This is a genomic window from Roseateles sp. AC306, assembly GCF_979253795.1.
The window spans coordinates 57,672-173,014 of the sequence record NZ_CEEDEB010000011.1 but is presented as its reverse complement, the minus strand read 5'-3'; the positions used below and the strand labels follow the sequence as shown (position 1 = coordinate 173,014).

General features: G+C 69.3%; 83 protein-coding genes (2 of these 83 cut by a window edge). 38 read left to right on the top strand and 45 right to left on the bottom strand.

Going from position 1 to position 115,343, the window contains the following annotated elements; all coding sequences use genetic code 11:
* The 8 genes from AC0IZJ_RS20260 to AC0IZJ_RS20225 all read left to right on the top strand — a co-directional run.
* Window positions 1-29,571, top strand: the 3' portion of a protein-coding gene (locus AC0IZJ_RS20260; RefSeq protein ID WP_471853163.1) for a calcium-binding protein. The gene continues 6,681 nt to the left of window position 1, outside the view; the window shows 29,571 of its 36,252 coding nt (coding positions 6,682-36,252); its start codon lies beyond the left edge, outside the window; it ends in the stop codon at window positions 29,569-29,571.
* Window positions 29,572-29,681: 110 nt separating this feature from the next.
* The gene (locus tag AC0IZJ_RS20255) at window positions 29,682-30,287 is read left to right on the top strand and encodes a PEP-CTERM sorting domain-containing protein (RefSeq protein WP_471853161.1); all 606 of its coding nucleotides are present in this window, start codon (window positions 29,682-29,684) and stop codon (window positions 30,285-30,287) included.
* A gap of 61 nt (window positions 30,288-30,348) precedes the next feature.
* A complete protein-coding gene (locus AC0IZJ_RS20250) occupies window positions 30,349-31,704 on the top strand; it encodes a TolC family protein (RefSeq protein WP_471853159.1) in 1,356 nt (451 codons plus the stop codon).
* Window positions 31,701-33,434 (top strand): efflux RND transporter periplasmic adaptor subunit, encoded by a 1,734-nt coding sequence (locus AC0IZJ_RS20245; protein ID WP_471853157.1) that lies wholly within the window; start codon window positions 31,701-31,703, stop codon window positions 33,432-33,434. Before AC0IZJ_RS20250 ends, AC0IZJ_RS20245 begins: the two co-directional genes overlap by 4 nt.
* Before the next feature lie 4 nt (window positions 33,435-33,438).
* The gene (locus AC0IZJ_RS20240; RefSeq protein ID WP_471853155.1) at window positions 33,439-35,601 is read left to right on the top strand and encodes an efflux RND transporter periplasmic adaptor subunit; all 2,163 of its coding nucleotides are present in this window, start codon (window positions 33,439-33,441) and stop codon (window positions 35,599-35,601) included.
* A 13-nt stretch (window positions 35,602-35,614) separates the two neighbouring features.
* A complete protein-coding gene (locus tag AC0IZJ_RS20235) occupies window positions 35,615-37,606 on the top strand; it encodes a preprotein translocase subunit SecA (RefSeq protein ID WP_471853153.1) in 1,992 nt (663 codons plus the stop codon).
* Entirely contained in the window at window positions 37,603-38,397 is a 795-nt protein-coding gene (locus AC0IZJ_RS20230) for an efflux RND transporter periplasmic adaptor subunit (protein ID WP_471853152.1), read from the top strand. The genes AC0IZJ_RS20235 and AC0IZJ_RS20230 overlap by 4 nt, the downstream gene beginning before the upstream one ends.
* 5 nt (window positions 38,398-38,402) lie before the next feature.
* Window positions 38,403-38,912 (top strand): hypothetical protein, encoded by a 510-nt coding sequence (locus AC0IZJ_RS20225; protein ID WP_471853150.1) that lies wholly within the window; start codon window positions 38,403-38,405, stop codon window positions 38,910-38,912.
* On the opposite strand, the gene AC0IZJ_RS20220 is transcribed toward AC0IZJ_RS20225, so the two are convergent.
* The 9 genes from AC0IZJ_RS20220 to AC0IZJ_RS20180 are packed head-to-tail and all read right to left on the bottom strand — an operon-like array spanning window position 38,875 to window position 45,480.
* Entirely contained in the window at window positions 38,875-40,338 is a 1,464-nt protein-coding gene (locus tag AC0IZJ_RS20220; protein WP_471853149.1) for a radical SAM protein, read from the bottom strand. The two genes, AC0IZJ_RS20225 and AC0IZJ_RS20220, sit on opposite strands and share 38 nt — an antisense overlap.
* Entirely contained in the window at window positions 40,335-41,090 is a 756-nt protein-coding gene (locus AC0IZJ_RS20215) for a prolipoprotein diacylglyceryl transferase (protein WP_471853147.1), read from the bottom strand. Before AC0IZJ_RS20215 ends, AC0IZJ_RS20220 begins: the two co-directional genes overlap by 4 nt.
* The gene (locus AC0IZJ_RS20210; protein ID WP_471853145.1) at window positions 41,075-41,368 is read right to left on the bottom strand and encodes a hypothetical protein; all 294 of its coding nucleotides are present in this window, start codon (window positions 41,366-41,368) and stop codon (window positions 41,075-41,077) included. Before AC0IZJ_RS20210 ends, AC0IZJ_RS20215 begins: the two co-directional genes overlap by 16 nt.
* Window positions 41,369-41,387: 19 nt before the next feature.
* Complete coding sequence (locus AC0IZJ_RS20205) at window positions 41,388-41,648, bottom strand: hypothetical protein (RefSeq protein ID WP_471853143.1); 261 nt, start codon at window positions 41,646-41,648, stop codon at window positions 41,388-41,390.
* Window positions 41,645-41,896, bottom strand: coding sequence for a hypothetical protein (locus AC0IZJ_RS20200; protein ID WP_471853142.1), 252 nt, complete (start codon window positions 41,894-41,896; stop codon window positions 41,645-41,647). The genes AC0IZJ_RS20205 and AC0IZJ_RS20200 overlap by 4 nt, the downstream gene beginning before the upstream one ends.
* On the bottom strand, window positions 41,893-43,791 hold the full coding sequence (locus AC0IZJ_RS20195; protein ID WP_471853141.1) for an MFS transporter: 1,899 nt from the start codon (window positions 43,789-43,791) through the stop codon (window positions 41,893-41,895). Before AC0IZJ_RS20195 ends, AC0IZJ_RS20200 begins: the two co-directional genes overlap by 4 nt.
* Window positions 43,788-44,570 carry a DUF2145 domain-containing protein gene (locus AC0IZJ_RS20190; protein WP_471853140.1) on the bottom strand — a complete coding sequence of 261 codons (783 nt, stop codon included), beginning with the start codon at window positions 44,568-44,570 and terminating at the stop codon, window positions 43,788-43,790. Before AC0IZJ_RS20190 ends, AC0IZJ_RS20195 begins: the two co-directional genes overlap by 4 nt.
* On the bottom strand, window positions 44,567-45,001 hold the full coding sequence (locus AC0IZJ_RS20185) for a hypothetical protein (protein WP_471853139.1): 435 nt from the start codon (window positions 44,999-45,001) through the stop codon (window positions 44,567-44,569). Before AC0IZJ_RS20185 ends, AC0IZJ_RS20190 begins: the two co-directional genes overlap by 4 nt.
* Window positions 45,002-45,015: 14 nt before the next feature.
* The gene (locus AC0IZJ_RS20180) at window positions 45,016-45,480 is read right to left on the bottom strand and encodes a YiaA/YiaB family inner membrane protein (protein ID WP_471853138.1); all 465 of its coding nucleotides are present in this window, start codon (window positions 45,478-45,480) and stop codon (window positions 45,016-45,018) included.
* A 180-nt stretch (window positions 45,481-45,660) separates the two neighbouring features.
* Between AC0IZJ_RS20180 and AC0IZJ_RS20175 the strand changes: the two genes are divergently transcribed.
* Window positions 45,661-46,437 carry a helix-turn-helix domain-containing protein gene (locus AC0IZJ_RS20175; RefSeq protein WP_471853137.1) on the top strand — a complete coding sequence of 259 codons (777 nt, stop codon included), beginning with the start codon at window positions 45,661-45,663 and terminating at the stop codon, window positions 46,435-46,437.
* Here AC0IZJ_RS20175 and AC0IZJ_RS20170 read toward each other — a convergent pair.
* The 11 genes from AC0IZJ_RS20170 to AC0IZJ_RS20120 all read right to left on the bottom strand — a co-directional run bounded on the left by AC0IZJ_RS20170 (window position 46,406) and on the right by AC0IZJ_RS20120 (window position 61,926).
* On the bottom strand, window positions 46,406-47,089 hold the full coding sequence (locus tag AC0IZJ_RS20170; RefSeq protein WP_471853136.1) for a CAAX prenyl protease-related protein: 684 nt from the start codon (window positions 47,087-47,089) through the stop codon (window positions 46,406-46,408). The genes AC0IZJ_RS20175 and AC0IZJ_RS20170 overlap by 32 nt on opposite strands.
* 141 nt (window positions 47,090-47,230) lie before the next feature.
* Window positions 47,231-49,102, bottom strand: a complete 1,872-nt coding sequence (locus AC0IZJ_RS20165; protein ID WP_471853135.1) for a phosphoenolpyruvate carboxykinase (GTP) — start codon at window positions 49,100-49,102, stop codon at window positions 47,231-47,233.
* A gap of 262 nt (window positions 49,103-49,364) precedes the next feature.
* Complete coding sequence (locus AC0IZJ_RS20160; protein ID WP_471853134.1) at window positions 49,365-50,264, bottom strand: diguanylate cyclase domain-containing protein; 900 nt, start codon at window positions 50,262-50,264, stop codon at window positions 49,365-49,367.
* Entirely contained in the window at window positions 50,261-51,400 is a 1,140-nt protein-coding gene (locus tag AC0IZJ_RS20155) for an ATP-binding protein (protein WP_471853133.1), read from the bottom strand. Before AC0IZJ_RS20155 ends, AC0IZJ_RS20160 begins: the two co-directional genes overlap by 4 nt.
* Window positions 51,401-51,407: 7 nt before the next feature.
* Window positions 51,408-51,833 (bottom strand): response regulator, encoded by a 426-nt coding sequence (locus AC0IZJ_RS20150; protein WP_471853132.1) that lies wholly within the window; start codon window positions 51,831-51,833, stop codon window positions 51,408-51,410.
* Between the two features lie 25 nt (window positions 51,834-51,858).
* Window positions 51,859-55,314, bottom strand: coding sequence for a CHASE domain-containing protein (locus AC0IZJ_RS20145; protein ID WP_471853131.1), 3,456 nt, complete (start codon window positions 55,312-55,314; stop codon window positions 51,859-51,861).
* Window positions 55,311-57,488, bottom strand: coding sequence for a PAS domain S-box protein (locus AC0IZJ_RS20140; protein ID WP_471853129.1), 2,178 nt, complete (start codon window positions 57,486-57,488; stop codon window positions 55,311-55,313). Before AC0IZJ_RS20140 ends, AC0IZJ_RS20145 begins: the two co-directional genes overlap by 4 nt.
* 3 nt (window positions 57,489-57,491) lie before the next feature.
* Window positions 57,492-58,481 (bottom strand): ABC transporter substrate-binding protein, encoded by a 990-nt coding sequence (locus AC0IZJ_RS20135; protein ID WP_471853128.1) that lies wholly within the window; start codon window positions 58,479-58,481, stop codon window positions 57,492-57,494.
* Entirely contained in the window at window positions 58,478-59,497 is a 1,020-nt protein-coding gene (locus AC0IZJ_RS20130; RefSeq protein WP_471853127.1) for an ABC transporter substrate-binding protein, read from the bottom strand. The genes AC0IZJ_RS20135 and AC0IZJ_RS20130 overlap by 4 nt, the downstream gene beginning before the upstream one ends.
* 66 nt (window positions 59,498-59,563) lie before the next feature.
* A complete protein-coding gene (locus AC0IZJ_RS20125) occupies window positions 59,564-60,679 on the bottom strand; it encodes a YbdK family carboxylate-amine ligase (RefSeq protein WP_471853126.1) in 1,116 nt (371 codons plus the stop codon).
* The gene (locus tag AC0IZJ_RS20120; protein ID WP_471853125.1) at window positions 60,676-61,926 is read right to left on the bottom strand and encodes a cation:proton antiporter; all 1,251 of its coding nucleotides are present in this window, start codon (window positions 61,924-61,926) and stop codon (window positions 60,676-60,678) included. Before AC0IZJ_RS20120 ends, AC0IZJ_RS20125 begins: the two co-directional genes overlap by 4 nt.
* A gap of 105 nt (window positions 61,927-62,031) precedes the next feature.
* Here AC0IZJ_RS20120 and AC0IZJ_RS20115 point away from each other — a divergent pair, with 105 nt between their 5' ends.
* On the top strand, window positions 62,032-62,595 hold the full coding sequence (locus tag AC0IZJ_RS20115) for an MOSC domain-containing protein (protein WP_471853124.1): 564 nt from the start codon (window positions 62,032-62,034) through the stop codon (window positions 62,593-62,595).
* Here the strand turns inward: AC0IZJ_RS20115 and AC0IZJ_RS20110 are convergent.
* On the bottom strand, window positions 62,570-63,931 hold the full coding sequence (locus tag AC0IZJ_RS20110) for a pyridoxal phosphate-dependent decarboxylase family protein (protein WP_471853123.1): 1,362 nt from the start codon (window positions 63,929-63,931) through the stop codon (window positions 62,570-62,572). The genes AC0IZJ_RS20115 and AC0IZJ_RS20110 overlap by 26 nt on opposite strands.
* 95 nt (window positions 63,932-64,026) lie before the next feature.
* Between AC0IZJ_RS20110 and AC0IZJ_RS20105 the strand changes: the two genes are divergently transcribed.
* Window positions 64,027-65,178 carry a right-handed parallel beta-helix repeat-containing protein gene (locus AC0IZJ_RS20105; RefSeq protein WP_471853122.1) on the top strand — a complete coding sequence of 384 codons (1,152 nt, stop codon included), beginning with the start codon at window positions 64,027-64,029 and terminating at the stop codon, window positions 65,176-65,178.
* Here the strand turns inward: AC0IZJ_RS20105 and AC0IZJ_RS20100 are convergent, their stop codons facing one another.
* The 4 genes from AC0IZJ_RS20100 to AC0IZJ_RS20085 all read right to left on the bottom strand — a co-directional run bounded on the left by AC0IZJ_RS20100 (window position 65,179) and on the right by AC0IZJ_RS20085 (window position 70,265).
* Window positions 65,179-66,258 (bottom strand): alkene reductase, encoded by a 1,080-nt coding sequence (locus AC0IZJ_RS20100; RefSeq protein ID WP_471853121.1) that lies wholly within the window; start codon window positions 66,256-66,258, stop codon window positions 65,179-65,181.
* An 86-nt stretch (window positions 66,259-66,344) separates the two neighbouring features.
* Window positions 66,345-68,939: a cbb3-type cytochrome c oxidase subunit I gene (locus tag AC0IZJ_RS20095; RefSeq protein WP_471853120.1), complete on the bottom strand. Its 2,595-nt coding sequence runs from the start codon at window positions 68,937-68,939 to the stop codon at window positions 66,345-66,347.
* A complete protein-coding gene (locus AC0IZJ_RS20090) occupies window positions 68,936-69,916 on the bottom strand; it encodes a cytochrome c oxidase subunit II (protein ID WP_471853119.1) in 981 nt (326 codons plus the stop codon). The genes AC0IZJ_RS20095 and AC0IZJ_RS20090 overlap by 4 nt, the downstream gene beginning before the upstream one ends.
* Window positions 69,879-70,265, bottom strand: a complete 387-nt coding sequence (locus tag AC0IZJ_RS20085; protein ID WP_471853117.1) for a c-type cytochrome — start codon at window positions 70,263-70,265, stop codon at window positions 69,879-69,881. Before AC0IZJ_RS20085 ends, AC0IZJ_RS20090 begins: the two co-directional genes overlap by 38 nt.
* On the opposite strand from AC0IZJ_RS20085, the gene AC0IZJ_RS20080 reads away from it, so the two are divergent.
* Entirely contained in the window at window positions 70,264-70,887 is a 624-nt protein-coding gene (locus AC0IZJ_RS20080) for a c-type cytochrome (protein ID WP_471853115.1), read from the top strand. The two genes, AC0IZJ_RS20085 and AC0IZJ_RS20080, sit on opposite strands and share 2 nt — an antisense overlap.
* Here the strand turns inward: AC0IZJ_RS20080 and AC0IZJ_RS20075 are convergent.
* Window positions 70,811-71,473, bottom strand: a complete 663-nt coding sequence (locus AC0IZJ_RS20075; RefSeq protein ID WP_471853113.1) for a cytochrome b — start codon at window positions 71,471-71,473, stop codon at window positions 70,811-70,813. The two genes, AC0IZJ_RS20080 and AC0IZJ_RS20075, sit on opposite strands and share 77 nt — an antisense overlap.
* Window positions 71,474-71,492: 19 nt before the next feature.
* On the bottom strand, window positions 71,493-72,233 hold the full coding sequence (locus AC0IZJ_RS20070) for a cytochrome c oxidase assembly protein (protein WP_471853111.1): 741 nt from the start codon (window positions 72,231-72,233) through the stop codon (window positions 71,493-71,495).
* Between the two features lie 158 nt (window positions 72,234-72,391).
* On the opposite strand from AC0IZJ_RS20070, the gene AC0IZJ_RS20065 reads away from it, so the two are divergent.
* Genes AC0IZJ_RS20065 through AC0IZJ_RS20050 form a run of 4 tightly spaced genes read left to right on the top strand, consistent with a single transcriptional unit; the run spans window position 72,392 to window position 76,244 of the window.
* On the top strand, window positions 72,392-72,766 hold the full coding sequence (locus AC0IZJ_RS20065) for a hypothetical protein (RefSeq protein WP_471853109.1): 375 nt from the start codon (window positions 72,392-72,394) through the stop codon (window positions 72,764-72,766).
* A 47-nt stretch (window positions 72,767-72,813) separates the two neighbouring features.
* Entirely contained in the window at window positions 72,814-74,073 is a 1,260-nt protein-coding gene (locus tag AC0IZJ_RS20060; protein WP_471853194.1) for a PQQ-dependent sugar dehydrogenase, read from the top strand.
* A gap of 21 nt (window positions 74,074-74,094) precedes the next feature.
* Window positions 74,095-74,961 carry a 23S rRNA (adenine(2030)-N(6))-methyltransferase RlmJ gene (locus AC0IZJ_RS20055; RefSeq protein WP_471853107.1) on the top strand — a complete coding sequence of 289 codons (867 nt, stop codon included), beginning with the start codon at window positions 74,095-74,097 and terminating at the stop codon, window positions 74,959-74,961.
* On the top strand, window positions 74,958-76,244 hold the full coding sequence (locus AC0IZJ_RS20050; RefSeq protein WP_471853106.1) for an SH3 domain-containing protein: 1,287 nt from the start codon (window positions 74,958-74,960) through the stop codon (window positions 76,242-76,244). Before AC0IZJ_RS20055 ends, AC0IZJ_RS20050 begins: the two co-directional genes overlap by 4 nt.
* A gap of 3 nt (window positions 76,245-76,247) precedes the next feature.
* On the opposite strand, the gene AC0IZJ_RS20045 is transcribed toward AC0IZJ_RS20050, so the two are convergent.
* Window positions 76,248-76,832, bottom strand: coding sequence for a hypothetical protein (locus AC0IZJ_RS20045; RefSeq protein ID WP_471853104.1), 585 nt, complete (start codon window positions 76,830-76,832; stop codon window positions 76,248-76,250).
* Between the two features lie 69 nt (window positions 76,833-76,901).
* On the opposite strand from AC0IZJ_RS20045, the gene AC0IZJ_RS20040 reads away from it, so the two are divergent.
* Both AC0IZJ_RS20040 and AC0IZJ_RS20035 read left to right on the top strand, forming a co-directional pair.
* Window positions 76,902-77,666 carry a UPF0149 family protein gene (locus AC0IZJ_RS20040; protein ID WP_471853102.1) on the top strand — a complete coding sequence of 255 codons (765 nt, stop codon included), beginning with the start codon at window positions 76,902-76,904 and terminating at the stop codon, window positions 77,664-77,666.
* Window positions 77,666-78,433: a metallophosphoesterase gene (locus AC0IZJ_RS20035; RefSeq protein ID WP_471853100.1), complete on the top strand. Its 768-nt coding sequence runs from the start codon at window positions 77,666-77,668 to the stop codon at window positions 78,431-78,433. The genes AC0IZJ_RS20040 and AC0IZJ_RS20035 overlap by 1 nt, the downstream gene beginning before the upstream one ends.
* Here the strand turns inward: AC0IZJ_RS20035 and AC0IZJ_RS20030 are convergent.
* On the bottom strand, window positions 78,411-79,376 hold the full coding sequence (locus AC0IZJ_RS20030) for a DMT family transporter (RefSeq protein WP_471853098.1): 966 nt from the start codon (window positions 79,374-79,376) through the stop codon (window positions 78,411-78,413). The genes AC0IZJ_RS20035 and AC0IZJ_RS20030 overlap by 23 nt on opposite strands.
* Window positions 79,377-79,379: 3 nt before the next feature.
* Window positions 79,380-80,837 (bottom strand): glycerol-3-phosphate dehydrogenase, encoded by a 1,458-nt coding sequence (glpD, locus tag AC0IZJ_RS20025; protein ID WP_471853096.1) that lies wholly within the window; start codon window positions 80,835-80,837, stop codon window positions 79,380-79,382.
* A gap of 23 nt (window positions 80,838-80,860) precedes the next feature.
* Between glpD and glpK the strand changes: the two genes are divergently transcribed.
* Together glpK and AC0IZJ_RS20015 are read left to right on the top strand one after the other, a co-directional pair.
* On the top strand, window positions 80,861-82,327 hold the full coding sequence (gene glpK / locus AC0IZJ_RS20020; protein WP_471853094.1) for a glycerol kinase GlpK: 1,467 nt from the start codon (window positions 80,861-80,863) through the stop codon (window positions 82,325-82,327).
* Entirely contained in the window at window positions 82,324-82,587 is a 264-nt protein-coding gene (locus AC0IZJ_RS20015; RefSeq protein ID WP_471853093.1) for a hypothetical protein, read from the top strand. The genes glpK and AC0IZJ_RS20015 overlap by 4 nt, the downstream gene beginning before the upstream one ends.
* A gap of 1 nt (window position 82,588) precedes the next feature.
* Here the strand turns inward: AC0IZJ_RS20015 and AC0IZJ_RS20010 are convergent, their stop codons facing one another.
* Entirely contained in the window at window positions 82,589-83,164 is a 576-nt protein-coding gene (locus AC0IZJ_RS20010) for a TMEM165/GDT1 family protein (RefSeq protein ID WP_471853092.1), read from the bottom strand.
* A 121-nt stretch (window positions 83,165-83,285) separates the two neighbouring features.
* On the opposite strand from AC0IZJ_RS20010, the gene AC0IZJ_RS20005 reads away from it, so the two are divergent.
* The 4 genes from AC0IZJ_RS20005 (at window position 83,286) to AC0IZJ_RS19990 (ending at window position 85,095) form a co-directional block, all read left to right on the top strand.
* Window positions 83,286-83,540, top strand: coding sequence for a hypothetical protein (locus AC0IZJ_RS20005; RefSeq protein ID WP_471853091.1), 255 nt, complete (start codon window positions 83,286-83,288; stop codon window positions 83,538-83,540).
* Window positions 83,541-83,633: 93 nt separating this feature from the next.
* Window positions 83,634-84,029 carry a VOC family protein gene (locus AC0IZJ_RS20000; protein ID WP_471853090.1) on the top strand — a complete coding sequence of 132 codons (396 nt, stop codon included), beginning with the start codon at window positions 83,634-83,636 and terminating at the stop codon, window positions 84,027-84,029.
* Complete coding sequence (locus AC0IZJ_RS19995) at window positions 84,026-84,286, top strand: TfoX/Sxy family DNA transformation protein (RefSeq protein ID WP_471853089.1); 261 nt, start codon at window positions 84,026-84,028, stop codon at window positions 84,284-84,286. The genes AC0IZJ_RS20000 and AC0IZJ_RS19995 overlap by 4 nt, the downstream gene beginning before the upstream one ends.
* Before the next feature lie 116 nt (window positions 84,287-84,402).
* Window positions 84,403-85,095, top strand: a complete 693-nt coding sequence (locus AC0IZJ_RS19990) for a helix-turn-helix transcriptional regulator (protein WP_471853088.1) — start codon at window positions 84,403-84,405, stop codon at window positions 85,093-85,095.
* A 21-nt stretch (window positions 85,096-85,116) separates the two neighbouring features.
* Here AC0IZJ_RS19990 and AC0IZJ_RS19985 read toward each other — a convergent pair whose 3' ends face one another.
* The 10 genes from AC0IZJ_RS19985 to AC0IZJ_RS19940 all read right to left on the bottom strand — a co-directional run bounded on the left by AC0IZJ_RS19985 (window position 85,117) and on the right by AC0IZJ_RS19940 (window position 95,717).
* Window positions 85,117-85,449: a four-helix bundle copper-binding protein gene (locus tag AC0IZJ_RS19985; protein WP_471853087.1), complete on the bottom strand. Its 333-nt coding sequence runs from the start codon at window positions 85,447-85,449 to the stop codon at window positions 85,117-85,119.
* An 84-nt stretch (window positions 85,450-85,533) separates the two neighbouring features.
* Window positions 85,534-86,082 (bottom strand): glutaredoxin family protein, encoded by a 549-nt coding sequence (locus tag AC0IZJ_RS19980; RefSeq protein WP_471853086.1) that lies wholly within the window; start codon window positions 86,080-86,082, stop codon window positions 85,534-85,536.
* 25 nt (window positions 86,083-86,107) lie between these two features.
* Complete coding sequence (locus AC0IZJ_RS19975) at window positions 86,108-86,464, bottom strand: cupin domain-containing protein (RefSeq protein ID WP_471853085.1); 357 nt, start codon at window positions 86,462-86,464, stop codon at window positions 86,108-86,110.
* A 10-nt stretch (window positions 86,465-86,474) separates the two neighbouring features.
* On the bottom strand, window positions 86,475-87,590 hold the full coding sequence (locus tag AC0IZJ_RS19970; protein WP_471853084.1) for a serine hydrolase domain-containing protein: 1,116 nt from the start codon (window positions 87,588-87,590) through the stop codon (window positions 86,475-86,477).
* A gap of 61 nt (window positions 87,591-87,651) precedes the next feature.
* A complete protein-coding gene (locus tag AC0IZJ_RS19965; RefSeq protein WP_471853083.1) occupies window positions 87,652-88,704 on the bottom strand; it encodes a helix-turn-helix domain-containing protein in 1,053 nt (350 codons plus the stop codon).
* 55 nt (window positions 88,705-88,759) lie between these two features.
* Entirely contained in the window at window positions 88,760-89,152 is a 393-nt protein-coding gene (locus AC0IZJ_RS19960; RefSeq protein WP_471853082.1) for a DUF488 domain-containing protein, read from the bottom strand.
* 146 nt (window positions 89,153-89,298) lie between these two features.
* Window positions 89,299-92,112, bottom strand: a complete 2,814-nt coding sequence (locus AC0IZJ_RS19955; RefSeq protein WP_471853081.1) for an ATP-binding protein — start codon at window positions 92,110-92,112, stop codon at window positions 89,299-89,301.
* Window positions 92,102-94,078 (bottom strand): ferritin-like domain-containing protein, encoded by a 1,977-nt coding sequence (locus AC0IZJ_RS19950; protein WP_471853080.1) that lies wholly within the window; start codon window positions 94,076-94,078, stop codon window positions 92,102-92,104. The genes AC0IZJ_RS19955 and AC0IZJ_RS19950 overlap by 11 nt, the downstream gene beginning before the upstream one ends.
* 97 nt (window positions 94,079-94,175) lie before the next feature.
* Entirely contained in the window at window positions 94,176-95,258 is a 1,083-nt protein-coding gene (locus tag AC0IZJ_RS19945; protein ID WP_471853079.1) for an acyltransferase family protein, read from the bottom strand.
* A 135-nt stretch (window positions 95,259-95,393) separates the two neighbouring features.
* Window positions 95,394-95,717 (bottom strand): BON domain-containing protein, encoded by a 324-nt coding sequence (locus tag AC0IZJ_RS19940; protein ID WP_471853078.1) that lies wholly within the window; start codon window positions 95,715-95,717, stop codon window positions 95,394-95,396.
* A gap of 144 nt (window positions 95,718-95,861) precedes the next feature.
* On the opposite strand from AC0IZJ_RS19940, the gene AC0IZJ_RS19935 reads away from it, so the two are divergent.
* The 4 genes from AC0IZJ_RS19935 to AC0IZJ_RS19920 all read left to right on the top strand — a co-directional run bounded on the left by AC0IZJ_RS19935 (window position 95,862) and on the right by AC0IZJ_RS19920 (window position 100,224).
* Window positions 95,862-96,398, top strand: coding sequence for a DUF924 family protein (locus AC0IZJ_RS19935; RefSeq protein ID WP_471853077.1), 537 nt, complete (start codon window positions 95,862-95,864; stop codon window positions 96,396-96,398).
* 81 nt (window positions 96,399-96,479) lie between these two features.
* Window positions 96,480-98,219 carry a hypothetical protein gene (locus tag AC0IZJ_RS19930; RefSeq protein WP_471853076.1) on the top strand — a complete coding sequence of 580 codons (1,740 nt, stop codon included), beginning with the start codon at window positions 96,480-96,482 and terminating at the stop codon, window positions 98,217-98,219.
* A 95-nt stretch (window positions 98,220-98,314) separates the two neighbouring features.
* Window positions 98,315-99,172 (top strand): hypothetical protein, encoded by an 858-nt coding sequence (locus tag AC0IZJ_RS19925; RefSeq protein WP_471853075.1) that lies wholly within the window; start codon window positions 98,315-98,317, stop codon window positions 99,170-99,172.
* Between the two features lie 68 nt (window positions 99,173-99,240).
* Entirely contained in the window at window positions 99,241-100,224 is a 984-nt protein-coding gene (locus AC0IZJ_RS19920) for an XdhC family protein (RefSeq protein WP_471853074.1), read from the top strand.
* Here AC0IZJ_RS19920 and AC0IZJ_RS19915 read toward each other — a convergent pair.
* On the bottom strand, window positions 100,217-100,849 hold the full coding sequence (locus AC0IZJ_RS19915) for a DUF6515 family protein (protein ID WP_471853073.1): 633 nt from the start codon (window positions 100,847-100,849) through the stop codon (window positions 100,217-100,219). The two genes, AC0IZJ_RS19920 and AC0IZJ_RS19915, sit on opposite strands and share 8 nt — an antisense overlap.
* Before the next feature lie 121 nt (window positions 100,850-100,970).
* On the opposite strand from AC0IZJ_RS19915, the gene AC0IZJ_RS19910 reads away from it, so the two are divergent.
* A complete protein-coding gene (locus tag AC0IZJ_RS19910) occupies window positions 100,971-101,609 on the top strand; it encodes a glutathione S-transferase family protein (protein ID WP_471853072.1) in 639 nt (212 codons plus the stop codon).
* 137 nt (window positions 101,610-101,746) lie between these two features.
* Window positions 101,747-102,460 (top strand): PEP-CTERM sorting domain-containing protein, encoded by a 714-nt coding sequence (locus AC0IZJ_RS19905; RefSeq protein ID WP_471853071.1) that lies wholly within the window; start codon window positions 101,747-101,749, stop codon window positions 102,458-102,460.
* A 660-nt stretch (window positions 102,461-103,120) separates the two neighbouring features.
* Here the strand turns inward: AC0IZJ_RS19905 and sppA are convergent.
* Window positions 103,121-105,001, bottom strand: coding sequence for a signal peptide peptidase SppA (gene sppA, locus AC0IZJ_RS19900; protein WP_471853070.1), 1,881 nt, complete (start codon window positions 104,999-105,001; stop codon window positions 103,121-103,123).
* 142 nt (window positions 105,002-105,143) lie between these two features.
* On the opposite strand from sppA, the gene AC0IZJ_RS19895 reads away from it, so the two are divergent.
* Window positions 105,144-106,739 (top strand): FMN-binding glutamate synthase family protein, encoded by a 1,596-nt coding sequence (locus tag AC0IZJ_RS19895; RefSeq protein ID WP_471853069.1) that lies wholly within the window; start codon window positions 105,144-105,146, stop codon window positions 106,737-106,739.
* A 103-nt stretch (window positions 106,740-106,842) separates the two neighbouring features.
* Window positions 106,843-107,490: a response regulator gene (locus AC0IZJ_RS19890; RefSeq protein WP_471853068.1), complete on the top strand. Its 648-nt coding sequence runs from the start codon at window positions 106,843-106,845 to the stop codon at window positions 107,488-107,490.
* A 3-nt stretch (window positions 107,491-107,493) separates the two neighbouring features.
* On the opposite strand, the gene AC0IZJ_RS19885 is transcribed toward AC0IZJ_RS19890, so the two are convergent.
* Window positions 107,494-108,117, bottom strand: coding sequence for a glutathione S-transferase family protein (locus AC0IZJ_RS19885; RefSeq protein ID WP_471853067.1), 624 nt, complete (start codon window positions 108,115-108,117; stop codon window positions 107,494-107,496).
* A 198-nt stretch (window positions 108,118-108,315) separates the two neighbouring features.
* Here AC0IZJ_RS19885 and AC0IZJ_RS19880 point away from each other — a divergent pair, with 198 nt between their 5' ends.
* The 5 genes from AC0IZJ_RS19880 to purB are packed head-to-tail and all read left to right on the top strand — an operon-like array spanning window position 108,316 to window position 114,131.
* Window positions 108,316-109,512 (top strand): YjgN family protein, encoded by a 1,197-nt coding sequence (locus AC0IZJ_RS19880; RefSeq protein ID WP_471853066.1) that lies wholly within the window; start codon window positions 108,316-108,318, stop codon window positions 109,510-109,512.
* The gene (locus AC0IZJ_RS19875; protein ID WP_471853065.1) at window positions 109,512-110,540 is read left to right on the top strand and encodes a M48 family metallopeptidase; all 1,029 of its coding nucleotides are present in this window, start codon (window positions 109,512-109,514) and stop codon (window positions 110,538-110,540) included. The genes AC0IZJ_RS19880 and AC0IZJ_RS19875 overlap by 1 nt, the downstream gene beginning before the upstream one ends.
* 4 nt (window positions 110,541-110,544) lie before the next feature.
* Window positions 110,545-111,696, top strand: coding sequence for a YjgN family protein (locus AC0IZJ_RS19870; RefSeq protein ID WP_471853064.1), 1,152 nt, complete (start codon window positions 110,545-110,547; stop codon window positions 111,694-111,696).
* A complete protein-coding gene (locus tag AC0IZJ_RS19865; RefSeq protein WP_471853062.1) occupies window positions 111,693-112,721 on the top strand; it encodes a M48 family metallopeptidase in 1,029 nt (342 codons plus the stop codon). The genes AC0IZJ_RS19870 and AC0IZJ_RS19865 overlap by 4 nt, the downstream gene beginning before the upstream one ends.
* 33 nt (window positions 112,722-112,754) lie before the next feature.
* Window positions 112,755-114,131 (top strand): adenylosuccinate lyase, encoded by a 1,377-nt coding sequence (gene purB / locus AC0IZJ_RS19860; RefSeq protein WP_471853061.1) that lies wholly within the window; start codon window positions 112,755-112,757, stop codon window positions 114,129-114,131.
* Between the two features lie 6 nt (window positions 114,132-114,137).
* On the opposite strand, the gene AC0IZJ_RS19855 is transcribed toward purB, so the two are convergent.
* On the bottom strand, window positions 114,138-114,647 hold the full coding sequence (locus AC0IZJ_RS19855; RefSeq protein ID WP_471853060.1) for a GNAT family N-acetyltransferase: 510 nt from the start codon (window positions 114,645-114,647) through the stop codon (window positions 114,138-114,140).
* Between the two features lie 80 nt (window positions 114,648-114,727).
* Between AC0IZJ_RS19855 and AC0IZJ_RS19850 the strand changes: the two genes are divergently transcribed.
* Window positions 114,728-115,343: the beginning of a putative bifunctional diguanylate cyclase/phosphodiesterase gene (locus tag AC0IZJ_RS19850; protein WP_471853059.1), read on the top strand. The gene runs 1,634 nt beyond the window's last position; the window shows 616 of its 2,250 coding nt (coding positions 1-616); its start codon is at window positions 114,728-114,730; the stop codon falls past the right edge of the window.

The following is a 115,343-nucleotide window of genomic DNA, read 5'->3' as shown; positions in this document are numbered from 1 at the left end:
ACCATCCTCTACAGCGGCGACACCGCCGGCGCGCGCCACAACACGGTGGTGCTCGGCGCCGGCATCACGGCCGCCGACCTCGTGCTCAAGCGGGCCTTCGACAGCCAGACCACGCGCTACACCGCCCTTGAGATCGGCATCCGCGGCACGGCCGACAAGCTGGTCATCAACTACTTCCTCGAAAGCGATTCGCCCACCAACCCCTACAACCCGGTGCAGACGCTGCGCCTGGATGACGGCACGTTCTGGACGGCGACCGACCTCTTCAACCGCCTGCAGCAGCAGACCAGCGCGGCGGACACGCTGATCGGCTCCACCGGCGCCGACACGCTGGACGGCGGCGACGGCAACGACCGCCTGACCGGCCGCAGCGGCAACGACACGCTGCGCGGCGGCGCGGGCGACGATGTGCTGGACGGCGAGGACGGCAACGACACGCTGGACGGCGGCGCCGGCAACGACTACCTCAACGTCGGTTCGGGCAACAACACCCTCGTGCTCGGCCTGGGCGACGGCGTGGACACCCTCGTCAACACCGGCTACGACACCGGCAAGACCAACACGCTGGCCTTCAAGGCCGGCGTGACGCCGGCGGACGTGAAGCTGCGTCGCGTGCTCGACCAGGGCGCGCACAACTACACCGCGCTGGAAGTCGCTTACGGCAACGGCGGCGACAAGCTGACGGTCAACTACTTCTTCGAGAACGACGACCCGACCCGCGGCTACAACCCGCTGCAGAAGATCCAGTTCGACGACGGCACGGTCTGGAACCTGGCCGACATCGTCGCGCGCCTCAACGCGCCCACCACGGGCGTGGAAGTGCTGATCGGCTCCCCCGGCGCCGACACGCTGGACGGCGGCAACGGCAACGACCGCCTGACGGGACGCAGTGGCAATGACACGCTGCGCGGCGGGGCGGGCGACGACCTGCTCGAAGGCGAGGACGGCAACGACACGCTGGACGGCGGTGCCGGCAACGACTACCTCAACGTCGGCACCGGCAACAACACCGTCGTGCTGGGCCTGGGCGACGGCGTGGACACCCTCGTCAACACCGGCTACGACACCGGCAAGACCAACACGCTGGTCTTCAAGGCCGGCGTGACCCCGGCGGACGTGAAGCTCACGCGCGTGCTCGACCAGAGCGCACACAACTACACCGCGCTGGAAGTCGCCTACGGCAACGGCGGCGACAAACTGACGGTCAACTACTTCTTCGAGAACGACGACCCGACCCGCGGCTACAACCCGCTGCAGAAGATCCAGTTCGCCGACGGCACCGTCTGGACGCTGGCCGACATCGTCGCGCGCATCGACGCGGCGACCTCCGGTGTCGAGGTGCTGGTCGGCTCCCCCGGCGCCGACACACTGGACGGCGGCAACGGCAACGACCGCCTGACGGGACGCAGTGGCAATGACACGCTGCGCGGCGGGGCGGGCGATGACCTGCTCGAAGGCGAGGACGGCAACGACACGCTGGACGGCGGCACGGGCAATGACTACTTCAACGTCGGTTCGGGCAACAACACCCTCGTGCTGGGCCTGGGCGACGGCGTCGACACCCTCGTCAACACCGGCTACGACACCAGCAAGACCAACACGCTGGTCTTCAAGGCGGGCGTGACCCCGGCGGACGTGAAGCTCACGCGCGTCCTCGACCAGGGCGCACACAACTACACCGCGCTGGAAGTCGCCTACGGCAAGGGCGGCGACAAGCTGACGGTCAACTACTTCTTCGAGAACGACGACCCGACCCGCGGCTACAACCCGCTGCAGAAGATCCAGTTCGCCGACGGCACGGTCTGGACGCTGGCCGACATCGTCGCGCGCACGCTGGCCGGCTCGCCGGCCAACGACACCCTCATCGGCACCGTCGCGTCGGAAACGCTGGACGGCGGCGCGGGCAACGACAGCATCAACGCGCGCCCGGGCAACGACGCCATCAACGGCGGCGCGGGCGACGACAGCCTCACTGGCGAAGACGGCAACGACACCTTCGACGGCGGCATCGGCAACGACACCCTCAACCCGGGCTACGGCAACAACATCTACCTGTTCGGCCGCGGTGATGGGCAGGACGCGCTGATCGAGAGCGCCTACGACTTCAACAAGGTCAACACGCTGCAGTTCAAGGCCGGCATCGCGCCGGCGGACGTCATCGTGCGTCGCGTCTTCGACCACCGCACGGCCCAGTACACGGCCATCAGCATCGGCCTGGCCAACAGCGACGACAAGCTGACCGTCTCCTACTTCTTCTACAACAACGATCCCAAGAACCAGTACAACCCGCTGCAGCAGGTCAAGTTCGCGGACGGCACGACCTGGGACCTGAACGCCCTCGTCGCCGAGGTCGACAAGGCCGTCGGCATGGACCTCGTCGTCCAGAACGTCAGCGTCACGCCGGCTGCCGGTGCGAGCCAGTTCCTGTCCGGCGGTCAGGTCACCGTGACCTGGACGACGCGCAACCAGGGCCCCACCGCCACCATCGGCGACTTCGCCGACCGCGTCACGCTGCGCACCGCCGGCGGCGACGTGCTGGCCGAGTTCCTCGTGCCCTATGTCGAGGCCACCTCGGGCGCGCTCGCGTCCGGCGCCTTCGTCACGCGCACCGCGACGCTCAAGCTGCCCGACGGCCCCACCGGCGCCGGCAGCCTGCTGGCCGTCATCGAGAGCGACTTCGGCAACACGCAGAAGGAAGGCGGCGTCACCGAGACCAACAACCGCGGCCAGGTCGCCTTCGCGAGCACGCTGGCCGAGTACGTCAACTACGTCAACCTGGCGGCCAGCAACCTCAGCATCACACCCGCAGGCGACTGGCAGAACGGCGACGCCGTCACCGTCGGCTGGACAACGACCAACGCCGGCACCATCCCGCCGGGCCGCAACTGGACCGAACGCGTCGAGGTGCTGAACCAGACGACCGGCGTCGTCATCGCCAGCCTGACCAGGACCGGCACGCCCGCGGAGGCGGCGCCCGGCGCCAGCGTCAACCGCACGGCCACGTTCAACTGGCCCGGTGGCGCCAACGCGGCCGGCGCCATCCGCTTGCGCGTCATCGTCGACGCCGGCAACGAGATCGCCGAGTTCAACAGCACCGGCACGCTGGAGAACGACAACCAGCTGGAACGCAACGTCAACGTCGGCAGCGATCTCATCGCGCGCAACCTCAGCCTGGACTCGGCCACACCCATGTCAGGCGATGTGCTGACGCTGCGCTGGGAGGACGTCAACCAGGGCCGCGTCGCTACCAACCTGAGCCACCAGGACCGCGTCGTCATCCGCCAGCGCAATGCCGACGGCAGCGCCGGGCCGGTGCTGGTGGACACCCTCGTCAGCTTCACCGGCAACGCCGCGCTGCCGATGGCCGCGGGCGAGGTGCGCCAGCGCAGCTACGGCTTCGCGCTGCCGCAGGGCCTGCGTGGTGCGGGCACGTTTGATGTGACCATCAGCGTCGACCGCAGCAGCACCGGCGCGGGCATCCTGTTCGAGGCCAATGCCGACGGCACGGCCGAGACCAACAACGACGCAACGTGGGCCTTCACCGCCGTGCTGCGCACCTATGCCGACCTCGCCGTCACGGTGGTTGACGTGCCGCCCAGCGCCAGCTCGGGCACCGACATCAGCGTCGGCTGGACCGTCAAGAACAACGGCGCCGCTGCGGCCACCGCGACGGGCGGCTGGGTCGACCGCATCGTGCTGAGCCGCGACAGCGTCGTCGGCAACGGCGACGACGTGGTGCTGGCCGAGATCCCGCGCGGCAGCAGCCTCGCAGCCGGCGGCGACTACAGCCAGACGGCCACCGTGCGCATCCCCTCGCGCATCGACGGCGCTTACCGCATCGCCGTCATCAGCGACGCGACCGCCAAGGTCACCGAGCCCGACACGCGTGCCGACAACGCCAAGCTCTCGGCCGCCATCAGCATCACGCAGACCTATGCCGACCTCGTGCCGACACTGACCGTCGTGCCGGCCGAAGTTTTCGCGGGCCGCAGTGCGCGCGTGGCCTGGTCCGTCCGCAACTCGGGCACGGTCGCCACCGACGTGAACCGCTGGGTCGATCAGGTCTATCTCAGCAGCACCCCCGGCCTCACGGCGCAGTCCACGCTGCTCGGCTCCGTCACCCGCGTGGGCACGCTGGCCAAGGACGACAGCTACGCCGCCGGCCTGGACTTCACCGTGCCGCGCGACGCCGCCGGCCAGCGCTACTTCATCGTCAAGACGGACGCCTTCACAGCCGTCTACGAACTGGGCCGCACGGACAACAACGTCGTCGTCGCCACCGACTCGACCTTGGTGAAGGCCGAGCCGAAACCTAACCTGCTCATCGAAGGCGTCAGTGCGCCCGCCAACTGGCGCGTCGGCCAGACCGTGCAGCTCAGCTACACGGTGCGCAACGCTGGCAACGACGCGGTGAGTGGCTTCTTCGGTGAAGAGATCCGCCTCGTCGACACGCTCGGCCTGGCGCCCACGCAGGTGCTCACCAGCACCTGGGCCTTCCAGACGCTGGCCGCGGGCGGCACGGGCGTGCAAAGCCTGACCCTCGCCGTGCCCGCCATCCCGCCGGGCAGCTGGCGCCTGGAGATCGCCGCGGACAAGGGCAACTACGTCGTCGAGTCCAACGAGACCGACAACGTCGCCACGGCCGCCGTCGCCGTCGTCGCACCCGACCTCGTCGTCGGCAGCCTGGCGACCACCGGCCTGCTGCAAGGGGGCGAAGCCGTCACGCTGAACTGGCTCACGCGCAACACCGGCAGCGCACCGGCCATCAACATCCGCGAGAAGGTCTACCTGTCCAAGGACGGCACGGTCGACGCCGCCGACACGCTGCTCGGCGAGCGCCTCATCGACAGCCTGGCCGCAGGCGCCAGCAGCAACGGCAGCTGGAGCTTCACGCTGCCGGTCGACCTGTCGGGCGCGTGGCGCCTCATCGTCGTCACCGACACCGGCGCGGCCAACAACGAGTCGACGAACGAGGGCAACAACCAGGACAGCCTGGCCATCAACGTGGCCATGGACGCCTATGCCGACCTGGCCGTGCTCAGCGTCAGCGCGCCCACGCAGGTCATCGACGACCCGGCCAGCATCACGGTGGAGTGGACCGTCAAGAACGAAGGCCCCGGCGCCGGCCGCGCGACGAGCTGGACCGACCGCGTCATCTACAGCACCAATGCCGTGCTGGGCGACAACGACGACATCGTGCTGGCCAACGTCGAGCGCAATGGCGCGCTGGCCGCAGGCGCCAGCTACAACGGCAGCCTGAACTACGCCTTCGGCCCGGCCTTCAGCCGCCACGGCACGATCTTCGTCAAGAGTGATGCCACGGGCGCCGTCTGGGAAAACGGCAGCGAGACGAACAACACCCAGGATGCCGGCCACGCCACCGACGTGATGCCCATCGCCTACGCGGACATGCGCGTCGAGGCCGTCTCCACGCCGGGCACGGCGTTCAGCGGCCGCGATCTGATGGTGCAGTGGACCGTTGCCAACCGCGGCATCGGCATCACCAACACGACGAGCTGGAACGACAGCGTCTGGCTGAGCCGCAACGCCGACGGCAGCGGCCAGCGTTTCGAGCTCGGCAGCGCCGGTCACCTCGGCCAGATGGCCGTGGGCGACACCTACAACCGCAGCATCAATGTGCGCCTGCCCGAGGGCATCTCGGGCGACTGGTTCCTGAACGTCTCCACCAGCGGCCCCTACGAGTTCATCTACGCCGACAACAACACCGGCCACTCGCTGGCCGTGCCGGTCACGCTGAGCGATTCGCCCGACCTCGTCGTCGAGAGCCTGAACGCGCCGGCCACCGCCCAGGAAGGCGCCCTCGTCGACGTCAGCTGGACGGTGCTCAACCAGGGCATCGCCCGCGCCGCCGGCCAGTGGCAGGACACCGTGCTGCTGCTCGCGCCCAACGGCTCCACCGTCGTGCTGGGCAACTACGTCTACGACCGTGGCCTGGACGCCGGCAAGACCTACGCGCGCACCGAGCAGGTCCGCCTGCCGAGCAAGATCGAGGGCGGCTACCGCCTGCGCGTCGTCACCAACAGCCTGGTCGGCACCAGCGGCAGCCCGCAGGTCTACGAATACGGCGACGCCCGCAGCAACAACACCCGCACGGACACCGACGCCATCGTCGTCAGCCTGAACGACCGGCCCGACCTGCGCGTCACCGACATCGACCTCCCCGCAAGCGTCACGGCCGGCACCAGCCTGGGCCTGAAGTTCACGGTCGGCAACTTCGGCCCCGAGGCCACCTCGGGCCAGTGGCAGGACTACCTCTACCTGTCGCTGGACGGCATCGTCAGCGCCGACGACGTGCTGCTCGCTCGGGTCGACAGCGGCTCGGCCCTGAGCCCCGGCGGCGACCCGTACACAAGCATCGTCAACGGCGTCGACATCCCCATCCGCTACCGCGGCGACGTCTACATCATCGTGGCGGCCGACGGCGGCAACCGCATCGACGAGTACCCCAGCGACACGAACAACACGCGCGCCGAGCGCATCCACATCAACCCCATCCCGTTCGCCGACCTCGTCACCAGTGATGTCGTCGCGCCCGACCAGGCCGTGCACGGCGCCACCATCGAGGTGCGCTACAAGGTCACGAACAAGGGCTCGGCCACCACGCGCGGCGACGCCGCGACGACCAACAGCTGGACCGACACCATCTGGCTGACCGTCGACAAGACCCGCCCCAACCCGGGCAAGGGCGACATCAAGATCGGCCAGGTCACGCACACCGGCCACCTCGCCATCGGCGAGGACTATCTCGGCACCGTCAACGTGCAGATCCCCGACAACATCCAGTCGGCGCGCTACTACGTCACCGTCTGGAGCGACACCTACGACGCGATGCTGGAGGACACGCTCTCCAGCAACATCAACCCCGACGATCCGACCCAGATCGACAACAACAACTACAAGTCGCGCGACGCGGACGGCATCGGCCCGATGAAGGTGCTGGGCATCACGCCGCCTGACCTGCAGGTCACCAGCGTCATCGCGCCCACCACTGCGGCCGCCGCCGGCAGCTACACCTTCAGCTACACGGTGAAGAACCGCGCCGACGCCTTCGAAGGCGCCTGGACCGACAAGGTCTGGCTGATGGACAACCCGGACCCGACACAGGCCAAGGTGTACTGGCTGCTCGGCGAGTTCAAGCAGCAGCGCGCGCTGGGCAATGGCGAGAGCTACAGCGTCAGCCAGACGGTCGACCTCGGCCCCTCGGTCAGCGGCGCCTACCTCGTCGTGCAGACCGACGCCAACTACGGCTACACCGGCCGCAACGACGTGACCGAGGTCGCGGAGGACAACAACGTCAACCGTGCCGCGTCCAACGTGACCAACGCGCCGGCCGACCTGCGCGTCACCAACGTCACGACGCTGCCGACCAACTACTCCGGCGAAGACACCACCGTCACCTGGACCGTGCAGAACTTCGGCGCCGCCGTCTGGAGCGGCACCAAGGGCTGGCTGGACCACATCTGGGTCAGTCCGGACCCGACCTTCATCCCGTCGCGCGCCACGCAGATCGGCTCGGTCGTGCACAGCAACACGACGACGCTGGGTGCCGGCGAGAGCTACACCGCCAGCGCCGTCGTCAAGCTGCCGCCGGGCACCGACGGCGTCTACTACATCTATGTGATGGCGGACGGCAAGCACTCGGCCGACTCGCTCGCGCCCGACATGGGCCGTGGCGAAAGCCCCACCCCCAGCCAGCAGTCGCAGGACGAGGTGCTGGAGCCGCCCACACCGCACAGCGACTACAACGTCTACACGCGTGACCGCCTCTACGCGACCTCGGTCTTCGAGGGCGCGCGCCGCGACAACAACCTCGGCCAGGACACGCTGAACATCATCTACCGCGAGCCCGACCTGCAGATCGACCAGGTCACGGTCAACAACCCAAATCCAGGCTCCGGCGACACCATCACGGCGACCTGGACGGTCACCAACCGCGGCACGCGCGACACCCGCGTGCCGGGCTGGTTCGACGGCGTCTACCTGTCGCGCGATGCGACGCTGGACCCGAGCGACTACCCGCTGGTGGACCGCGGCAGCGAAGCGGAGGTCCTGTTGCGCGCCCGCCAGGTCTACCTGACCGACGCGTTAGGCAAGCCACGCTTCCTGAAGCCGGGCGAGAGCTACACGCAGACAGCCACGTTCGCGATCCCGACCTCCATCAGCGGCGACTTCAAGCTCATCGTCAAGGCCGACACCGGCGTCTTCAAGGACTACTACAACGAGGTGCCCAGCACCATCCGCGCCGGCCTGAATGTCATCCGCGAGAGCGGCGCCAACAGCGTGCTGGAGTTCAAGGACGAGGCCAACAACACCGCGCAGATCGCGCTGCCGATCACGCTGGCCGCGCCGCCCGACCTGCAGGTCACCAGCGTCACCGCGCCCGACGCCGTCATCGCCGGCCAGAACTTCACCGTCGCCTACAAGGTCGACAACCTCGGCGGTAGGACGCCGACGGACCAGGGCAGCTGGTACGACATGGTCTACCTGTCCAAGGACCGCTTCCTGGACCTGAACAAGGACCGCTACCTCGGCTATGTGCAGCATGGCGGCGGCCTCGCGGCCGGCGGCAGCTACACCGGCAGCCTGACCTACACCGCGCCGCGTGACCTGGAAGGGCCTTACTACGTCTTCGTCGTGACCGACCCGGCCCGCATCTGGGGCAGTGGCGAGACCGGCCAGGTGCTGGAGTTCGGCAAGGACGACAACAACAACGCGGCGGCCGTGCAGCCCATGCGCATCGAGACGCCGCCGCCGGCCGACCTGGTCGTCACCAACGTCATCGTGCCGCCCAGCGCCAAGGTCGGCGACGAGGTCGAGATCACGTTCACGGTCCAGAACACCTCCATCAACCCGGCTTATGGCCGCTGGACGGATGCGCTCTACCTGTCGGCCGACAACGCCTGGGACCTGAACGACATCCAGATCGGCAAGGTCGCCCACGTCGGCGACCTCGGCGAGAACGGCGAGTACACCGCCAAGCTGACGGCCAAGCTGCCGGCGCTGAAGGACGGTGGCTGGCGCGTCATCGTGCGGCCCGACCTCTACAACGAGGTCTTTGAAGGCCGCATCACCTACACCGACACGGGCCTGAACCTGCCGCCCGGCGAGGCCAACAACCGCAGCGCCTCCGGCGCGACGCTGAACGTCACCGTGCCAGTGCTGACCGTGGCGCAGACGCTGGCCACGACGCTGTCCAACGGCCAGACCCAGGTCTACAAGGTCAGCGTCGGTGCCGGCGAGACGCTGCGCGTGCTGCTGGACTCGACGGCCGCCACCGGCGCCAACGAGGTCTATGTGCGCTGGAACGACGTGCCTACCGGCAGCGCCTTCGATGTGGCCTACAGCAACCCGGTCTCGCCCGACCAGACGCTGCTGGTGCCCACCACCAAGGCCGGCGACTACTACATCCTCGTGCGCTCCCGCCAGGGCGGCACGGCCACGCCGGTGACGCTGCGTGCCGACCTGCTGCCGCTGTCCATCACCAAGGTCACACCCGACCAGGGCGGCGTCGGCAACGACGACCACCGCTGGGTGACGATGGACATCGAAGGTGCCCGCTTCGCAGCAGGCGCACTGGTCAAGCTGGCCCGCCCGGGTGAGTTCGAAATCGAACCCGAGCGCTGGCAGGTGCTGGATGCGACCCGCATCCGCGCCGTCTTCGACCTGCGCCACGTGCCGCTGGGCCTGTACGACGTCATCGTCACCAACCCCGACGGCTCGCGCGTCGTCGAGCCCTACCGCTACCTCGTCGAACGCATGATCGAGGCCGACGCGGCCATCGGCGTCGGCGGCCCGCGCAACATCGAGCCGGGCGACTCGGCCACCTACAGCGTCAGCCTGCAAAGCCTGACCAACGTCGACACGCCCTATGTGCGCTTCGACGTCGGCGCGACGGACATGGGCAACAGCGCCAATGTGCTGGAAGGGCTGAACTTGCCCTATGTCGTGTTCGGCTCCAACGTTGGTGGCCAACCCGACGGCGCCATCGCCGCCGGCAATGGCAACAACCAGGCCTACGGCACCACGCCCACCACCGGCGTGCGCGCCGACGTGCCCTGGGCCGCGCTGGACGGCATGACCAACACGAATGGCTGGAACCTGGCCCCCGGCTATGCCTTCGACCTGGCGGCCAACGGTTTCGCCGGCGCCACGTTCAAGGTGCAGACCTATCCGGGCCTGGCCGAGTGGATCAACTACGACTTCGAAGGCCTGCGCGACAAGCTCTACGCCATCCGCCCGGACTGGAAGGCCGCCGGCCTGCTCGATGAAGGCGTTAGCGGGCTGAACCGCATCTCCCCGGGGCTGACCGCCAAGTTCCTGTCCACCGACCCCGAGGTCCACATCACCAAGGAAGAGGCCGTCGCCATGCCCTTCCGCTTCGACACGCTGGCCAGCGTGACGACGCTGACGCGCGCCGAATTCATCGCCGACCAGACCCGCCACGCCCAGGCGCTGCGCGCGGCCATCCTGGCCGACGCCACCGCACCCAACACGCTGGCCGTACTGGCAGCCGACGAGGCGCAATGGGTCAAGGGCTGGCTGGGTGCGCTCGAAGCGGCCGGCCTGTTGCGTGCCGAAGGCACCGCCCCGGCCATCCGCAGCGACGAGCTGGTGCTGAGCCTGAACGCCACGCTGGCCACCGGCATCCTGATGTCCAGGGCCGGTGACAGCTACCGCACGCAGAACGACCTGCTCGGCTTCTTCGCCAAGGTGCAGCAGTGGTACGGCGACACGGCGAAGTACGCCGGCGACCGCAACGCCGCGCATGCGCCGGTCGACTACGTGGAAGTGCGCGAGGTCGAGGACGGCGGCACCGTCGAGATCCCCGTGCCCGTGGCGCCGAACGCGGCCGACTACGACCAGCACGCCGGCCAGTCCACGCACTTCATCAGCTTCGACGTCTTCGCCGGCAACCGCGCCGAGCTGGAGTACCTGCGCCACATCGGCGTGCTGGATGCCGAGTTCCGCCCCGTCGGCCCGCAGACGCTGAACCTCACCAGCTACCTGCAGCAGGCCGCGCAGGCGCAGGCGAATGCCGGCGCCGCCATCAGCGTGCGTGGGCCGCAGGCCCTGCCCGCCGCCAACGGTTCGACCTACATCCCGACCGACTACGCGCTGCCCTACACGCTGTCGTTCAACAACCCAACCAGCGCCGCCGTGGGAGAAATCCGTCTCGTGACGGCCATCGACCCCGACCTCGACGCGCGCAGCCTGCGCCTGGGCGACCTGAAGATCGGCGACATCAACATCCACGTGCCGGCCGGCCAGGCCGTCTTCCAGGGCGACTTCGACTTCACCGGTGCGCCGGGCAAGGGCTATGTGCTGCGCGTCAGCGCCGGCATCGACGCCGAGGCCCGGGTGGCCACCTGGCTGCTGCAGGCCATCGACCCCGACACCGGCGAGGTGCTGCACGACCCGGCCCGCGGCCTGCTGCCGCCGGACGCCAACGGCAAGGCCACCGGTGGCTTCGCCAGCTACACCATCAGCGCCAGCGACATTGCGCAGAGCGGCGCCAACATCAGCGCCTCGGCCCGCGTGTTCTTCGACGCCACGCCGCCCATCGTCAGCTCCGCCATCAGCCACACGCTGGACGCCGATGCGCCGGTCACCACGTTGACGGTGGCCAGCAACGGCAACAACGCCAGCGGCCAGCCCACCTACAAGCTGAACTGGAAGGCCGTGGACGACGCGGCCGGCGTCAAGCACGTCACCGTCTACGTCGCCGAGGACGGCGGCGATTTCAGGATCTGGCAGAAGCAGGTGGCCGGTGCCGAGAGCACGGCCATCTTTGCGGGCCAGGCCGGCAAGCACTACGAGTTCCTGGCCGTCGCCACCGACAACGCCGGCAACCGCGAGGCCGCCAGCATCAGCAACGCCGTGCTGCCCGACGACGGCAGCCGCACCGAGGCCCAGCAGGGCCTGGGCGTGACCGACACGCTGGACCAGACCGGCGAACTGCCGGCCGCCGCGCCGGACCGCAGCTACAGCCCCAGCGACCTGTTCGCGCAGGCCGCTCAGCGGCTGCCCGGCTTCGTCATCACGCCCGCGCTGGGCGGCCTCGGTGCCGACCTGCAATCGGTGCTCGCGCCGCTGCAACTGCGCGGCTTCGCCAGCGGCTTTGGCGCCAGCCAGGGCGCCATCGGCGCGCTCGCCATGGTCGAGCTGGCCGACGGCTCGGTGCTGGCCAGCGCCGGCGCCGAGCGCAACCAGGTCTTCCACTTCGGCAAGGAAGGCGGCCGCTCCGTGCAGCCGCTGTTCACGACCGAGGCGGCCATCCTCGACATGGCGCTGGACGCCGTCGGCAACCTCTGGGTCATGACCGGCTCCGAGCTGCTGATGATCGACAGCGGCAGTGGCGCCGTCATCAGCCGCACCCGCGCCCCCGCCGGCGAGCCGCTGACGCATGCGCTGGCCATCCAGCCCGGCACCGGCCTCATCTTTGTCGCCAGCGGCAACGGCGTCGAGATCTTCGACCCCAAGGCCACCAGCGCCGCCCAGGCGTGGAAGCACTTCAGCAACACCCGCGTCGGCGACCTTGCCTTCGGTCCGGACGGTCGCCTGTGGGCGGTGCGCTGGACCGGCAGCGACGTCAAGGGCGCCCTGCCCGAGGCGACCACCGACATCGTCAGCTTCCCGATGAGCGGCCGCACCGTCGGCCGCGCCGAGCTGGAATACCGCCTGCCCGGCCTGGTCGACAGCATCACCTTCGGCAAGGCCGGCACCGGCCTCGCGGGCCTGCTGCTGGCCAGCAGCAACACGGCACAACGCCCGACCGCGGCGGACGGCAGCACGGCCGTCGCCCACACCAGCGCGGTCTGGGCCATCGAGCTGCAAAGCCGGCGCAGCCTCAAGCTCGCCGAAGGCGGCACGCGCGGCGAGAGCATCGTCGCCACGGCCGACGGCCGCGTGCTGGTCGCGCAGACGAACCGCATCGACGAACTCGCGCCCATCAAGGCGCCCAAGGTCATCTCCGCCAGCGTCGCCGACGGCGCCCTCGTGCCGCTGCCGCTGACGCAGCTCGCGATCAGCTTCGACCAGGCCATGTGGACCGGTGCCGATGGCGCCGACACCACCAGTCCGTCCTCGGTCTTGAACCCGAAGAACTACAGCCTCATCGCCACCGGCGCCAACAGCCATCTCATCCTGACGCCCGAGAGCGTGCGCTGGGATGCGGCGAGCAAGAGCGTCATCCTGACCTTGCCCAACCTGCCTGCGGGCGGCTGGCGCGTCGAGGTCGTCAACACCGTGCGCAGTGGCGCCCAGGTCACGCTGGGCGAGGCCTGGGGCCTGGTGTTCACGGCCGTCACCGACATCTCCAACTTCGTGCGGCTGGAGTTCGCCGACACCCGCGCCGACCGCCTGACCGGCGCGATCAGCTACGACGTCAACATCACCAACCTCGGCGTGGACGACCTCAAGGGCCCGCTGATGCTGCTGCTGGACCCGGGCCGCTACTTCGGCGACAGCATCCTCGGCGCTGCTCAAGGCGATGGCGCCCAGGCCGAGCTGTGGGTGCTGGACCTGACGGCCGCGCTGCAAGGCCACCCGCTGAAGACCGGCGAGACGCTGGCCAACCGCACGGTCACCGTGCGCCCGGCGTCCAGCTTCGGCACCACGCCGGGCTCGGGCCAGATCGTCAAGGTCAACCTCGGCCATGGCGTCTACGCGCTGCCCTACGACAACACGCCGCCGGTGCTGGGCCAGATCAAGGCCGATGGCGCGCTGGACCTCACCACCGTCGCGCTGCCGGCCGCCACCGCCGGCGCGGCCTGGACGGCCAACCTGGGCGCCGTCGACACCGATGGTCGCCTGTTCTTCTGGGAACTCGTCAGCGCGCCCGCCGGCATGACGATCACGCAGGCCGCGCTGGTCGAGAGCAGCGCCAGCGGCTACGGCAACCGCGCCACGCTGCACTGGACGCCGAAGGCCACCGACCGCACGGACAACCAGATCCTCATGCGCGTCATCGACAGCCGCGGTGGTGTCGCGCTGCGCCGCTTCACGCTGGACGTGGCGGGCGCCAACCATGTGCCGGTCATCGACGCGGTGCAGAACCTGACGCTGGAAGAGGGCGACAGCCTGCAGCTGCCGCTGCTGGCCAGCGACGAGGACGGCGACACCGTCACGGTGCTGGTGCGCAACCTGCCGGCAGGCGCCTTCTTCGACGCGGCCACCGGCATCCTGAGCTGGACGCCGGGCTACGACCAGGCCGGTGTCTACCAGGACATCACCGTCGTCGCCAGCGATGGCAAGCACGAGGTGCAGCGCCGCTTCAACCTGACCGTCAACCAGGGCTACCCGCTGCCCATCTTCCCGACGCTGGACACGCAAGTGCTGCGCGAGGGCGACCGCTTCGGCCTGCAACTGCCCGGCGCCGTGCCGGGCGGCCTGCAGCAGGCCGACGGCAGTAGCGTCACGCTGAAGTGGAGCGCCGAGCTGCTGCCCGCCGGCGCGACGCTGGACGCCGACACCGGCTGGCTGTCGTGGACGCCGGGCTATGCCCAGGCCGGCCTGCTGACCGTGCCGGTCGCGCTGATCGCCACCTTCACCGCGGCCGATGGCAGCAAGTCCGTCACCGCCGTGAAGCGTGAGATCAAGTTCGACGTGCGCAACGCCAACGGCGCGCCGGTGTTCGACCCGGTCGAGACCTGGGGCGTGCTGGAAGGCCAGCCGCTGCGCATCAGCGTGTTCGCCTTCGACCCCGACAACCCCGCCTTCGAGCCCAAGGTCCGTCTGACGCCGGGCGGCGAGGCCAGCGGCCCCACGGGCACGGCCAGCACCGTCGACTACGACGTGACCGGCCTGCCGCCGGGTGCCACGTTTGACCGCGACACGCTGGAGCTGATCTGGACGCCCGGCTATGCCCAGGCCGGCACCTACTACGTGACGGTCAAGGCGACCGACGACGGCAATGGCACCGGCACCCGGCTGACCAGCCAGATCGTGCTACCCATCGTCGTCAGCAACGCCAACCGCGCGCCCGAGATTGGCAACGTGACGAACGCCTTCGTCGACCGCGGCACCGTGCTGAACATCCCGCTGGAGGCGACGGACGCCGACGGCAACCCGCTGACACTGACCGTGCAGGGCCTGCCCAGCTTCGCCAGCTACACGCAGACGCTGAACAGCGCCGGCAAGCTGACCGGCGTCATCCGCTTCGCGCCCGGCGCCGGCCATCGCGGCGACTACACGCTGACGGTCGTCGCGCAAGACAACGGCGACGGCGACGTCAACCAGGTGCTGGCCACGGCCAAGAGTTTCGTCGTCACCGTCAGGAGCCCCAGTGAAGCGCCCGTCATCACGCTGCCGACGCAGGTCGTCGCCGTGGACGGCACCGAACTGCGCGTGCCCATCCTCGTCTCCGACCTGGACCAGGACGCGCTGACCTACGCCGCGACCAACCTGCCCGTCGGCGCGCGCATCGAGAGCGACCCGCGCTACGGCCACGCCACGCTGGTCTGGACGCCGGCCGCCGGCTTGAGCGGCAACTTCGACATCAGCCTGGCCGTCACCGACCTGGGCCTGCCGCCGGCCGACGCGGGCTATGTGCCCGACCCGCAGCACCCGCCCGTGCCCAACACTTCCGTGCGCGACCTGCGCATCGTCGTGCGCGCGGCCAACGCCACGCCGACGCTGTTCGCCGTCGCTGCTACCGGTGGTGTGGTGCAGGGCGACCCGCTCGCCGGCACGCGCACCGTCGTCAAGGTCGACGAAGGCTCGCCGCTGGCTATCGACCTGTCCGGCCTCGATGCCGACCTGGACCTGCTGCACTGGACCGTCGAAGGCTTGCCCGCCGGCATGCTGCTGGTGCCCAGCGCCGGCAGCGGCGGCCAGACCCGCCTGCAACTGCGCTGGACGCCCGGCTTGTTTGCCGCCCAGAGCGACAACCAAAACGGCGCCGCGCCCGGCCACTACCTGCTCAAGCTGACCGCCAGCGACGGCGCCGCCAGCTTCACGCGCGACGTCGAGATCGTCGTCGCCAATGTCAACCAGGCACCGGTGCTGATCCCGATGCCCCTGCAGCTCGTGCCCGAGGGCCAGACGCTGTCGTTCACCATGCGCACGACCGATGGCGACAACGAGGCCACGCAGCTGGCGCTGATCTACGACGCCAGCACGCCCAGCGGCGTGTTCTTCGACGCCGCCACCGGCTATTTCGAATGGACGCCCGGCGCCGACATCGTCAACAACGCCACCGCCGACACGCGTGCCTACACCTTCAACTTCAGCGCGACGGACGGCCAGGTCACCGTCACGCGCACGGTGCAGGTCCGCGTCTTCGACGTCAACCAGGCGCCAGAGATCACCACCGCCAGCCATGCGCTGCTGGTAGGCCAGAGCTTCTCGCTGCCTGTCGTCAAGGGTGCCACGGCCCCGGTCGGCGCGCTGCGCCTGGTCGACGCCGACGGCGCCGCCCAGACGGCCGCGCTGGCCATCAGCTTCATCGGCCTGCCCGAGGGCGCGGCCTATGACGCCGCCACCGGCCGCCTGAACTGGACACCGGGCCCCGGCCAGGTGGGCGACTTCACCGTGCTGGCCACCGTCAGCGACGGCCGGAACTCGACGACCAACAGCTTCGTGCTGCGCGTCGTTGCCGACGCCAGCGCCAACGCGCCCAAGCTGCTCGTCAACCTGACGCCCAGCACACCCGTGCTGCCCGGCCAGGTCGTGCTCGCCACCGTGCGTGCTGACGCCTTCAGCCCCATCGCCAGCATCACCGTGCAGGCGCGCGGTGCCGGCATTGGCCAGGCGGACTGGGTGCCTGTGACGCTGGACGGCCTCGGCCGCGTGCGCATCACGCCCAGCCAGCCCGGCCTCATCGAGCTGCGCGTGACGGCCGTCGACGCCGACGGCTTCTCGGCCACGACGACGCAGACCGTGCGTGTGCGCCACCCGCTGGACACGACCGCGCCGACGCTGGCCTTCACCGGCGTGCTCGACACGGGTGGCCTCGCCCCCGCCGTCATCGGCAGCTCGACCACGCTGACCGCCCGCGTGGCCGACCTGCAACTGATGGGTTATGTGCTCGAAGCCGCACCCTCCAACGGCGACCGCGTGGATGAGTCCGCCTGGCGCACGCTGGCGTCCGCCGCCTTCAGCGCCGCCGCCGTCAACGGCGACCTGACGCTGGCGACGATCGACCCGTCACGCTGGGCCAATGGCGTCTACCAGCTGCGCCTGCGCGGCTGGGACCTGGCCGGCCGCACGACCGAGATCACCACCCGCATCCTGGTCGACTCGACCGCCAAGCAGCTCGTGCAGGCCCAGGCCACCGACGCCGTCTTCCGCCTCGGCAACCACGACCTCGCGCTGACGCGCAGCCTGGACGTCAACGGCAGCGGCGACCTCGGCAACTGGACGCTGCCACTGCTGGACACCCGCCTCAGCCACGACCAGGCCGGCAGCGACGCCCTTGGCGCCTCTGCCGCCTGGGTGCTGGGTGCGCGCGTCTGGCTGCAGGTGCCCGCCAGCCTGTCCGCCGCCAACGCGGCCAACGAGTACCTGAGCTTCACGCTGGGCACCGCCGGCACACCGCTGTCCAGCGACCCGACCTCGCCGCTGGTGCAGCGCCCCGTCTTCACGGGCGGCACGGCGGGCTGGAGCCTGGCTGTGGTGAACGCCGACCCGACGATGCCTGTCGCGCTGCTGCCCCAGGGCCAGCGTCTGCTGGACCGCGTCACCGGGCTGCCGTGGCAGCCCATCGCCTATTTGCTGACGGGCCCCGACGGCACCAGCTACCGGCTCGACGCGCGCGGCCAGATGCAGAGCGTGCGCTTTGCCGACGGCCAGCAATGGCTGGTGTCCGACGCGGGCGTGGCCCTGGTCGGCAGCAGCGACCCGAACACCCGCCTCGTCTTCGAGCGCGACAGCCAGGGCCGCATCGAGCGCGTCGTCGGCCGTCAGACGGCCACGGCCGACGCGGCCATCGTCTACCGCTACGACAGCACCGGCCGCCTGGCGCTGGCGCGCAGCCTGTACGGCGACGGCAACCTGAACCTGAGCATTGGCTATCACGCCGACGGCAGCGTCATCAGCGAGCCCATCACGGCGCAGTTCGGCACGGCGGCCGGCTGGCTGGCCAGCGTGGCCACGCCCAACAACAGCTGGAGCGGCACGCTAGCCACCGGCACGCCGGCACGCTTCAGCTTCGTCGTGCGCGACAGCGAACTCGCCAGCACCATCAAGGCACCCGGCGCCGCCGGCGCCATCGTCTACGCCATCGAAACGGCGGCCGGCAGCAGCCTCGCCATCGAAGGCGCCACCGTGCTGGGCCAGGTGGCCAACGGCGGCAAGACCGTCACGCTGGTGCGCGTGACCGAGGCTGGCCTGAAGCTGCTGACGTTGACCGGCAACGGCGCGGCCAGCATCAAGGTCAGCATCGCCGGCGATTTGAACCGCGACGGCCGCATCGACGGCACGGATTCGACCGCCTTCGCGGCCTCGGGCGTCGACCTGAACGGCGACGGCGCCGCCAATGACACCGACCGGCAAGTGCTCTACGCCAACTACGGCTGGCGCGCCAACCTCGCTCCGGTCAGCATGGCCAGCGCCACGCCGGTGCTCGCCCACACCGACCTCAACAAGTGGCTGGCGCTCGACAACGTCGCGCTGGACCGTGAAGGCGACAGCGTGTTCTGGCGCGTCATCGGCGCGAGCCATGGGAGCGCACAACTGGCTGCCGACGGCCGCACCCTGCTGTTCAAGCCCGAGGCCGGCTATGCGGGTGCCGCTGCGGTCACCATCGAGGCCGACGACGGCTGGGGCAGCAGCGGCCCCATCGTGCTCCAGTTCAACGTCAGCTCGGCGGCGCTGCTGGCCATCAACATCGTTGACGTGGGGCCGCTGCGCTCCGGCGAGACCCGCCAGCTGCAGGCCTTCGGCGACTTCGCCGACGAGAAGGGCGTGGCGCTGACCGGGAACTACCTGCAGTGGACGGTGGAGAACTGGCAAGAGGGTGCCGCTGCGGTCACCACGACGCCTGGAGAGACCTTGCTGGGCGGCCGCGTTGCGGGCTGGGGCTATCTGACGGCTCGCCACGGTGGGCTGCTCGGCGTGCGCAGCTACGAAGTGGACGGCCCGAGCGAAGAAACCATCCGGCTCGCGCTGGGCGGGCTGGACGTCTATCCGGGATCGGTGTCGCTTGTCGCGCCAAAGGCTGACGGCAGCGGCGCGGGCCTGCGCCAGATCAAGCTCACCGAGGTGGTGGGCAGCACCGACGTGGCGGGTTCGTACTACACCAGCTACTTCGTGGCCGACGGGCGCGTGGCCGAAGTGGGGCTGGATGGCGTGATTCGAGCCAAGGCGGTCGGCACCACCAAGGTGTATGCCATCTACAAGTCCGGCCAAGTCGAGCTGACGGTGCATGTGGCCGAACCTACCGTGATGACCGCGCAGCAGCCTTCGGTCGAAGTGGACGCCGGCGGTGCATTGCTCCAAACGCAGGGCGGCGTACAGGTTGCCATCGCTGCGGGCGCCTTCGATGCGGTGCATCAGGTCGCCGTGACCGACCTGGACCTCGACAACCTGCCCCTGGCGGCGCCCAGCTTTGACGGCTTCCAGGTCCTGTCCGGCTTCCATCTGGAAATGGGCGACGTGCGCAGCACGCAGCCCATCCAGATCGCCAGCTCAGCCCTGGGGCTCAACCCTGCCGAGTACGAGATCCTGATCCTGCGCCGTGGCAGCGTGACGCTGGCCGACGGCAGCGTGCAGGACACCTGGTGGGTGGTCGACAACGGGCACATCGGCGCCGATGGCGTGGCCCGCACCGCGAGCCCGCCTTATCCCGGCGTGACTGCCGGCGGGGACTACCTGGTCTCGGCCCGCCGCACCAACAAGGACCCGAAGACCGGAGCGACCGACACCCGCTTCGTCAGCCTGGATGCGAACTGGCAGCTGATGTGGTTTGCCGGCATCAACATGGCCATGGGGGTCGCGGCTTCGCCGGGTGGCTCGATGGTCGCCGTGGCGCTGATGTCCATGCTGCCGCTGGCCACCTTCCAGGTTACGACCTTCTCCACCACAGCCCAGTACATCCAAACGGGTACCAGCCGCGTGGAGGGTGACAAGCTCAGCATCGACGTGTCGCCGCCGCCCAGGCTGGTGGTCACCGACCCCGAGATCACGGCGCTGAGCCAGGTGGATGCATCGACCTACAAGCTCAAGGGCAGCGGCTTCACCATTGCCGGCGCCAAGACACGCGTCCAGGTCAGGCTCAAGCCCGTGGGCAGTGCACTGACGGAGATGAACACCACGCCCGATCGTGGCCTGCTCTACGACTTCATGCAGGTCGTCAGCACGAGCGACACTGAGATCGTCTTCAAGGTGCCGGACGGCGTGGCCCTGGCGCTGCACGAGGTGTGGGTGCAGCGCGTCTTCGATGAGCCCAACAAGGATGGCACGGCGGGCGACCTGTACGGCCTGTTCTCGGGAAGCCCGAGCAACCGGGCCGAGTTCAAGCCGCAGCGCGAACTGGGCGTGGTGCTGGACCGCACCAGCGTGCAGTTCCTGGACGGCAATAGTGGCGACACGATCCAGGCGCTCAAGGATGTGATCGACCTGCCAGGCTATCTGACCGGTCTGAAGACAGACGCGCTAGCCTATGGGGCGGACAGCCGCGAGCTGTACATCGCGGCGGCGGGCAAGATCTACATGGTCGACATGGTGACGAGAAAGCTCGTTTACACGTTGAAGGTGGGCGATGCCGGGGCCAACATCGCGGCCCTGGCGGTGTCTGGTGACTGGATGTACGTTGCCGAGGGCAGCAGCTATGGCACTGCGGGCACTGCACGCTTGCTGCGCGTCAACATCAACAGCAAGGACGCGCGTTTCATGAAGGAGGTACAGCAGCTGCTGCTGCCCGACGCGGTGAAGCCGGGACCCTCCGGCTTCCTCGATCTCGCCGTCAGCGGCGGGCGCTATCTTGGCGTGACTGCGCCCATCGACAGCTTCACGCGCTTCGGCTTCGGCTCGAAGGAAAAGGGCAACGTCTACATCATCGACCTCGAAGCGATGCAGACCGCGCACGACAAGCAGCTGAAGGACACCAAGGGGGCCGACACGGCGCTACGCGTCGCCCTCGAGGATGTGAAGACGCTGGACTTCGGCGTGGTGGCTGCCCGGACCGGCCAGTTGCCCTACTACATCACCAACGGGCCGCAACTGGGCCAGTTCGTGATGAGCACGACGCAGGCCTACAACAAGGGCTTTGCGGCGGTGACCGTGTCTCGCGACAAGGAGACGGCGGCCTGGACGAATACCGAGATCAAAGCGCCCTTCCTGAAGCCCAGCCAGCCGCAATGGTGGGTGAATGGCTACACCCGGGACGGCAAACGCTACGGCTTCATGCAGAACATCCAGCGCGCCGCCGGTGTGGTGGTGACGCCGGACGGGAAGTACGCCTTCGTGGCCGACTACAACCACGTCTTCGACGAGATCGGCTTCATGGATGGCGTGCTGATCAACAAGCAGGTCGGCGGCAAGATCGGCATCATCAAGGACCCCTTCGGCAAGGCAGAGTACATGGGCTCCACGACGCCCATCGAAGGCGCAAGCCTGGAGAACCTGTCCCTGTCGGCCGATGGCTCCAGACTGCTGGCCACGGCAATGGCGGAGGAATACGGTGGCCCGGGTGACGGCTACTACAGCCGCTTCTTCTCGGCGGTCTATGACTTCAATGTGCTCAGCGTCATTGCCGCCGCCGAGAAGAACGGCGGCAGCGGCAAGGACCTGCGCAAGCCGGTGGACTTCGACGTGCCCAGCGCGCTGCCCAAGCTCTACACCAGCCTGCCCAAGAGCGACACCGGCGTCGACCCGCTGCTGAAATCCTGGGCCGTGGCAACGCAGGCGAGCGCTGGCGACCTGACGCTGATCAGCCCTCGCACGGATGCGAATGCGCGCCCGGTCTTCGAGCTCAAGGCATCGCGTGACATCACCTCGCTGAAGATCTACGTCAGCTCCTTCGCGCCCGGTGAGGGCCTGTTCCCGAACGACAAACCATCGCTTCCGGACTGGCATGGCGGTGTCATCGACGGCAAGTCCCCGCCTGGCGGACCGGTGCACGACGAGCGCATCCTGACCACCAAGGATTTGCTGGAAGGCAAGGTCGCCTGGGAGGCGGGCAAGGTCTACAAGTTCTCCGACTTCGCCACTGAAAAACTCTTCGCCGACTTCAAGCTCACGGCCGGCCAGCAGTACTGGTGGGCCGCCGAGGCCGTGCTGGCCAACGGCACCAAGGTGACGGCGTCCGCGCCATTCACCGTCAAGAAGGCCTACGAGCAGACCGGTTTCAACGGTGCGTCGGTCACCGTCCTCACGCATGGCTACCAGCCACCGCTGGTGTCAGGCACCGATGGCTTGAGTTCCTACTACGTCAACGCATTGCTCGGCAAGACCGACGCCACGTCGACCTCCGTGGCCGAGATGGCGCGTGACATCGCCAAGACGCAGGGCGGCTTCGCCTACCACTACGACCGCATCACCGGCACCTGGAAGCCTTTCGCGGACAACAGCGATCCATCGAAGCAGCTGAAGGACGCGCTGGCCGAAGGCAAGCCGGTGGCGTTGGTCCCGGATTGGGTGGTCGAGTCCGGCTTCAGCGATTCCGGCTTCTCGGAAGCTGCGGCCGATGCCATCTACGCTTCGCTGCTGCAGGCGGACCAGGCGTCGGGCGGCAAGCTGCTGTCGGGCAACCTGCACCTGATCGGCCACAGCCGCGGCACCGTGGTGAACTCAGAGCTGGCGCAGCGCATCCTCTGGGGCGTGGAGAAGTACAAGCTCAAGGCGCCTGCAGACCTGCAGATGACCACTCTGGACCCGCACGACTTCTATCAGGCGTCACTGACCCAGAGCGAGTCCTTGTCGAAGGTGCTGGTCAACACCGACCAGAACTCCCTCGCGGCACTGATTCCCAACGCGATCGCACTGGCGGTCGGCGAGATCCTGTCCCAGTCGCTGGGCCGGGTTGCCGACGCACTGAACATCGACGAACTGCTGGGCCAGCTCAAGTTGACGGCCAAGGACTTCGGGGTCGATGCATCGAACGACCTCGCCAAGATCCTCAAGGGCACGTTGATGGACAGCGCCAACAAGACGCTCAAGGAAATCTTCAAGCTGTTCGAGGCGCTGGAGATTTCCTCGAAGAAGCTCGGCTTGAAAAACATCGACTTCGCGGAGTTCTACGACCCGAACGTGGCAGCCTGGTCCGGCGTCAGCTTCGCCGACAACTACTTCCAGAAAGTGGCGAGCGAAACGGCCGCGCCGGGCAAGACGGTCACCCCGAACGGCCGCTCGTTGGCCGGCATGGGCGGGGAAGTCGACGCGGGATTCGACTTCGATTTCAACCTGACTGGCCTGAAAGGGTTCACCGTCGACGACCAGTTCCCCATCCTCGGCAGCAAGGCGCAGACGCACTCGCGGCCGCATTCTTGGTATGCGGGGACGATGGACTCACAGCTGAGCTACTTCGCCGCAGGCTCCTCCAAAGGCAAGGACAAGCCTGAAGACCGCGACTGGATCATCCGCCGCAAGGCGGACGGCAGCTTCGAGAAGGTCAAGGCCTTGGGCGCCAGTCCGGCGATCTATGGCAACAACCAGGCGTCGTGGTACCTGCAGCGACTGGACCAACTGGTGGGCCGAACCGGCGACAACGCTGAACTGGTCACTGCAACCGCCAAGGGCGCCGACGCCGACCCGGAGGCCACTTGGGAGGGCGTTGGCAACGGCTGGTTCTTCTCCAAGCTCGGCGGCGGTTCGGCTGATCGAATCACTGCGGGCAGCACCCAGCGCGTCAGCCTGGAAACGGACAACACCGAGTGGGGCTGGACGACGGGATCGGCGGCGGTGCCATCCGTGTTCAATGGCAACTTCCAGGCCAGTGTGCACCCGTACTTCGGACGCTTCATCACGTCCTACCAATTGCCGGGCTGGGCACTGCACAACGGCAACGCAACGGCAGGCTCGGACATGGGCCAGGCCCAGCACCTGCAGATGCTGGGCATCAATGCGGATGCCGTCGCTCGCTACATGACGTCTGGCGAGAAGGCCAAGTTCGAGGAAACCTTGAGCAAGTACACCGCCTTCTTCGGCCCGCAGTTCTCGCTGCAAAGCCTGGAGCAGGCCTTGTGGGTGTCCAACGCGGTGGACTATCTGCGCGACAAGCTGATCACGGAAGCCGTCAACCTGCTCAAGACGCGCGTTGCCGTGCTGGCCATCCCGCTGTCCGTGCCTTTCATCAAGAAGACCGTCGAAACCTATCTGCAGAAGGCGTTCGACTATTTCGTCGTCGACAAGCTGCTTGGCTGGAGCCAGGACATCGGCACATTCGGCCTGTCGCTTGAAAAGGTGGCGGAATGGGGTTTCCGGCTCGACGCGGCGCTACCCCAGCTGACGCACAACCGGATGGTGCTGCCGAAGTCAGCCCAGCAGGTCAGCTTCAGCCTGAGCAATGCCCACATTGCGGCCGACAGCGATCCGTTGCTGCGCGTGAAGTTCATCATGCAGAACGCGGACGGCACCTCCACCGAGGTGGCAGCGTCGCGCGACATCCGCCTGCGCGACCTGCCGACCGACGCACCCGTGTCCCTGCAGATGCTGGCCATTCCGGAGTCGGTGCGGTCCAAGGCGGCGCAGTCCGTCGAAATCCGCTTCGAGCTGGTGGATTTCAAGGACGGCGTGCTGACCGGCAGCCAGTTTGACTCGGGCGACAGTGTCGTCATCGACAACATCGTCATCGGTGGCACCCTGGGCATCAGCGACACCAGCGGCGGCAAGGAAGACCAGGCGGTCTTCTTCCGCGACAGCCCCAGCGCCACACCGGGAACCGGCACGGAGACGGGCAACTGGGTCATGCCGGATGCGTTCTATCGCGCCAACCAGCACCGGCTCACGCTCGACAACGACAGCGATGCCGACATCACCTACAGCATCGTTGCGCTGCCCAACGAGTTCCTGTACCTGGGGACGGCCTACGGGGGCGATCGGGCGGACGTCGCCACGGGCGAGCGGGTGCTCAAGACCGGCCAGACCTTGGCCAAGGGCGGTCGCACCGACCTGGACATCGGCGCCAGGCTCACCGATGAGGCGCGCGAGAAGTACGCCGATACCTACGACGCCGTCGTGTTGACCGGCACGCTGCGCTTCGATGCCCAGAAGAGCACGGCGAACGGCGTCGTGGACGCCGGCTCGACGAGCCTGCAGACGGTGTATTTCGGCGAGCTGTCCGATCTGAACCGCACCGACAGCGTGCTGAACGCGTTGGCGATGCGCGCAGGCGGCGAACGCGAGGTCACGATCTACAACCCCAACGGCGTGAAGATCGAGATCGAAGGCAACAGCGACTGGATCATCACCAACACCGGTGCCACCACGCGCCTCACACTCAAGAGCGACGTACAGAGCCGCGGTGTCTACCGCGCCAACCTCGTCTTCAAGATCAACGACGAGGTCTACGCCCGAGCGGCGGTGCAATGCGAGGTCGTCGCGGTCCAGCAGATCAGCATCGACGCCACACGACTGCAGGCGCTGATCGCGCAGGCCATGGACATTGCGCGCGCCGATGACGCCACACGCACCGGCTTCACCAGCGAACACCTCGCCATCTACAACCTGCTGGCGGGCGGTGGCGTGAAGGATGCGTTGCCCGCAGACCTGTCCGCCGCAGACCTGGCACTGATCGAAGCCGGCCTGCGCTCGGGCGTGGCGGGCGGAGACGGCCTGGGGATCTTCGACGAGTTCAAGGCAGCCGGCCTGCTGGACGTGCGCTATGGCGCCGCCGCCGGGCTCGATGGCCCGACTGCCGCGCGCACGACCGCAGTGCAGTTTGATCTCGCGCTGTCCGGCAACGGCACCGAAGCCGGCCGCGCCGGCACCGACCTCAGCGTGCACCAGATGGAGTTGTTGCTGACGAAAGCCGATGGCAGCGTTCGCAGTGACATCGGCAGCCGCGCCAAGGAGTACGTGCTGTCGCGCGTGCTCAATGCCGACATGACGGGCTCGTTCAGCGGTCCGGTGGCCAGCGTCTCAGTGCCGGCGGCGCTGCGCCAGGCCGTGGTCTGGGCCGGCAACATCGCCGACAGGGCGGCCCGCATGGCCGCCATCGGGCGCTACTTCGGCTGGCTCGTGGGCCATGAGCTCGCTCACAACCTCGGCCTGCCGGACGAGTACAGGCTCGATGGCCTGGGCGGCCGCATCGCGCTGACCACCCAGGACACGCTGATGGGCGTGCCCGGCCAGTTGCGCCGCGTCTCCCAGCAGACCGACGCCCTCATGTTGGCCTTGCGCGGCGACGAAGATCGTTTCGATACCGCATCGCTGGACCGGCTCGTCAAGTACCTGAAGACGCTCTCGGCCGGCCAGGCCTATTCGGGCGCACCGCCTGTCGACGACGCGACTGAAGGCGCCGGGTCGACATCGGGCGTGGTGCCCGTGTCCATGGCGGAGTTCGCTCCCTCGATCAGTATGGCGGCGGCACCGGCCTTCCTGTCCGGCCTGCCCGTCAACGTCACGCTGCGCGGCGGCGACCTGCCGGACGCCACCGGCTGGAGCACCCGCGGCAACGTCGTCATCCAGGATGGCAGGGCCGTGCTGGGCGAATCCGCCTCGCGCCACGCCCAGCTGTCTCAGGCCTTCACGCTGGGCGCCAACGACAAGCTGCTCAGCTTCACCGTCGAGTCGCCGCATCTGCTCGCCAACGCGGCCGGCCCGTTCGATGCCTTTGAAGTGGCCTTGCTCGACGCCACCACCGGTCTGCCCACCGCCGGTAGCATCGGCCTGAACGGCTCTGACGCCCTGCTCAACCTGCAGACCAACGGCCGCGAGCGCCTGGCCACCACGGTACGCAAGCAGCTCAACGCTGACGGCAGCGCGACCTACTTCGTCGCGCTGGCGCCGGAGCTGGCGGGCAAGAGCGTGCTGCTGAGCTTCGACCTGCTCGGCTTTGCCGCGCAGACCAGCACGATGACGGTGCGCGACATCAAGCTCATCGGCGACCCGCAGGCCGTCGGCGACGCCGTCGCGCTGGACGAGGACGGCAGCGCCACCGGCAACGTGCTCACCAACGACCTCGTCTTCGGTGCCACCAACGTCACCATCGAGCAGGTCGACGGCCCGGCCCACGGCACGCTGACGCTGCTGGCCAACGGCCAGTTCAGCTACCAGCCGGCGGCCAACTACAACGGCAGCGACAGCTTCAGCTACCGCTTCGTCATCGATGGCCAACCGAGCAACACGGCCACTGTGGCGCTGACCGTGCGGCCCGTCAACGACGCGCCGACGCTGACCGGCCGCAGCCTCACGGCCCAGGCCGGCCAGACAGTGGCCATCAACCCGCTGAGCACGGCCTTCGACATCGACGGCGACACGCTGACCGCCGCCGTCGTTACCGGCCCGGCCCACGGCGTGCTGACCGTGCTGTCGGACGGCAGCTTCAGCTACAAGGCCGCGAGCAACTTCGCCGGGCCGGACAGCTTCAGCTACCGCGTCAGCGACGGCCAGGCCGAGTCCAACCTGGTCACCGTGGCCATCACCGTCAGCAACGACGGCACACCCAACGCGGCCCCCACGGCCGCTGATGGCCTGGCCACCGGCAGCGAGGACCAGACACTGGCGCTGGCCTGGAGCCACTTCGCGGTCGTCGACCCCGACAGTCGGCCCGACCTGCTGCAGGTCGAGATCACGGCCCTGCCGGTCGATGGCGCACTGCAACGCCAGCAAGCCGACGGCAGTTGGGCTGCTGTGGCTGTCGGCGAGCGCTTCAGCCAGTCCGACCTGACGGCGCGCGGCCTGCGCTTCGTGCCGGCGGCCAACGCCTCGGGCGGCGCCGGCTACTTCGGCGCGGGCGAGGGCAACGGTCAAGCGCACTACGCCCACATCGGCTTCAAGGCGTTCGACGGCGAGCTCTACAGCCCGGCCGCCCGGCTCGTCATCGACATCGCGGCGCAAGCGGACGCGCCCATGCTCACCATCACCGGCGGCAACACGGCCACCGGCCTGGAGGATGCGGCCCTGGCTCTGCACGCCATCGTCGCCGGCCTCGTCGACAACGACGGCTCCGAGACCTTGGTGGTGACGCTGACCGGCTTGCCGGACGGCTTCACATTGAGCGACGGCACGCGCAGCTTCACGCCATCCGCCACGCAACGCGTCGTCAACCTCGCCGGCTGGCAGCTCGACGCCCTCGTGCTGACGCCGCCGCGCGACTTCAACGGCAGCGTGGCCCTGCAATTGCAGGCCACGGCCATCGAAGGCGCCACCGGTGAGTACGCCACGACGACGCAACTGCTGACCGCGCAATTCGTCGCCGTGGCCGACGCACCCACTTTGACGCTGAGCCCGCGCGACGTGGCCGTCAGCCGCGAGCTGGTGGCGACGAGTTGGGAGAGTGCGGCGAATGCGGGCACCACGGCCACCGTGGTCGCCGGGCCGACGCTGGAGGGTTGGGCGGTGCGTTCCACCACCACCGTTGGCAAGGTCGCGGCCTTCGAGATCCAGGCGGCCGGTGATCGCATCAGCAATCTCAGCGGCAACCTCGTCACCGTGCAGCCGATGGCCGGCAACGGCAGCCAGTGGCTCATGCTGCGCAATGGTCGGGCTACGCTGGCCTACCAGGCGCTGGGCATAGAGCGCACGGTCGACACCATCGACGGCGCGCGCTACACCCTGAGCCTGGACTACGCAGGCGGCCTGGGCCTGGCCGCAGCCAACAGCGCGATTGGCATTTATGTGGATGGCATCAAGGTGGCAAGCTATGCCGCCGCCAGCCCGTCGTTGTCGCTGAATTGGGAGGCGCTGAGCTTCAAATTCGACGGCAACGGCCAGGCGCGCCGTGTCGCCATCGTGCTGGAGGGGGGCGATGCCATCGCCGGTGGTGCCGTGCCGCAACGCGGCGCCAACATCGACGACATCCGCATCGTCGAGACCCTCCCCCTCGGCGCGGCTCGCGTCTACGGCCTCGTTGACACGGCCATCGCCCTGCCCAGGATTGCCGCGTCACTGAGCGACACCTTCGGCGGCGAGACGCTTGAACTGACGCTGATCGGTCTACCGGCCGACGCCACGCTCAGCGATGGCGTTCGCAGCGCTGCCGGCGGCATGGCCATCAACCTGGCGGGCTGGAACCTCGGGCAGCTGAGCTTCACGCCGCCAGCGGGCTTCATCGGCGGCGTCAGCCTCACCGTGCGTGCCGCCAGCGTCGAGACGAGCAACGGCGCGAGTGTCAGCGTCAGCCAGAGCTTGGATGTACGGGTGCTGACCGGCGTGGCCGTGGCGACGCCCGCCGGACTCAACCCCTACGTCACGTCAGCGGCGCAGGCGCAGGCGACGCAGGCTCAGGCGGGCAGCCAGGCGATCAATCCGACTTCGGCGGCGGCGCTGGCGCTGCTGGCCGGTGATCGCGGCCACCTCGGCGGCGTGGCCGAACCGACCCTGCTGCCCAAGACCGCTGCGGAGATTGCGCATGCTGAAGCCGAGCGCGCCCGCGCACTCGGTGATGCCTGGCTCAAGGAGCTGGAAGAGCGTGCCAAGCAGCAGTGGCAGCAACTGGTGGGCGGCAAATGAGCCCGCGCCATATCCGCCCCGGCACCGTGCGTCCCATGCTCCGGGGATGGCCGGCGCGGGCACCTCTCTCTAGGATGCGCAAGATTGCGCGAATCCTCACAGGCTTATCCATGCACCATTTGACCCGTACTTGTCTGTCCGCCCTTGGACTGGCCCTCGCCCTGGCGAGTTCTCCGGCTGCGGCCGCCACGGTGGAGAGCCGCTTCGGTGAGCTCGACGGCCTGGGCATTGGTCTCGCGAATGGAGCCACGTTCGTCGTCGACGATCTGATCAACCCTCAGGCCGACGGCACCAACGACTGGGTCTACGGCGGCTTCACAGCGCAACTCAGCCCGACCTGGAGCGGCAGCCTGGTCGGCGCGTCATTGCAGGTGTTCTCGGGCGGCTGGGGTTGGAACGGCAATGCAGGTGTCTACCTGAACGGCCAGTTGGTTGGCGAACTGACGAATGGTGACGCCGAAAGCAACGGTCTAGGCAGCAACACAGCTTGGCTGGACAGTTTCGATCTCGCGACATGGCTGAGCCTGGTCGGTGCCGACAACACCGTCGAGATCCTGGCGTTCGATTCCGGTGACGGCGGCAGCCTTGGCTACATCAAGCTCGTCCTGCAGACCCAGGACGCCACCGGCAATACCGTCCCCGAGCCCGGCAGCGTCGCCCTCGCCGGCATTGCCCTCGCCAGCGCCCTGCTGACGCGCCGCCGCCGTCGCGACTGACGCTTTCACGGACACTCACGCGCCGGCCCTTTCGGCCGGCGCGTTTCGTTTGGGCTGCTCCTTGATCCGACTCCTCCCGCTGTTGTTCGCTGTGCCGTTCGCGCTACCGGTTGCGGCCCAGACGCTGCCCGAGCTGGCCGCCCGCGCGCTCGACGCCGACCCCGCCGTGCGCGCCACTGCCGCCTCGCTGCGAGCGGCCGACGAGCGGCTGTTCCAGGCCAAGGCGGCCTACGGTCCGACGGCCAACGTCACGGTGACGGGCAACAAGAGCCATTACAGCGAGGCGCCTACCTACGACTCGCGCGGGATCCGCTCCGATCAGTACGTCGTGCAGATCACGCAGCCGCTGTGGCGCGGTGCGCTCTACCCGGCGATGCAGGCCGCACGCAGCCAGCTGGAGCAGGCCGAGAACGCGCTCATGCAGTCGCGCCTGGAGGCGCAGCAGCGCCTGGCCGAAGCGGTGCTGGAGGTCTTCAAGGCGCGCGACGTGCTGGCCCATGCCACGGCGCTCCGTGAGGCCTACACCGAACAGCTCGCGGGAGCGCGGCGCGGCTTCCAGGTCGGCCGCGCGGCGGCACCCGAGGTGCGTGAGGCCGAGGCGCGGGTGGACAACGCCGTCGCCCAGACGCTCGCCGCCGAGGCTGAGCTGGACCTGCGCCAGCAGGTGCTGGCCGAGATCGCCAATGGCCCGACGCCGACCCTGCTGCTGCGCGCCGTCGCGCCCGAGGCGCTGCCATCCCTGCGCGCCGACAGCGTGCTGGACTGGCTCTCGCGCGCCGAGGCCGACAGCCCCTCGCTGCGCCAGGCCCGGCTCGCCGTGGAAGCCGCCGAGGCGGAGACGCGCAAGGCCTCGCTGGCCCATGCACCTACGGTGGACCTGAACGCCAGCTACACGCGCTCCAGCGACAACGGCTCGGTGACCAGCATCTTTCCGCGCCGCGGCAACACCTCGGCGGTCGGCGCGACGCTGACGATTCCGCTTTTTGCCAGCGGCGCCACGCAGTCCAAGGTCGTCGAGGCGCTGGCCCTGCGCGACAAGGCCGCCAGCGAGCTGGACCTGGCGCGCCGCACCCTGGTCATCGGCGTGCGCCAGGCCTTTGTGTCGACGCTGTCGGCGCTGTCGCAGGCGAGGGCGCTGGGCACGGCCGAGCGCTCGCAGGCGCTGTCGGTGCGGGCCAACCAGCGCGGCTTCGAGGTGGGCATCAAGACGAATGCCGACGTGCTGGAGGCGCAAGGCAAGCTGTTCGAGGCGCGCCGCGACCTCTCCCGCGCGCGGCACGATGCGTGGGCGAGTTATTTCAAGCTGCGGGCGCTGTCCGGCGCGTTGGGTGATGCCGACTGGGAAGCGCTGGACGCGCAGCTCGTGGAGCACCGGCCGGGCGAGATGGGGCGCTCGCGGGACAGGAGCGGGTCATGAGCGTGGGCGTGAACGATCACGAGGCCATCCTGCCGCCGCCCTCGGCCACGCCGCAGGCCGCTGAACTGGCCCCGGCCCTGGCCATCTGGCTGCAGCGCCTGCATGCGGCCGGCCTGGGCTGCCAGGGCGTGGCGCTGCATGCGGCCGATGCGGCTTGGCGCTCGCCGTTCGAGCGCGCTGACGTGGCTGAGGTCGATGTCGCCTGGGCCGAGGCGCGAGCCCGCGTCACGCGTGACAGCCCCGTCGCGCTCAGCCGGGTGCCGACGGGCGAGCTGCTCGTTGCCACGCACTTGATGCTGCCCAGCGGCCAGCCCGGCATCGTCGGCGCGCTGCTTGAGCCGCCGCACAACGACCGCAGCCTGCAACTGCTGCTGCTGTCGCTGGGCTGGCTGCAACTCACCTTGAGCGCGGCCAGCCTGGCGCACAACCAGCGCGCCGCCGAGCTGCTGGAGCTGATGGGCCATGTGGCCTCGCACAAGGACGCCCGTGCGGCGGCGCAGGACTGGGTCAACCGCACGGCCGCCTGGGCGCGGCGCGAGTTGCCGCCGGAGGCTGAGCTGTGCCTTTCGTTGTTCGACGTGCGCCATGGGCGCACGCACTGGTGGGTGGCGGCCGACGTGGCCTATGCCGAGACCGCCAGCCCCGGCGTGCAGGCGGCCGGCGAGGTTGCACAACGTGCTTTTGTCGAAGGCCGTGAGCTGACGGAGCGCGAAGCCTGGGCCCTGCCGCTGCTGGACCAGGGCGAGGTTGTCGCCGTGCTGGTCGCCCAAGGGCAGGCCACGCCCGCCGCCCAGCAGGTGTTGCGCACGAGTGCAGCGTTAGCCGAGCCGCTGCTGCGCCATTGGCGCGCAGCCGAGCTGCCCCTGCCCGTGCAGACCTGGCGGGCGCTGCGCCGCGTGGCCAACCGCCTTCGCGGCCCTGGTCACTGGGCCTGGAAGGCGGGCGCCGCCGCAGCCGTGCTCGTGCTGGCCGTGCTGTTGCTCATTCCCGTGGATGACCGCGTCACGGCCCACACCGTCATCGAAGGCCGCACACGCCAGCTCGTCACTGCGCCCTTCGAGGGCTTCATTGCCGAGGCCCTGGTGCGGCCGGGCGACCGCGTGCAAAAGGGCCAGGTCTTGCTGCGCCTGGACGACCGCGAGCTGAAGCTGGAGCAGTCCCGGCTGCGCGGCGACCGCGACCAGGCCGCCGCCAAGCTGCGCCAGGCCATGGCCGACCGCGAGGCTGCGAGCGTGGCGCTGGCGAGCGCCGAGCTGCAAGGCGCCGAGGGTCAACTGGCGCTGGTCGAGGCCAAGCTGGCGCGTGCGCAATTCGTCGCGCCCATTGCCGGCCTGGTCGTCAGCGGCGATTGGGTGCAGCAGGTCGGCGCGCCGGCGGAGCTGGGCAAGGAGATGTTCGAGATCGCCTCCGAGGGCTACCGCGTCGTGCTGCATGTGCCCGAGCGCGACATCGCCCGCGTGCGCACCGGCCAGCGCGGCGTGCTGCGCCTGGCTGGCCAGCCGCAGGCCGGCCACGACTTCGAGCTGAGCCGCGTGACGGCCACGGCCAGCGTGCAGGACGGCACCAACGGCTTCCGCGCCGAGGCCGCGTGGGTGGGCGACATGCCCGCCTTGAGCCCGGGCATGCAGGGCGTGGCCAAGGTCGTGGTCGGCAGGTCCAACGTGCTGACGATCTGGACGCGCGAGTCGCTGGACTGGCTGCGGCTCAAGCTCTGGCAGTACTGGATCTAGAGCCATGCAAGCGCTTCTGTCGGAGCACTGGCACGCACTTCGCCATCTGAGGCCCCGCCTGCGCGATGGCGTCGAGCCCCTGCACCGCCGCCTGCGCGGCCGCTCCTGGGTGCTGCTGTCCGACCCCGTCAGCCAGCGCTTTCACCGCATGACGCCCGAGGTCTGGCGCGTGCTGTCACTGTGCGACGGCCGCCGCACGCTCGATCAAGTGTGGGACGCCGCCTGCGCCGCCGCCAGCGAGAACAACGAAGACGGCGGCGCCAGCATCTCGCAGCATGAGCTGGTGCAACTGGTGTCGTCGCTGCATTCCAACGACCTGCTCCAGACCCAGGTCTCGCCCGATGCCGCCGAGGTCTTCGAGCGCTTCGAGCGCCAGCGCAAGGCCAAGTTCAAGCAGAACTGGCTCAACCCGATGAGCCTGCGCCTGCCGCTGCTCCACCCCGATGCCTGGTTCGACAGGCAGACCGCCCTGGCGCGCCTGCTGTTCAGCCTGCCGGTGGCGCTGCTGTGGCTGGCCCTGGTGCTGCCGGCCGCCGTGCTGGGCGCCCAGCACTGGCAGGCGCTGACCGAGAACCTGTCGGACCGGGTGCTGTCGGCCAGCAACCTGGCGTTGCTGTGGTTCGTCTATCCGGCCGTCAAGGCGGTGCATGAATGGGCGCATGGCCTGGCCGTGAAGGCGCGTGGCGGCATGGTGCGCGAGATCGGCCTGCTGTTCATCATCTTCACGCCCGTGCCCTATGTGGACGCGACCTCGTCCTACCGCTTCCCGTCCAAATGGGCGCGGGCGCAGGTGGCGGCGGCGGGCATTCTGGCCGAGCTGGCGCTGGGCGCCGTGGCCGTCTATGTGTGGCTGGCCGCCGAGCCGGGGCTGATGACGGCGATTGCGTACAACGTCATCCTGATTGCCGGCGTGTCCACCGTGCTCGTCAACGGCAACCCGCTGATGCGCTACGACGGCTACTTCATCGCCACCGACCTGATGGAGCTGCCCAACCTGGCGCAGCGCGCGCAGAACTACTGGGTCTATTTGAGCGACCGCTTCCTGTTCGGCGCCAAGGATGCCGAGCCGCCGCTGGCCTCGCAGGGTGAGCGCTGGATCCTGTTCCTTTACGGCGCCATCGCGCCGGTCTACCGCCTGCTCATCACCGTCGGCCTGATCTGGTTCGTCGCCAGCGAGTACCTGCTGATCGGCGCCATCATGGCCGTCATGGCGGGCTGGCAGGCGCTCGTCATGCCGGTGTGGAAGGCATGGAAGCATCTCGACGAAGGGGGCTCGCTGGCGCGCCGTCGCCAGAGCGCCAAGCGGCGAGCGCTGCTGCTGCTTGCTGGCGTGATGGTCTTTCTGGGCCTGGTGCCGCTGCCGTTCTACTCGGTGCACCAGGGCGTCATCTGGCTGCCCGATGAAGCCCTGGTGCGCGCCGAAGCGCCGGGGCAGATCAGCGCCGTGCAGGCCGCGGCTGGAAGCGCGGTGGCGCGCGGCGGGCCGCTGTTGAAGGTCGACAACCTGCCGTTGCAGGCCGAGCTGACGCAGGCCGCCGCCGCGCTCGCGCAGACCGAGGCCAGCCTGCGCCGCGCGGAGGTGGCGGAGCCGGCCCGGGCCATCCCGCTGCGCAGCGAGCTGGCTGCGCGGCAGTCGCGCTACGACCAGGCGCTGGCCCGCGTCGCCGCGCTGGACGTGGTGGCCGCCACGGCCGGCCGCTGGTTGCCTGACGCGCCCACCGAGCTGACCGGCCGCGCCGTCAAGCGCGGCGAGCTGCTGGGCTATCTCGTCGCCGGGCCGACGGACCGCGTGCGCGTGGCCGTCACGCAGGAGGATGCGGACATGGTCAAGCACCGAGTGCAGTCCGTGCAGGTGCGGCTGATGCAGACGCCGCAGGCCATGCTCGACGCCCGTGTGCGCCGTGAGGTGCCGGGCGGCGGTTTCGAGCTGGTGTCCGCCGCTTTGGGCTCATCGGGTGGCGGCGAGATCGGCGTCGACCCGGCCAAGGAGGGCGGCAAGCACAGCCTGCGCCGCGTGTTTGACATCGAGCTGCAACTTAACAGGCCCTCGCCCAGCGCGGTGTTCGGCGACAAGGTCTGGGTGCGCTTCGACCTGGGCGCCACGCCGTTGGCGGCGCAGTGGCTGCTGCGCCTGCGCCAGGCTTTCCTGGCCCGTCTGAATGTCTAGTGTCGCGATGCCCATGACGGCCGACCTCCGCTGGCTGCGCGCCCTCGCCGGCCCGGAGTTCCGCCGCGCCGACACGCTGCGCGACGAGCGCGGTGCCGAGGGCGACGCGAAGCTGGAGCGCTGGCTGCGCGACAGCACCGGCTGGCTGCCCGTGCAGAGCGAGTCGGCCCGCAGCATCGCCGCGCTGAATGCGGCCATCACAGCGCTGCCGCTGCGTGAGACGAGCGACGCAGACCTGGCGCAGCGACTGCATGGCGCGATGGCCGCCTTGCGCGCCGATGCGAACGACGCCGCCGCGCTGGCCCGCGCGCTCGGCGCTGTCGGAGAAGCTGCGCGCCGCAAGCTGGGCCTGTGGCCCCACCCCGTGCAGTTCGCCGGTGCGCGCCTGCTCATCACCGGCCGCCTGGCCGAGATGCGCACCGGCGAGGGCAAGACCTTGGTTGCCGCGCTGGCCGCCACGGTCATGGCCGCCAGCGGCGCGCGCGTACACGTCATCAGCACCAACGACTACCTGGCCGAGCGCGACTGCGCGGAGATGCGGCCGCTGTTCGACTATTTCGGCCTGAGCGGCAGCTTTGTCAAAGGCGGCATGGAGCCCGCCGAGCGCCGCGCCGCCTACCGCCATAGCGTCTGCTACGTCAGCGGCAAGGAGCTGGTGTTCGACTACCTGAAGGACCGCCTCGCTGGTCATGGCCTGCTGCCGGGCCGCGTGGCGGGCGTACGTGGCTTCGTGCGTGGCGATGCGCCCGAGCCGCTGATCCCGGCACTGCACTTCGCCATCGTCGACGAGGCCGACAGCGTGCTCATCGACGAGGCGCGCACGCCGATGATCCTGTCGCAGGAGGCTGAGGGCATCCACGAGCCAGCACTGCTGGCCTGGGCGATAGGCGCCGCGCGGGGCCTGCGTGAAGGCGAGCACTTCACGTTGAAGCAGGCCGGCCGCGAGGTGGAGCTGAAGCCCGGCACGCTGAGCGCCTGCCCGCCGCTGCCCGACGGCATCCGCCCCGTCTGGCGCGCGCGGCCCTGGCGCGAGCAGCTGCTGCGCCAGGCGCTGACGGCGCTGCACTTCTACGCGCGCGACCAGCACTACATCCTGGCCCCCGGCGACAAGCCCGAGGAGGGCCTGAAGGTGCAGATCGTCGACGAGAGCACCGGCCGCGTGATGGCCGACCGCAGCTGGGAGCAGGGCCTGCACCAGCTCATCGAGGCCAAGGAGGGCGTGAAGCTCACCGCCGGCCGCGACACGCTGGCGCGCATGACCTTCCAGCGCTTCTTCCGCCGCTACTACCTGCTGGCCGGCCTGACCGGCACCGCCGCCGAGGCCGCGACCGAGCTGTGGGCCACCTACCGGCTGCGTGTGCGCCGGCTGCCGACGAACAAGCCCATCGCGCGCCGCGTGCTGCCGTCGGCCTGCTTTGCTAACTCATCGACCAAGTGGCAGGCTGTGGCTGACGACGCCATCGCGGCCGCCACGCGCGGCCAGGCCGTGCTGGTGGGCACACGCAGCGTCGAGGCCAGCGAGGCCGTCGCGGCCGTGTTCGCCGAACGCGGCGTCGACGTCGTCGTGCTGAACGCGCGCCAGGACGCCGAGGAGGCCGCCGTCGTGGCCGCCGCGGGCATCTCCGGTCGCATCACGGTCGCCACCAACATGGCCGGCCGCGGCACCGACATCAAGCCCGACCCGGCGGCTCTCGCTGCCGGCGGCCTGCACGTCATCCTCACCGAATACCACGAGTCCCCGCGCGTCGATCGCCAGCTCTTCGGCCGTAGCGGCCGCCAGGGCCAGCCCGGCAGCGTGCGCGCGCTGGTGGCGGCGGACGACCCGCTCTTCAAGACGCTGCCCGCGCCGTTGCGCGCGGCCCTGGCCCGGGGTCAGGGCTTGCCGCTGGCGGTGCTTGTCGCCCAGGGCGACGCCGAGCGCCGCGCCTGGCAGATGAGAAAACAAACCTTGCGCCAGGATCGCGAACTTCATCGCATCATCGGCATTGCAGGCACCACGACATGAAACCCAACGCCCTTCTTGCCTTGCTGGCCGCTTCGCCGGCCTTTGCCGCCGACTACGACTGCATGATCGAACCCGCCCAGACGGTGGAGATCCGCAGCCCCGTCGTCGGCATCCTGGAACGCGTGCATGCGCGCCGTGGCGACGCCATCCGCCAGGGCCAGGTGCTGGTCAGCATCGAGAGCAGCGTGGAGGCCAGCGCGGCGGATTCGGCCAAGGCCCGCGCCGACGCCCAAGGCCAGGCCCAGCTGGCGAACGCCAGGGTCGGCGCGCTGCGCGAGAAGGCGCGGCGCTTGCAGGACCTGCTGGCGGAGGAATTTGTTTCCGCCCAGGCCGTTGAAGACGCGCAGGCCGAACTCAAGTTGGCCGAGGCCGAACTGAAGACGGCCACGGAGAACAACCAGATTGCCCGCCTCGACCACCGACAGGCTGTGGACCAACTGCGGCGCCGCCAGATCCTCGCGCCGTTCAGCGGCGTCGTGGTCGACCAGTACCTCTACCCCGGCGCACTGATGGACAGCAGCGACACCAAGAAGCCCGTGCTGAAGATCGCGCAGACGAACCCGCTCAAGGTGCAGGCCCTGCTCCCGGTCAAGGCTTTCACGCAGGTCAAGGTAGGCCAGATCGTCAGCGTCACGCCCGAGGCGCCGTTCGCCGACAAGCCCATCCAGGCCAAGGTCCGCACGGTGGACCGCGTGTTGGACGCCGCCGCCGGAACCTTCGGCATCGTGGCCGAGATCGCCAACGCAAAGGGCGAACTGCCGGCGGGGCTGCGCTGCCGCGTCAAGCTGTAGGGACGATGAAGCATCTTCTGGCCCCGCTGCGTTGGCTCATTCGAGTCGTTCTTGCGCTGCTCATCCTCTTCGAGGAATGGGGCTGGGAACCGCTACGGCGCGTGTTCGCGCTGCTGGCCAAGCTGCCGGTCATCCGGCAGTTCGAGGCCCTGCTCAAGCGCCTGCCGCCGCGCTGGGCCCTAGTCGTGCTGCTGCTGCCCAGCCTGCTGATCCTGCCCATCAAGCTGCTGGCCGTGTGGCTGGTGGCCGAAGGGCGCGTGACGCTGGGCATCGCGGTCATCGTCGCCGCCAAGCTGATCGGCACGGCCTTGCTGGCCTGGCTGTTCCAGCTCATCCAGCCGGCGTTGATGCAGCTGCCCTGGTTCTCCCGCGTACATCGGCGCTGGACGGCGTGGAAGGCCGAGCTGCTCGCCTGGGTGCGCGCCAGCGCCGTGTGGCGCTCGGCGCGGGCGATCAAGCTGCGTGTGAAGCGGTTGTTCAGGCGCGGACGAGAGACGCAGCCGCCTTCGGCCTGAATTGCAGACGCTGCTCCCGCTGCGCATCGATCTCGGCGCGGATCGCGGCTAGCTCGGCCTGGCGCTCGTCGCGGTAGAACAGGTTGTAGGCCTCGAAGGGCACCATGCGGCCGTCCGGCCGCGCGATGTGGATGCAGCTCTTCTTCAGCGCGCGGATGTCCAGCGACTGCGCGTCCATGAACTGCACGATGAGCACGCGAAAGACGTCGCGGTAGCTGAGCTGCGGTGCATCGATCTTGGGCAGGCAGCACAGCAGCTCCGACAGGCAGTTGGACTGGCTCTCCGGCGAGTGGTTGGTGGAGAACAGCTTGAACACCGACGCCTTCAGCGCCGGGTCGCCCTCGAAGACGATGGTGCTGCGGTCGCCGCTGAGCAAGGTGGCTGCGTCCAGATAGCGCGTCAGCGGCACCAATCCCGCGGGGCCACGCAGCGCGTAGGCCATCGCCAGCGTGTCGGGGTTGCAAGGCACCGGCAGCACATCGGCCAGCGTGAAGACGCCGCTCTGCTCGGCGATGCGGCGGCGCAGTTCGCTGACGGTCAGGCGATGCTTCGCGGCGTCGTAGGCCTCCACGCGGCCTGCGTTCTGGATGGGTTGGAGCGTCACGCCGCGCACGCAGGCAAAACTCTGGCCGTGGCGGATGACGTCGCCGATCTCGTCGTCGTTGATGCCGCGCTTCACCGTCATTACCAGCGTCGTCGAGATGCCGAGCGCGTCCAGCCTCGCCAGCGCCGCATCGTGCGGCCCGCGCAAGTCGGCGCCGCGCAGGTCCATCAGCGCCTCGCGCCGCAGCGAGTCGAATTGCAGGTAGACCTCCAGCCCCGGCGCATAACCCGCCAGTCGCTCGGCAAAGGCCGCATCCTGGGCGATGCGCAGCCCATTCGTGTTGACCATCAGATGCTTGATGGGCCGCGCCTTGGCCGCGTCGAGGATGTCGAAGAACTGCGGGTGCAGCGTCGGCTCGCCGCCGGAGATCTGCACCACGTCGGCCTCGCCCTCGCTGGCGACGACGGCGTCCAGCATCGCGATGACCTCGTCCATCGTGCGGTGCGACAGCCGTTCCGGCCCCGAGCCCGCGTAGCAGGTGGGGCAGCGCAGATTGCAGTGGTCGCTGATCTCGATGAGGGACAGGCAGCTGTGCTGCATGTGGTCGGGGCACAGGCCGCAGTCGTAGGGGCAGCCGTACTTCATCGGCGTGGCGAAGCGCTGCGGCATCTCGGGCGGCTTCACGAAGACCTCGCGGCATTGCCGGTAGTAGGCCGCGTCGTCGCTGACGAGCACGCGCTCGGTGCCGTGGGCTGGGCACCATTTGTCCATGTAGACCATGTCGTCCTTGATGACGATCTTGGCTTCGACCGGGCGCAGGCAGGTCGTGCAGACGGACTGCGTCGTGTCGTAGAACAGGTAGGGGCGGACCTTGCGCGTCATGACGTGGCCAGTTGAGGTGGGCGGCGCCAGGCGCGCAGCACGAGGGGTGTGTAGATAGCCAGTGCGACGAGGCAGGTCCACTGGATGCCTGACAGGCCCAAGGGATAGGCGACGGGCACGGGCTTGAGGAACTCGACGCCGAAGCGCCACAGCAGGTAGGTGCTGAGGTAGAGCTTGAAGACGAGGCCGGGCGTGGCGAAGCGGGCGCGGTGCAGTGCGAGGCCCAGCGGCAGCACGACGGCGATCTCGTAGAGCTGGGTCGGGTGTCGCGGGATGCCGTCTCCAAAGTCCACGCCCCACGGGGCAGTCGTCGGCAGGCCGTAGGTGTCGTCATGCAGGCCGGCGAAGAAACAGCCCATGCGGCCGATGGCCAGGCCCACCGCGATGGACAGCACCATCGCGTCGCCGGTGCTGCGGGTCTGGCCGGTGAGCTTCTTCGCGATCTCCACGCCGATGAGGCCTCCCAGCAGGCCGCCGACGATGCTTTGCCCTGGGAACATGAGCGCGCCGCCTTGCCACATGGCGAGCAAGACATCGGGTCGCTCGATGAGGAAGACGAGCTTGTTGCCCATGGCGGCGCCGATCAGCAAGCCGACGAGCACGCCGAAGTTGCCCGGTGCCAGCGCGCCGCCGCGCTGTTGGCGTTTCAAGGTCCGGCGCCACATCGCCGCGCCCAGCGCCATGCCGGCCCAGGCGAAGGCGGTGTGGACCCAGGCGGCGGTGGCGGCGTCGGCGATCACTTGTTCAGCCACTTCCAGATCCTGCGGCCACACCACCAAGCCACACCTGTGCCGATCAGCAGACTGGGCACCGAGATTTCCAGGGTGCTGCCGACTCCAAACCGGATGCCGCCGCTTGGCGCCCGCTTGGTGAAGAAACCGTCAAAGTTGCCCGTGATGAGCATGTTGAAAACGTCCGGCAAGGTCGTGATCGTGAACACCGCTCCGCACAGGCCGGCAAGGCCGAAACCCAGCGTGGCGAGAGTCAGCACGCAAATCAGCAGGGCCCGCCCAATGCCGGAGATGGTCATGAAGCGATGGCGCCGGCGATTAGGCGTCGTCGCGCCAGCGCTTCGCCAGCCTGTAGCCGCACCACCAGGCCAGCCCGCCGCCGATCAGCAGGCTGGGCACGGAGATGACGAGGATGGCAACGGAATAGGGGTCATGCCTCTCCGAGAAAGTCACGCCGCCCAGGCCAATGGCGGTGAACACCGCGCCGCACAGTCCGGCCAGGCCGAAACCCAGCACGGCTGCCATCAGCAGGCCGACGACAAGGAGGCGGCCGGCTTTGGAGCCGGAGTTGCCGCTCATGAGGCGTCCTCGTTGGGCGGCGACGGGTTCAGCGCGCGCCGGATCTTCTGCACGCAGACCCAGACCATGAAGAAGCCACCGATGAAACATGGCAGCGACAGGATCAGCATCGCCGCCGCACTGAGATCCGTCAGCAAGGTCACTGTGAAGATGCCGCCGCACAGCCCGATGGCGCCGAAGCCCAACACGCCGACTGCCAGCACGATGACCAGCAACCCACGGCCCAGCGATGACGCGGCGGCGCTCATGCTGTCTGCGGTGCCAGCAGCCTGGCCACGCGCTCGCGCAGCACCTCGGGTGTGATCTTGGCCTGCTTCAGCGGCTCATCCACCGTCAGGCTGATCCGGCTCCAGAACCCCCGCCGCATCGGCTTGCTCATGGCCTTGCCGCCCTCGACCCGCGAGAAATAGCTGCCCCACAGGTTGCCCAGCGCCATCGGGATCACGGGCACGTCGGGCAGGCCGTCGATGAGCTTCATGACGCCGCCCTTGAAGGGCTGCAACGTGCCGTCGCGCGTGATGCCGCCCTCAGGGAAGATGCAGACCATCTCGCCGTCGGCCAGCACGGCGCGGGCGGCGGCGAAGGCGGCGTCGTAGGTCGCCGGGTCGGTCTTGGCCGGCGCGATGGGGATGGCCTTGGCGAGCTTGAACATCCAGCCCAGCACCGGGGTCTTGAAGATCTGCGCGTCCATCAGGAAGCGGATGGGGCGCGGGCTGGCGGCCATCAGCAGCACGGCGTCGACGAAGGACACGTGGTTGCAGACCAGCACGGCCGGGCCGGTCGTGGGGATGCGCTCGTCGTGGACGACGCGGAAGCGGTAGACGATGCGCGTCAGCACGAAGGCGGCGAAGCGCAGCAGGTACTCCGGCACGATGAGGAAGATGTAGAACGCGACGACCGCGTTGGCGATGCCGACGGCCAGGAAGACCTGCGGGATGGTCAGGCCCGCGCTCAGCATGGCGCCGGCGATGACGCTGCTGGCGATCATGAAGACGGCGTTCAGGATGTTGTTGGCGGCAATGATTCGCGCGCGGTGGCTGGGCTGGGCACGCAACTGGATCAGCGCGTACATGGGCACGCTGTACAGGCCGGCGAACAGGGCCAGCAGCGTCAGGTCCACCAGCACGCGCCAGTGGGCCGTCACCGCGAGGAAGCCGCTGACCGTGTAGGGCTCGCTCGCCGGCAAGCCGCTGGCGGCGAAGTAGAGGTCGATGGCGAACACGCTCATGCCGATGGCGCCCAGCGGCACGAGGCCGATCTCGACGTGGCGCTTGGACAGCATCTCGCACATCAGCGAGCCGATGCCGATACCGATGGAGAACACCGCCAGCAGCAGCGACGCGACCTGCGGGCTGCCGTGCAGCACCTCCTTGGCGAAGGCCGGGAAGTTGCTGAGGAACACGGCACCGAAGAACCACATCCACGAGATGCCCAAGAGGGAGCGGAACACGGCCAGGCCCTCGTGCGCGAGCTTGAGGTTGCGCCAGGTCTCGGTGAAGGGGTTCCAGTTGATGACGAGGTTAGCGTCGGTCGACGGGCTGGGGGGAATTGCCTGTGCGGTGACGCGGCCGAGCACGGCCAGCGCCAGGCAGGCCCAGGCCACGTGCTGCGGGCCGACGACGGGCGTGTCGACCAGGATGCCGCCCGCCAGCTGACCCAGCAGGATGGCGACGAAGGTGCCCATCTCCACCATGCCGTTGCCGCCGGTCAGCTCGCGCTCGCTCAGCTGCTGCGGCATGTAGGCGTACTTGACCGGGCCGAACAGCGTCGAGTGCAGGCCCATCAGGAACACGCAGCCCAGCAGCGCCGGCACGTTGGCCGCGTAGAAGCCCCAGGCGGCAATCGCCATGATGGCGATCTCCAGGCTCTTCACGAGCTGCATCAGCCGCGCCTTGTCGTGCTTGTCGGCGAGCTGGCCGCTGGTGGCCGAGAACAGCACATACGGCAGGATGAACAGCGCGCCGATGACCAGGCCCGCATGGCTGGGCGGCAGCCAGTCCAGCTGCAGCTGGTAGGTGATCATCAGCGTGAACGCGAACTTGAAGACGTTGTCGTTCGCGGCGCCGAGGAACTGCGTCCAGAAGAACGGCGCGAAGCGGCGTTGGCCCAGGAGCGCAAACTGGTTCGGATGTTCTGTGCTCATTTCTGGACTTGTTGGGGTGCGTCGGACAGGTTGGCTCGCGGCAGCCATGCAAACATCGAGTCCACGGTGACCGTGTCGATGTGGCTGCTGAAGCGGCGCGCGCTCGGATGATCGTCGAAGGCGATGTTGGCCTGGGTCAGGCGGCCGCCCAGGCGGGTCATGGTGGACAGATGCAGGTCGGTGGGTTCGTAGCCCTGGCTCTTCAGCCAGTCCTGCGCGGCGCGGCGGCTGGCGATGCCGGGCGCGGCGGCGCTGGCCAGCGTCTCCAGCACCCATTGGTTGCTCTGCTGGTAGGTCGTGCCGAAGGCATAGGCCACCATGCTGTAGCGCCGCTCGTTGAGGCGGGCGACTCGGGCGTTGTCGGCCAGCACGGGAAGCAGCGCCTGCTGCAGCTCGGGCTTGAGCACGACGAAGGCGGCGTCGTAGCGGTAGGGGTTGTCGAGGAAGAACTCGCCCAGGCCCTGGCGGTAGAGGGCGGCGTGGTCGGTGCCGCAGTGGTTGAGTTTGTGCACGACGCGCCAGACGGCGGGCTCCTGCGTCGTGTCCTTGTACACAAAGCCCAGGTGCGACCACTTCAGGCCGTACTTGGACAGGTCCTGCCCCGCGCGGGCCAGCACGGCGACCTGGGCGCCCGACGCGTCCAGCTGTTTGGCCGTGGCCTGGGCGAGGTTGAGCCCCTGCTCGATCTGGCGGGTCGTCGGCGGCTTTTCCTCGCAGGAGCGGCCGGCGTGGGCGGAGGCGACTGCCGCGAGCAGCAGCAGCGCCGCGAAGAATCTCACCGGCTCACCTGTTCGTTGTGAAGCAGCGCCTTGCCGATCTCGTTGGGGATGAAGGCGATGACCTCGCCGGCGGCGGACAGCACGACGCCGGTGCCGATGACGGACACCGCCACCGCCGTGCCGGCCGACACGACGACGCCCTTGGCCAGCTTGCCGGCGGTGCGCAGGCTGATGCGGGCGCCGTCCGACGCGCGCTCCAGCACCCAGACGGTGACGCCGCCGACGACCTCGACGCTGACGACCACCAGCGTCACGCCGGCCGACAGCAGCGACGCGGGCACGACGCTGAGCGCGGCGCCGGTCGCGCTGACCGCGGCGACGGACAAGGCGATCGGCGCGACCGAGATGGCGCTCAGCTCCGACTGGGCGTGGGCGTGAGTGTGAGCAGACAGCGCGAGGGACAGGGTGAGGGCGGCAAGCAGCGGTTTCATCATGGGCTTTCGGTTCACAGCGTTTCGGTATCGCCGGCCAGCGCTTCGCGGCGGCCCTGCAGACGGGCTTCGAGCAGGTCGGCCTCGTGCGCATCGCGCAACATCTTGGCCAACGTGAAGACGTTTGAAATGAGGTACAGCCAGCAGACGCCCAAATAGGCCTTCCACACCGGCTGAATCTCCATGCGCCACAGGCCCCAGCCCGTCAGGCCCATGGCCAGCGCAAAGCCAGCCCAGACAACGACGCGCCACATCGGCGTGTCGACCTGCCGGCCCTGGTTGTCGCGGATGAACTTGGCCAGCGCGAAGGCCGTGGACAGGCAGAACACATAGCCCATCACCATGAAGGCGCGGTCCAGGTCTTGCCCGGGCAGCCAGGCCAGGCCCGAGGCGCACAGCAGCACGCTGATGGCAAAGGAGACCCAGACCTGCAAGCGCCAGGCGCCGGTGTCACGGCGGATGGTCATGGGGGAAGGCATCGGAAAACTCCCTGTTGTTTTGGAATGGGCGCGATCTTCTCGCAGCGGCTGCAAGCCCAGTAGGGGAATTGTTCGCAGTGGCGTGGCAGGCGGCGCGTGGCAGCGTTTGCCGCTACCGAATCGGGGTTCCGCACGACCGGGCACTGCGATCGGTGCCGTCATGCGCTACCGTTCGCGCCCATGTCGAGCACGCAATCCCTCGTGGGCCTGATCAAGGCCGAGTTGAAGAGCCAGGGCCTGAGCTATGCCGAGCTGGCCCAGGCGCTGGCGCTGTCGGAGTCCAGTGTGAAGCGCATGCTGGCGCCGGGCGGCGAGATGCCGCTGTCGCGGGTGGATGAGATCTGCCGCGTGCTGAAGCTGGACTTCGCCGAGCTGGCCGGGCGGCTGGCGCAGCAAGCCCCGGCGCAGCGCGAGCTGAGCCTGGAGCAGGAGCAGGCCGTCGTCGCTTCGCCCGTTTTGCTGCTCGTGGCCATCTGCTGCCTGAGCCTGTGGGCGCTGGAGGACGTGCTGGCCCGCTATCGGCTCAGCGAGGCGGATGCCGTCGCGGCGCTGGTCAAGCTGGACCGCCTGGGCGTCATCGAGCTGCGCGCCAACAACCGCTACAAGCTCAAGGTGGCCAAGACGCTGCGCTGGCGGCCGCAGGGGCCGGTGATGACCTTCTTCCGCGAGCGCGTGATGGCTGACTTCTTTGCCGGCGGCTTCGATGGCGAGGGCGAGCTGCTGACGCTGGTGCACGGCGAGTTCGGCGCCGGCCATGCCCGCGAGCTGGCCGAGCGCCTGCAGCGCACGGCGGATGATTTCGCCCGCCAGCATCTGCTGGACCAGAAGCTGCCGTCGGCCGACAAGCGGCCGTACAGCGTCATCATCGGGCTGCGGTCCTGGGTGTTCGAGGCGTTCCGGGATCTTGAAAGACCCGGCCTGGGCCTTACCAAAACTCCCAGCGGCCGGTCCAGATAACCCAGATGCCCAGCAGGCCGTTCGTCACCGCATGGGCGATGACGGCTGTCCACAGCTTGCCGCTCTTGCGATAGAGCAGTGCGTAGGCCAGGCCAGCGACGATGGCGGCCAGCCACAGGGTGTGGGCCAGCGTGAAGACGAAGGTGGACAGCAGCAGGGCCTTGATGCCGACGGTCTGCGGGTCGACGCGCTCGAAGCCGGGGTGCTGGACCCAGCGCATCAGGAAAGACCGCCAGAACAGCTCCTCCATGACCGGCACGATCAGCGCAGCGCCGGCCAGGCGCAGCACGATCAGCGTCCAGATCGGCTGGCCGGCACCATCCAGCGGCACGAATGCGGCGGTGGCGGTGCCGAGCTGCATCCACGGCGCATCCAGCTGCACCCAGACGGCAAACACGACGATGCCGACGACGATGGCCCAGCCGGCTTCGCGCGCGTCCGGCAGGTTCTGCCGCGCCAGCTCGCCGTAGCCGCGCCAGTACCAGGCCAGCAGTCCGGCGACGATGAAGGTCTGGACGCCGTAGATCCAGCGCGCATCCAGGCCCAGGCTGTCCGGCAGATAGCCGCGCAGCGCCAGCAGCGCCATGAAAACGATGAAGGGGATGCAGCGGGCGAGGGCAGCGGGGCTGAGCGCGGGAGAGTCGGCGGGCATGTCGGCCGCAGCTTAAGCGGGCGCGATGACAGATCGAGGGAAGACCGCCCCCCAAGCCTCAGGGGGCGGCGGCTTGCGGCAAGCCGTCGCGGCAAAGCAGAACGGGCGCCCGCAGGCGCCCGCTCCAGGGTGCGAAGGCGGTCAGCCGAGTTCGGCCAGACGTGCCTCGATGCGCGCCTTCGTCGCCGGCAGCTCGGCCGGCAGGCCTTGGGCCAGTTGCGCGAACAGCTCGTCGTGCAGCTTCATCTCGGCCTGCCATTCGGCAGCGTCGATGCGGGTGACGGTGTCGAACTTCTCCTGCGAGAAATCGAGGCCGTCCCAGTTCAGGTCGCCGTAGCCCGGCGTCACGCCGAAGACGTGCTCCTGGCCGCCGCCGGTGCCGTCCAGCCGGTCCAGCATCCACTTCAGCACGCGCATGTTCTCGCCATAGCCGGGCCAGACGAACTTGCCGTCCGCGCCCTTGCGGAACCAGTTGACGCAGTAGATGGCCGGCAGCGTGGCGCCTGATGCTTCAAGCTTGGCGCCCAGGTCCAGCCAGTGCTGGAAGTAGTCGGCCATGTTGTAGCCCATGAAGGGCAGCATCGCGAACGGGTCGCGGCGCACGATGCCCTGCTGGCCGGCAGCTGCCGCCGTCGTCTCGCTGCCCATGGTGGCAGCCATATAGACACCCTCGGTCCAGCTGCGCGCCTCGGTCACCAGCGGCACGGTGGTGGAGCGGCGGCCGCCGAAGATGAAGGCGTCGATGGCGACCCCGGCGGGGTTGTCCCAGTTCTCGTCCAGCGCCGGGTTGTTGGTCGCAGCGACGGTGAAGCGCGCGTTCGGGTGGGCCGCCTTGGCGCCGGTGGCCTTCGCGATGGCCGGGGTCCAGTCCTTGCCCTGCCAGTCGATGCAGTGGGCGGGCGGCTCGTCGGTCATGCCTTCCCACCACACGTCGCCGTCGTCCGTCAGCGCCACGTTCGTGAAGATCACGTCGCGCCGCAGGCTGTCCATGCAGTTGGGGTTGGTGTGCGAGTTGGTGCCCGGCGCCACGCCGAAGTAGCCCGCCTCGGGGTTGATGGCGTAGAGCCGGCCGTCGGCGCCGGGCTTGATCCAGGCGATGTCGTCGCCGATGGTGGTGATCTTCCAGCCGTCGAAGGCGGCGGGCGGGATCAGCATCGCGAAGTTGGTCTTGCCGCAGGCGCTGGGGAAGGCCGCAGCGATGTGGCGCTTCTGGCCCGACGGGCTTTCCACGCCCAGCACCAGCATGTGCTCGGCCAGCCAGCCCTGGTCACGCCCCATCGTCGAGGCGATGCGCAGCGCGAAGCACTTCTTGCCCAGCAGCGCGTTGCCGCCGTAGCCCGAGCCGTAGCTCCAGATCTCGCGCGTCTCGGGGTAGTGGACGATGTACTTGGTGGTGTTGCAGGGCCAGCTCACGTCGGCCTGGCCTTCCGCCAGCGGCGCGCCTACCGTGTGCACGCAGGGCACGAAGTCGCCGTCGGTGCCCAGCAGGTCGATGACGGCGCGGCCCATGCGCGTCATCGTGCGCATGTTGACGGCCACATAGGGGCTGTCGCTCAGCTCCACGCCGATGTGTGCGATGGGGCTGCCCAGCGGGCCCATGCTGAACGGCACGACGTAGAGCGTGCGGCCGCGCATGCAGCCCTTGAACAGCGCGCGGTCGCCGGTCTGCAGCAGCTCGCGCATGGCGGCTGGCGCCATCCAGTTGTTGGTCGGGCCGGCGTCTGCCTTGTGCTCGGAGCAGATGAAGGTGCGGTCCTCCACGCGGGCGACATCGGTAGGGTTGGAGCTGGCCAGGTAGCTGCCGGGGCGCAGCTCGGGGTTGAGCTTCTTGAAGGTGCCGGCGGCGACAAGCTGCTCGCACAGCCGCTGGTACTCGCCCTCGCTGCCGTCGCACCAATGGATGTCGGCGGCCTCGGTCAGCGCCGCAATCTCGGCGACCCAGGCGATCAGCCGGGCGTTCTTGACGTAGGAAGGCAGATTCAGGCGCAGGCCCTGCATCGCGGGTTGGTTCATGGGAAAGCTCCAATCATGGGGATGTGTTTGGGGCAACCCCGGAGCTGGCCCAAGCACACCGGGCCTGGGGCCGGCGGCGTGGAATCCAATGTAATCAGGCCGTAACTTTGAGGCTGGATCGCCTCATGCAAAACGCGCATGGGCGCATGCTGGCGTGGCCTTAACGCTCACTCGGGTGGCGAAGGCGGCCTAGGGTTTGCGCGAAGTCGCCGTGAAAACTGACGTAACTTTCCCGTGTCGGGCGCACCGCGTCCGACCGGCCTCAGGCCAGATGCACCGTCGCCCGCCCCGTCCGCTTGGCGGTGTACATGGCCTGATCAGCGCGGGAGATCAAGGCCTCGGCAGTGGCTTCGCCGGGGTTGAACTCGACCACGCCGATGCTTGCGCCGACCGTCAGGGCATGCCCATGCGTCGTGACCGGCTGCATCAGGGCGGCGAGAATCTTCTGCGCCACGGGCTGGGCGCCGTCATCGCCGATGACGGGCAGCAGCACGATGAACTCGTCGCCACCCACCCGCGACACGGTGTCGCTGGCGCGGATGGCGGCAAGCATGCGCTGGGCCGAGGCCAGCAGCACGGCGTCGCCCGCCGCGTGGCCGTATTCGTCGTTGATCTGCTTGAAGCGGTCCAGGTCGATGAACAGCAGCGCACCTCGGCTGCCGCTGCGCGAGGCGCTGTTCAGGGCCATTTCCAGGCGGTCCAGCATCAGGGCGCGGGTCGGCAGGCCGGTGAGATGATCGTGCATGGCGCGCTTGACGAGCTCGTGCTCGACGCGTTTGCGGTGCGAGGCGTACTGCAGCGCGCGGCGCAGCTGGGTCGCGTCGAAGAAGCCCTTGACGAGGTAGTCCTGTGCACCATTGACGACGGCCGACAGGCCCACGTCCTCGTCGTCGTTGCCTGAGAGCACGATGATGGGCGCGTCGCCTGCCAGGTCGCGCAGCAGCGCCAGGGTTGCCAGCCCGTGGCTGTCGGGCAGGGCCAGGTCCAGCAGCAGCGCCGTGCAGCCCGGTTGGCTCGACAGCCGCGCCGCCGCGCCGCGCACCGATTGCTCCCAGAGCAGCTCCGGCAGCGTGCCGGGCGGCGCGTCGTCGAACATGGCCTGCACCAGGCGGATATCGCCCGGGTTGTCTTCAACCAGCAGGATGTACGGATCTCTGTTCATGGGGGCGCCGTCCCCAGCGTGAAGAAGAAGCAGGTGCGTTCGCCCGGCCGGCTTTCTGCCCAGACGCGGCCTTCGTGGCGCTGCAGGATGCGCCGCACCGTGGCCAAGCCCACGCCCGTGCCCTCGAAGCCCGCGCTGGAGGCAAGCCGGTGGAAGGGCTGGAAGAGCATGTCACTGTCCTTCATGTCAAAGCCGACGCCGTTGTCCTGCACCACGTAGACGGCCTCGTTGCCGGGGTGGGGCTCCACGGCGAATCGTATCCATGGGCGGGCGGTCTGGCCGGTGTACTTCCAGGCATTGCCCAGCAGGTTGACGAGCACGTCGCGCACCAGCGCCGGGTCGCCCGTCGCCTGCACACCGGCCTCGATGTGCAGTGTCACCGAGCGGCCCGGGTCGGCCGCCTGCAGCTGGGCCAGTACCTCTTGCGCCATGGCGGACAGGTCCAGCGGCTGCCGCCGGAACTTGCTGCGCTCGACCTGGGACAGGGCCAGCATCGCGTTGACGAGGTCACCCATGCCCAGGGCGCTCTTCTGCACCATCTCCAGCTGGTGGCGGGCCTTCTCGGAAGTGCCGATGCCGCCGGTCTGCTCCAGCAGCGTGGCGAAGCCGACGATGGCATTGAGCGGCGTGCGCAGGTCGTGGGCGATGGAGCGGTTGAACAGGGCCAGTTCGGCGTTGGCGGCTTCGAGCTGGGCGGTGCGTTGCGCCACGCGGTCTTCCAACTCGCCGTTGCGCAAGGCGCTCTCCGCCTTGTGGCGCTCCACCGCGTGACGCATGCTGCGCGCCAGGGCCACGCCGTCGGCGTGCTGCTTGGCGAGGTAGTCGTGCGCGCCGGCACGCACGGCGTCCAGCGCGAGCTCATCGTCGTCGCGGCCGCTGAGGATGACGACCGGCGTGTCGGGCGCCTGCGCACGCACGGCCAGGAAAGTCTCCAGCCCCTGGCTGTCGGGCAGGGACAGGTCGAGCAGGATGATGTCGGGCCGCTGGCGCTCCAGCCAGCTCAGGCCACCGGCCAGCGAAGAGGCTTCGTGCAACTGGCAGCTGCTGCCGAAACGCTCGCTCAGGTGCTCGCGAACCAGGCGTGCATCGCCCGGGTTGTCTTCAATGAGCAGCACCGACGACAGCGCGTGGCTCATGTCGGTCTCATGCCACCCGCGTCGGCAGCAGCACCGCGCTGAGCCAGTAGGTCTGGATGCGGTCCACCAGGTCGAGGTAGTCGTCATAGTCGGCCGGCTTGACCATATAGGCGTTGCCGTGGGCGCGGTAGGCGTCCAGCACGTCCTGGCGGGCGGACGAGGACGTCAGCACGATGACCGGAATGCTGCCGAGCTGCGGATCCTGCTTGATCTCAGACAGCACCTCCTTGCCGCTGATGCCGGGCAGGTTCAGGTCCAGCAGCACCAGGTCGGGCGCCGTCGCCGCTGCATGCGCGCCGCGGCGATGCAGGTAGTCGAGGGCGGCATCGCCGTCCGCGACCCAGTGCAGCGCCGTGGCGGAATTGCGCTCCAGCATGGCTTCGCGCACCAGGCGCATGTCTGCGGGGTTGTCTTCGACGAGCAGGATGTTCATCGTGAACTTGTCAGCTACGGTGAAGTTAGGCCACTTCGGGATCGGCAGCGGCGATGGTAAAGAAGAAGATCGAACCCTGACCCGGAACTGACTCGTCACCGATGCGGCCGCCGTGACGTTCAACCACTTTCTTGCAGATTGCGAGGCCGATGCCCGTGCCGGGGAAATCGGCCCGGTGCAGGCGCTTGAAGATGGTGAAGATCTGGTCGTGGAAGCGCGGGTCTATGCCGATGCCGTTGTCTGCCACGCTGATGCGCCAAAGCCCTTCGCTCTCACGTCGTGCCGAAACGTGGACGATGACCTCGGCGCCCGGCTGGCGGAACTTGATGGCGTTACCGATCAGGTTCTGCAGCAGGTGGCACAACTGGGCCCGGTCACCCATGACCCAGGGCAGGCTGTCTTCGATGAGCTTGACGGACGCGTCCTGCAGCGCCGCCGCGAGCTGGCGGCGCACGTCCTCCATCACGTCATGCAGAGCCACGCGCTGGGGCGGCCCGCCGCTGCCGTCCACGCGCGCCAGGCTGAGCAGGTCCGACACCAGGGCCTGGGAGCGCTTGGCGCCGTCGGCAATCAGCTCGACGAACTCCTGGCCCTCCTTGTCGAGCTGCGCACCATGCCGGCGCAGCAGCAGCTGGCTGTAGCTCGCCACCGTGCGCAGCGGCTCCTTGAGGTCGTGGGAGGCGACGTAGGCGTACTGGGCCAGCTCCTCGTTGGAGCGCTCCAGAGCGCCGGTCTTGGCTGCCAACTCGGCATCCGCGGCCTTGCGCGAGCTGATGTCCTCGACGACGGCGACGAAACCCGACGTCTGTCCGCCGTCGACGATGGCGGCCCAGACGGCGCGCGCCCAGACGATGGCGCCGTCGCCATGCAGGTAGCGGAACTCGGCCTGGAATTCGCTGCCGTCTTCAATCGCATGCCGCCACTGCGCATCCACGCGGGTCAGGTCGTCGGGGTGGATGGGCTGCGCCCAGCCTTCGCCCTGGGCCTGTTCCAGCGTGAGCCCGGCGATGCGCAGATAGGTCGGGTTGCCGTAGAGCAGCTGGCCGTGCAGGTCCGTGAAGATGATGCCCAGTGGCGAGGCGCGCAGCACCGCCTGCAGCTGCCCCTCGGCCTCGCGCGCCAGGCGCTCGCTGTTGCGCAGGGCCTGGGCGGCGCGCTCGCGGTCGGTGATGTCGCGGATGATGCCGCTGTAGAAGCGCCCGGCCGCGCTTTCCCAGCTTGACAGCGACAGCTCGACGGGGAAGACGCTGCCGTCCGCGCGCAGGCCTTCGAGCTGCACGGTGCGGCCCACCACGCGCGGCGACTCGCCGGCCTTCATGCGCGCCATGCCTTCGCGGTGGGCCTCGCGATAGCTGTGCGGCATCAACCGCGCCAGCGGCTGGCCGCGCATCTCCTCTTCGGTGTAGCCGAAGATCGCCTGCGCGGCGCGGTTCCAGGAGCACACCAGGCCGTCGGCATCGGCAATGACGAAGGCCTCGCTGGCGGACTCCGCCAGCGAACGGAACTGCGCCTGCGAGTCACGCACGGCGATGTTCATGTCTTCGGCAAACATCAGCGCCCGCTCACGCGTCATCGTCAGCGCCCGCACCAGGGCAAATAGCAGCAGGCTCAGGCCGACGCCGGCGATCAGCACGATCTGGGCCTTCTGCAGGTCGATGGCGGCGTCGAAGCCGGCCAGGCTGGTGACCTTCAAGGTCCATTCCCCGCCGGGGAGATCGATGCGGTGCGTGGCGATGAGGGGCGTGCGCGTCGCAGCCGCCGTGCCGCCGCTGTCGTACAGCAGATGGCCTGCATCGGGCGCGGCCTGGCCGCTGTAAAGGCGCACGGCCACGCCTTCCTGCTCGGCCACCTGACCCAGCGCGTTGCGCATCACATTGCCCATGCGCAAGGGGATGTAGGCAAAGCCCATCAGCGCGCTGCGGCGCTGCGCCAGCGTGTCGAGCCGCGCACCGTTGCGAAAGACCGGGTGATAGAACAGGATGCCCGCCTGCACCTCGTGGGCGTCTTCCTGCAGCAGGATGACTTTGCGAGACACGGCAGGCTGGCCGGTGTCGCGGGCCTGCTCCATGGCGGCGCGCCGGATGGGCTCGGTCAGCATGTCGTAGCCGAGAGCGCGCCGGTTGCGCGCGTCTTCAGGCTCGATGTAGACGATGGCCGAGTAGCCGCTGTCATCCCCGGGCGGATGCCGGTCGAGCGCGGGCAGGCCATCGGTCCGCATGGCCAGCAGATGCGCATCCCGTTCCTGGCGGTTGAGCATGCGGGTGAAGCCCAGGGCCTGGATGCCGGGGAAGTTGGTCGCCAGGTCCTGGCGCTCGGTGTAGGCGTGCCACTCCTCGCGGGTCACGTTGTCCGAGGCGGCGAACAGCCCGGCGGCGCCGCGCAGGATCTGCTCGTTGGCGCGCATGCGGTCGACGACGCGGTCATGGATCTGGTTGGCGACGTAGTGGAACCTTTCATGCGCCCGGCGTTCGGTGTCGGACGCCACCAGATGCCAGCCCAGCACCGTGATGCCCAGGCTGGCGAGCAGCACCGTCCACGGCATGGCGAGGTCACGCCGCACGGCGCTCTGGCGGCCCAGCTGCTGGCGCTCGCTGCGGTCCGCTGCCAGTACGAGGCCGGTGATCGCCGTGAGGCTGACGAAGGTCTGCAGCACGATGAGGGCGTCGTTGAGGTTGCCGCGTGTGAACGGCCCGAGGCCGCGCGTCGTGCCCCACACCGCCATGCTCGCGGTCAGCAGCGAGGCGGCGGCCACGCCCAGCGGGCCGTGCCGGTAGGCCGCCCAGGCGATGCAGGGCATGAAGAACCAGGCGAAGCGGCGGTCCGCCAGCGCCTGGCCGGCGGGGAAGGCGAAGACCAGCGCACCGAGCACCACGAGTGCCCCTACCAGCGCCAGGCCGAGCGCCAGCTGCCGCCACGGCCAGCCGCCGCCTTCGCGCCGCGACAGCGCGATCAGCAGGGGGGTGATGACGAGGATGCCGGTCGCATCGCCTATCCACCACGTCAGGCTGACGGTGGCTGCCGCCGCTGCGGGAATGATGCCGCCGACGAGCAGCGTGGCCGTGCCGACGGCCGCGCTGGCGACGCTGGCCAGCGCCGCGATGGCGATGAACTTGGCGACGTCGCCCAGGCGCTCGAAAGGGTTGGGCTTGTCCACCCAGCGCTGCAGCAGCCAGGCGCCAAGCCAGGCTTCCAGGCAGTTGCCCACCATGATGGCGGCCGACGCGCCGAGCACGGTGACCAGGCTTGCCGAATTGGCCGCAAACACGGCTGCGTTCGCAGCGAAGGCCCCCAGCGCCACGCCGGCCAGCATGCCCCGGCCGCGCAGGAACAGCGCCGCCACCGCCAGGCCGGACGGCGGCCACACGGGCGAGGCGTTGCTGCCCTCGAAGGCCAGCAGCAGGCCCAGCCGGGCGGCGGCGTAGTAGAGCGCCGCCAGGCAGAGCACCGCCGCCCAGTGTTCGCTGCGGGGCTGCTCGCTCATGCCAGCTCCTCGGCTGGCGCTTCTTCCAGCGTGAACCAGAAGGTCGAGCCCCGGCCCAGCGCCGAGTCGACGCCGATGCGCCCGCCGTGCCGCTCCACCACCTTCTTGCAGATGGCCAGGCCGATGCCCGTGCCGGCATGCTCGTCGCGCAGATGCAGGCGCTGGAACATGCCGAAGATGCGCTGGTGGAACTTGGGCTCGATGCCCAGGCCGTTGTCCTGCACGGTGATGCGCCAGTGCCCGTCGCTCTCGCGGGTCGCGCCCACATGGATCCGCAAGGGCGCCTCGCTGCGGAACTTCAAGGCGTTGGCCAGCAGGTTCTGCAGCAGCTGGCCGAGCTGGCGGCGGTCCGCGCGGACGGTGGGCAGCTCCTCGTCCCAGGTCAGCGTCGGGTTGCCTTCCAGCAGGGCCACGCGCAGCGAGCGCATCACCTCCTTCAGCACGCTGGCCACCGACACCGGCTCCAGCGGCTTGCCGTGGCTGTTGACGCGGGCGACGCTGAGCAGGTCGGCGATCAGCGCCTGGGCACGCCGGCCGCCGTCCTCGATGAAGGCCATGAACTCCTGGGCCTCGGCGGGCAGGGCCTCATGGTGGCGGCGCAGGATGAGCTGGCTGTAGCTGGCGATCATGCGCAGCGGCTCCTGCAGGTCGTGCGAGGCGACATAGGCGAGCTGCTCCAGCTCGGCGTTGGAGCGCTGCAGTTCCTCGCGCCTGTCGTGCAGTTCCGCGTCGAGCTGCCGCCGGCTGGTGATGTCTTCGACCGTGCCAATGAAGCCGCTGACCTGGCCGCCCTCGCGCAGCGACACCGCATGCCCGCGCACCCAGACCTCGCCGCCGTCCGGCCGCAGGTAGCGGTGCTCGGTGACGACCACGCGTTCGCCGGCCATCGCCTCGGCGAAGGAGGCCTGCATCTGCGCGCGGTGGGCGGGGTGGACGACACGCATCCAGCCCTCGCCCAGGCTGGTCTCCAGCGTCATGCCGGCAATGCCCAGCCAGGCCGGATTGACGTAGAGGCAGCGGCCCGCCCTGTCGGCGTGGAACATGCCCAGCGGCGACGATTCCATCAGCGTGCGCAGCTGGCGCTCGCTCTTGCGCAGCGCCGTGAGGTCGTTGCCCAGCACGTAGACGCCCAGCGTGAGGCCGGCCTCATCGACATGGGGCAGGTAGTTCAGCCGCATGGACCAAGGGCGGCCGTTGCGCATGACGTCGGCGTCGAACTCGACGGCCTCGCCGCCCAGCGCCCGTTGCAGATGGACATCGAAGGGGCTGAAGTCGCCGTTCTTGTAGAAGGCCCGCAGCGGCTGGTTGATCAACTGCTCGCGCGGCAGGCCGTGCCAGGTTTCGTAGGCCTTGTTGACCATGCCGTAGCGGCCGTCGGCGTCGATGTAGCCGATCAGCGCGGGCACGTTGTCGGTGACCAGGCGCAGATGCTCCTCGGAGGCCCGCAGCGCCTGCGTCTGCGCGCCCAGCGACCGCGCCATCGAGTCGACTGCGCGCGCCGTGTCGCCGAGCTCGTCCTGCGCCTGCACGTTGCAGCGCGCATCGAGGTTGCCGGCGCGGATGCTGGTCACGGCGTCGTCGATGCGGCCGAGTGGCTTCAGCACGCGGCGCCACACCATGACGCCCACGCCGCCGATCAGCAGCAGGAAGACCGCCGGCGTGGCCAGCACCATGGCGTTGAACCAGCGCTGGTTGGCCGCCTGCTCGGTGGCGACCTCGTAGCCCCAGCGGTGGCTGCTCTCGATGACGCCCTGGGTTTCGCTCAGCAGCCGCTCGATCAGCAGGTCGCGCCGGCGCGTGGACAGGGCGCTGGGCGCCGCACCGGCCTGCTCCACCAGTTTCTCGAACAGCGGCGGCAGCGCGTCGATGTTGCTGCGCAGCTCCAGCAGCGTCGCGGGCGGCTCGGGACTGCCCTGCATGGCCAGGTCGACGGTGGCGGCCAGCTGCCCATGGCGCAGCCGCCACTGCGTGGCCGCGCGCTCGCCGCTGTAGGTGGCGAATTCGTTGGTCAGCGTGAGCAGGCTGCCGATGTCACGCGCGATGTCCTGGGAGGCCGTCTGCTGCCTGAGCCCGTCGGCGCCGGCCCGTATCACCTGCACCAGCCCGACGACCGACATCGCGGTCACGGCGAGCGCCACCAGGGCGGCGGCGATGAGGCGCTGACGGATCTTCATGGCTCAGCGGCTGGGCAGCGTGACGGCACCGGGGGCCGCCTTGCGCAGCGGGCCGGGGTCGATGACGCCCGACACCGGAGTCGCGACCGACCCCGTCTCGACGATGCGCTCCCGGACCGCCCAGCGCAATTGGCTGTCCATGGTGCTGAGCAGCACCGGTGTCAGGTCCAGCCGGTAGTCGTGCTCGGCCATGCCCGCCCGCGCTGCGGCCGGGGCGATCTTCAGCCGCTCGGCGAGCAGCTTTGCGGCCTCGCTGGGCTGGCTGGCGATGAACTGCTGGGCGCGCAGCAGGCCGCGCAGCAGGCGCTGCACCTCGGCCTGTCGCGCGGCGAGCTTGTCTCTGGCGATGGCCAGCACGAAATGCTGGGTGTAGACGCGCGGCGCGGCCAGCCGGGCCAGGTCGGGCCCCAGCCGCGCGCCGGCCTCGCCGGCGATGGGCTCCCAGATGGCGATGGCGTCCAGCCGCTGGGCGGCCAGCTCGTCCACCAGCTGGTTGACGGCCATCGGCACGACCGTCACCTGCTCGGCGCCGACGTCGTGATACAGCAGCCAGTTGTCCAGGAAGTACTGCGCGGACGTGCGCGCCACGGTGCCGACGCGCTTGCCGCGCAGGTCGGCCGGTGCGGCGATGCCGGCGCTGCGCCGCGCCACCAGCTTGATCTGCTGGGTGGAGGTGCTGATGGTGGCGATGACGACGGCGGACGCCGGGCCGGCCGCCTCCAGGTTGTCCAGCGCGGGGATCAGCTCCGCCGACGTGGCGAGGTCCGCCGCGCCCGAGCCGATCTGCCGGAAGCATTCGCGGCCGCTTTGGCAGGCCAGCATCGTCACCGCCAGCCCCTCCGCCGAGAAATAGCCCTTGGCCTCGGCCACGTACAGCGGCAGGGAGACCGGTCCGCGCGACACGGCCAGGCGCAGTTCGGCGGCGCCGCAGGGCAGTGCCGCCGCCAGGGCCAGCATCGTGGCGAAGATGGCCCTGACCGCGGGCGCGCTCATTGCAGGATGGCGGCCTCGCCCGGCAGTGCGCGGCGCAGCGGCGCCGGCTCGACGAAGCGCAGGTAGTTGGGAATGGCCTGGCCGGGCGCCACGTGGCCCTCGCGCACGGCCCAGCGGGCCTCCGCCTCCAGCGTCGTGATCAGCGCCTGGTCCAGCCCCAGGCGGTAGTCCAGGTCCTTCCAGACCCAGGTGACGAAGGCCTCGTCGACCTGCATCCGCTGCTTGAGGATGTCCTTGGCCTCGCGGGGCCGGGTGGCGATGAAGCGCTGCGCCCGGGCCAGCGCGCGCAGCACGCGCACCACTTCGTCTGCCTTCCCTGCCAGCGTGCCCCGGCTGGCCATGAGGTTGAAGGTCTCGGTATAGATGCGCGGGCTGGGCAGGACGACGGCATCGCTGCCCAGCGCCTGCATGGCCAGCCAGCCGTTGGGCTCCCAGGCGGCGATGGCGTCCACCTCGCGGTTCTTGAGGGCGGTCGCCAGCTTCTCGGGCGGCATGTCCACCATCTCGACCAGGCGCGGGTCGACGTCATGGAAGAGCAGGAAGGCATCGAGGAAGTAGTGCGCGCTGGCGCCCTTGACCGTGCCCACCTTCTTGCGTACCAGGTGGGCGGCCGCCGAGATGCCGGCGCTGCGGCGCGCAATCAGCTTCACATCGTTGCTGGTGCTGACGAAGGAGGCGATGACGGCGTAGTCCGAGCGCGCGAAGCTGTTGAACATCACCGGCAGGTCCGAGGCCGTCGCCAGGTCGGCGCCGCCTTCGAACATGCGCTTCATGCAACGCTGGCCGCCGATGCATTCCACCAGCTTGGTTGCCACGCCCTCGGCTGCGAAATAGCCCTGGGCCTCGGCGACGAAGATGGGCAGCGACAGCGCCGTGCGGGAGACCGCCAGCGTCAGCTCCGCCGCAGCGGCGCCGGGCGCCTGGCTCAGCAAGGCTGACGCGACCAGGACGCCGATGCCCAAGCGCCAGAGTCGGCTCAGGCCAAGGAGGGCACCGCGCGACGAGGGGGTCAGCATGACGGCGCATTCTGCCCCTGTGCCGCGCGCTGCGGCCGTGCGGATTTGACGGGCGGCTGACCCGCCTCAGCCGTGCCAGCGCTTGGTCGCGCGGCGGACCATCTCGGCCAGCAGGTGGTTCTCGCTCTCGATGCGGCGCAGCCACGTCGCGTCGTTGCCAACGCCGTTGATCTCGCGACGCAGGTATTGCAGCGCGGGCTCGGCGCGCAGGTCGGCGGCGTGCGTGTCCAGGCGGCTCAGCACGGTGGCGAGGTCGTCGCGCAGCACGCGGTGCTCGCCGCTCTCGGGGTCGACAAAGGTGCCGTCCAGCCCGAATCGGCAGGCCTGGAAACGGTTGAAGGTGTAGGGCAGGTAGTCGTCCTCGCTGAGCTTGAACGGCTTCTCCGCGGTGATCCACCGTGCCAGGCACTGGATGAAGCCGGCGATGGCTGCGGCCTTCTCGATGGTCAGCGGCGTGTCCAGCACGCGGACCTCGATGGTGCCGAACTCGGGCTTGGGGCGGATGTCCCAGTAAAAGTCCTTCATGCCCGTGACGACGCCGGTGCGCGTCATCTTGCCGAAGTAGGTCTCGAAGTCGCTCCAGGTTTGCACGAAGGGCGCCCGGCCGGAAAGCGGGAAAGCGAATACCGAGTTCAGCCGCGCGGAGTCGAAGCCCGTGTCCTCACCTTGCACGAACGGCGACGACGCCGCCAGCGCGATCAGGTGCGGGATGAAGCGGCTCATGCCGTGCAGCAGCACCAGCGCTTCGTCAGCGCTCGGGCAGCCGATGTGCACGTGCTGGCCGAAGATGGTGAACTGCTTGGACAGATAGCCGTACAGCGACGACAGTTCGTGGAAGCGCGGCGTCTCGAAGATGCGCTGGCGCTTCCAATGCTGGAAGGGGTGGGTGCCGCCGCCGCACAGGCTCACGTCCAGTTGCTCGGCGCAGCTCACCAGCGCGTCGCGGATCTGGCCCAGCTCCGAAATCACTTGGCCGTGGCCCGTGCACACGCCGGTGGCCAGCTCGATCATGCTGCTGGTGATCTCGGGCTTCACGTCGCCCGGGATCTTGTGCTTTTCCATCAGCCGCATCAGGTCGCCCGAGACGGGCGCCAGGTCGTAGTCGTCGCTGCTGACGATCTGCAGCTCCAGCTCCACGCCGAGCGTGAGCGGCTGCGATTTGGAGAAGACACCGAGGCTCATTGGTCTGCCTCCTTGTTCTTTCTGATACGGCGTGGTGCCGGTGGCAATTCACCCGCCAGGCGCAGTGCGAACTGCACGGCGATGGGACCGACCAGCTCCAGCACCGCGATGCTGGCCAGGATGATGGGCACGGCACCCGCCGCCAGCTCGGGTTCGGCGCGCATCAGCTCGCTGAGCATGACCAGGGCCGTGCCCGACAGCGGCATCATCGTGATCGACAGGGCCAGGCCCTGCCGCCAGCTGGCCTTGGCCGCCGGCGCCAGCGCAATGATGGCCACCGACTTGGCCAGGAAGCGCGCCGCCATCAGCGCCAGCGCTGCAAAGCCGCCGGCCACCAGCACCTTGGGCGACCAGGCCGAGCCGACGATGACGAACAGCATCAGCACCAGCGCGCCGCCCGAGGTGCCGAAGTGGCGCGGCCACACCCAGGGCCGGTCGCTGGTGTTGCGCAGCAGCAGGCCGGCCAGCAGCGGCATCAGCAGCGTGGACACGCCAACGGCCCGCGCCGCGACGATGGCGAAGGCCACCATGCCGAACAGCAGCAGCGCCGCGCTCTCGTTGCGCAGGTCCAGCCGCCGTGCGGCCAGATAGGCCGCACCGGCCAGCAGCGCGGCCACGCCGAGCGTCGTCAACAGCGAGATGGCCAGGCCGGCAAGCGCCTGCGCCAGGTTGCCGCCGTCGTCCGCCGCCCACCAAGTGCGCATCAAGGTCAGCGCCACGACGGCATAGAGCGTGTTCAGCGCCGTCAGCAGCGTGGCGCGCTGTGTCACCTGGCCGGCCGCGCCGAGCTCCATCGCCACGCGGCCCGACACCGCAGCCGGCGCCGGCATCGCCAGGATGGCGCAGGCCACGGCGGTCTGCCAGCCGACGTCGAACAGCCGCAGCACAAAGGCCACCGCGCCGGCGCTCAGCAGGGCCTCAGCCAGGCTGGTGGCCAGCAGGCCTGGGTTGCGGACAAGCCAGCGCAGGTGCACGCGGCTGCCGATCTCGAACAGCAGCAGGCCCAGCGCCAGATCGGCGACCGTCTGCGCGGCGCCGTTCAGTGGCATGGCCACGCCGTGCCCGAAGGCGGCCGCGAAGCAGCCCGCCAGCGTGTAGCCCACCACCCGCGGCAGGCGGGTTGTGGCGGCGATGAACTCGCCCGCCAAGGCGCCGGCCAGCAGCACGCCGACGATGAACATCAATTCACTGGATGGCGTGACGGCGAGACCTGCCCACACCCTGGCGCCACTGTCGAGTGCAGTCATGCGCTCTCCCTTCAAAATTCCCGGCGAAGACTAGACGCGTGAAGTGACCCGTCTTGTAGGCGGAGACGCCGAAAAGACTCTTCAAGGCCTATGGACAATGACGCCATGCAGATCATCAGCGTCAACACCGCCCGCACTGAGCACTTCGTGGCCACCAATGGCGAGACGCTGGACTCGGCCATCCGCAAGCGCTCGCGCGAAGGCCGCATCGCCGTGGGACCGTTGGGACTGGACGGCGACGAGCAGGCCGACCCGAGCGTGCATGGCGGGCTGACCAAGGCCGTCTACGCCTACCCGCTGGAGCACTACGCGGTGTGGGCCACGCTGCGCGGCCAGGCGCAGGTCGAAGCCGCGCTGCAGCCGGGCGACCTCGGCGAAAACCTGACCATCACCGGCCTGCTCGAGGGCCAGGCCTGGATCGGCGATGTGCTGCGCTTTCCGGATTGCGAACTGGTTGTCTCCGAGCCACGCTACCCCTGCTTCAAGCTGGCCGCCCACATGGGATTCAAGCACGCCGTGAAGATGATGGTGCAGAGCGGCTACTGCGGCTTTTACCTGGCTGTGAAGCGCGAGGGCAGCATCGAAGCGGGTGAGCGCTTCGAGCTGATCCCGGGGCCGCGCGAGGTGGGTATTGCGGAGCTGTTCAGGGCGAGGATGCGCAAGCGTTGACCACGCGCCGGATGGCGGCGAGGCTGCGCGTCACGTCGTCGTCGGTCGTGGCCCACGAGCTGACGCTGATGCGCATCGCCGCCTGCCCCTGCCACACGGTCGGGCCGGCCCAGCAACTGCCGTCCTGCTGCAATGCCGTGATGACGCGCCGCGTCGTGTCGGCATCGCCAAAGCTCACCAGCACCTGGTTCAGCACCACGTCGTTCAGCACCGCGCAGCCGTCCGCAGCGAGTTCGCGGGCAAAGCGATGCGCGTGCGCGCAGCAGCCGGCCACCAGCTCGGCCACGCCGCTGCGGCCGAGCGTGCGCAGCGCGGCCCACACGTCCACGCCACGCGCGCGGCGCGACAGTTCGGGCGTGTAGTCCGACGGGTTGCGGAACCCGCTCTCGGTGGGCAGGTAGTCGGCCGAGATGGCCATGGCGGCGCGCAGCGCGTCGGCGTCGCGCACCAGTGCCAGGCCGCTGTCGTAGGGCACGTTCAGTGTCTTGTGGGCGTCGGTGGCCCAGGAGTCCGCGCCCGCCATGCCGCGCACCAGCGGCGCATGCGCCGGGCTGGCAGCAGCCCACAGCCCGAACGCACCATCCACATGCACCCAGGCGCCCTGCTCACGGGCTGAGGCCACCAGCGGCTCGAAGGGATCGAAGGCGCCGGTGTTCACATTGCCGGCCTGCAGGCAGACGATGCTGGGTCCGCGCAGCGGCGGCAGGCGGTCGGCGCGCATGCGGCCCTGGCCGTCCACCGGCACGCGCACGACGCGGTTGCGGCCCAGGCCCAGCATGCCGAGCGACTTGAGCAGCGTTGGGTGGGCCTCCTCGCCGATGACGACGGTGATGGGCGGCGCGCCGAACAGCCCGTCGGCCTCGACGTTCCAGCCCTCGCGCTTGAGCAGTGCGTGGCGGGCGGCCGCGAGAGCCGAGAAGTTGGCCATGGTCGCGCCGGTCACAAAGGCGCCGCCGGCCGTGGCGGGCAGGCCCAGCAGGTCCAGCAGCCAGCCCAGCGCCACGTGCTCGAACGCGGCCGCAGCGGGCGACGAGGCATGCAGGGCAGCGTTCTGGTCCCAGGCCGTGGTCAGCCAGTTGCTGGCGATGCTGACCGGCAGCGACGCGCCGATGACGAAGCCGAAGAAGCGCCCGCCGTTCATGCCCAGCGTGGCCGGCGAGCCCAGTTCGTCCAGCTCGCGCAGCGTCTGCTGCGGCGGCTGCGGCCCGTCGGGCAGCGGGATGCGCAGCGCGGCGAGCGCGGCCACGGCCGCATCGGTGGGCGAGACGCGGCGCTCGGCCATGCCGTCCAGGTAGTGGATGGCCCGCCGGGCCGCGTCTTCGAGCAAGTCATGCATGGGCTGGGCCTTCGCGTCGCGGATGGCTGGCGATTGTGGGACGCGTGATTCAATCTGCGCATCCTCAACACGTCTCACCGGCACACGCTCTGCGCATGACCTGTCCCTACCTACGGCCGCTGCGGCGGCGTGCCCTGCTGCTGGGCGGGCTGATGCCAGCGCTGGCGCCGGCCGTAACCGTGCTGCGGGTGGGCGCGCAGCGCGCCATCAAGTCCCTGGCCGCTGCGGCGCGCCAGGCAAAGGACGGCAGCCTGATCGAGGTCGATGCCGGCGACTACTTCGCCGACGCGGCCGTCTGGCCCCAGCACGACCTGACCCTGCGCGCCGTAGGCGGCCGCGTGCGCGTCATCGCTGCGGGTGCGCACGCGCAAGGCAAGGCCCTGTTCGTGACGACCGGCCAGCGCCAGCGCATCGAGGGCTTCGACTTCATCGGCTGCACGGTGCCCGACCGCAATGGCGCCGGCATCCGCGTCGAGGCCGGCTCGCTGGCGCTGCTGGACTGCGGCTTCCGCGACAACGAGAACGGCCTGATGACGGCCAACGACGAGGCCATCGAGCTGGACATCGTCGATTGCGACTTCGGCGCCATCCCGCTGCGCGAAGGCAAGACGCACAACCTCTACGTCGGCGCCATCAAGCGCCTGGCCGTCACGGGCAGCTATTTCCACCATGGCGTGCTGGGCCACCTGTTGAAGAGCCGCGCCGCCGTCAACCACATCCTCTACAACCGCCTCAGCGACGAGATCGGCGGCCGCGCCAGCTACGAGCTGGAGTTCCCCAACGGCGGCGTCGCCGTCGTCATGGGCAACCTCATCATGCAGAGCTCGACGACGGAAAACCCCCACGTCATCTCCTTCGGCGTCGAGGGCGCGAAGTGGCCGAAGCAGGCGCTTTACCTGGTGCACAACACCCTGGTGGACCAGAAGCCCAGCGGCGGCATCTGGCTGCGCGTGACGCCGCGCGAGACCGAGGTGATGCTGGCCAACAACCTGCTCGTCGGCGCGCCGAAGCTTGCGGCCGAAGGCCACTGGACGCGCCGCGCCAACTTCCAGGCCGACTGGGATGAGTTCGTGCGCGCCGCGCGCGAGGATTTCCGGCTCAAGCCGGAATCGTCACTGCGCGGCAAGGCGCAGGACATGGGCGAGGCCCAAGGGCTGAAGCTCAGCCCGACGCGCGAGTACCGCCACCCGCACGCCAGCGCCGCGCTGGCCGGGGCGGCAAAGCACCCCGGCGCGTTTCAAGGCTGATCAGTCGCGGACGGTCGGGTAGTCGGTGTAGCCCTCGGCGCCGCCGCCGTAAAACGTCTCCTTCTGCGGTGCGGCCCAGGCCAGGTTGTCGCGCAGGCGCTCGACGAGGTCGGGGTTGGCGATGAAGGGCCGGCCGATGGACACGGCGTCCACACGGCCGCTGGCGACGGCGTCCAGCGCCATCGCGCGGTCGAAGCCGTTGTTGGCGATGTAAGGGCCGGCGAAGCGGCGGCGCAGCTCGGCGTAGTCGAAGGGCGCGTTGTCGCGCGGGCCGCCGGTGGCGCCTTCCACCACTTCCAGGAAGGCCAGGTTCAAGGGTGCGAGTTGCTCGGCCACGTAGTTGAAGAGGGCCTGCGGGTTGCTGTCTTGGCCGATGTCGTTGGCCGGTGTGACCGGTGACAGGCGCAGCGACGTGCGACCTGCGCCGATGGCATGGGCCACGGCCGTCATCACTTCGATCAGCAACCGCGCGCGGTTCTCGATGCTGCCGCCGTATTCGTCGTTGCGGTCATTGGTGCTGTCGCGCAGGAACTGCTCCAGCAGATAGCCGTTGGCGCCGTGGATCTCGACGCCGTCGAAGCCCGCGGCCATCGCGTTCTTCGCCGCTTGCACATAGTCGGCGATCAGCTGCGGCAGCTCGTGCGTGGCCAGTGCGCGCGGCACGTCGGTCGGCACCAGCTCGCCATGGGCGGCATAGGTCTTGGTCTTGGCGGCGCGGTTGGTAGACGACACCGGTTGCTGGCCGCCTGGCTGCAGGCTGTTCACCGAGATGCGGCCCACGTGCCAAAGCTGCACGACGATCCGGCCGCCGTCGGCATGGACGGCGTCGGTCACCTGCTTCCAGGCGGCGACCTGCTCGGGCGAATGGATGCCCGGCGTGTCGAAATAGCCCTGGCCATCGGGGCGGATCTGGGTCGCCTCCGTGATGATCAAGCCGGCACCGGCGCGCTGGCGGTAGTACTCGACATGCAGCGCATGCGGCGTCTGGTTCTTCGCGCGGTTGCGCGTGAGGGGCGCCATGACGACGCGGTTGGCCAGGGGGATGTCGCCGAAGCGGACAGGCTCGAAAAGTGTGGGCATTGGGGTGATCAATAGGCAACGATGGGGCGCAGGCTAAGCGCGCTGCGGCATCCCTGCGATCCGTGCGGTTGCTCGGGAATGTGCTATCAGCCGCCCCACGGCAGCAGGCGCGGCAGCAGCAGGCCGGCCGCACCCTCGAGTGCCGCGTAGATGAACAGGATGCGCAGCGCCTCCAGCGTCTTGTTCGCGGGGCGCGGCGCCAGGCCGCGCATCCAGCGCAGCAGGTAGTAGAAGGCGGACAGCAGCACCGCCGTGACGACGCTGCCATGCCAGGCCAGCATGGCGTAGACCGTCGCGCCCTGGCCGCTGGCGTCGCCGCGCAGCCCGGCCTGCCACCAGTCGCGCACATCCACCGCCAGCGCTGCGGCGAGGCACAGCGCGCTCAGCGTCATCGCCACGGCGCTGGCCCCGCTGCCGCGCTGCAGCCCCGCCATCAGCGGCCGGCTGGCCCAGGCGCAGCCGGCCGCAGCGGCCAGCAGCGCCAGCCCCGGCCCCACCGTGCCAAGCGGCGCGGCGATGCGCCACCAATCCGGATGGGCCGCGAACAGGTAGAGGTAGCCGAACATGGCCATCAGGAAGATCATGCCCAGGGTGACGCACAGCAGCACCGCCGCCCACCAGCCGTGAGCCTGAGGGCCCGTCACGTAGGTCGGCAGCAGGATGCCGCCGCCCGCGTCGACCTGCTGCTGTTCGATGTGGCGGTCGTTGGACCAGACCCAGCGCATCAGGCAGAGGACGGCCAGCACGCCGCAGACGGCGCTCAGCGTCATCGCCTGCACCGTCAGCAGCAGGAAGAAGCCGGCCGTGAACAACGCGCCGAGCAGCGGCCACCAGGACGGCCCCGGCATGATCTGCACGTACTGCGGCTCGGCGCGCGTGGTGCTGGTGATCAGCGTCTCGCGCCGGCCGGTGGCGGTGTTGGGCAGGAAGTAGCGGCCCGCCTCGACGTCTGCGGCCAGCTGCGGGTCGGCCCACAGCGGTTCCAGGTCGTTGACGACCGGGATGGAGCGCACGCCGTAGTTGCCGGCCGACAGCCACTCCAGCGTGCCGCCGTGGAAGGCATTGCGGGCATTGCCGCCGCTGCCGTGGCGCAGGTAGCAACGCAGCGCGTCGACCAGGAACAGCGCCACGCCGGCCGCCATGATGAAGGCGCCGACGGTGGAGACCAGGTTCGGGATGTCCCAGGCCCGGTCCGGCAGATAGGTGTCGACACGGCGGGGCATGCCCATCAGGCCGGTCAGGTGCATGGGCAGGAAGGTGGCGTGCACGCCGACGAAGCTCAGCCAGAACACCCAGCGGCCGAGCTTCTCCGACAGCTGCTGGCCATTGATCATCGGCGTCCAGTAATAGAAGCCGGCGAGCAGCGGGAACACCATGCCGCCGATCAGCACGTAGTGGAAATGCGCGACGACGAAGTAGGTGTCGTGTGCCTGGCCATCGAAGGCGACCATGCCCACCATCACACCGGTGAGGCCGCCCATCACGAAGATGAGGATGCCGCCGACGAGGAACAGCGACGGCACGTTGCGCTGCACCTTGCCGGACGCGAGCGTGCAGATCCATGCGAACACCTGGGCGCCGGCCGGAATCGCCACGGCCATCGACGCCGCCGAGAAATAGCCCGCCGACGCGCCCGGCAGGCCCACGGTGAACATGTGGTGCGCCCACACGCCGAAGCTGATGAAGCCGGTGGCGATCATCGCCAGCACGACCAGTTCATGGCCGACCAGCTTCTTCTGCGCGACGGTGACGATCATGGTCGACACCATGGCCGAGGCCGGGATGAAGATGATGTAGACGTCCGGGTGGCCGAAGAACCAGAACAGGTGCTGATAGAGCAGCGGGTCGCCGCCGCGCGTGGCGTCGAACAGCGGCCAGTTGAAGGCGCGCTCCAGCTCCAGCAGGAAGGTCACCATGATCATGGCCGGGAAGGCCAGCAGGATCATCACGCCGAAGATCAGGATGGCCCAGGCGTAGACGGGCATCTTCGCCAGCGTCATGCCCGGCGCACGTGTGCGCAGCACGCCGACGACCAGCTCGATGGCGCCGGCAATCGCGCTGATCTCGATGAAGCCGATGCCCAGCAGCCAGAAGTCGGCGTTGATGCCCTTGGAGTACACGCCCGAGCTGAGCGGCGGGTACATGAACCAGCCGTCGGACGGCGCCAGGCTGAAGAAGATCGAGCTGAAGAAGACGACGCCGCCGATGGCATAGGCCCAGTACGAATAGGCGGACAGCCGCGGGAACGGCAGGTCACGCGCCGCGATCATCTGCGGCAGCAGCAGCACGGCGACGGCTTCCACGGCCGGCACGGCGAACAAAAACATCATCACCGAGCCGTGCATCGTGAACAGCTGGTTGTAGGTCTCCTGCGGCACCACGCCGGCCATCGGCGCGGCGAGCTGCACGCGCATCACCAGCGACAGGATGCCCGCCGCGATGAAGAAGCCGAAGGCCGTGGCGATGAACAGGAAGCCGATGAAGTTGTTGTTGACGGCGCTGAAGGCGCGCCAGCCCTTGGGTGTTTCCCAGACCTTCTCCAGCGCCTCGAACTCGCCCGCCGGCCGGCCGCCCTGCGTCGGGAAGCGCGCGTAGAGCTTCGTGTCGAAGCCGGTCTCCGACGGCTTGATGGCTGCGGCGCGGACGGCACCTGCGACGCCGGGGCTTGCGCCCGTCGTCACTTCAAGGACTCCATGTACGCGGCCAACGCAGTCAACTCCTCCGCCTTCAGCGAGCGATACGCGGGCATTCGGTTGTTCGGCTTGATGGACTGGCTGTCGCCGATCCAGCCGATCAGCGTGGCGCGCGTGTTGGGCAGGATGCCGGCGCCGAGCGACTGCCGTGAGCCGACATGGGTGAGGTCTGGCCCCGAGATGCCCTGCGCCTCGGTGCCAGCCACCCGGTGGCAGGCGGCGCAGCCGACCTCGCTGAACAGCTGCCTGCCGCGCAGCGCCTCGACGCTGACCGGCGTGGTGGGCACGGGTTTCAGGCGCGCGGCCATCCAGCGCTGCCAGTCCGCCGCCTCGTGCGCGACGACGACGAAGCCCATCAGCGAATGCGCGCCGCCGCAGAACTCGGCGCATTGCCCGCCGTAGCTGCCCGCCTTGTCGGCCTGGAGCTTGAGCCGGTTGGTGCGGCCCGGGATCATGTCCATCTTGCCGCCCAGCTTGGGCACCCAGAAGCTGTGGATGACATCCTCGGACACCATGTCCACCACCACCGGCCGGCCCACCGGGATGTGCAGCTCGTTGGCATCGGCGTGGAGTTCGCGGCCCGCCGCGTCGAGATAGGACACGCGCCACCAGTAGATGTTGCCGGACATGCGCATGCGCAGCTCGTCGCCCTGGATGGTGCTCAGCCCGCGCATCATCGTCAGCCCCCAGGCCAGCAGCAGCAACAGCACGCCGGCCGGGAGGATGAGCCCGAACCATTTGACGACGCGCTCGCCGCCCAGCTTGGCGCGCAGCTCGTCGCTGCCGTACAGGGCGACCCACATCGCTGCGCAGACGCCGAGGAAGATCAGCGTGGCCCCCCCGATCAGCACCCAGGCCAGCGTGGTGACCGAGTTGGAGAACGGGCCGTGCGGGTCCAGCACCGGCGGCGGCCAGCCGCTCAGGGCCTCAGCGAGGCTTGAGCTGGAGGAGGTAGGCAGCGACATCGCGGGCTTCCTGGTCGGTCATGGGGATGGCGGGCATCGCGGTGCCGGGCACTTCAGCGGGCGCGTTGCGCACGAACCGCATCAGCACGCCGGGTTGATTGGGCAGCCGCCCGGCGATCAGGCCCTGGCGACCGAAGTTCTCCAGCGATGGCCCGAGGCCACCGCGCGGCCACTTCACGTCGGGGAAGGCATGGCAGGCCACGCAGCCCTTGTCGGCTACGAGTTGCCGGCCGCGGGCGATGTCGGCATCGCCCAGCGTGGGCGTGCGGTCGGGCGGGCCGTCGCAGGCGGCCAGCATCAGCACGAGGCACAGGGCTGGCGCGCGTCTTGCCATCAAGTCAGCTGACATGCGCCACCTGCCTCTCTGCCTTCTGCTTGTGCTCACCGCCTGCACCGACCGCATGGCGCCCAGCGATGACCGCTGGAGTCGCGGCGGCGAGCTGATCGCGATGAGCGGCGGCGAGGCTGGCGCGCGCTATGCCTGCGTCAGCTGCCACGGCGCGCGCGGCGAGGGCAATGGCTTCGACGCGCCGCGCCTGGCCGGCCTGCCGAACGGCTATCTGCAAAAGCAGATGGAAGACTACGCCGCCGGCCTGCGGCCGCACGAGGTGATGCGCGACGTGGCACGCTTTCTCGACAGCCATGAGCGCGTGAGCGTGGCCAACTACTACGCCGCGCTGCCAGTCCTGGCCAACGAGGCCGTCGCCTCTGTCACACCCGCGCTGTACGTCCGCGCCTGCCAGCAATGCCACGGCGCCGACGCCGCCGGCACGCCGCTGGGCCCGCCGCTGGCCGGCCAGCCGGCCCTCTACCTCGCCCAGCAGTTGCAGGACTGGCAGGTGGGGAAGCGGCGCAATGATGGCAATCATGAGATGTTGAAGGTGGCGCAGCAGCTCAAGGCTGGCGAGGTCCAGGCGCTGAGCCGCTACCTGTCGCAGATCCCACCACGCCCGGCACCTCCGGCCCGTTGAGGTCCAGCATGGACTGCAGCACGCGGTCGCGCTTGAGCAGGTAATGCAGCACCGCCGCGCCGGCATGGCCGGGAATGGCCAGCGCGGTGATCCAGACGACCCACACGTGCACCGTCGCGGCGCCCTGCATCAGCGTGAACTGCAGCTGCTCCGACAGCTGGTCGAAGGGCAGCAGGGGGAAGGGGATGACGCCGGCGATGGACAGCGGCAGGTTGCCGGGCAACGTGGACCACATGACCCAGCCGCTGATCGGCAGCGCGAAGAAGCTGCAGTAGAACCAGACTTCCATCACATGGCTGGCCCGGCCCGAGAGCGAGGCTTCGTCGACGGTATCGGGCGTGCCGATCTGGCTGCGCCACAGGAAGCGCAGCGTGCCCAGCAGCATGATGGTCAGCCCGACCTCGGTGTGCGTCTGGTAGCCCAGGTACTTCTCGCCGCCGGCCGGTTGCCAGCTCAGGTACCAGCCATGGCCGAGCTGAAAGACCATCAGGGCCGCCATCACCCAGTGGAAGGCCACGCCGATGGGCGAGTACAGCCCGCGCCGGTGGTGGCCTTCCGCCCACTCGATGGCCTGGACAAGGTTCATTGGTGCCCCTGCGCTGCGCTCATGCAGTGCTCAGGCCGCGTTCCGCCTGCATCCAGCGCCAGCCGATCCACATCGCCGCGGCGAGGTAGGCGAGGCTGCCCGGCGCCCACATCGTCAGGCCTGCGAGCTGCTGGTCCTCCAGCGGCGACACGCCCCAGGCCAGCGTCGACGCGAAGTGCGGTTCGTACAGCGGCGCACCGGCAAACAGGATCAGGGCGCCCAGCAACCCCATCAGCACCATCGTCACGAGGATGGCCGCCATCGCCGCAGCGGGCGAGGTGCGCCGCACCGCGAGCCAGAACGCCGTCGCGCTGGCCAGCAGCGAGCCTTGCATCAGCGCGTAAACAGCGTCTGACGACAGCGCCGCCGCATAGGGGGCGGGGGCATGCCAGGCCCAGAACACCGCAGACGCGAGGGCGGTGCACGTCCACAGTGGCGTGGGCAGGCCGCGCAGTGCCGGGCCCAGGCCCAGTCCTTTCGCCAGCAGCGGCCCGATGGCCAGCACCAGCGCCATGTGGTGCGCCACGCGGACGGTGAAGAAGGCCGAGCTGAGCGCGCACAGCGGCGACACATAGAGCAGGACCGCCAGGCCCCAGGCCCAGCGCAGGCTGTGGCGCGGCGCTGCCGACGGGCGCCACAGCGCCAGCGCGAGCAGCGCCAGCGCGGCCAGGAGCAGCGGGTCGAGGTTCCAGCGGGTCAGCCAGACGCCCGGGCCGGGCGCCTCGCCGCAATAGGGGATCCACAGTCGAGGTCCGTCCATGTCCGCACAAGGCATGCGGCTTGCCCGACCTGCGCCCGCTGTTCAGCGCGCGTCGGCACGTGCGCTACCGAGTTTTGCGGCAAGTTTTACTGTGCCCGTCGTTCATTTGGACAGTGGGAGGCTTGGCATGCGGGCATTGCGATTGCCAGGGCGGCACCATGCATGCCGTCATCGCCACCGCCGCGTTGCCGCTGTTCCTCGGGGCGCTGCTCAGCGACTGGGCCTACAGCAGCAGCTTCCAGATCCAATGGATCAATTTCGCGTCCTGGTTGATCGCCGGGGCGTTGCTGCTCGCGGGCCTGGCGTTGGTGTGGGCGGCGGTGGACGTGCTGCGCTGGCGCCCGCGCGGCGGCATGGTCTATCTGATGGTGCTGCTCGCGGCCTTCGTGCTCGGCTTCATCAACGCGCTGGTGCATGCCAGGGACGCCTGGGCCACGATGCCCACCGGGCTGATGCTGTCGGCCGTCGTGATGGTGCTCAGCGCGGTCGCCAGCGTGACCGGCCTGCTGGCCTGGCGCCGGAGGACCGCATGAAGGCCGGTGTGAAGGGCATCGCCTCTGCCACAGCGGCCGTGACCGCGATGGCCGCCATGCTCGGCTACGTCGTCGCCCAGACCGGCCCGGCCGCCGGCCAGCACGGCGCCAACCCCGAACTGCCCGCCCCGCAGCGCGGCTTGCTGCCCGACATGGGCATCGCCGAGCCCACCGGCTGGGACGGCCGCCAGCCCACGGTGCCGGCCGGCTGGACGATCAAGGCCATCGCCACTGACCTGAAGATCCCGCGCCAGACGCTGGTGCTGCCCAACGGCGACATCCTGATCGCCGAAGGCAAGGGCGGCGGCGCGCCGGTACTGACACCCAAGGACTTCATCGCCGGCTTCATCAAGTCCAAGGGCACGACCAAGGTCAAGGGTGGCAACCAGCTGACGCTGCTGCGCGACGCCGATGGCGACGGCACCTACGAGGGCCGCTGGGTCTACGCCGAGAAGCTCAACGCACCCTATGGCCTGGCGTTCGCGGGCGGCAAGATCTACGTCGCCAACCAGGACGCGCTGGTGCGCTTCGACTACGTGGCCGGCGAGACCCGTGCCGCCGCAGCGCCCGTGACGGTCGCGCTGCTGCCGTCCGCCATCAACCACCACTGGACCAAGGCGCTCACCGCCGATGCCGATGGCAAGTTCCTCTACGTGGGCATCGGCTCCAACAGCAACATCGGCGAGCGCGGCCTGGCGGTGGAGGAGCATCGCGCGCTGGTCTGGCAGGTGGACGCCGCCACGGGCGCGGTGCGGCCCTTCGCCGCCGGCCTGCGCAACCCCACCGCGCTCGCCTTCGAGCCCGGCACGAAGCAGCTGTGGACGGTGGTCAACGAGCGCGACGAGCTGGGCCCCGACCTCGTGCCCGACTACCTGAGCTCCGTGCGCGAAGGCGGCTTCTACGGCTGGCCCTATGCCTACTGGGGCCCCAATGCCGACCCGCGCGTCAAGCCCGGCGACGACAAGAAGGTGCAGGCCACGCTGAAGCCGGATTACGCGCTGCAATCGCACTCGGCGCCGCTCGGCCTCGCGTTCTCGCAAGCCGCGATGCCGGCGCCGTTTGCCGAGGGCGCCTTCATCGGCCTGCACGGCAGCTGGAACCGCAAGCAGCCGGTGGGCTACAAGGTCATCTTCGTGCCCTTCTCGGGCGGCAAGCCCAGCGGCGCGCCAGTGGACTTCGTCGCCGGCTTCCAGGCTGACGGCAAGACCATGGGCCGCCCGGTCGGCGTGACGCTCGACCCAAAGGGGGCGGTCATCGTCGCCGACGACCTCTCCAACACCGTCTGGCGAGCAGTGCCTTCTCGCTGAGCCGTCGCGCGACAATCGCGCATGCTCGCTTACCGCCACGCCTTCCATGCCGGCAACCATGCCGACGTCCTCAAGCACCTGGTGTTGACCCGAGTGCTCCGCTACATGGCGGAAAAGGACAAGCCCTACACGCTCATCGACACCCACGCCGGTGCCGGCGGCTACTCGGTCGAGGGCCGCTACGCACAGAAGAAGGCGGAGTATTCCGAGGGCGTCGCCCGGCTCTATGACCGCAAGGACCTGCCCGCCCCGCTGGCCGACTACATGAGCCTGGTCCGCGCCTTCAACCCCGACGGCCAGCTGCGCCAGTACCCCGGCTCGCCGGCGATTGCCAACTTCCTGCTGCGCGAGACCGACCGGCTGCGCGCCTACGAACTGCACTCCACCGACCACCGCATCCTCCTCAGCTACCTGGCCAGCCGGCCCAACACCCAGGTCAGCGACCGCGACGGCTTCTCGGCCATTCGCGCCGAACTGCCCTCGCCCACGCGCCGCGCGGCGCTGCTGATGGACCCGTCCTACGAGATCAAGACCGACTACGCCAAGGTGCTGGCGGCGTTGCGCGAGGCGCTGGAACGCGCGCCCGACACGGTCGTCATGATCTGGTATCCGCAGCTGCAACTGCTGGAGTCGAGCCAGCTCGCGCAGCGGCTCAAGGGCAGTGCGGACGCCACCGCCAAGAAGGGCTGGCTGCACGTTCGCCTGACCGTGGCCGAACCCGCCGACCGCCCGGACGGCAAGGGCTTGGGGCTACTGGGCAGCGGCATGTTCATCGCCAACCCGCCGTTCACGCTGCATGACGAGCTGGCCGAGTGCCTGCCGCTGCTGGTCGAGAAGCTGGGGCAGTACGACGGGGCGAACTTCGTGCTGGAGCAGAAGGCGGCATGAAGGCGGCGGCCCTTGCCCTTGTCGCCCTCATTGGCGCGGCACAGGCGCAGACCGGGCCGCATTTCGTTCATGGTTCCTGGGTCAATGTGCGTGAGGCGGGTGCCAACACGGCGAGGGCCATCGAGCAGCTGACGACGAACACGCCGGTCGACGTGACAGCGCGGCAGGGCGACTGGTGCGCGGTGCGCTTCGGGGCGGGCAAGACGGGCTTCGTCGCCTGCAATCTGCTGGGCCTCAAACCGCTGACGCTGGCCGACGCGGCCGGCAACCCGGCGCGGGCCTTCTGGATCGCGCCGTCGCCCAACCGGCTGGCGGCGTATGGCCTGTCGCTCACGCCGCCGCCTGCGCTGCGGCTGGAGGCGCTGAAGAAGACTTTGCAAGCCGGTGAGACGGTGCGCTTCCCGCCCGTGGCGGAGTTCGACGCGGCCAAGAAGCGCATGAAAGCCGGGGTGACGCTGGACCCGGCGCTTGAGGTCACACGGGGCAAGCCGGTCGACCCGCTCGTGGCGCTCAAGGGCTACAAGCTGCGGCCGGCGGCCATCAAGCCGTCGCTGTTCCGCACGCATGACAGCGTGGCATTGGTGTCGGAACAGGATGCCGACGGCCTGGTCGCCGTGGCGGGTAGCCGCGTGAGCCTGGCGCCGGCCGGGTTGCCGACGGGCTGGCATAGCCGCCACGACGGGCCGGAAATCGAGGGCCTGACCGGCTTCTGGGACGTGGGTCACGCGGTGCTGTCGTTCGAGCCGGCCATGACGCTGTACGCCGTGGCCGCCAACGGCCTGGTGGGCGCGGCCGCGGCGCGGGCGCTGCCCTTCGATGTGGGTGGCGAAGGCCATTACTGCGGCGCGCGCTACCTGGGCAAAAGCCTGCCTGAGGGTGGCCCGGTGACGCAGGCCTATCAATCCGAGCAGGGCACGGACATTGCGCTGCAGCGCGGCTACCCCGTCCTGAAGGACGGCAGTGAAGTGCTCGTGTCCCTGGCCGTACCGCGCGACAGGCCGCTGCGCCAGAGTGCCAAGGTGCGCACGCAGTCCGAGCCGGTGAAGCGACTGAAGATGTCCGATGGCAAGACCGTGCCCGATCCATCTCGCAACCTCCAGGCGCAGGCCGTGCTGCGCGAGATCGACCTCGACGGTGACGGCGTTGCCGACGTGCTGCAGATCGAAACGCCGCTGCACGCCGGCGAGATCAGCCTGGACGTGGTCTACCGGCGCGTCTGGTTCGTCAACATCAACGGCCAATGGTTCGACGCCGGCGCCTGGGAAGACCAGGACTGCACCTGAGCTTCAACGCGCTCGCGACGGCAGGCTGACGAGCGCTGCCAGCACCAGCGCCTCGGCCAGCACCTCGAAGCCTTCTTCCAGCTCGGCGATCGGGTAGGGCATCGCCACCTGATCGACGGCGATGGCCCACAGCCCCACGCCCAGGCCGGCCCACAGCAGCCCGCGACTCAACTGCGACCGCATCGCACGGTGCAGTGCCCACGCCGTCAACGCGCCCACCACGCCAACGCCCAGCATCGGCAGCTCCCGCACCACCTCAAACCGGCACAGCGCCGTCCATTCGTCGCAGCGGTACTTCCACAGCTCATGCCACATGAACTGCTCGTCCAGCGCCAGTGTGAACATGGCGGCGGCCATCCAGCCGCCCAGCCCACGGGGCAGGCCGCCGTCTGCCGATAAACGCAGCGACATCGCCGCCAGCGTCAGCAGCAGCGCGCTGGACAGCCAGGCCACCGGTGAAGCGTCCGAGCGGAAGGCGCGCTCCCAGACCGGGGCGAAGCTCCAGGCGCTGATCGCCATGAAGCCGACAACAGCGACAAGAATGGCGGTGACCGTGGAAGCGCGGGTAGGAGGCAGACGGGCGGACATGCCGGCGATTCTCCCGAGTTGCTGCTATGCCTTCCCCGGGCACATGCGCTGGGCCGACAATCCCGCGCCATGAGCACCACCCAAGACCTCACCGACGCCGAGTTCGCCGAACTCGACGAACTCCTTGCCGCCACGCCCGAGCCGCTGCAGCCGCTGGATGCCTCCATGCTGGACGGCTACCTCTGCGGCGTCATCGTGCAGCCCCGCCTCATCGAGACGGACGAGTGGCTGCCCAACATCTTCGATTACGACGGCGGCCTGCTGCCCGACAGCGTCGACGCCACCTGGCTGGACCGCCTGACCCAGCTCGTCGAGCGCCGCCACGCCGCGCTGACCAAGGGCCTGGCAGAGGACGGCTGGTTCGACCCCGTCGTGCTGGAAGTGGGCGAGGACGAGGAGCCCGACCCGCTGCCGGAGGACGCCAGCGAGGAGGAGCAGTCGGCCCGCGCCAGCTACGACGCGCTCGGCCCGCTGTCGCGTTCGCTGATGCCCTGGGTCGCCGGCTTCCAGCATGCGGCGCTGTGCTTCCCCGAGCTGGCCGACCTGCCCAACGACGACATCTCCGCCGCGCTGGCCCGTCTCTACCGTCACCTGCCGGCCGAGACGGACGAGGAGAAGGAAGTCGTCGCGACGCTGAACCGCGAATTCCCGCTCAAGGACCTGGACGAGGCCATCGAGGAGATGGTGGCCACGGTGGCCGACCTGGCCGACCTGACCGAGGCCGAGCGCTACCGCGTCGAGACCATCCGGCGCGACACGCCCAAGGTCGGGCGCAACGATCCTTGCCCTTGCGGGTCGGGGCGCAAGTACAAGGTTTGTCACGGCAGCAACTGATGCGTTTGCAACTGCTCTCCGACCTCCACCTGGAGACCGAGAGCTACGTTCCGGCCCCGGCGCCCGGCGCTGAACTTCTGATCCTGGCCGGCGATATCGACAGCACCTGGCGTAGCTTCGAGCTGTTCCGCAGTTGGCCGGTGCCGGTGCTGTTTGTGCCCGGCAACCACGAGTTCGATGGCCGCGATGTGGACGAGGCGCGCGAGGCGCTGCGGGCCCACGTCAACGCGATCGGCCTGCGCATGCTGGACGACGAGTCCGCCGTGCTGACCGACGCGCAAGGCCGGCGGGTGCGCTTCATCGGCTGCACGCGCTGGTGTGACTTCGATGCCTTCGGCCCGTCAGGGCGCGACCGGGCGATGCGGGCGGGAGGCTACTTCCAGAAGGTCATGCGGGCCACCCGCCACGGCGAGGTCTTCGGTGTGGACGCCGTGCGCGCACTGGCGCTGGAAAGCCGGGCCTGGCTGGCGGATGAGCTGGCCCGCACCGGTGATTGGGAAGCGACGGTGGCCATCACCCACTTCGCCCCCAGCCTGAAGAGCGCCGACCCGCGCTATGGCCGCCAGCCGGGCACGGCGAGCTTCTGCAACGACGACGAGGATCTGCTCCCGGGCGCTCAACTCTGGCTGCACGGCCACCTGCACTGCCGGCAGGACTACCGGCTGGGCGACACACGCATCGTCAGCAACGCGCGCGGCCATTTCCGCAAGGGCGAGGCGGATGGCTTCGACGGGCAGCGTGTGGTCAGTGTGTTTGAACCGGCTTGATGCGCAGCGCCCACACCACGCCGGCAACCAGCAGCACCACACCCGCCACCGTGGCCGGCGGCGGCGTCCGCTGGTTCCACGCGAAGGCATAGGCCAGGGCGGCCAGCGTCTCGAAGACGATGAGCTGGCCCGACAGTGAGGTCGGCAGGCGCTGGCTGGCCTCGTTCCAGCACAGCGTGCCCAGCCAGGACGAACACAGGCCGATGGCGGCCATCAGGCCGATGAAGGCCAGCGGCCGCTCACCGAGCGGGAAGGTATAGCCGCTCGGGGTCAAGGTGCCGGGCGCGGCGAGATGGATCAGGCTCAGCAGCACAGCGCCGATCAGCGCCATCGGCAGCGTGACCAGGCCCTGAGCCGTCGCCCACGCCCGCGGGCTGCGGTCGGCATGTGCGCGCAGCCAGTCGGCATTGCGGATGGGATACCAGGTCCAGCAGGCCACGGCGGCGACGGCCAGCAGCGCGCCCTCGGCATAGCGGCGTGGGTCGCCGGCCTCGGCTTGCAGGACGGCCAGTTCGTCATGGTTGACGAAGCCCAGCCCCGCCGCGATCAGCGCCAGGGACGGTGCCAGCTTTCCCCACGGCAGATGGCCGTCGCGCACGCGGTTGCGGTGGTTGGCGCAGACGGCGATGACGACCGGCAGCGTGCCGATGATCATCGTCGGCAGCGGCGCGCCGGCGCGCTGGATGGCGGCGGACAGGCAGAGGTAGTACAGGAAGTTGCCGATCAGGCTGAGCTTGGCGGCCTCCCACCAGTCGGCGGCATGCAGCTCGCGCAGCACGCGCCGGTCCAGCAGCAGGGCCAGCGGCAGGGCGATGAGACCGAAGGCCAGGTAGCGGCCCACCGTCAGCAGCGCCGGCGCATAGCCGGGCAGCATGACGGGGGCGACGAACACCAGGCCCCACATCAGCCCGGCGGCAAGGGCGAACAGCAATCCAGAAAGCATGGGCTATTGGAACCGGGCAGCGACGGCGGCTTGTTGTTCTGCGGTGTAGTGAAGGCCGAGCTTGCTTCGCCGCCACAGCACGTCGTCCGCGCTGCGGGCCCACTCGTGGTCAGTGAGATGGCGCAGTTCGGACTCGAACAGGCCCTGTGCGATCTCGGCACCCGGCGGCGCGGCGAGCAGCTCGGCGGCCACGCTGCCGTAGGCGCGGGCCAGTCGGGCGACCAGGGCCGGCGCGCGGTCGGCGTGGCGGGCCTGCAGCTCGGCCGTGAAGGCGGCAATGTCCACGCCGTGCCGGCCGAGGTTGCCGCCGGGCAGGTGGGTGCCGGCCGTCCAGGGCCTGCGTGCCTCGCCCATCAACTCACCGAGCTGCGTTGCGCCGTCTTCGGCCAGCTTGCGATAGGTCGTCAGCTTGCCGCCCCAGACGTTGAGCAGCGGTGCGCCACCGATTGCGTCGGTCTCCAACAGGTAGTCGCGCGTCACGCTGGACGCCGAGCCGCCCTCGTCCAGCAGCGGGCGCACGCCGGCATAGGTCCACAGCACGTCGGCCGGCGTCACGGGGCGGGCGAGATAGCGGCTCGCCTGCTCGCACAGATAGGCGATCTCGTCCTGCTCGATCTGCGCGCGCGACGGCGGGTCCTGGCCGTCGGGCAGCTCCACGTCCGTCGTTCCGATCAGCGTGAACCGCTCCTGGAAGGGGATGGCGAAGATGATGCGGCCGTCGGCGTTCTGGAAGATGTAGGCATGGTCGTGCGTGAAGCGCTGGTCCACGACGATGTGGCTGCCCTTGACGAGGCGCAGGCCGCGCGCTGGCAGGCCCTGGTCGCGCAGGAAGCGCTCGGCCCACGGCCCGGCCGCGTTGACGAGGGCGCGGCTGCGCAGCGCTCGACCGTTGGCCAAGGTGATCTGCCACGCATCGGCGCCGCGCACCGCCTGTGTGACGGCACAGCGCGTCAACACCTCGGCACCGCGCGCCTGTGCGTCCCGCGCGTTCAGCACGACGAGGCGGGCGTCATCCACCCAGCCGTCCGAGTAGACGAAGCCGCGCGTGAACTCGGGTTTCAGCGGTTTGCCGTAGATGCTGCCGGTCAGCCGCAAACCGTGCGAGCCGGGCAGCAGCTCGCGCCGCGCCAGGTGGTCGTAGAGGAAGAGTCCGATGCGGATCATCCAGGCCGGCCGCAGATGCGGTGCATGCGGCAGCACGAAGCGCAGCGGGCGGATCAGATGAGGCGCGCTGCGCAGCAGCACCTCGCGCTCCTGCAAGGCCTTGCGCACCAGCGAGAACTCGTAGGTCTCCAGGTAGCGCAGGCCGCCGTGCACCAGCTTCGTAGAGGCGGACGAGGTGTGCGAGGCCAGGTCTTCGCGCTCGGCCAGCAGCACCCGCCAGCCCCGGCCGGCCAGGTCGCGGGCCAGGCCGGTACCGTTGATGCCGCCGCCGACGACCACCACGTCAAAATCACTCATTGGTTGACTCTAAGGGACGAGCGATGGATGCACTGCTGGCGTTGGACCAAGGCACCTCCAGCTCGCGCGCCGTGGTCTTCGGCCGCGACGGCCGCCTGCTCGCCGTGGCGCAGCGCGAGCTGACGCAGCACTTCCCGCAGCCGGGCTGGGTTGAGCACGATGCCGGCGAGATCTGGGCGGGCCAGATCGCCTGTGCCCGCGAGGCGCTGGCCAAGGCCGGTGTGAAGGTGGCGGCCATCGGCATCACCAACCAGCGCGAGACCGTCGTGCTGTGGGACCGCAAGTCGGGTGAGCCGCTGCACAAGGCCCTGGTCTGGCAGGACCGGCGCACGGCGGCCTACTGCGAGACGCTCAAGCAGCAGGGTCTGGAGCCGCGCATTCGCGAGCTGAGCGGTCTGCTGGTCGACCCGTATTTCTCCGCCACCAAGCTGCGCTGGCTGCTCGACAACGTGCCCGGCGCCCGCGAGCGCGCCGAGCGTGGCGAGCTGGCCTTCGGCACGGTGGACAGCTGGCTGCTGTGGAAACTGACCGAAGGTGCCGTGCACGCCACCGACGTCAGCAATGCCTCGCGCACCCTGCTGTTCGACATCCACCGTGGTGACTGGAGCGACGAGCTGCTGGGCCTCTTCGGCATCCCGCGCGCGCTGCTGCCCGAGGTGCGGCCGTCGGCCGGCGTGTTCGGCCAGGCGACCGAGTTCGGCATCCCCATCTCCGGCATCGCCGGCGACCAGCAGGCCGCGCTCTTCGGCCAGGCCGCGCTGCAACCCGGCCAGGCCAAGAACACCTACGGCACCGGCTGCTTTTTGCTGATGCACACCGGCGCGCAGCCGCATGCGTCCACGCAGGGCCTGCTGACGACGCGCGCCGCGCAGGTGGGCGCGGCGGCGCAGTACGCGCTGGAAGGCAGCGTCTTCGTCGGCGGCGCCGTCGTGCAATGGCTGCGCGACGGGTTGCATGCCGTGCAGGCCAGCAGCGAAGTGCAGGCGCTGGCCTTGAGCGTGCCGGACGCCGGCGGTGTCATGTTCGTGCCCGCCTTCGCCGGCCTCGGCGCTCCCTACTGGCGGCCCGATGCACGTGGCGCCATCCTGGGCCTGACCCGCGGCACCACGCAGGCCCACATCGCCCGCGCCGCGCTGGAGAGCATCGCCTTCCAGAGCGCAGCGGTGCTGACGGCGATGAATGCCGACGTGGGCGTGGCCGAGCGGCTGACCGAACTGCGCGTGGACGGCGGTGCGTCGGCGAATGATCTGCTGATGCAGTTCCAGGCCGACCTGCTGGGCATCCCGGTGCTGCGGCCCAAGGTCATCGAGACGACGGCGTTAGGCGCGGCACTGCTGGCGGGGATTGGTGCTGGCGTCTACGCGGCGGCCGATGAGATCGGCGCCATCTGGCAACTCGACCGCGCCTTCGAGCCGCGCATGTCACGTGATGAGGCGGGCTCGCGGCTGGCGCAGTGGAACCGGGCGGTGCGGCAGGTGTTGGCGGAATGAGGACGCGTATGGAACGTGAGGCGAAGTGGTTCGGCTGGTTTGCCTTGGCGCTGGGTGGCGTCGGCGTCTTTGCGGGCGTGAGCATGCTGGCCGGTGGATTCACGCCTGCCGAGGGGCTCAGCTGCAAGGCGTTTTGCGGGCTGGCGCTGCTGGCGACGGAGGTGTTCGGCGCCGGGGCGGGAAGGCTGGTCGGCGGCTTGCTCTGGCTGGCCGCCGGAGCGGCCTTCTGCTGGTTTGGCTATCGCGTGCTGAAAGGCTAGATCAGCTCAGCAGCGCCCCGCCCGCCAGCAACGTCACCACCCCCAGCACCGCAAAGATCACCGCCGCCACCGTGTGCACCAGCTTGACCGGCATCTTGTGCGCCAGCTTGTCGCCCACCAGCACGGCGGGCACGTTCGCCAGCATCATGCCGGCCGTCGTGCCGGCGACGACGCCGATGAAGTCCAGCGGGTAGCGCGCCGCCAGCGCAACGGTGGCGATCTGCGTCTTGTCGCCCATTTCGGCCAGGAAAAAGGCGATCACCGTCGTGATGAACACGCCGTGTCCCGGCTTGGGGGTGTCGTCCTCGTCGAGCTTGTCGGGGATCAGCATCCAGCCGGCCATGGCGATGAAGGACAGGCCAAGACCCCACCGCATGGCCGTCGGGCTGATGAGGCTGGTCAGCCAGCTGCCCAGCGCGCCGGCGGCGGCGTGGTTGAAGACGGTCGCGACGAAGATGCCCGCCACGATGGGCCACGGCCGCCGGAAGCGGGCCGCGAGCATGAAGGCGAGGAGTTGGGTCTTGTCGCCGATCTCGGCGAGGGCCACCAGGCCGGTGGCGATGAGGAAGGCTTGCACGGCGCGATTGTCACCAGTGCGGAATGGCCCAGCCTGCGACGGGTTTTGGGGCCAGCCCTGGGAAGGGGGGCGGTCGCGCAGCAGAGAATGCGCCCCTCTGGATTTCCCCTCGGGACATGGCATGAAGTTTCTTTCGCTGCGCGTGCGCAACGCCCTCGTCATGCATGGTTATGACGCCGAGAACACCGAGGTGATCCAGGAGATCAAGGGCCAGGAATTCGTCGAGAAGCTGGTGGCCGTCGAGCGCATCCAGTCGGTCAGTGAGAACTACCTGCTCGTGTCGTCGTCCCACGGCCGCGTGCTGTACTGGGAATACGAAGGCGGCATGGCGTCCGTCCGTCAGCGGCTGGCCGCTGCGGGGTTGATGGTCGACTGACTCGGCAAGACGCCCGGCCCTCCCTAGGGCTGCTGACATGGTCTGGCAGGCAACCCGGCGCAGCATGCGGACTTCGCAACTCAGGAGACCCGCATGAATTTCGCCTACACCCTCGTCTATGTGGCCGACGTCGCCGCGTCACTCGCCTTCTTCGACCAAGCGTTCGGTTTGCCGACGCGCTTCCTGCACGAGAGCGGCGCCTATGGCGAGGTCGACACCGGCGCGGGCGGCGTGAAGCTGGCTTTCGTCGACCACGCGACCGCGCGCGACAGCGTGCAGCAGGACTATGTCGCCGCCGACAGCAGCGACAAGCCGCTGGGCATGGAGATCGGCTTCACGGTGACCGATGTGCAGGCTGCCTTCGACAAGGCCGTGGCGGCCGGTGCCAAGGCCCTGGCCGCGCCCGTCACCAAGCCCTGGGGCCAGACGGTGGCCTATGTGCGCTGCCCGGACGGCACGCTGGTGGAGCTCTGCACGGCCATGTCGTGACCGCCGGCTGGCAGGGCCTCGGGCCGAAGAGCCGCGAGCACCTCGCCGCCATCGGCATCCACACGCCGGACGAACTTCGAGCCTGCGATGCCTTCGACGTTTACGCCCGCATCGAGGCGCGCTGGCCGGGCGCCAGCCGCAACCTCGTCTATGCGCTGCTTGGGGCCCAGGAGGGCCGCGACTGGCGCGACATCGCGCGTGAGCGGTGCACCGAGGTCCTGCTGAGGCTGGACGCCATGGGGCTGGCGCCGCGCTGAACCAGCGCTGCGCAAGCTTTTGAGGAGGCATCGATGACCATGATGGAGTTCGCCCCCTTTGTCGGTGACTCATGTCTTCCGCAAGGGGCGCGCCCGCTGCCCTACAGTGATCGTCTATGCGCCGCGCCGACCGCCTCTTCCAGATCGTCCAGCTCATCCGTGGGCGCCGCCTCACGACGGCGGACTACCTCGCCCAGCGGCTGGAGGTGTCGATGCGCACCGTCTACCGCGACATCGCCGCGCTGGCCCAGCAGGGCGTGCCCATCGAGGGCGAGGCGGGCGTGGGTTATCGCATGCGGGCGGGTTTCGACCTGCCGCCGCTGATGTTCAGCAAGCAGGAAGCGCAAGCCCTGGTCGCGACCGTGCGCATGGCCGAGTCGCGGCTGGACGCGGCACTCGCCCGCCAGGCCGAGAACGCGCTCAGCAAGATCCTCGCCGTGCTGCCGCTGGACGCCCGCGCCGCCGCCGAGAGCCTGGCGCTTTACGCGCCGCTCCCGGCGCTGGACCCGCAGACGAGCGCCCACCTGACCGTGCTGCGCGAGTCCACCGAGGCGCGGCGCAAGCTCAAGGTCGGCTACCTGGACCTGGGCGGTGTGAGGAGCGACCGCATCGTGCGCCCGTTGGCCTGCCTGTTCTGGGGACCGGTGTGGACGCTGTCCGCCTGGTGCGAACTGCGCAACGACTTCCGCAGCTTTCGCGTCGACCGCATCGAGACGCTGGAGCCGATGGAGACCTTCCGCGACGAGCCCGGCAAGACGCTGGCCGACATGAAGCGGCGCCACGAGGCACAGGAGCACGGCGGCGCCTGAGCGGCTGACGCCGCCTGTCGATCAGACGGCAACCATGTGGCGGCATGCCTCGGCGCAAGCCCGGCAGGCGGCCGCGCAGTCCTGGCAGTGGTCGTGTTCGTGCTTGCCGCATTCCTCGCCACAGGTCTCGCAGACAAGCACGCACAGGCTGCAGATGCGCTTGGCGAACTCGCTGCCGCGCGAAATGCTCGCGGCGGCCAGCCGGCAGAGGGCCGCGCAGTCGATGTCCAGCGCGATGCAGCGGGCCATTGGCTTGACGTCCAGCTCCTGCAGGCAGGCGGTTGAACAGTGGTCGCAGGCGTCGGCGCAGGCATTGCAGGCGTCGATGCAATGGGCGTTCAGGTCGTGGGCCATGGCGAGCTCCTTGTTGAGTGGAGCCGCAAGGCCGGCAAGGCGGATGCCTGCGCAGCAGCAGTGGCGGGCGGTGCGAGACCGGCGTTATGTCTTCAGCGCCTTGATGAACTCTTCGCTGTCGAAGCCGTCCTTCATGTGCTGCTCGCCGCGCGGGCCGCGCACGATGAGGTAAGGCGTGCCCGTGCCGCGCAGCGCACGGAACTCGTCCTCGCACCGGGCGTCGCGGCTCATATTGCATTCGGTGAAGGCAAAGCCGTAGTCGGTCAGCCAGGCACGTGTCTGCGTGCAGTAGCCGCATTCCGTCGTCGAGTACATGACGATCTGCTCGGCGCGCACGCTGCCCGCCAGTTGCCGCACCGCCGCCTCGTCCATGGTGCCGGCGCCGCCGAACAGCTCGCCCAGGCCGCGCTTGTCGAGGTGGGCCTGGTGGCCGCCGTAGAGGCCGACGACGACCGCCACGACGGTCAGCATCACGCGCCAGGGCAGGCCACTCTTGCTCGCCTTGGCGCGATAGCCCGCGCTGGGCGCGTCGGCCTGCGGGTTGAGGGCTGCACCGGCCTTCGCGTAGGCCACGCCGCAGGCCGGGCACTGCCAGTCAGGCGCCTGGGTGTCGGCGGGGCAGATCGTCGTCATCGTTCAGCGATCGGTTGAAGTTGGGTCAGGGCGCAGTGTCGACCAGCACGAACTGCTTGCGTACCGCCTCCAGCACCTCGAACTCGCCCTCGAAGCCCGGCGGGATGACGGCGCCCTGGCCGGGGCCGATGTCGGTGGCGCCCTCGGGCCCGTGCAGGCGAACGCGGCCGCTCAGGATGTGGAAATACTCCTGCCGCGTGGCGGGGAAGGCGATGCGCCAGCGGCCCGGCTCGCATTCCCACACGCCGGCGCTGGCTGGCCCTGCCTCGTGCAACAGCCAGGTCTTGCGGAGCGGGTCGCCCGCCATGAGACGGTCAGGGCGGGGGCGGTCCAGGGCGGGGATGAGCGGATCGGTGCTGTCGAGGAGGACGATGGAGGTCATGGGCGGTGCATCACAGCAAGTCGCCAATCATTTTCTCCAGCGCGCCGATGTGACCCAGGCCGGGCGCGCCTGAGTTGGTCAGCACGACCCAGGCGCGACGGCGGGTGGAGTCGATGCTCATCAGTGTGTAGAAGCCGTCCCACTCGCCGTTGTGGCTGACGCCGTAGCCGGTGATGCCGAAACCGTAGCCGTAGCCATACATTCCGCCAGCGATGCTGCTGTGCCGTCGCATCATGTCGGCCAGCGTCTGCGGCGACACCAGCTTGCCGCTCAGCAGCGCCTCGAAGAAATGCAGGAAATCGTCGGCCGAGCTGACCTGCGCCATCGAGCCCTTGAAGTAGGTCGTGTGGCCGTAGAAGGTGGTCAGGTTGCCGCGGTTCAGCGCGTCGCCGGCCTTGATGGGCTGGAACTCGTCGTTGATGTAGGAGTCCGTCATGCCGGCGGGCCTGAAGATGTTGGCCGCCATGTGGTCGGCGAACCGCACGCCCAGGCGCCGCTCGATGACCTTGGCCAGCAGCATGTAGCCGGTGTTGCTGTAGTCGCCGCGACTGCCGGGCGTGAACTCCAGCGTCGTCTGGCGGGTGGCGAGGTAGGGGATGAGTCCGTCCAGCGTCATGCCCTCGAAGACCGCCGGCGTCCAGAAGTCGTTGATGATGTCGATGACGCCTGACTGATGCGTCAGCAGGTGCTCGAGGGTGATGGCACGCCAGTGCGCGGGCAGCTCGGGGATGTAGTCCAGCAGCGAGTCGGACAGGCGCAGCTGGCCGCGCTCCACCATCTGCATGATGGCCACGGCCGTGAAGGGCTTGCTGACGGAGGCCAGCCGAAAGGCCGTGTGGCGGCCGACCGCGGCGCCCGTGATCGTATTGGCCATGCCGCGGTTGCCGCTGTAGAACTCCATGCCGTCGCGGACCGCCAGCACGCTGATGCCGGGCTGATCGGCCGGCTGGGCGGCGAGATAGGCGTTGAGCCGCTCGGGCAGCGTGCCCGAGGTGGGGATGGTGGTCGTGGCGGCGTTGTCGGTGGCCGCCGGGTTGCTGCCGCCGCCACCGCCGCAGCCGGCGAGCAGGAGGGCCAGCACGAAGGCGCATGGCAGGGCGAGGGATATCGATCGAGAGGCGCTCATCTTGGATTCGGACCTGGCGGGAAAGTGCGCCAGTCTCGAAGGCCTGGCCTGCCGCGTCGTCTCAGCGGATCGGCTCGGACGTGCTTGCCCGCAGGCGCCGCCACTCGGAGGGCGTCGCCCCGCTGATCTTCTTGAAGGCGGCATTGAAGGTGGACTTGGCATTGAAGCCCGCCGCGTAGGCCAGGTCCAGCAACGTTGCCGACGCCTGGGCCGGGTCGGCCATCATGCGCTGGACCTCGGCCACCCGCAGGCCGTTGATGTAGTCGAAGAAGCTCAGGCCCAGTGTGTCGTTCAGGTACTGGGACAGCAGTTGTGGCGAGGTGCCGATGTGCTCGGCCAGGTCGGCCAGCGTCAGCTCGTTCTCCAGAAAGTCCCGCGCCTGGGCCATGCGTTGCTGGAGCTTGGCGCCGATCAGGGCCTGGGCGGCGTCCGTCATGCCGGAGCGGGCGTATTTGCCGGTGTCGGCCTCGGCGGCGAGCTGGGGCGGTGGCGCCCCTGCCGCGCTGCGCTCGGGCAGGAAGACCCCGGCTTGGCGCAGGCCGAACCAGCCAACGAAATACAGGATCACGACGCGGTGCACCAGCAGGCCCCAGTCCCAGAGGCCACCGAACAGGCTGGACAGCGCGCAGTTCAGCAGGATCAGCACCACCACCACGCTCAGCGCGCCAAGCCAGACCCGGTCGCGGCGCGGCAGCGATGAAGCGCGGTGCAGATGCCATCCCGCCGCAACCGCGCAGGCCGTCGCCAGCGCTTCGCAGGCGAGAAAGAAGAGGCCGAAATCGACGGGCTGAAAGAACTTCGCCCGCAGCAGCAAGCCGATGAACGCCGCCAGCGGCAGGAAGTGCCAGGCCTGCCGCCCGTCATTGCCCAGGCCCACCATGGCGCGCATATAGCAAAGGTAGAAGGCGCCGAGCGTCGTCACCGGCCAGTCCAGCAGCCCAAACCATTCGGGATGGGCGTGATACCAGCGGGTGCTGGAGAGCGACAGCAGCGAGATCGACAGCACGAACAGGCCGATCCAGGCGTTGGCGGCGCGCCGCCGACGCAGGGCCAGCAAGGGCACCGCCAGGAAGAGGCCCAGGACGGCGCTGCAGAGGGACAGGGATTCGTACATGGTCAGTGAATCGGCTCGCTGCGGCACCGGTCGGCGTGGGTCATGAGCAGCGGTGCTAGGCCGAAGCCAGTCGTGCGCCCTTGTCTTCCAGCAAGACCCTCAGCTCAGACCGATGGCAGCGCGCTTCGTTCTCGCAGTAGCAGCCCACCGAGAAGTTCGCCTGCGCCGACAGCGTCGCCAGCAGGGCCAGCGCGTGCTGGGCCTCGGGCGCGGCCATCTCGGCGCGGTACTTCTTCGTGAAGGCCGCCCACTCGGCATCCGTCCCGGCGGCCCGCCCCAGCTTCATCGTCTCGGCGCTGGGTGCAAGCGTGGGGAACCAGACGTCGTAGAAATCGCGCGAGGCGAACTCGGCCTTGGGCACGCCGCGCGGCGGGCGGCGCACGGTGCCGATGCGGCTGCCTTCGCCTTCAGCGCGTGGGCTGCCGAGCCTGACGATGCGGATGGGCATGGTGTGCTCCTCAGGTCCTTACGGGCCGAGCGCCGGGACGCTCCCAAGCCGGCCCGGCATGGTGATGTGCTTGCGGCTCAATGCCGCAAGCATCGCCGTCCCCCTGGGGGACCGGCCAAGGTGTGCCTTGGACGAGGGGCCTCATGTCATCTGCCGAGCACGCGAATGACCTCCGCCTCCGACACCGGCTTGCCGATGAAGCCATTCATGCCGGCGGCCAGCACGGCCTGGCGTTCCTGGTCGAGCACGGCGGCGGTGAAGGCGTGGATGGGCAGGTTGGCGGTGGCCGAGTCGGCGCGCAGCAGCTGCGTGGCGCGCAGGCCGTCGACCTTGGGCATGTGCAGGTCCATCAGCACGGCGTCCAGGCGGTGGCCTTCGGCGCGGGCGATGGCCACGGCCTGCTCGCCGTCCTCGGCCTCGATGACCTCGGCGCCCAGCCGTTGCAGCAGCGCCGTGATGATGAGGCGGTTGACCGGGTTGTCCTCGGCCACCAGCAGGCGCTGGCCGGCCAGCGGGTGGCGCTGCGGGATGGGGATGCGCCGGCGCGTGGCGGTGTCGTCGATGGTCAGCGAGCGCGGCAGGCTCAGCGAGGCCCAGAAGGTGGAGCCGCTGCGGCCGTCGCTGTCCACGCCGACGTGGCCGTCCATGCGCGCGGCCAGCTCGCGGCAGATGGACAGGCCCAGCCCGGTGCCGCCAAAACGCCGCGTGGTCGAGTCGTCGGCCTGCGCGAACGGGCGGAACAGCCGCGCCTGCTGATCGGGCGGCACGCCGATGCCGCTGTCCTGCACGGACAGGCGCACGCGGTCCGGGCCGGCCGGCGCGAGGCTGAGCTTGACGAAGCCGCGCTCGGTGAACTTGAGCGCATTGACGAGGAAGTTGGCCAGGATCTGGCGCACCCGCACCGGGTCGCCGATGACGAGGCGGGGCAGGGCGGTCGAGACGTCGATCTGCATCTCCAGGCCGCGTTCGCGGCCCAGCGCCGCGCAGCCCTCGAAGCTGGCCTGGGCCAGCGCATGCAGGTCGAACTCGATCTTCTCCAGTTCCAGGTGACCCGCCTCGATCTTGGACAGGTCGAGGACGTTGGAGACGATCTCGTTGAGCGACTCGGCCGCGCCAACCAGGTGGGACAGGTATTTGGCGCGGTGGGCGTCGTCAGCGCCGGCCTGCTGCAGCAGGCGTGCCAGGCCCAGCACGCCGTTGAGGGGCGTGCGGATCTCATGGCTCATGGTGGCCAGGAAGGCGCTCTTGGCCTGGCTTGCGGTCTCGGCCTGCTGCTTGGCGGCCTGCAGTTCGCGCTGCTGGCGGCGGTGCTCGGTGACGTCCTCGGCCACCCACAGCGTGTCGCGCTCGTCGTCGCTCTCGATGCGGCCCGACAGCGGCGGCAGGCCCCGGGCGTTCAGGCGCACGGTGATGAGCGAACCGTCGGCCCGCTCGAAATCCAGCTCGAAGGCCTCGGTGTTGCCGGCCGCCACCCGCGCGTCGGGCAGCTGGGGCTCGGCGCCGCCGAAGATTTCCTGCCAGTGCCGGTTGGCGCGCTCAAAGCGTTCGCCGCGCGTGAGGGCGATGCCGACGCTGGCGTGGTCGAGGATGGCGTCGGCCTCGATGCGGGCACGCTCGCGCTCGGTGATGTCGCGCGCGATCAGCATGGTCGCCGGCTCGCCATCCCAGTCCAGCGTGGCGGCGGAGACGAGCAGGTCGCGCCACTCACCGTGCACCAGGATGGCGGAGCGGAAGTCGCGCGCTATACCGGTGTCGGCCATCTCGGTGGCCAGGCGCTTGGGCTCGCCGCTGTCGGGCCACAGGCCCAGCTCGCGGCCGGAGCGGCCGATGACTTCGTCGCGATTGCGGCCGATGAGGGTGCAGAAACCCGAGTTGGCGAAGCGGATGCGGCCATCGGCCGTGCGTGCCACGCAGATGGCGTCGGGGCTGGCGCGCAGCAGCCTGTCCAGCATGCTGGCGGTGCGCTGGTGCTGCTGCAGCGTCAGGCGCTCGCCGGTGATGTTGTGGCTGACGCCGCGCCAGCCGGTGTGCTTGCCGGCGGTGTCGAAGATCGGTTCGCCCGAGCTGAGCGTCCACAGCAGCCGGCCGTCGGGCGTGCGAAAGCCGTTGATGCGGTCGCGGTAGGCGCGCTTGAGGCGGATGTCCTCCACCAGCGCGTGGTAGTCGGCATCGCGCACGATGACGGCGCCGTCGGCCTCGCCCAGACGCAGGAAGTCCTCGCGCTTGTGGTCGGACAGCGGCTCGAACTCGTCGGACAGCCAGGTGACGCGAAAGTGCGCATCGGCCTCCCAGGCCCAGTTGTGCGCGGCCTGCACCAGGCGGGCCAGGCGCGCTTCTTCTTCCAGCGCCTTGCGCAGGGCGGCGCCCAGCACGCGGTTGATGAGCAGCGCGGCGAGCAGGGCCGTGGTGGCGTAAAGCACATGGGCCACCATGCGGTCGCCGAGCGTGACGCGCAGCAGCGCCGCCTGCCCGGGGATGACACCGCGCGACTCCAGTGCGGCCAGCAGCGCGACCACGCCCAGATACAGAGCCGCCAGCAATGCCGCCGCGCGGCTGCCTGCCAGTCCGCCGCCGAGCGTGATGGCCAGGCAGGCGACGGCGAGCGACACCGTGTGCACGCCCAGGCCGACCTGCACGGCGTGCACGGCCAGCGTCAGGATGGCCACGGCCAGGGTCACGACGCTCGCGGCCGCCGGCCGGCCGGCGCGGCGCAGGCCGTGGCCCAGACCAGCCGCGACGAGGATGCCCAGCGCGATCATCAGCCGCTGGCCCGACAGCGCGGAGACGCGGCCGGTGGCGAACTCCACAGCGGCCAGCAGCGTCATCGCGACGCCGAGGCTGGCCAGCACGATGACGAGCACGCGCGCGGCCAGCGCCTGCGGCGACTCGCGCCGGGCGGCCCCGGCTGCGGGCTCGGCGGTGCGGGCGGCGGGGGTCTGGCTGTCTGAGCTATGCGGCATTGAAGCCATTGCGTGCGTGGCTGCCGTCGCAGAAGGGTTTGGTCTGGCTGCCGCCACAGCGGCACAGCCGCGCCTGCGCCACGCGGCAGACCATGCGGCCGGTGCCGCTCAGCACCTCGATCTGGCCGCGCAGCTGCAGCGGGCCATTGGGCTCGGGCTCGATGTCGATGCGGCCGTCGCGGCTGGCCGGCATGTCGGTGGACAGGCCCAGCAGGCCGGTCTCGGGCTCGCCGGTGGCGGCGAAGGCGATGTCGTGGTGGCTGCCGTCGCAGAAGGGCTTGTTCTTGCTGGCGCCGCAGCGGCACAGCGTGGCGCGCGTACCGATGGGCTCGCCGCGCAGCACCAGCTCGCCGCGGATGCCGTAGGGCCCGGCCTCGCGCACCTGCAGCAGGTTGACGGGCGGTGGCGCCTCGTCGGCCTCGCCGTCCTTGCGGCGGACCTGGATGGCGCCCGAGGGGCAGGCGTGGGCGATGTCGACGAGGCGCTCGACCGGCATCGCGTCGGGGTAGAGCCAGGCGCCGGGCGTGTTGGCCAGGAAGACCTTGGGCGCGCCCGTCACGCAAAAGCGCGCGTGGATGCAGCGCTTGGCCTCGAAGCGCAGCTCCAGCTTTTCACCCTGCACGATCTCGATGCCATCGCTGACCTCCGTGGGTGGCGCGGGCGGCGGCGGGGCGGCGGCCGCCCGCGAGGGAGCGGCGGCGACCGGCGCGTTCAGGTCCAGCCCGCGCTCGGCGCGTTCGCGCAGGGCCTGCAGTTGCGCGGCGGCGCGGCCGGTGCGCTCGGCGCCCAGCTCGCCATGCAACTTGGCGGCCGCGTCGGCCAGCTGGGCCAGGCGTTCGATGACGAAGCGCCGCGCGGCCGGCCCCGGCGGGAAGGCGGCCGTGTCGCGCAGCGCCGTGAAGCTGGCGCCGGCGTGGCAGCCCGGGTTGCTGGGCCCGGCCGGCAGGCGCGCGGCGTGCTCGGCCAGCGGCGTGAAGGCGCGCATCAGGCCCAGCGACAGGTCGACATGCAGACTCTTCTCGGCCGACGGGCCGGGCAGCAGATAGGCCTGGGCCAGCAGGCGCAGCATCAGGCCGTAGCTGGCGTTGGCGACGTCCACGGTGGCGGCCGCGGCGGCGTCCTCCAGCCAGACCCGGCCTTCCGGGCGCGGCGGGCGGCGCAGCACCGGGTTGGTGGCGGCAGGCCATGCGGGCTCGAAGCCGGGGTTGGCGGCGCGCAGCCCGGCCAGCTCGGCGCGGATGGCGGCAAAGCGCTGGTAGTGCGACGCCTCGCTGTCGCTGGGCGCGCCCTCGCCCTGGCGCACGATGGCGTCGAAGGCGGCCAGCGCCGTCTTGGAGCACAGCACCGGGCGGGCGCCGCCGAGGTTGAGCTCGCCCGGGCCCAGCTGCAGCGCGCGGTCGCCGCAGAAGCTGGCCGCCTCGCCGTGTTCGGCGACGAAGGCCTGCAGGTCGGCCGAGAGCGTGGCGTAGAAATGACCCACGGTGTCGTAGTCGCGCGCCATCGGCGTGATGCGCGGCGCCACCGCGTTGCGCGAGAAGGAACGCTCGGCGGCAAAGCCTTCGCCATCGGCCTCGGCGCTGCCGTCGGGGCGCTCCAGGTAGATGAAATGCTGCAGCGTCGCGTCGCTGAAGGGCGCGAGCTTGACGACGACGCTGGCCGGCAGATAGCCGGGGTCGAGCGGGAAGTTGCCGCGGCCCAGGTGCGGCGCGCCGCCCAGGGCCGCCGTGATGTTCCAGACGGCGACCAGGTGGCCCATCTCCTCGACCGCCACGGCGACGATCTCGCGCCGCCAGCGCTCCGCCGCCGCCGCTTCTTCAGGCCGCAGCCCTTCGGCCTCGCCCTGCTTCAGGCTGAAGGCCGCGTAGAGATAGGTGCACATGAGGTTGTGCTCCAGCTCGGCGGCCTCGTAGAGGCTGTGCAGCAGTTGCTCGCGGCTGGGCGCCGCAGCCGTGGGGGAGTGAGTCATGAGGCGGGTCGTCCGACAGGCGGCGCGACATTAGCACGCAGCCCGCGCTGGATGCCCTATGGCGAACCCAAGCGCGAACCGGGCAAGAAAGGCCGGTTCAGACCGTGCGAAGCCTGGGCAGCCAGGCGAGCGGGTCGAAGCGCGCAGCGGGCGCCTCGATCCAGCGGTGGAAGGGCCGCGCCAGCAGGTTGGCCAGCGCCCAGGTCGCCACCAGCATCGTCAGGCCCATGGCGGGCGAGGCGTCGCCAAGGTAGACCATCAGCGCGTTGGTCAGCAGCAGCACCGGGAAGTGCAGCAAAAACAGCGCATAAGACGGCGTGGCCCACCGGGCCAGCACCTCGGCCCAGCGCGCCGGCAGCAGCGACTGGCCGCTCGCGTGGCGCGCTTCGGCCAGGGCCAGCCACAGCGCGGTGGCCATGGCCAGGGCCAGGCGGTCGCGCCAGTCCAGCCACAGCGCCGCGCCAAAGGCCACGGCCAGCAGCACGAGGCCGGCGCGGCGGTGGCGCCACAGGCCCAGCCAGTGCACCAGGGCGCCCAGGCCGTAGGCGGCGAAAAAGTAGGGCGCGTAGGCGTCCAGCGTCGGGTCAAGGTTGAAGACGAAGGCCGAGGCCAGTGCGGCGGCGGCCACGAGCAGCGGGCCGACGACGAGGCGGCTCGGATGCCGCCAGCCGCGCCGCGCCAGCCACAGCAGGCCCACGAGCACGGCGAACAGCTGCAGGTCGATGGCCACATACCAGGCGCCGACCGTCAGCGCCTCGTAGCCGAGCACGTCGTGCAGCAGCAGCGCGTGCGACAGCAGCTGGCCGGCGCTGATGTCGGCCGGCACCAGCTCGGGCCAGGACGACGCGATCAGGCCGCAGGCACCCAGCGTCAGCGCCAGCGCTGCCAGGAAGGGCAGCACCAGGCGCAGGTAGCGCCGCCACAGCAGCTCCGGCACGCCGGCCTGCAAGGCGCCGCCACGAGGCGAAAGACCGCGGGCGCTGAGGAAGCCGGCGACGACCAGGAAGACCTGCACCGCCATGCGACCGTACTCATGCATCAGGCCCGCCAGCAGCGGCAGCGCTTCATGCGCGGCGCGTGCGATGGGCCCGTAGCTCACCAGGTGGTGCAGCACGATGACTTGGGCCGCGACGGCCTTCAAGGCGTCGATGTGCGGCAGTCGGCGGGAGGGCGTGGACATCTGGAAACACGAAGCGACAGACAAAAAGGAACGGGCCTGCGTAATGCAGGCCCGTCGATCAAACGCGTGAAATTGTACCGGCGGCCTCTCGGTAAAAGCCCGTAACTGGCTTTGCCGCAGGCAACGCCGAACGCCTTACTTCGCCGTGATGGTCAGCTGGTTGTCGACCGACTTCACGCCGTCCACCGCCTTGGCGATGCTTTCGGCGCGGTCCTTTTCAGCCTGGCTCGCGACCTTGCCGGTCAGCTGCACGAAGCCGTCGGCGTCGGTGTCCACATGGACGACGGCCAGCGACGAGACCTTGCTGGCGGCCAGTTGGGCCTTGATCTTGGTCGTGACGACCGAGTCCTTGACCCAGGTCTTGGTGGTGCCGGCGGGCTTGCTGTCAGCCGCGTGGGCGGCCAGAGGGCCCACCAGGGCGCCGGCGACGATGAGGGAGGCGAGCTTGGAGAACTTCATGGGTTGCCCTTTCAATGGCGAGGACGCGCACCTTGCGAATCCAACGGCTGCCAATCTATTCAGGCAGCCGCGCTGCGCCTGCCGGGCGACGGGAGATTGGGATGTAGGAGAGCTCCTAGCCCCGCAAGGCGCTATCGTGGCCGCATGCCGAATACCGTCCTCGCCTTCTGGTTCCAGGAAATCCGCCCCGCCGACTGGTGGAGCGCCGACCCTGCCTTCGACGACCAGGTCCGCAGCCGCTTCGGCGCGCTGCACGAGCAGGCCATCCGTTGCGAGCTGTCGGCGTGGCGCACGACGCCCGAGGGCCGCCTGGCCGAGGTCATCGTGCTGGACCAGTTCTCCCGCAACCTCCATCGCGGCACGCCGCGCGCCTTTGCCGCCGACCCGCTGGCGCTGGCGCTGGCCCAGGAGGCCGTGGCCGCTGGTGCTGACCTGCAGCTGCAGTTCGACCAGCGCTCCTTCCTCTACATGCCCTGGATGCACAGCGAGTCCGCCGCCATCCACGCGGCGGGCGAACCGCTGATGAAGGAGCGGGCGCCGCAGCACACGCATGACTTCGAGCTGAAGCACCGGGCCATCATCGACCGCTTCGGTCGCTATCCGCACCGCAACGCCATCCTGGGCCGCGCATCGACGGCCGAGGAGCTGGAGTTCCTGAAGCAGCCGGGCTCCAGCTTCTGAGGCGCGCTCGGTAGTCGACCCGACGCCCGGAGCCAGCCGGGCGTGCTCCAATGCGGAGATTGGAACCGATTCCAAATCCACATGCCGCGCAAAACTGTCCACGCCCGCCTGTTGGGAGCCGCTCTCGCCGCGCCCCTCATCGCCCTGGCCTCACCGCCGGATTTCGGCCCCAACGTCCATGTGCTGGACCCGGCCACGCCGGGGCTGCAGCAGCGCATCGACGCCATCTACGAGGCCCAGCAGCCCAATCATTTCGGCCCGCGACGCGACGCCATCCTGCTCAAGCCCGGCACCTACCGCGACCTGCGCATCCCCGTCGGCTTCTACACGCAGGTGCTGGGCCTGGGCGAGCTGCCGGGGGACGTGCATGTCATCGGCGACCTGCGTTCCACGCCCTTCCTGGACGGTGACAACGCAACGCAGAACTTCTGGCGCGGCGCGGAGAACTTCTCGGTCACACCCACGCTGGGCATCGGCATGGACGGCGGAAGACACACGATGCAATGGGCCGTGTCCCAGGCCATTCCGTTCCGGCGCATGCATGTGCGCGGCAACATCCGGCTGAACCAGAAGCAGGGCTGGTCCAGCGGTGGCTGGTTTGCCGACGTGCTGGTGGACGGCCAGGTCAACTCGGCCACGCAGCAGCAATGGCTGTCGCGCAACAGCGAATGGGCGAGCTGGACGGGCTCGAACTGGAACATGGTCTTCGTCGGCGTGCCGCAGGCGCCGGCTGGCGACTTCCCCGCGCCCGCGACCCGCTACACGCGTGTCGACAAGACGCCGCTGGTGCGGGAGAAGCCGTGGCTCTTCATCGACAAGGACGGCGGCTACGCGGTGCGCGTGCCGGCGCTGCGGCGCGATAGCGCGGGCATCTCCTGGAAGAACGGCATGGCGCCCGGCAAGACGCTGCCGATCAGCCGCTTCCACATCGCCAGACCCGGCGATACGGCCGCCGCGTTGAACGCTCAGCTGGCGGCCGGCAAGCACCTGCTGTTCACGCCGGGCGAGTACCTGCTGACCGAGACGCTGCAGGTCAAGCGCCCCGGCACGGTGGTGCTCGGCATCGGCTTCCCGACGCTGCGCTCGGACAACGGCGCGCCGCTGCTGAAGACGGCCGACGTGGACGGGCTGACGATCTCCGGCCTCTTCCTGGACGCCGGCCGGGAGGACTCCGGCGTGCTGATGGAGGTGGGCCCGCCAGGCAGCAAGGCGCGGCACAAGGCGAACCCGACGGTGCTGCACGACGTGTTCTTCCGCGTCGGGGGCGCCGCGCCCGGCCGTGTGAATACTGCCCTGCGCATCAACGCCCACGACACGCTGGTGGACCACACCTGGCTCTGGCGCGCCGACCACGGCGACGGCGTCAGCTGGACGAGCAACCCGTCCGCCCACGGCCTGGTCGTGGACGGCGAGGACGTGACCATCTACGGCCTCTTCGTCGAGCATTTCCAGGACCATCAGGTGGTCTGGCGCGGCAACGGCGGGCGGGTCTATTTCTACCAGTCCGAGCTGCCCTACGACCCACCCACGCAGGCGCTGTGGACCAGCCCCACCGGCCGCGGTTTCGCGTCATACAAGGTGGCCGACACGGTGACCCGCCACGAGGCCTGGGGCCTGGGCGTCTACAGCGTCTTCCTGCAGCCCGACGTGCTGCTGGACCGCGCCATCGAGGTGCCCGACAAGCCTGGCGTGAAGCTGCACCACATGATCACCGTCTGCCTGGTGGACAAGGGCAGCATCGAGCGCATCGTCAATGACAAGGGCGAGCCGGCGCGGTGCAAAGGCGGCTCGAACACGGCGACGCTGAACGAGTTTCCGTAAGCAATTGCATCGGCCGGGAAGAAACGCGGCGCGGCGGGCGTTGTGCAGGTGAAGGGGCTGGAGCAGGCCCCACCCACAACACCGAGGAGCCCGCCATGTCCCGTCTTTCCATCACCACGCTTGCCGCCTTGCTGGCCCTGCCGGCACTCGCTCACGCTGATGAGCCCGCCCCCAACGCCGGCCACCGTTCGGTCACTGTCGCGGCGCAGCGTGATTCGCAGAAGAACCAGCAGGCGGCCGCGTCGCTGAGCCTGCCGGTGGGCGATCGGGCCTGGGTCAACGTCGGCGCGGGCACTTCACGCAGCCAGGACGCCGTCACCGGCCGCAGCTACCGCCCCAAGCAGGTCAGTGCCGGTGTCGGCGTGGCCGGCAGTGCCTGGCAGGCGACGCTGGACGCCACCCGCCGCCGCGACGGCAGCGCCCTCAGCCAGACCGACTGGGCCGCCGCCGCCGACATGCGGCCGGTGGACGGCGTCAGCGTGGGTGTGGACGCGACGCACCGCACGGCCCGCGCCCGCAACGCGACGACCGACCAGCGCCTGCGTGGCCGGGGTGTCGGCGTGCACGGCGCGGTGGCCGTGGGCAAACAGCTCACCGTCTACGGCGCGACGATGCGCAACCGCTACAAGCTCAGCGAGACGACGACGCAGGCCGGCTCGCCCGGTGCGCTTGGCCTGCTGCAACCGCGCCCCTCGGTCGTCAACCGCGACGAGCTGGCCCTCGCGCGCAGCTCGCAGCTCGGCGCCACCTGGCGCTTCGACAACCAGGTTGCCGTCAGCGGCGAGGTGATGGCCGACCGCCTGCAGGAGGGCGGCAGCTTGCGCACCGCCCAGCTCAAGGCTGCGGTACCGGTGGGCGGCGGCTGGACGCTGGCGCCGGCACTGGGCCGCAGCCACGGCCCGCAGGGCACCCGTGCCACCTATGGCCAGCTGGCCGCCCAATTCGCCTGGTGATGGCCTCACCGCCGCGAATGTCCGCGATGGCGATTACGCTGCGGCCTTTTGCGGATGGGCAAGGGGCGATGGACAACCTCGATCTCGGCGTGCTGCGCACGGCAGCCGGCTGGCGGGCCGAGGCGCGCGGTGTCGTGCTGGGCACGATCACGCGCACCTGGGGCTCCGCGCCGCGGCCGGTGGGTTCGCTGGTGGCGGTGCGCGACGACGGGCTGATTGCCGGCTCGGTGTCGGGTGGCTGCATCGAGGACGACCTGATCGCCCAGCTGCGTGCCGGCAGTCTGCAAATCGACAAGCCCACACCGCTGCGTTACGGCGTTGGCGCCGAGGAGGCGCGCCGCTTCGGCCTGCCCTGCGGGGGCACGCTGGAGCTGATGCTGGAGCCGCTGGGGGCGCAGTCTGCCGTCGATGAATTGCTGGCCCGCCTGACGCGTGGCGAACGCGTGCGCCGCACGCTGGACCTGCTGACCGGCGCTGCCACGCTGGCGGATGCCGAGCCTGGTGCCGACACGCTGACCTTGAGCAGCACGGAGCTCGTCAGCCACCACGGCCCGCAATGGCGGCTGCTTGTCATCGGCGCCGGCCAGATGACCGACTACCTCGCGCAGATGGCGCTGGCGCTGGGCTACGGCGTCACCGTCTGCGACCCACGCGCCGAGTACGCCGATGGCTTCGCATTGGAAGGCGTGGCGCTGACGCGCGACATGCCCGACGACGTGGTGATGGCGTTCAAGCCCGACGGCGCCACGGCCATCGTTGCGCTGACCCACGACCCCAAGCTCGACGACCTCGCGCTGATGGAAGCGCTGAAGAGCGCCGCCTTCTACGTCGGCGCCATCGGCTCGCGCGTCAACCAGGCCAAGCGCCGCGCGCGGCTGAGCGAGCACTTCGGGCTGACGGAAGAACAGCTGGACCGCCTGCATGGGCCTGTGGGCCTGGACATCGGCGCCCGCACGCCGCCGGAGATCGCGCTGAGCATCCTGGCGGAGATGACGGCGGTGAGGTATCGGGCGGCGGGTGCGAGGGGTGAGGCCGGTTGCGCCCTTACTTGACGGTGTAGCCCCTGCCGTCCATGCAGGCGTCAACTGCGCGGTTGAACACGCTCGCATCGGCCTGCGCATTCGGCTGCGTCGTCGCCCAGCGGTTGCAGTCTCGGCGGTCGGTTTCCAGCTGCTCGGGCGACTGGCCGTTGCGTGGGTAGATGACGGGTTCGGCCTTCGGCGGTGTCGGCGGCGTGGCAGGCTGGACCTGCGCCGTGTTGGCCTCGGGTGGCGGCGCTGCCACGACATAGCCCTCCGGCACCGGCCGGTAGTACACGCCGTTGGCGTAGTAATACGGCAGGCCGCCCAGCGTCAGCGTCACATAGGACGGCGGCAGCAGCGGGATGACGAGGCCGAGCGATGGCTGCACGACGCGGTACCGCGGCCCGTAAGGCTGGTACCAGACGCCGCCATGGAACCAGTAGCGGCCGGGGCCAGCGCCGACGATGACGGCACCACGCGGCACGTAGGGCGCCACATAGCCGCGCGCGGGGTAGTAGTGGTCGTGGTGGTAGCGGTTGTCGAACACCATGCCGATGTTGGCGCGCACGCGCACGTCGGCATGGGCGGGCAAGGCAGCGCACAGCGCGATCAGAGTGGTCGCAACGGCGGCGGTGGCGTGGAGCAAGGTCTTCATCGTCTTCAACCCAAAAGCCGGGGAGGGATTCGCAACGCCATCAGGCTGCGCCCTGTGCACTTCGGCGGCATTGCAGGCACGTAAAGTTCGCCGTCTCGCTTTCCGCCCGCCACCGCCCGCCATGATCGAACTGCACTACTTCCCCAGCAACGCCAGCTTCGCGCCCCACATCCTGCTGGAAGAGTTGGGCATCCCCTTCACGCTGCGCACGGTGGACCGCGCCAACAACGAGCACAAGTCGCCCGCCTATCTGAAGCTCAACCCGAACGGCCTGATCCCGACGCTGGTCGACGGCGATCTGGTGCTCTATGAAACGGCGGCCATCCTGATGCACCTGGCCGACTGCCACCCCGCTGGCAATCTCAATTTCGCGCCCGCACCGGGCACGGCCGAGCGGGCCGAGTACTACAAATGGATGGTCTGGCTGACGAACACGCTGCAGGCCATGCTCATCCACTACTTCTACCCGGACCGCATGGCCAGCGAAGCGGCCGAGGTCAAGGCCCGCGCCGAGGCGCAGGTCGCGCCCATGCTGGACCAGATGGACGCCCACCTCGCCCGCCACGGCGGCGACTGGTTCCTGGGTGACACCTACACGGCGGTCGACCCGCTGGCCTTCATGTTGTGCCGCTGGACGCGCATGCAGGCCAACCCGGCCAAGACGCGGCCGGCGTTGGGTGCCTACCTGAAGCGTGTGTTCGACCGGCCGGCGACGCAGCGGGTGGTGGCCAAGGAGGGGCTGGCGGACCCGGTGTACTGAGCCTCTCCGCTACCCGGTCCTCCCCCACGTTCTTGGAGGTCGGCCCTGTCCGGGTCGAGCGGTGGTTTGCGTTGGTCGGAATGGGTCGAACCTGTCGACTGCATTCCGTCCAACCAGCCACTCCGAGGAGAGCCTCCATGAACCGCCACGCATTTGCCGCCTGTGCCGCAGCCACCGTCCTGGTCGTCAACAGCGCCTACGCCACCTCCATCCAGGACACCTTCAGCGACGGCACCGGCCTGATCCAGACCGATACCGCGCCCTTTGTCGAAACCTGGCTGCCTTCGGCGCAGGCGCCGGGCGGTGGGCGCTACCTCGCCAACAGCATCGAAGCGGGCGTGGCCCAGACGGGCAAGTTCACCTTTGCCGCGATTCAGGCCGGCGCCTACTTCACGCTGGCCGATGCGGCCGTGCCGCTGGTCACCAACCTGACCTATGGCGTGGCCAACCGGCTGGGCCAGGATCTCTCCATCGACCTGCTCAGCGAGGCCGCCTTCCGGCTCGACTTCCGCTATGTGTCGGCGCCCATGTCGCTGACCGTCACCGTCATCACGGCGCACGGCGCCGGCACCTTCAGCAGCGTGGCGGATTTCGGCACCGCTCTCGGCGCGTCACAAGCGCAGAGCGTCATCATTCCGTTCAGCGCCTTCGTCAACGACGCGGGCAACCCCAGCCCGGTGAACTGGGCCGATATCGACGCCATCAGCGTCCTCGTCTCCGGCCCCGGCGGCGCAGGCTTTGCGCTGGACACCTTCAGCACCACGGCCGTGCCCGAGCCGGGGAGCGCGGGCTTGCTGGTCGCGGGTCTGGGGTTGGTGGCGGGTGTGGTGCGGCGGCGCTGCGCCGAATGAATCAGTTAGGGCGGGTCGCTCTGGCGATGCGGGTGTCTGCTCGCTGCATTGCCGGGAGTCCCGCCCGGCAGCGGGGTAACTTTCTTCTGCGGGGCCAGAAGAAAGTCACCAAAGAAGAGGCCCTGAACCGCACGCGACCGCGACGCCGCCATGAGCGGCGCGCGAAAACGTCCGACGGCATTTTCGGGTAGGCGCGAACCGCTGCTGTCCTTGTGACGACCGTCATGGCGCGCCCCTTCACGCCGCCTAACGCCGGCTGCACGCCGAGCTCACCAGGAATTGCCGGGTCGCTGGGGCGACGTACAGAGGTTTGGCGGGCAACCTACGGGGAGCAACGCGCGAGCGCGTCGCCCGAGCGACGCTGCATTCGGCATTTCTCGTGAGCACGGCGTGCAGCCGCGCGTTAGGCGGGCAAGCGCTGCGACGGATGGTGCTGGTCACAAGGACAGCAGCGAGAGCGCAGCGGCTCGCGTCGTCCCAATCACCGAACGGCTCTTGCACGGCGCAGCTCGTGCACGTGGTGCTGATGTGCGGTTCAGGGCCTCTTCTTTGGTGACTTTCTTCTGGCCCCGCAGAAGAAAGTTACCCGGCCGCCGGGACGGACTCCCGGCAATGCAGCGAGCGAACACTCGTTCCGCAAAAGCCACCCGACCGGCGACATCAAGGCGCCGCACACAGGCAATGCACCGCCGCCGCCCTTTCCCACCGCCCTTGCGCCGACTGCTTCGCCAGCTCCCTCAGCGTGGCCAGCTCTTCAACCAAAGGAGCCGGCAGCGCGTCCAGCCCCAGCGCCTGCCCGACCGCCTGGGCCAGCGGCGGCGCCACCACGTCGCTCAGTGACGCCAGCAGCCGCTCCTTGCGGCTCATGTCGCGCTCCACGTAGACCAGGCGCGGCTTCTCGCCCGCCTTCACCTCCAGCTTGCCCAGCGTGACGGCCGTCTGCACCGCGTCATCCAGGCTGCCCAGCCGGTCGACCAGGCCACGTTCCTTCGCCTGTGCCCCGGTCCAGACACGGCCCTGCGCCACCGCGTCGATCTTCTCCGGCGTGCTCTTGCGCGCCTGCGCCGCCAGCGTGGTGAAGCGCGCGTAGATGTTGTCGATGCTGCACTGCATGACGGCCTGCAGCCGCGGGTCCAGCGGGCGGCGGGCGTCGTAGCCGCCGGCCAGCCAGGTGGTCGTGATGCCGCCGGTGTGCAGCGACAGCTTGTCGATCAGCTTCTCGGCCGTGGGCAGCATGCCGAACACGCCGATGCTGCCTGTGATGGTGCCCGGGTCGGCGATGACGGCGTCGCTGCTGGTGGCGATCCAGTAGCCGCCCGAGGCCGCCAGGTCGCCCATGGAGACGACGACCGGCTTGCCGGCCTTGCGCGTCAGCTCCAGTTCGCGGCGCACGATCTCGGACGCGAAGGCGCTGCCGCCGGGCGAGTTCACGCGCAGCACGACGGCCTTGATGGCCTCGTCCTCGCGCGCCTTGCGAATCAGGCGGGCGGTGGAGTCGCCACCGATGCGGCCCGGGCCGGCATCGCCATCGACGATCTCGCCCTCTGCCACGACGATGCCGACGCCCGGCTGCAGCTTGCTCGGCGTGCCGGCGTCCGTCACATAGGCCATGTACTCGTTCAGCGACACCTGGCGGAAGCTCTTGCTCTGCTCGTCCCTGGCGCCCTTGGCGATGATCAGCGCGCGCATCTCGTCACGCGTCTTCAGGCCGTCCACCAGCTTGGCCTGCAGGGCCAGCTGGGCGGTGTCGCCGTTCACGGCGCCCAGGCGCTGCGGCAGCTCGGCGATGCCCTTGGCAATGCTGCCGGCCTCCAGCTTGCGAGCGGTCTCGATGGCGCCCGTGAAGCCGCTCCAGAGCTCGCCGTAGACGAGGCCGACGGACTCCTGGGTCGCGGGGCTGGGGCCGTTCTCGGTGTAGACCTCGGCGGCGCTCTTGTAGGTGCCGGCCTTGATGACGTGGGCCGTCACGCCCAGGCGGTCCAGCGCGTCCTTGTAGTAGAGGTTGTAGCGGCCGAAACCCTCGATCATCACCATGCCCATCGGGTGCACATAGACCTCGCTGGCCTGCGCGGCCAGGAAGTAGCCGCGCTGGCTGTAGCGGTCGGCATAGGCCAGCACCGGCTTGCCCGAGGCCTTGAAGCGCTGCAGCGCCGCGCTCACTTCGTGCAGGCTGGCCAGGCCGGCGCCACCCAGGTCTTCCACATCGAGCAGCACGGCGCCGATCTTGTCGTCCCTGGCCGCCTGGTCCAGTGCGGCGAGCACGTCACGCAGTCGGGTCTGACGCGGCGTGCTGCGGCCCTGGGCCTGCGCCATCAGCTGCTCGCGCGGGCTGCCGGAGAACTGCTCGACGAGGTTGCCATCCAGCTTGACCACCAGCGTCGTCTTCTCGGCCAGCGGCTTGGGGCCTCGCGTCAGCAGCGCCGTGACGATGATGACGATGAGCAGCAGCACGATCAGGTTGGTGAGCGCCCGGCGCGTGCCGTCGAGCAGCCACCAGGCCTTGGAGAAAAACCAGCCGATTGCGGAGAACACGGACTTCATCGCCGGAGACCTTGAGGGTTGATGCGCGGCGATTGTGAGCGCCGACGGGGCTAGCATCCGTCCGTCACGGTGAAGAGAACCCCACATGCTTGCTTGGCCCGGCTGGACGAGACGTCTCAACCAGCACTTTCCGCTGCGTTACATGACCTGGGTGCTGTGCGGCCTGCTGGCGTTGTTCTTCGCCATCCGCTGGATGGGCGGCCTGGTGGACGGCGTGGTGGTGATCGTGTTCCTGGCCCTGGCACTGCTGGGCCTGCGCGATGTGCGCCAGACGCGCCACTCCATCCTGCGCAACTACCCGGTCATCGGCCACTTCCGCTTCCTGCTGGAGTTCATCCGCCCGGAGATCCGCCAGTACTTCGTCGAGGGCGACAACGATGCCGCGCCGTTCTCGCGCGCACAGCGCTCCATCGTCTACCAGCGCGCCAAGGGCGACCCCGACCAGCGCCCCTTCGGCACCCAGCTCGATGTGGGCGCGCGCGGCTACGAGTGGATCAATCACTCGCTGGCGCCGACTCATCTCACGAGCCACGACTTCCGCATCACCATCGGCGCAGGCCGCGCCCAGCCCTACTCAGCCAGCGTCTTCAACATCTCGGCGATGAGCTTCGGCGCGCTCAGCGCAAACGCCATCCTGGCGCTGAACAAGGGCGCCAAGCAGGGCGGCTTTGCGCACGACACCGGCGAGGGCTCCATCAGCGCGCATCACCGCGTGCATGGCGGTGACCTGATCTGGGAGATTGGCTCGGGTTATTTCGGCTGCCGCAATGACGACGGCTCGTTCAGCCCCGAGAAGTTCCAGGCCGCAGCGGGCGACCCGCAGGTCAAGATGATCGAGCTCAAGCTCAGCCAGGGCGCCAAGCCCGGCCACGGCGGGGTGCTGCCCGGCCCCAAGGTCACCGCGGAAATCGCCGCCACGCGCGGTGTGCCCGAGGGTGTGGCCTGCATCTCGCCGGCCCGCCACAGCGCCTTCTCCACGCCCATCGAGATGATGCGGTTCATCGAGCAGCTGCGCACGCTGTCGGGCGGCAAGCCGACCGGCTTCAAGCTCTGCATCGGCCATCCGTGGGAGTGGTTTGCGCTGGCCAAGGCCATGCTGGAGACCGGCATCACGCCGGACTTCATCGTCGTTGACGGCGCCGAGGGCGGCACGGGTGCCGCGCCGCTGGAGTTCACCAACTACGTCGGCGCGCCGCTGCAGGAAGGGCTGCTGCTCATCCACAACACGCTGGTCGGCCTGAACCTGCGCGACAAGATCAAGATCGGCTGCGCGGGCAAGGTCACGACCGCCTTCGATCTCGTGCGCCTGATGGCGCTCGGCGCCGACTGGTGCAATTCGGGCCGCGGCTTCATGTTTGCGCTCGGCTGCATCCAGGCCCAGGCCTGCCACACCGGCCATTGCCCGACCGGCGTGACGACGCAGGACGCCCAGCGCCAGCGCGCCATCGTCGTGCCGGACAAGGCGCAGCGCGTGGCCAACTTCCACCAGGGCACGCTGAAGGCGCTTAAGGAATTGGTGGAGGCCGCCGGCCTGTGCCATCCGCAGGAGATCACCGCCCAGCACATCGTGCACCGGCTGGACAAGCACGAGGTCAAGCTGCTGGCCAACCTGCTGCCCTTCGTTGCGCCCGGTGCCGTGCTGCGTGGCGAGCTGCCGCACAACACCTTCAAGATCTACTGGCCGCTGGCCAGCGCGCACAGCTTTGCGCCGCAGGGCGCTATCGAACGAACCGCTTGAATGAGGGCAACCGCCCGGACGCGGGGGTTGCAGGCGGATGAAGGCTTTAAGTTAGGGGGATGAGGGCCAAAACGCGCACAATCACGGCGCCTTCCCTGCCGTCATGCCGACCGTCTATCTCCTCCGCCTCAGCGAGCCCACTCTGCAGCGCACGCGCTCCCTGCTGCTGCAGGCCAGCGGCATCGAGCTGGCCGGCAGCCATGGTCATCTCACTGACGCCCTGGCGGAGATTGCCTCCCTCGCGCCGGACATCGTCGCCAGCGACCTGCGCCTGCTGGACAGCCACGCGATGCGCGTCGCCCACGAACTTGGCCGGCTGCAGGTGCGGCCCCAGCTGTTGCTGCTGACGCCCACCGCCGACGATCTGCAGCTCTTCGCCGCCTTGAGCGCCGGGGCCAACGCCTATCACGTGGACGACGGCAGCGGGGATGGGCTGATCGAGGCCATCTCCCGGCTGCACGACCGCCGCGCCATGCTCAGCCCCCAGCTCGCCCGCCAGGCCATGGCTGCTTTCGGCATCGAGCGCAGCCCGCTGGCCACCGCCCGCCAGGCCGCTGCGGCGCTGGACACCACGCCGGCCGGACGACAGATCGACCAGGCCAGCCGCCATCTGCTGACGCTGTTGGCGCAAGGCCTGCTGCTGGCGGAGATCGCAACGCTGTGGAAGCTGGAAGCCGCCGAGATCCAACGCCGCATCTGGCGCCAGGTGCGCCTGCTGCATGTTCGCTCCCGCGAACTGCTGATCGCCTGAGGATCAGGCCGGTACGGTGTCCGCGAAGCTCTGGCGCTGGGACAGCTTGTCCATGTGACGCGCCAGATTCGGGTAGTCCTCGCGCCAGTTGATCTCCGGGAAGCGGAACTCCAGCCAACCCAGGGCGCAGCCCAGCGAGATGTCGGCCAGCGAGAAATGGTTGCCCGAGCACCAGGGCTTCTCGCCCAGGCCCTGGCTCATTGCGGCGAGCGCTGCTGTCACCTTGGCCATCTGGCGGGCGATCCAGGCGGGGCTGCGTTCTTCATCAGTGCGGTGAACCCACGTGCGCTCCAGCCGCGCAAGCAGGGCGGCGTCGACGATGCCGTCCGCAAGCGCCTCCCAGGTGCGCACCTCGCAGCGCTCGCGGCCGCGGTCCGGAATGAGCTTGCCCACCGGCGACAACGTGTCCACGTACTCGACGATGACGCGCGAATCGAACACGGCGCCGGTGATCGAATCCTGGCCCTCCATGACGAGGCAGGGCACCTTGCCGAGCGGGTTCATCTTCAGGATGGCGTCGCTGCCCCAGACGTCTTCGAGCACCAACTGGTAATCGAGCTTCTTCTCGGCCATCACGATGCGCACCTTGCGCACGTAGGGGCTGGCGAGAGATCCGATCAACTTCATCGCGGTCATAAGTAGGCAGGGGTCACAAGTCGAAACGATTCTAGCGAGCGGCCCCTGACCGCCCGGCCGTGAAAAAGGCCTGTCGGGCCCGGCCGACAGGCCCCCAGGGAAGCAGGGGTTGCCAGCCACGCGGGTGGCCGCCAAAGTGTCGGCCGGCCCACCGCAGCAGACGGTGGCTTTCATAGTCAGGGAGTTCCCATGTCAGACCTCAACGCCGCCGCCGACGCGGCTGCCGTGCCATCGCCCATTCCGGTGCCCCGTGTCCTCGAAATCCGCTTCACGGGTTCAGGCAGCGAGTACTTTCGTATCTGGGCGGTCAACCTGCTGCTCATCCTCGTCACGCTGGGGCTGTACCTGCCGTTCGCCAAGGCGCGGCGCATTCGCTATTTCTATGCCAACACCCTGGTCGACGGCCAGGCGCTGAGCTTTCACGGCGACGCGTGGAAGATGTTCCGCGGCTTTGTGCTGATGGTGGTCTTGATGGGGGCCTACACCTTCGCCGGCAAGGTGTCGGCCACGGCCGCTCTCGTCGCCTTCCTGATCCTGTGCGGGGTCTGGCCGGCGCTGTGGCGAGCCTCGTTGCAGTTCCGGCTCGGCAACACCAGCTGGCGCGGCCTGCGCATGCGCTTTGACGGCGCGCTGAAGGACGCCTACCTGGCCTGCGCGCCGCTGTACCTGCCGCTGATCGCCTTCGTCGTGTGGTCGCGCGTGAATGTGCCGGACGACGTTGCCGACCGCGCTGCCGTCGAGGCCTACGGCCTCACCAGCCTGCTGGTGATGGGCGTGGTGATGCTGCTGTCGCCCCTGTCCTTCGCGCTGTTCAAGCGCTACCAGCACAACGGCTACCGCATCGCCGGCGAGCAGGCACGCCTGGAGATGAGCAACGGTCGTGTCTACCTGTTGAGCCTGAAGCTGGTGGGTGTGACCCTCGGCAGCGCGCTGCTGGCGGCGCTGGTCGTCGGTCTGCTGGCTGGCGGTGTGTTCCTGGCAACCGGCATCAGGCCGAATACGTCATCGCCTTTCGCCCAGGCGGGCTTCATGGCCCTTGGCCTGCTGGTCTACCTGCTCGTGTTCTCGATCGTGCTGCCTTTCGGCGCCGCCCGGATGCAGAACCTGGCCTGGAACGGCACGCGCAGCCAGGCGCTGGCCTTCCGCAGCGAGCTGCGCTTTCGCTCGCTGTTCGGCCTGACGCTGAAGAACTGGCTGCTGACCGCGTTGACGCTGAGCCTGTACCGCCCCTTCGCCGCCGTAGCGACGGCCAGGCTGCGCCTGGAGGCCGTGCAGATCGACAGCCAGGAAGACCCGGCCGACTGGGTCGCCGCGAGCCTGGCCAGCCACGCCGACGCCACCGGCGAGATCGCCGGTGACTTCTTCGGCATCGACATGGGGCTTTGATGGCTGATGCCCCCCGCCTGTCCGCCGACTGGTTCGACGGCCGCAGCGCCCGCGCGCGGCCGGTGGAGGTCTGGGTGGCCGGGGCCACGCTGCATTACGGCGACCAGAGCGCACCGCTGGCCGGGCTGACGTGGCCCGAACGCCAGCGACATGGCCAGCGTCAGGTCTTGCTGCCCGGCGGCGGGCTGCTCAGCTTTGCCGACGCGGACGCCTTCGACGCCTGGGCGCAGGCCTCGGGCCGCAGCGACAGCGCCGTGGTGCAGTGGCAGCAGAGCTGGCGGCTGGCCGTTCTATCGCTGGTGCTTTTGGTGGCCGGCCTGCTGGCCGCCTACCGTTGGGGCCTGCCCTGGGCGGTGGACCGGGCGGTCGACGTGCTGCCGCGCGCGGCTGAACACCGCCTGGGCGAGCATCTGCTGAGCGGGCTGGACGGCGAATGGCTCAAACCCAGCACGCTCGCGGCCAACCAGCAGCAGGCCTGGCGACAACGCTGGGCCAAGGCGCTCAGCGAGGCGCGGGCCAACGGCGGCCCGCCCGTGCCGGAGCGCTTCGAGATCCACTTCCGCGACGGTGGCAAGGCGCTCGGGCCCAACGCCTTTGCGCTGCCCGGCGGCGACATCGTCATCACCGATAAGTTGATCGAACTGCTCGCCGACGAGCCCGACGCGGTGCTCACCGTGCTGGCGCATGAGCTTGGTCATGTGCAGCACCGCCACGGCCTGCGGCTGATGCTGCGCGCGGGCGCCATCGGCGTGGTGGCCTCGGCCATCGTGGGCGACTTCTCCACACTGCTGGCCGCCGCGCCGGCCCTGCTGGCCAGCAATGCCTATTCGCGCGACAACGAGCGCGAAGCCGACCTCTATGCCCGCACGCTGGCGCGGGCCGGCGGGGTGGATGCCTCGCGCATGGCGGTCTTCTTTGAGCGCGTCGCCAAGAAGCGTGAGGCAGCCGCAGAGAGCAGCCCGATGGCCATCGCGATTTCGTCGCATCCGGCGGACGAGGAGCGCATTACCTTCTTCAAGCAGCCGTAAACGCATGCAGCAACCTGATACCACCGTCGCTGCACCCCGCCAGCTCGACATCCGCTTCACCGGCTCCGGCAGCGAGTACTTCCGCATCTGGGCGGTGAACCTGCTGCTCATCCTGCTGAGCTGCGGCCTTTATCTGCCGTTCGCCAAGATGCGGCGCATCCGCTATGTCTACGCCAACACGCTGATCGACGGCGAGGCGCTGGCCTTCCACGGTGACGCCTGGAAGATGTTCCGCGGCTTCGTGCTGCTGGCGGCGTTGATGCTGGCCTCCACGTTCGCGGAGCAGTTCTCGCCGGAGGTGGCGCTGCCGGCCTTCCTGCTGCTGTGCGCCGTCTGGCCGGCGCTGTGGCGAGCGTCGATGCAATTCCGCCTCGGCAACACCAGCTGGCGCGGGTTGCGGATGGGCTTCGAGGGCTCGCTCGCCGGTGCCTATTTGGCCCACTTGCCGGTCTACATCCCGGCGGCGGTGTTGATGGCCCTGCCCGCTGGGCAGGGCCCCAGCAGCGACCCGGGCATCAATAGCCAGTTGTTCTGGTTCGGGGTAATGCTGGCGGTGCTGGGCCTGATGGCGCCCTGGTCCACCGTGTTGCTGAAGCGCTACCAGCACCGGGGCTACCGCATCGCGGGTGAGCGCAGCGGCATCGTGCTGCGCTCGCGTTCGGTCTACTTCATCGGTTTCAAAACGGTGGTGGTCGGGTTCGCGATGGCCGTGTTCGCCGTGCTTGCGGCCGTCGTTCTGGGCAGCCTGCTGGCGATGGCTCACACCGGCAAGATCGACGCCAAGGGCAATGGCACCTATTACGGGATCGCCTTCATCGGCCTGCTCTACCTGCTCGGCGCCGGCGGCCTGCTGCCCTACTACGCGGCGCGCATCCAGAACCTCGTCTGGGGCAACACCCGCAGCGCCTCGCTGCACTTCCACAGCGAGCTAAGGGGCCTGACGCGGCTGAACCTCATGAACTGGCTGCTCATCGTCCTCACGCTGGGCTTCTACCGGCCGTTCGCGGTGATGGCCGTGACGCGGCTGCGGTTGCAGGCCGTGCGCATCGACAGCAGCACCGATCCCGCCACCTGGACGGCTCTGCGCGCCGGCAGGCACGCCGATGCGTCCGGCGACGTCGCGGGCGACTTCTTCGGCATGGACGTCGGCCTATGAACGCATGCGCTTCCCTTTGCGCCCACTGGTTCGACGGCCAGCAAGGCCAGGCGCAGCCCGTCGAGGTGCGGCTTCAAGACGGTCAGCTGCACTTCGGCGGCCAGCAGATGCCGCTGCACCGCGTGCAATGGCCGGAACGGCTGCGGCACGGCCGGCGGCTGATGGTGCTAGAGGGCGGTGGCGTGCTCAGCTTTCCCGATGCTGCCGCCTTTGACGCGTGGGCCGATGCCACCGGACACCTACCGGGGCTCATCGAGCGCTGGCAGCTCAGCTGGCACCTGGCGCTGACGGCACTGGCCCTAGTGACCGCCATGTTCGGCGCGGGCTGGCGTTGGGGCCTGCCTGCGCTGAGCGACCGGCTCGTCGACCGCATCCCGCTCAGCGCCGAGCAGCCCATCGGCGACCAGGTCATGGCGATGGTCGACAAGCAGTTGGTGCGGCCCAGCCAGCTCAGCGAGGCCGAGCAGCAGGCTTGGCGCGAGCGCTTCGGCCGCATGCTGGCCAGCGCGCGCGCCTCGGGCATGGCCGTGCCCGAGCAGTGGCAGTTGCACTTCCGCCGCACGACGGCATTGCTGGGCCCCAACGCCTTTGCGCTGCCTGGCGGCCAGATGTGCGTGACCGACGAGCTGATCGAGCTGTTGAAGGACGAGCCCGACGCGGTGCTGACCATCCTGGCCCACGAGGCCGGCCATGTGCAGCACCGCCACGGCATGCGCACGGGCATCCGCGCCGGCGTGGTGGCAGCGGCTGCTGCAATCTGGCTGGGCGACTACTCCAGCTTCCTGAACGGCCTGCCGGTGCTGCTGGCCACCAACGGCTACCGGCGCGACCACGAGCGGGAGGCCGACGCCTTCGCCCGTGAAGTGGCACGGGGTGGCGGCGTTGATCCGGCCCGCGTCGCGGTCTTCTTCGAGCGCATCCGCAAGAAGTACGGCGAGGGCGCCGAGAGCCCGCTGGCCATCGCCTTCAGTTCCCACCCCGCCGACAGCGAGCGCGTGAAGTTCCTCAGCGAGCGCGAAAACTAGAATCGCGGGTTTCCCACGATCAGCCGGCCCGCCATGACAACGTCCGAATACTCCGCCATCAGCGCCCTCTCGCCGCTGGACGGCCGCTATGCCGCCAAGGTCGCGGCGCTGCGCCCGCTGCTGTCCGAGTACGGCCTGATGCACCGCCGCGTGCAGGTGGAGGTGGAGTGGTTCATCGCGCTGTCGGACGCCGGCTTCAGGGAGTTCAAGCCGCTGTCGTCGGCCGCCCGTTCGCGCCTGCGCCGCTTGGTGAAGAAGTTCAGCGAGGCTGACGCCGAAGAGATCAAGGCCATCGAGCGCACGACCAACCACGACGTGAAGGCGGTCGAGTACTGGATCAAACGCAGCTTCGAGGGCCAGCCGGAACTGCTGGCCGCCGGTGAGTTCGTCCACTTTGCCTGCACCAGCGAAGACATCAACAACACCAGCCACGCGCTGATGCTGAAGGCGGCGCGAGACGAGGTCATGCTGCCGGCGCTGGACGGCATCGTCGACAAGCTGCGCGGCATGGCCCACCAGTTCGCCGCCGTACCGATGCTGAGCCGCACGCACGGCCAGACGGCCAGCCCGACGACGGTAGGCAAGGAGATCGCCAACGTCGTCGCCCGCCTCGTCACGGCGCGCGCGCGCATTGCCGCCGTGAAGCCGCTGGCCAAGATGAACGGCGCGGTCGGCAACTTCAACGCCCACCTGTCGGCCTGGCCCAAGCATGACTGGGAAGCCTTCAGCAAGACGGTCATCGAGAAGCAGCTCAAGCTGAGCTTCAACCCGTACACCATCCAGATCGAGCCTCACGACTACATGGCCGAGCTGTTCGACGCGTTCACGCGCGCCAACACCATCCTGATCGACTGGTCGCGCGATGTCTGGGGCTACATCAGCCTGGGTTATTTCAAGCAGCGCACCAAGGCGGGCGAGATCGGCAGCTCGACGATGCCGCACAAGGTCAACCCCATCGATTTCGAGAACGCGGAAGGCAACTTCGGCCTGGCCAGCGCGGTGTTGACGCATCTGTCGCAGAAGCTGCCGGTGAGCCGCTGGCAGCGTGACCTGACCGACTCCACCGTGCTGCGCAATATGGGCGTGGGCCTGGGCTACGCGCTCTTGGGCTACGACTCGCTGGCCAAGGGCCTGGGCAAGCTGGAAGTCAATGAAGCAGCGCTGGCCGACGACCTCGATTCGGCCTGGGAAGTGCTGGCCGAGCCCATCCAGACGGTGATGCGCCGCTTCGGCCTGCCCAACCCCTACGAGCAGCTCAAGGAGCTGACGCGCGGCAAGGCCATCACGCAGGAATCCATCCGTGCCTTCATCGAGGGCCTGGACCTGCCCAAGGGCGAGAAGGCGCGGCTGTTGAAGATGACGCCCGGCAGCTACACGGGTATCGCGCAAGACCTGGCCCGTCGAGTCTGACGGCGCCTAGAGAGGAAGCTTGAACACCCTTGAGGGCTCGTTGTAGCCCTCGAGCTGTTCCTGCCCCTGCTCGACAAAACCCAGCTTGCCCAGCAGCGCCACGCTGGCCGGGTTGTCGACGGCCGTGATGGCCATCAGCGTGCGCCAGCCCATCACGTCGCGCGCGTGGACCACACAGCCGCGTGCCGCTTCCAGCGCATAGCCCTGGCCCTCGTGCTCGGCCAGCAGCGCGTAGCCGATGTCCGGTTCAGGCAGCGCGGGCCGCCTGAACAGGCCGCACATGCCGACCAGCAAGCCGTCCGCCCGGCGCTCCACGGCCCAGAAGCCGTGGCCCAGGTCGCGGTAGGGTTTGAACAGCCGGCCCTCCGCCCACGTGAGCGCATCGTCCAGCGTGCGCACTTCGGGCTTGCTGATGTTGCGCCGCCAGCCGGGCTCGTTGACCAGCCGCAGCAGGAAGGGCGCATCAAGCGGTGTGAATTCACGCAGCGTCAGCCGCTCGGTATCCAGGATGTGCATGAGACCAGACAATAACGGGTCATGCCCGCATTCCACGCCGCTCGCCAGCCCGCCGCCAGATTGCCGCCACACCGACCTTCATGAGCCTTGCGCCCGACTCCAGCGACAACCCCGCGCTCAGCCAGGCGCTGCGGGAGCTGGACGTCATTCTGGCCAACGCCGGCGTCGGCGTCGTCTTCGTGAAAGCGCGCACGCTGATGCGGTGCAACCAGCGCTATGCCGAAATCTACGGCTTCGACAGCGCCGACGCCGCCGTCGGCCGCAGCACGGTCGAGCTCTACCAGAGCGAGCAGGAGGCCCGCGACCTCGGCCGCCGCGCCTACCCGCTGCTGGCCACCGGCGAAACCTTCCGCGGCGAGCAGCTGATGCGGCGCCAGAACGGCCAGCCGTTCTGGGCCCACCTGACCGGGCGACTCATCAACCCCGGCGACCCGGCCGATGGCTCGATCTGGATCGTCGACGACATCCACGAGCGGAAGTCGTCCGATGCGGCCCTGGCCGACCTGCATGCCGAGCAGCAGCTGATCTTCGACCACACGATGGTCGGCATCGTCTTCCTGCGCGGCCGCCGCGTCACGCGCTGCAACCGCGCCTTCGAGCAGCTCTTCGGTTACGAGCCTGGTGAGCTGGATGGCCAGCTGTCGCGCCAGTGGTACCTCAGCGACGAGGACTGGAAGGCCGCCGGCGACGCCTGCT

What these genes read in the sequence shown, in the direction of transcription:
- AC0IZJ_RS20255 (WP_471853161.1), top strand. Translation starts at nt 29,682, where the DNA reads ATGCACCATTTGACCCGTACTTGTCTGTCCGCCCTTGGACTGGCCCTC.
- AC0IZJ_RS20245 (WP_471853157.1), top strand. Translation starts at nt 31,701, where the DNA reads ATGAGCGTGGGCGTGAACGATCACGAGGCCATCCTGCCGCCGCCCTCG.
- AC0IZJ_RS20240 (WP_471853155.1), top strand. Translation starts at nt 33,439, where the DNA reads ATGCAAGCGCTTCTGTCGGAGCACTGGCACGCACTTCGCCATCTGAGG.
- AC0IZJ_RS20235 (WP_471853153.1), top strand. Translation starts at nt 35,615, where the DNA reads ATGACGGCCGACCTCCGCTGGCTGCGCGCCCTCGCCGGCCCGGAGTTC.
- AC0IZJ_RS20230 (WP_471853152.1), top strand. Translation starts at nt 37,603, where the DNA reads ATGAAACCCAACGCCCTTCTTGCCTTGCTGGCCGCTTCGCCGGCCTTT.
- AC0IZJ_RS20225 (WP_471853150.1), top strand. Translation starts at nt 38,403, where the DNA reads ATGAAGCATCTTCTGGCCCCGCTGCGTTGGCTCATTCGAGTCGTTCTT.
- AC0IZJ_RS20220 (WP_471853149.1), bottom strand. Translation starts at nt 40,338, where the DNA reads ATGACGCGCAAGGTCCGCCCCTACCTGTTCTACGACACGACGCAGTCC.
- AC0IZJ_RS20210 (WP_471853145.1), bottom strand. Translation starts at nt 41,368, where the DNA reads ATGACCATCTCCGGCATTGGGCGGGCCCTGCTGATTTGCGTGCTGACT.
- AC0IZJ_RS20205 (WP_471853143.1), bottom strand. Translation starts at nt 41,648, where the DNA reads ATGAGCGGCAACTCCGGCTCCAAAGCCGGCCGCCTCCTTGTCGTCGGC.
- AC0IZJ_RS20200 (WP_471853142.1), bottom strand. Translation starts at nt 41,896, where the DNA reads ATGAGCGCCGCCGCGTCATCGCTGGGCCGTGGGTTGCTGGTCATCGTG.
- AC0IZJ_RS20195 (WP_471853141.1), bottom strand. Translation starts at nt 43,791, where the DNA reads ATGAGCACAGAACATCCGAACCAGTTTGCGCTCCTGGGCCAACGCCGC.
- AC0IZJ_RS20185 (WP_471853139.1), bottom strand. Translation starts at nt 45,001, where the DNA reads ATGAAACCGCTGCTTGCCGCCCTCACCCTGTCCCTCGCGCTGTCTGCT.
- AC0IZJ_RS20180 (WP_471853138.1), bottom strand. Translation starts at nt 45,480, where the DNA reads ATGCCTTCCCCCATGACCATCCGCCGTGACACCGGCGCCTGGCGCTTG.
- AC0IZJ_RS20175 (WP_471853137.1), top strand. Translation starts at nt 45,661, where the DNA reads ATGTCGAGCACGCAATCCCTCGTGGGCCTGATCAAGGCCGAGTTGAAG.
- AC0IZJ_RS20170 (WP_471853136.1), bottom strand. Translation starts at nt 47,089, where the DNA reads ATGCCCGCCGACTCTCCCGCGCTCAGCCCCGCTGCCCTCGCCCGCTGC.
- AC0IZJ_RS20165 (WP_471853135.1), bottom strand. Translation starts at nt 49,102, where the DNA reads ATGAACCAACCCGCGATGCAGGGCCTGCGCCTGAATCTGCCTTCCTAC.
- AC0IZJ_RS20160 (WP_471853134.1), bottom strand. Translation starts at nt 50,264, where the DNA reads ATGAACAGAGATCCGTACATCCTGCTGGTTGAAGACAACCCGGGCGAT.
- AC0IZJ_RS20155 (WP_471853133.1), bottom strand. Translation starts at nt 51,400, where the DNA reads ATGAGCCACGCGCTGTCGTCGGTGCTGCTCATTGAAGACAACCCGGGC.
- AC0IZJ_RS20150 (WP_471853132.1), bottom strand. Translation starts at nt 51,833, where the DNA reads ATGAACATCCTGCTCGTCGAAGACAACCCCGCAGACATGCGCCTGGTG.
- AC0IZJ_RS20145 (WP_471853131.1), bottom strand. Translation starts at nt 55,314, where the DNA reads ATGAGCGAGCAGCCCCGCAGCGAACACTGGGCGGCGGTGCTCTGCCTG.
- AC0IZJ_RS20140 (WP_471853129.1), bottom strand. Translation starts at nt 57,488, where the DNA reads ATGAAGATCCGTCAGCGCCTCATCGCCGCCGCCCTGGTGGCGCTCGCC.
- AC0IZJ_RS20135 (WP_471853128.1), bottom strand. Translation starts at nt 58,481, where the DNA reads ATGAGCGCGCCCGCGGTCAGGGCCATCTTCGCCACGATGCTGGCCCTG.
- AC0IZJ_RS20130 (WP_471853127.1), bottom strand. Translation starts at nt 59,497, where the DNA reads ATGCTGACCCCCTCGTCGCGCGGTGCCCTCCTTGGCCTGAGCCGACTC.
- AC0IZJ_RS20125 (WP_471853126.1), bottom strand. Translation starts at nt 60,679, where the DNA reads ATGAGCCTCGGTGTCTTCTCCAAATCGCAGCCGCTCACGCTCGGCGTG.
- AC0IZJ_RS20120 (WP_471853125.1), bottom strand. Translation starts at nt 61,926, where the DNA reads ATGACTGCACTCGACAGTGGCGCCAGGGTGTGGGCAGGTCTCGCCGTC.
- AC0IZJ_RS20115 (WP_471853124.1), top strand. Translation starts at nt 62,032, where the DNA reads ATGCAGATCATCAGCGTCAACACCGCCCGCACTGAGCACTTCGTGGCC.
- AC0IZJ_RS20110 (WP_471853123.1), bottom strand. Translation starts at nt 63,931, where the DNA reads ATGCATGACTTGCTCGAAGACGCGGCCCGGCGGGCCATCCACTACCTG.
- AC0IZJ_RS20105 (WP_471853122.1), top strand. Translation starts at nt 64,027, where the DNA reads ATGACCTGTCCCTACCTACGGCCGCTGCGGCGGCGTGCCCTGCTGCTG.
- AC0IZJ_RS20100 (WP_471853121.1), bottom strand. Translation starts at nt 66,258, where the DNA reads ATGCCCACACTTTTCGAGCCTGTCCGCTTCGGCGACATCCCCCTGGCC.
- AC0IZJ_RS20090 (WP_471853119.1), bottom strand. Translation starts at nt 69,916, where the DNA reads ATGTCGCTGCCTACCTCCTCCAGCTCAAGCCTCGCTGAGGCCCTGAGC.
- AC0IZJ_RS20080 (WP_471853115.1), top strand. Translation starts at nt 70,264, where the DNA reads ATGCGCCACCTGCCTCTCTGCCTTCTGCTTGTGCTCACCGCCTGCACC.
- AC0IZJ_RS20085 (WP_471853117.1), bottom strand. Translation starts at nt 70,265, where the DNA reads ATGTCAGCTGACTTGATGGCAAGACGCGCGCCAGCCCTGTGCCTCGTG.
- AC0IZJ_RS20075 (WP_471853113.1), bottom strand. Translation starts at nt 71,473, where the DNA reads ATGAACCTTGTCCAGGCCATCGAGTGGGCGGAAGGCCACCACCGGCGC.
- AC0IZJ_RS20070 (WP_471853111.1), bottom strand. Translation starts at nt 72,233, where the DNA reads ATGGACGGACCTCGACTGTGGATCCCCTATTGCGGCGAGGCGCCCGGC.
- AC0IZJ_RS20065 (WP_471853109.1), top strand. Translation starts at nt 72,392, where the DNA reads ATGCATGCCGTCATCGCCACCGCCGCGTTGCCGCTGTTCCTCGGGGCG.
- AC0IZJ_RS20060 (WP_471853194.1), top strand. Translation starts at nt 72,814, where the DNA reads ATGGCCGCCATGCTCGGCTACGTCGTCGCCCAGACCGGCCCGGCCGCC.
- AC0IZJ_RS20055 (WP_471853107.1), top strand. Translation starts at nt 74,095, where the DNA reads ATGCTCGCTTACCGCCACGCCTTCCATGCCGGCAACCATGCCGACGTC.
- AC0IZJ_RS20050 (WP_471853106.1), top strand. Translation starts at nt 74,958, where the DNA reads ATGAAGGCGGCGGCCCTTGCCCTTGTCGCCCTCATTGGCGCGGCACAG.
- AC0IZJ_RS20045 (WP_471853104.1), bottom strand. Translation starts at nt 76,832, where the DNA reads ATGTCCGCCCGTCTGCCTCCTACCCGCGCTTCCACGGTCACCGCCATT.
- AC0IZJ_RS20040 (WP_471853102.1), top strand. Translation starts at nt 76,902, where the DNA reads ATGAGCACCACCCAAGACCTCACCGACGCCGAGTTCGCCGAACTCGAC.
- AC0IZJ_RS20035 (WP_471853100.1), top strand. Translation starts at nt 77,666, where the DNA reads ATGCGTTTGCAACTGCTCTCCGACCTCCACCTGGAGACCGAGAGCTAC.
- AC0IZJ_RS20030 (WP_471853098.1), bottom strand. Translation starts at nt 79,376, where the DNA reads ATGCTTTCTGGATTGCTGTTCGCCCTTGCCGCCGGGCTGATGTGGGGC.
- glpD (WP_471853096.1), bottom strand. Translation starts at nt 80,837, where the DNA reads ATGAGTGATTTTGACGTGGTGGTCGTCGGCGGCGGCATCAACGGTACC.
- glpK (WP_471853094.1), top strand. Translation starts at nt 80,861, where the DNA reads ATGGATGCACTGCTGGCGTTGGACCAAGGCACCTCCAGCTCGCGCGCC.
- AC0IZJ_RS20015 (WP_471853093.1), top strand. Translation starts at nt 82,324, where the DNA reads ATGAGGACGCGTATGGAACGTGAGGCGAAGTGGTTCGGCTGGTTTGCC.
- AC0IZJ_RS20005 (WP_471853091.1), top strand. Translation starts at nt 83,286, where the DNA reads ATGAAGTTTCTTTCGCTGCGCGTGCGCAACGCCCTCGTCATGCATGGT.
- AC0IZJ_RS20000 (WP_471853090.1), top strand. Translation starts at nt 83,634, where the DNA reads ATGAATTTCGCCTACACCCTCGTCTATGTGGCCGACGTCGCCGCGTCA.
- AC0IZJ_RS19990 (WP_471853088.1), top strand. Translation starts at nt 84,403, where the DNA reads ATGCGCCGCGCCGACCGCCTCTTCCAGATCGTCCAGCTCATCCGTGGG.
- AC0IZJ_RS19985 (WP_471853087.1), bottom strand. Translation starts at nt 85,449, where the DNA reads ATGGCCCACGACCTGAACGCCCATTGCATCGACGCCTGCAATGCCTGC.
- AC0IZJ_RS19980 (WP_471853086.1), bottom strand. Translation starts at nt 86,082, where the DNA reads ATGACGACGATCTGCCCCGCCGACACCCAGGCGCCTGACTGGCAGTGC.
- AC0IZJ_RS19975 (WP_471853085.1), bottom strand. Translation starts at nt 86,464, where the DNA reads ATGACCTCCATCGTCCTCCTCGACAGCACCGATCCGCTCATCCCCGCC.
- AC0IZJ_RS19970 (WP_471853084.1), bottom strand. Translation starts at nt 87,590, where the DNA reads ATGAGCGCCTCTCGATCGATATCCCTCGCCCTGCCATGCGCCTTCGTG.
- AC0IZJ_RS19965 (WP_471853083.1), bottom strand. Translation starts at nt 88,704, where the DNA reads ATGTACGAATCCCTGTCCCTCTGCAGCGCCGTCCTGGGCCTCTTCCTG.
- AC0IZJ_RS19960 (WP_471853082.1), bottom strand. Translation starts at nt 89,152, where the DNA reads ATGCCCATCCGCATCGTCAGGCTCGGCAGCCCACGCGCTGAAGGCGAA.
- AC0IZJ_RS19955 (WP_471853081.1), bottom strand. Translation starts at nt 92,112, where the DNA reads ATGCCGCATAGCTCAGACAGCCAGACCCCCGCCGCCCGCACCGCCGAG.
- AC0IZJ_RS19950 (WP_471853080.1), bottom strand. Translation starts at nt 94,078, where the DNA reads ATGACTCACTCCCCCACGGCTGCGGCGCCCAGCCGCGAGCAACTGCTG.
- AC0IZJ_RS19945 (WP_471853079.1), bottom strand. Translation starts at nt 95,258, where the DNA reads ATGTCCACGCCCTCCCGCCGACTGCCGCACATCGACGCCTTGAAGGCC.
- AC0IZJ_RS19940 (WP_471853078.1), bottom strand. Translation starts at nt 95,717, where the DNA reads ATGAAGTTCTCCAAGCTCGCCTCCCTCATCGTCGCCGGCGCCCTGGTG.
- AC0IZJ_RS19935 (WP_471853077.1), top strand. Translation starts at nt 95,862, where the DNA reads ATGCCGAATACCGTCCTCGCCTTCTGGTTCCAGGAAATCCGCCCCGCC.
- AC0IZJ_RS19930 (WP_471853076.1), top strand. Translation starts at nt 96,480, where the DNA reads ATGCCGCGCAAAACTGTCCACGCCCGCCTGTTGGGAGCCGCTCTCGCC.
- AC0IZJ_RS19925 (WP_471853075.1), top strand. Translation starts at nt 98,315, where the DNA reads ATGTCCCGTCTTTCCATCACCACGCTTGCCGCCTTGCTGGCCCTGCCG.
- AC0IZJ_RS19920 (WP_471853074.1), top strand. Translation starts at nt 99,241, where the DNA reads ATGGACAACCTCGATCTCGGCGTGCTGCGCACGGCAGCCGGCTGGCGG.
- AC0IZJ_RS19915 (WP_471853073.1), bottom strand. Translation starts at nt 100,849, where the DNA reads ATGAAGACCTTGCTCCACGCCACCGCCGCCGTTGCGACCACTCTGATC.
- AC0IZJ_RS19910 (WP_471853072.1), top strand. Translation starts at nt 100,971, where the DNA reads ATGATCGAACTGCACTACTTCCCCAGCAACGCCAGCTTCGCGCCCCAC.
- AC0IZJ_RS19905 (WP_471853071.1), top strand. Translation starts at nt 101,747, where the DNA reads ATGAACCGCCACGCATTTGCCGCCTGTGCCGCAGCCACCGTCCTGGTC.
- sppA (WP_471853070.1), bottom strand. Translation starts at nt 105,001, where the DNA reads ATGAAGTCCGTGTTCTCCGCAATCGGCTGGTTTTTCTCCAAGGCCTGG.
- AC0IZJ_RS19895 (WP_471853069.1), top strand. Translation starts at nt 105,144, where the DNA reads ATGACCTGGGTGCTGTGCGGCCTGCTGGCGTTGTTCTTCGCCATCCGC.
- AC0IZJ_RS19890 (WP_471853068.1), top strand. Translation starts at nt 106,843, where the DNA reads ATGCCGACCGTCTATCTCCTCCGCCTCAGCGAGCCCACTCTGCAGCGC.
- AC0IZJ_RS19885 (WP_471853067.1), bottom strand. Translation starts at nt 108,117, where the DNA reads ATGAAGTTGATCGGATCTCTCGCCAGCCCCTACGTGCGCAAGGTGCGC.
- AC0IZJ_RS19880 (WP_471853066.1), top strand. Translation starts at nt 108,316, where the DNA reads ATGTCAGACCTCAACGCCGCCGCCGACGCGGCTGCCGTGCCATCGCCC.
- AC0IZJ_RS19875 (WP_471853065.1), top strand. Translation starts at nt 109,512, where the DNA reads ATGGCTGATGCCCCCCGCCTGTCCGCCGACTGGTTCGACGGCCGCAGC.
- AC0IZJ_RS19870 (WP_471853064.1), top strand. Translation starts at nt 110,545, where the DNA reads ATGCAGCAACCTGATACCACCGTCGCTGCACCCCGCCAGCTCGACATC.
- AC0IZJ_RS19865 (WP_471853062.1), top strand. Translation starts at nt 111,693, where the DNA reads ATGAACGCATGCGCTTCCCTTTGCGCCCACTGGTTCGACGGCCAGCAA.
- purB (WP_471853061.1), top strand. Translation starts at nt 112,755, where the DNA reads ATGACAACGTCCGAATACTCCGCCATCAGCGCCCTCTCGCCGCTGGAC.
- AC0IZJ_RS19855 (WP_471853060.1), bottom strand. Translation starts at nt 114,647, where the DNA reads ATGCACATCCTGGATACCGAGCGGCTGACGCTGCGTGAATTCACACCG.